This window comes from Roseiarcus fermentans, from assembly GCF_003315135.1.
In the GTDB taxonomy this organism is placed as follows: domain Bacteria; phylum Pseudomonadota; class Alphaproteobacteria; order Rhizobiales; family Beijerinckiaceae; genus Roseiarcus; species Roseiarcus fermentans.
Genome location: NZ_QNRK01000006.1, coordinates 1 through 115,343, shown reverse-complemented (window position 1 = coordinate 115,343; position 115,343 = coordinate 1). Strand labels below are relative to the sequence as shown.

Here is a 115,343-nt window from a genome sequence, read left to right as displayed (position 1 = left end):
CACGCCGACACCGCGATCCTATTCCAGCATTTCAAGGACGCGGAGAGCGAATGCCGGTCGCTGCTCGAGCGCGGCGCCGACGGCGACCGGCATCTCATGGCCCTGCCCGCCTACGACCAGTGCATCAAGGCGAGCCACGCCTTCAACCTGCTCGACGCGCGCGGGGTGATCTCGGTGACGGAGCGCCAGAGCTACATTCTGCGCGTGCGCGACCTCGCCAAGGCCTGCGGGGCGGCCTGGCTCAAGACGGCGGGAGGGGGGGCTTAGGAGATGGCGATGACCGACCAAGTCGAGACCGTAGCCGAGCTGAAGCGGATCATCGAGGACAGCCTCGGCGCGGAGCGAATCTCCAGTGTGCGCGTAACCCCTTATCTCGATCACGCCGATGAGCCGGCCTATTCGATCTCCGTGTCGATGACGTCGGAAAAGGATATTCCTGATGCTCGAAGACAGAGCCAGTTGACACGAAGACTTCGGGAGACTCTGACCGATCTCGGCAATCCGCGTTTCCCCTACCTCTATTTTGATGCGCTCGACATCGACAGGTCCTTTGATGACGAGGACGAATTCGAGCCTCTGCCGGAAGATTAGGAGCGATCCTGCGTGACAACATTGGCGGATAACATGCTGGCGACCGCCGACTTGCTCGCGAGTGTCGATTTTCCACGGGCGGGCGCGAACTTGAGACGTTCGGTCTCGACTTCATACTACGCATTGTTCGCACGACTTGCCGCTCTGTGCGCCGAGCGGATTGCGCGTTCTAAGCCGGCCTCGGACAGCTTCAGGTCCGTTTACCGCGCGATCGACCACGGGCACGCCCGCAATGCGTTGCTCGGGCACGTCGAGTTCGGTTCGCCGCTCGGCGACAACTTCAAACGCCTGCAAGAGGCGAGACACTGGGCCGACTACAGCATCGACCCGCACCCCGAGTTCGACAGAGGCGCCGCCGGCCGCTTCACCCGCGCTGAAGCCCAGCAGTTCGTGACGCTCGCACGAGAGACGATCGGCTTCGTCGACGCCCTAGCGCCGGATGCGAAACAAAGATTAGCCGTGCTGCTCGTCGCCCGATCGCGACGATGAGCGCTCAACAGGCCCGATCCCCATGCCCGACCTGCTTCTCGAACTGTTCTCCGAAGAAATCCCCGCCCGCATGCAGCGGCAGGCGGCCGACGACCTCAAGCGGCTGATCACCAACGCGCTCGTCGAGCGCAGCCTGACTTACGAGGGCGCGCAGGCGTTCGTGACGCCGCGGCGACTCGCGCTGCACGTGGTCGGGCTTCCCGGGGCCCAGCCCACCCTGCGCGAGGAGCGAAAAGGCCCGCGCGTCGGCGCGCCCGACGCGGCGATCCAGGGATTCCTGAAGAGCGCCGGCCTGTCCCGCATCGAGGACGCGACCATCGAGAACGACCCGAAGAAGGGCGCGTTTTACGTCGCCGTGATCGAGAAGCCGGGCCGCTCGACCGCCGAAGCGGTGGCCGAGATCGTGCCGGCCGTGGTGCGCGCCTTCCCGTGGCCGAAGTCGATGCGCTGGGGCAAGGCCTCGACGAGGCCCGACGCCCTGCGCTGGGTGCGCCCGCTGCGCGGCATTCTCTGCACCCTCGGCGCCCAGCATGACGCCGCCGAGGTCGTGCCGTTCGCCGTCGACGGGATCGAATCCGGAGAATTCACCTGGGGCCACCGCTTTATGGCGCCGGCGCCGATCGCAGTTCGTCGTTACGACGACTACGTCGATGCGCTCCAGAAGGGCAAGGTCGTGCTCGACGCCGACCGGCGCAAGGCGATCATCGCGGCGGACGCCCGGAACCTCGCTTTCGCCCAGGGGCTCGAGCTGATCGAGGACGAGGCCCTGCTCGAGGAAGTCGCGGGCCTGGTCGAATGGCCGGTCGTGCTCATGGGCCAGTTCGAGGAAGAGTTCCTCGACATTCCGCCCGAGGTCATCCGCGCGACCATCCGCGCCAACCAGAAGTGCTTCGTGCTGAAACGGGCGGACGGAACGCTCGCCAATCGGTTCCTCCTCGTCGCCAATCTGGTCGCCAGCGACGGCGGTGCGGCGATCGCCGCCGGCAACGCCCGCGTGGTGCGCGCCCGCCTGTCGGACGCCCGCCACTTCTGGCTGACCGACCTCCACGACCTGCCGGACTACAAGGACAAGGCCGAAAGGCCGCTCGACCAGCGCCTCGCCAAGCTCGAGGCGCTGGGAATCGTCTTCCACGAGAAGCTCGGAACCCAGGCCGAGCGTATCGAGCGCATCGAGGCGCTCGCCCGCGAGCTCGCCCCGAGGGTCGGCGCCGACATCGAACTCGCCGCGCGCGCCGCGCGCCTCGCCAAGGCCGATCTCGTCACCGAAATGGTCGGCGAGTTCCCCGAGCTGCAGGGTCTGATGGGCCGCTATTACGCCACCCGTCAGGGCGAGGAGGCGAGCGTCGCCGACGCGATCGAGGAGCATTACAAGCCGCAGGGCCCGGGCGACCGGTTTCCGACCTCTCCGGTGTCGATCGCCGTCGCGCTGGCCGACAAGCTCGATACGCTCGGCTCCTTTTGGGCCATCGACGAGAAGCCGACCGGCAGCAAGGACCCGTACGCGCTCAGGCGCGCCGCCCTCGGCGTCATCCGCATCGTGCTGGAAAACGGGCTGCGGCTGCCGCTCGCCGGCCCCCTGACCGCAGCCGTCTGGGGCGCGCTGCTCGACGTCGAGTTCGCGCGCGAGGACGAAGCCGGCGCCGTCGTCCAGTCGCTCGGCAAGCGCGGATTTCCGAAAGGGCCGGAGCTCGACGAGATCGTCGGCGCCGTTTCGCGCGCCGCGCGCCGCGCCGAACCGCCCAACGACGCCAAACTGGCCGCCGTCACCCGCAGCCTCGTCGACTTCTTCGCCGATCGGCTCAAAGTCTACCTGCGCGACAAGGGGGCGCGGCACGACCTGATCGACGCCGTCTACGCCCTTCCCGGCCAGGACGACCTCCTGATGGTCGTCTGGCGGGTCGAGGCGCTCGGCCGCCTGCTGGAAACCGAGGACGGCCAGAACCTGCTCGCCGGATACCGCCGCGCCGCCAACATCTTGCGCGCCGAGGAGAGACGTGACGGCGTCGGCGCCTTCGCGGGCCCGCACGACCCGGCCAAGCTCGTCCTGCCGGCCGAGCGGGACCTCGCCGACACCCTGGCCGCCGCCGGGGCCGCGGCGCGGGAGCGGGTCGGCCGCGAGGATTTCGAGGGCGCGATGCGGGCGCTGGCGAGCCTGCGCGCTCCCGTGGACGCCTTCTTCCTCGACGTGACGGTCAACGCCGAGGATTCCGGGCTCAGGCTCAACCGCCTGAGGCTGCTCGGCGAGCTGCGCGACGCGGTCCATGCGGTCGCGGATTTCTCCAGGGTGGCGGGGTAGCGCGTCGAGCCCCGCGGCGCTCGCGGCATTCGCCATGTTAGCGCCGCGATCTCGGGGTCTAAGGGCCGGGCTTCGCGCGCCCGGGCACGAGCGAAAACGACGACCCGTGCGCGCCGGGCTGGGGTTCTAGACGGTAAAGCGATGGCAGAACATCAGAACGCGCGCGGCTCGCGCAAGTCTTCAGCGGTTCGGCTGGCCATCGCGGCGTTCGCGACGGCGGCGGGGCTTCTCACTGCGACGACCGCCTATGCCGAGAGCACGGAATGCGCGCGCCTGAGGGCGGCGATTGCTTCGGCGCGCGGCGACGGTCAGGCCTCCGCCGCGGCGTCGCGCCAGCGGGCCGAACTCGCCCGCACCAACGCCTATGCCAACTCGATCGGCTGCAGCAACCAAAAATTCCTGTTCTTCGGCTCGGAGCCTCCGCCCCAGTGCGGCGAGATCAAGGGCCAGATCGCCCGCCTGCAGGCGAGCGTCTCCGATCTCGAGGGCCGCGCGGGCGGCGGCCGCGGGGCGCTCGTCGCGCGCTACAATTCCGAATGCGCGGACGCGCCCCAGCAGCCGCGCAACTTCTTCGAGGCGTTGTTCGGCGGCGGGGCCAAGCCTCAAGACCCTTATCAGCCCATCAATCCGGAAACCCTGTCGCCGGACCAGCAGCAACAAACGATCGAGAAGTCGATCGACAAGGAAAAGAAGACAGCCAACGTCTCGGCGGGTTCGTACGCCGTGTGCGTGCGCACCTGCGACGGCAGCTTCTTCCCGGTCTCCTACTCCGGCGCGGGCGGCCGTCTCGAGGACGTGTGCCGGTCGCTCTGCCCCAACGCCGACGTCCAGCTTTATTCCTTCCCGTTCGGCGGCACGATCGAGCAGGCCGTGTCGCTCGCCGGCCAGCGCTACGTCGACATGCCCAACGCGCTGAAGTTTCAGCAGACCTTCGATCCCACCTGCTCGTGCCGGCGCAAGGGGGAGAGCTGGGCGCAGGCGCTGGCCGCGGCCGAGGCGAAATACGGCCACGAGGCGAAGGACATCCTGGTGACCCCCGAGAAGTCGATCGAACTCTCCCGCCCGATCGTCTCGAAGGCCTCCGTCGACGCCAAGGCGAAGCTGAGCAAGGGCGGCAAGCCCGCGCCCGCAACGCTCGATGCGAATCCAGCCGTCGACTCCGGGGCGGCGGGCGCTCCGTCCGACAGTCAGAGCCTGACCGACGCCGGACAGCGCCTCAACGCCAACGGCGAGAATGCAGCCCTCAGCGCCGCGGCGGCGACGGTCAGCCGCGAGACCTCGGGCATTGCGGGCGGAACGGGGCGCTCCGGCGGCGCGTTCTACAGTGAGACGCAGGGCCAGACCGTGACCCAAACCGGCCCGGACGGCGTCAAGACGAAGGTGCGCGTAGTCGGGCCGTCGCTCTAGCCCGGCCGATCAGCGGAAGCAGCGCCGCCAGTTCCGGGCCCGATTCGCGCCCGGTCAGCGCCAGCCGCAGCGGATGATAGAGGTCCCGGCCCTTGCGCCCGGTCTCCGCCTTCAAGACGTTCGTCCATTCGGCCCAGGTCGTCCGGTCCCAGTCGCCGGCGGGCAGACGGTCGGCGGCGAGGGCGAGGAAGGCGGGGTCCTCGACGACCGGGGCCACGGCGCCCTCGACCACGCCGAGCCAGTCGGCCGCGTCGGCGAGCCGGGCGACGTTGCCGCGCACCGCCTGCCAGAAAGCCTCGGCGTTCGACCCCGCGACGCCGATGGCGGCGAGCCGGTCGGCGACCGCCGCGTAGGGCGCGGCATGCAGCGTCCGCGCCGAGAGCGCGTCGAGCTCGGCCTCGTCGAAGCGGGCGGCGCCGCGCGACAGATTGCCGAGATCGACGAGGCCGGCCAGTTCGTCGAGCGAGGCGACCGGCCGCACCGCTTCCGCCGAGCCGACCAGCACCGCCAGCGCCGCGACCGCGAGCGGCTCGACTCCCTTCTCGCGCAACGAGGCGATCGACAGGGCGCCGGTGCGTTTGGAGAGGCCCTCGCCGGCCGCGTCGGTCAGAAGGTTGTGATGGCCGAACTCGGGGGCCCTTCCGGCGAGCGCCTCGAACAACTGGATCTGCACGGCGGTGTTGGTGACGTGATCCTCGCCGCGAATCACGTGGGTGACGCCGAGTTCGATGTCGTCCACAACCGAGGGCAAAGTGTAGAGGTAGGCGCCGTTCTCGCGGCGCAGGACCGGGTCGGACAGCGAGCCGCAGTCGATGTGGCTCGGCCCGCGCACCAGATCGGTCCAGCGGACTGTTCCGGGATCGAGGCGAAAGCGCCAGTGAGGCTTCCGGCCTGCGGCCTCGAGCGCGGCGCGATCGTCGTCGGTCAGGCGAAGCGCGGCGCGGTCGTAGACCGGCGGGCGCCCGAGCGCCTGCTGGCGCTTTCGCCGACGGTCGAGTTCCTCCGGCGTCTCCCAGGCCGGATAGAGTCGCCCCAGAGCCTTGAGTTTTGCAGCCGCATCGTCGTAGAACGCCATCCGTTCGGACTGTCGCCGGACGAGATCGGGTTCGACGCCGAGCCAGGCGAGGTCCTGTTCGATCGAATCGGCGTATTCGGTCTTGGAGCGTTCGAAGTCGGTGTCGTCGAAGCGGAGCACGAAAACGCCGCCGTTGCGGCGGGCGAACAGCCAGTTCAGCAGGGCCGTGCGGGCGTTTCCGATGTGGATGCGCCCGGTGGGAGAAGGGGCGAAGCGGACGATCGGAGCCGGACTCATGAGCCTTCATAGAAGCGTCGTGGAGCGCGGGCAATACTGCTGGCGCGGATTCGCCAATTGAGTACAATGGCATAATGACGATCAGCGCACTTGCGGCCGGAATCTGCGTTTCGGCGGGCGTCGTTCACGGCGTGAGCGTGACTTTGGCGCTGCGTCGTTGCACGCGACGCGGCGCGCATCTGCCGCCGCCCGAAGTCGCGCCGCCGGTGTCCATCGTCCAGCCGCTGTGCGGAATGGAGACGTTCTCGCGCGAGACGCTGCGCTCGATTTTCGATCTCGACTACCCCAACTACGAAATCGTTTTCTGCCTCGCCAATGCCGACGACCCGATCGAGCCGCTCGTTCGCGGCGCGATCGCGGCGCGTCCCGACCGTCCGGCCCGACTCCTGATCGGCGACGACCGGGTCAGCGCCAACCCCAAGCTCAACAATGTGGTCAAGGGCTTCAAGGCGGCGCGCCACGAATGGCTCGTCATGGCCGACTCCAACGTCCTGATGCCGCGCGACTACATCCAGCGGCTTCTGGCGCGCTGGACCGCCGGAACCGGAATCGTCTGCGCCCCCCCGATCGGCTCGATGCCCGAGACGTTCGGCGCGGAGATCGAGTGCGCGTTCCTCAACACCTACGAGGCGCGCTGGCAATATGCGGCCGAGGCCGCCGGGTTCGGCTTCGCGCAGGGCAAGACGATGCTCTGGCGGCGCGACATTCTCGAAGCCGGCGGCGGCATCGAGGCGCTCGGCGCGGAAATCGCCGAGGACGCGGCCTCGACCAAACTGGTCCACAGGCAAGGCCTGAGCGCCCACCTCGTCAACGAACCGTTCCAGCAACCGCTCGGAGCCCGCAAGCTGAAAGACGTGTGGGGCCGTCAGTTGCGCTGGGCGCGGCTGCGGCGCGCGACGTTCCCGGCCCATTTCGCGCCAGAAATCCTCACCACCAGCCTGGTGTTGATCGTCGCGGCGGCTTTCGCGGCGCCGGAGTTCGGCTCGAGCCCCTGGGTGAGCGCGTTTCTCGCAGCCGTCTTCTGGTATGCGCTCGAAGCCCTGCTCGCCTTCGTCGCGGGCTGGCCGCTCGGCTGGCTGAGCCCGCCCGCCTGGATCGCACGCGATCTCCTTCTGCCGCTGCTGTGGGCCGAAGGTTGGCGCGGGGACAGTTTCGTCTGGCGCGGCAACGCCATGAGCGTCGACGAGCGGGCGCTCCGCGAGGCGCCGGAAGGCTCGCCGCCCCAGATGTGAACCGGCCCGCCCGAAGCGCCTGATTTCGTTTCCTCCCGGCCTCACTTCCGCTCAACTGGGCCGCTATCGCCTTGACTTCGTCGAGGCGATCGCCGCGCCGGAGGCTGGTGAGGCAAATCTCGGCGCGGAAGGTCCGGGAGGAGGAAGAACAAGATGGGTTCGTATCGCGAAGACGTCCGCACCCAGGTGTTGAATGCGCTGCATTGGGACGTCGCGGTGCCCCGTCACCGGGTCGCCGTCGAGGTCAAGGACGGCTGGGTTACGATGTCGGGTCAGGTCGACCTGCCCTATCAAAGGCAATGCGCCGAGTCGGACGTCCGCCACGTGCCGGGCGTCGTGGGCGTCATCAACCAGATCCGCCTCCCCGGCGAGACTGCTCAGGGCGCCTCGTCGGGGATCTGATCGGGTGGCCGTCGTCAGACGGTTCTCAGCCAGCCGCCATCGACAAAGTAGGTCGAGCCGACCGAATAGCTGGCGCGCTCCGAGCACAGGAAAACGAAGAAGTTCGCGAGTTCCGCCGGCGTGGCGAAGCGTTTGATCGGCGCGAACTCGCGCGCGACTCCGTCGAGATAACCTTGCCAGTCGCCGCCGGTGCCGGCGGTGAGTTGCTTTGCGGTCTTGATCCAGTCGGGCGTCAGGACGAGGCCGGGGTTGACGCAGTTGACGCGGATGTTGTCGCCGACGAGCTCGGCGGACAGGCACTTCGAAAACATCATCAGCGCCGCCTTGGTCGTGTTGTAGATCGGCTCGTACCACAGCGGCTGGACGGCGCAGATCGAGGCGTTGTGCAGAATGACGCCGCCGCCGCGCGCCTTCATCAGGGGCGCGAGGCCGCGCCCGAGCCGCACCGCCGCCATGACGTGGAGGTCCCAATAGGCCTGCCACTTGTCGTCGGGCGCCTCGGCCACCGTCTCGTTCGAGCCGGCGCCGGCGTTGTTGATCAGAATGTCGGGCCCGCCGTGCGACATTTTTACGGTCTCGATAAGGGTGTCTGTCCCCTCGCGTGTACTGACATCGCAGGCTACGGCGTCTGCGCGAACACGATAGGTCGCCGCAATGCGGGCCGCCTCGTCGCGAACGCGCTCGAAGTCGCGGGCGGCCAAGACAACGACAACGCCTTCGGCGGCGAGCCCTTCCGCGATCGCCAGGCCGATGCCGACGCTGCCGCCGGTCACGACCGCGACCTTGCCCTTCAATCCGAGGTCCATGAGTCCCTTCCCTCTACCAGCACGTGTAGCCGCCGTCCGCCACCACGATCGAACCGGTCATCAGGCTGGCCGCGTCGGAGGCCAGGAACAGAACCACCGCGGCGATCTCGTCCGGCTCGCCCACGCGCCCGATCGGCGTGTTCTCGATCCAGACGTCGTACATCGCCTTGTTCGCCTTCGCCAAGGCGGTGAGCGGCGTATTGACGTAGGTCGGCGCGACCGCGTTCACCCGCACGCCGCGCGCGCCCCATTCCGCGGCGAGCGACTTCGTCAGGTGGTGCACGGCGGCCTTGGAGGCGTTGTAGTTGGCCTGCGCCTGCGGCTTGTTGGCGATGATCCCGGACATCGAGCCGATGTTGACGATCGAGCCGCGCCCCGCCGCCAGCATGGGACGGCCGAAGGCCCGGCAGCACCAGAAGACGCCGTTGAGATTGACGTTGACGACATCGAGCCAGTCGCGGTCGCCGACGTCCTCGGAAGCGGTGTCCGGCCTGGCGACGCCGGCGTTGCAGACCAGCACGTCGATCCTGCCGAAGTCCGACAGGATTCCGGCGGCGGCCGCCTCGACCTGGCCCGGGTCGGTCACGTCCATTTCGACGACGTCGACCAAATAGCCCTTGACGGTCATCGCCGCGCGGGCGTCGTCCGCCGTCCGCCGGTTCCGGTCTGCGATGATGACGCGGGCCCCCGCCTCGCAGAGCGCCTCCACGCACGCGAGCCCGATTCCCTGGGCGCCGCCGGTGACGACGGCGACCCGCCCCTTGAGGTTGAAGCGATCGAGGTACATCTCGCCCTTTCCCGACACTCGGTCGGCTCGACCGGCATGAAACGACGCGAAGGCTCAAGCCCCGCGTTCGAGGTAACCCGCGAGGGTCGCGCGCACGCCATTCGCCCACAAGGCGCCGAGCGCGTCCGAGAACGCCGCGACGTAGACGGGATTGTCCGCCAGGTCGCCGAAGATATCGCCCATCGCGAGGAAGGCGCGGGGGTCGTCGCGGGCGGGTCTCGCCGCCGCCTGCAGGCGATCCCAGGCCGGATCGTTGGGCGGGATGACCTTGCCGCTCTCCGATTCGCCGTAAGCGTAGCGGCACCACAGCGCCGAGACGAGCGCCAGTCCCTCGACGCTGGCGCCGGCCGCGATGCGGTCGCGCGCCGTCGGCAGGATGAACTTCGGCTGCCGGTTCGATCCATCGAGGCAGAGGCGGCTGATGGTGTCGCCGATCTTGGGGTTGGCGAAGCGCTCGGCGACCTTCTGGCGATAGGCCTCGAGGTCGACTTGCGGCGGCGGCGGCACGACCGGGATGATCTCGCGCTTCGTCAGCGTCTCGAGGAAAGCCGCGATCTGCGCATCCTCCATCGCCTCGTGGACGAAGTGGATGTCGAGAAGGCCGGCCGGATAGGCGATCGCGGCATGGCCGCCGTTGAGGATGCGGATCTTCATCAATTCGTAGGGCGCGACGTCGCCGGTGAAGGTGACGCCGACCTTCTCCAGCGCCGGTCGGCCGGCGGGGAACTTGTCCTCGATCACCCATTGCCGGAACGTCTCGCAGAACACCGGCCAGGCGTCGTCGACGCCGTAGGAATCGCGCAGGATCGCGCGCTCGCGATCGGTCGTGGCCGGCGTGATGCGGTCGACCATGGAGTTGGGAAAGGCGACGTTCGCCCGGATCCAGCGCGCGAATTCCGGGTCGGAAAGCTCGGCCAGACCCGCGACCGCGCTTTCCGTCACATGCCCGTTGCCGGGGATGTTGTCGCAGGACATGACCGTGAAGGGCGCGAGGCCCGCGGCCCGCCGGCGCTTCAGGCCCGCCGCGATCAGCCCGAAGGCCGTCTTGGGCGTGTCGGGGTGGGCCGCGTCATAGACGATCTCCGGATGCGCCGGGTCGAAGCGCTGGGTCGCGGGCGAGATGTAGTAGCCGCCCTCCGTCACCGTCAGCGACACGATGCGGATCTCCGGCCGGGCCAGCGCGGCGAGGTTCGCCTCGACGTCGAACGGCGTCACGAAGTCGATCATCGCGCCGGTGACGCGCACCGTGGCGGCGTCCGCCTCCTGCTCGACCACGGTCGTCAGCCAGTCCTGCGCCTGAAGCTTCGCCCGCATGTCGACGTCGGGTTCGCGGACTCCCGCGCCGACGAGCGCCCAGTCGTGGTCGTGGCCGGCGTTGAACAGGTCGTCGAGATAGACCGCCTGATGGGCGCGGTGGAAGTTGCCCACGCCGATATGGAGGATGCCCGGCTTCAGATCCGCGCGACGGTATCTCGGCGCGGCGACGCCGGCCGGCAGGTTCGCCGAAGCGGCGAGGGTGAGTTTGACGCTCATGAGTTTTTGTCCACTGATTCTTGAAGCCCAGGGCCCGAGCCGGCGGCGGCGATCAGTCGATGCGCCGGCCGTTGGTGTCGAACTTGTGGATGTTGGCTTCGCGCGGCGTGACGAAAATCCTCTGGTCCGGCTTCAGCGGCGCTTCCCCTTCGAGCCTGAGCGTCAGCGGGCCGATGCCGTCGCCCTCGGCGTGAACGAAGGTGTCGGAGCCGAGGTGTTCGGCGAGCCGCACCGTCGCCGGCCACTCGCCCGCGGTGGTCGAGACGGCGACGTGCTCGGGGCGGATGCCGAGGATCGCCGCGCCGCGCCTTTCCGACGACGGCCCTTTGATGAAGTTCATCTTGGGCGAGCCGATGAAGCCCGCCACGAACAGGCCGTTCGGCCGGTTGTAGAGTTCGAGCGGCGTGCCGACCTGCGCCACCGATCCCTTGTCGAGCACCACGATCTTGTCGGCCATCGTCATCGCCTCGACCTGATCGTGGGTGACGTAGATCATGGTCGTCTTGAGGTCGTTGTGCAGCTCGCCGATCTCGACCCGCATCTGAACCCTGAGCGACGCGTCGAGGTTGGACAGCGGTTCGTCGAACAGGAACGCTTTCGGCTCGCGCACGATGGCGCGGCCGATCGCGACGCGCTGGCGTTGGCCGCCGGACAGCTGGCGCGGCTTGCGGTCGAGATAGTCGGTGAGGTTCAGCGTCGCCGCCGCCTTGGCCACCTTCCGCTCGATCACGTCGGTCTTCTCGCCCGCCATCTTAAGGGCGAAGGCGATGTTGTTGCGCACGCTCATGTGCGGATAGAGCGCGTAGGACTGGAACACCATCGCGAGGCCCCGCTGCGCGGGGCCGACGTCGGTGACGGCCTTCCCGTCGATCAGCACCTCGCCCGAGGTCACGTCCTCGAGCCCGGCGATGAGCCTGAGCAGCGTGGACTTGCCGCAGCCGGATGGGCCCACGAACACGGCGAACTCGCCGTTCTTGATATCGAGATCGACGCCGTTGATCACGCTGACGCCGCCGAAGGCCTTGCGAACCGACTTCAGTTGAATGCTGCCCATGGTCGCATGTCTCCCTGTTGCCGGCTTATTTGACCGCGCCGAAGGTCAGGCCGCGCACGAGCTGCTTCTGCGAGAACCAGCCGAGAACGAGAATCGGCGCGATGGCGAGGGTCGAAGCCGCCGACAGCTTCGCCCAGAAGAACCCTTCCGGCGCCGAATAAGAGGCGATGAAGGCGGTGAGGGGAGCGGCGTTGGAGGTCGCGAGGTTGAGCGTCCAGAACGCCTCGTTCCACGACAGGATGATCGCGAGCAGCATCGTCGAGGCGATGCCGGGTACGGCCATCGGCGTGAGCACGTAGAGGATTTCGTTGAGCAGCGACGCCCCGTCCATGCGCGCCGCCTCGAGGATGTCGACCGGGATCTCCTTGAAGTAGGTGTAGAGCATCCAGATGATGATCGGCAGGTTCAGGAGCATCAGGACGAAGCCGATGCCCCACAGGCTGTCGAGCAGCCCCAGGTCGCGGAACAGCAGGTAGATCGGAACGAGCACGCCGACCGCCGGCATCATCTTGGTCGACAGCATCCACATCAGGAGGTCCTTGGTGCGTTTGCCGGGCGCAAACGCCATCGCCCAGGCGGCGGGCACCGCGATGAGGAGCCCGACGAAGTTGGCGCCGACCGACAGCACGATCGAATTGAAGGCGTATTTCAGGTAGTTCGAGCGCTCCTGGACCTCGGCGTAGTTTTCCAGCGTCCAGTTGAAGAACAGGAACTTCGGCGGCATCGCGATGGCGTCGAGCTCGCTCTTGAAGCTGGTGAGGAAGGTCCACAGGATCGGGAAGAAGATCAGGAAGGCGACGAGCCATGCGGCGACGGTGACGCCGACCCGCTTGGCCGGGGATTGCTTCATGGCCATCTTGTCAGCCCTCCAGGTTCCGGCCGACGATCCGCATCAGGAAGATCGCGACGATGTTGGCGAGAATGACGGCGACGATACCGCCGGCGGACGCCGCGCCGACATCGAAGTTGAGCAGCGCCTCCTTGTAGACGAGGAAGGGGATGTTGGTGGTGGCTACGCCCGGCCCGCCCCCCGTCGTCACGTAGATTTCTGCGAACACGCTGAGCAGGAAGATCGTCTCGATCAGGATCACGACTGTGATGGCGCGGGCGATATGCGGCAACACGATATAGAAGAAGTACGGGAGGGCGCCGGCGCCGTCGAGTTGCGCCGCCTCCTTCTGCTCCTCGTCGAGCGACTGCAGCGCGGTGAGCAGGATCAGGCTCGCGAACGGCAGCCACTCCCACGAGACGACGATGACAACCGACATCATCGGATGGTTGGTGAACCAGACGACGGGCTCCATGCCGAGCGACCGGGCGATCCAGGCGAACAGCCCCGAGTCGGGGTTCATCAGCAGGTTCTTCCAGACGAGCGCGCTCACCGTCGGCATGACGAAGAAGGGCGCGATCACCATCAGGCGGAGCGCGTTCTGCCCGAACACCGGCTGGTCCATCAGCAGCGCGACGAGGATTCCGCCGCCGACGCTGATCACCAGCACGGAGCCCACGAGAACCAGCGTGTTCACCAGCGCGGAGAGAAAGTCCGGGTCGGAGAGAAAGGCGGCGTAGTTCTGAAAGCCGACGAAACCGATGTTCTCGGCGTCGAGCAGGCTGTAACGCAGGCTCGAGAAATAGAGCGTCATCGCCAGCGGCACGATCATCCACAGGAACAGCAGGATGACCGAGGGCGCCACGAGCACCCGGGCTGCGGCGGAAGTCTGTTGGGTCGCCATCCTTGAAAGGCCTCCCGCGGTTGGTGTCGGCGGCCGTTCCCGGGTTGGGATACGGTGTCAAAGGCTCGGAGAGCCCGTCTGCGAGGCGGACGATTCGTCGTCCCGGCGGATGTCGCGCCGGTCGAAAGGCCCTCCCCAATCGGGGAGGGAAGGGGAGGACGTCTCGAGGACGCCTCGCGGACAAACTGGCCGCGAGGCGGTCCGGATCGAGGCTACTTGATGTAGCCGGCCTTCTTCATCGTGGCGGTCGTGCTCGCCTGGGCCTTGGCGAGCGCGTCGTCGACGGTCATCGTGCCGGCGAGCGCGGCCGAGAAGTCCTGGCCGACGGTCTCGCCCATCCCCTGGAATTCGGGGATCGCGACGAACTGCACGCCCGTATAGGGAACCGGCTTCACGGTCGGGTGGAGCGGGTCGGCCGACTCGATCGATTCGATCGTCAAAGCCGCGAACGGCGCCGCCTTGTCGTAGTCGGCGTTCTTGTAGAGCGAGGTGCGGGTGCCCGGCGGGACGCGCGCCCAGCCGTCCTTCTCGGCCACGAGGTCGGTGTAGTGCTTGCTGGTCGCCCAGGCGATGAACTTCTCGGCCGCCTCGGTCTTGTGCGAGCCGGCCGGCACGGCCAGGGACCACGCCCAGAGCCAGTTGCCGCGCTTGCCGAGGCCGTTGTCGGGAGCGAGCGCGAAGCCGACCTTGTCGGCGACCGTCGACTGCTTGGGGTCGGTCACGAAGCCCGCGGCGACCGTCGCGTCGATCCACATGCCGCACTTGCCGGCGTTGAACAGCGCGAGGTTCTCGTTGAAGCCGTTCGACGAGGCGCCGGGGGGCCCGTCGGCCTTCATCAGCGGCACGTAATAGTCGAGCGTCGCCTTCCATTCCGGCGTGTTGAACTGCGGCTCCCACTTCTCGTCGAACCAGCGCGCGCCGAACGAATTGGCGGTCGCCGTGAGGAACGCCATGTTCTCGCCCCAGCCCGGCTTGCCGCGCAGGCAGATGCCGTAGACCCCTGCGGCCTTGTCGGTCATCTTGTCGGCGGCTTCCTTGATGAAGGTCCAGGTGGGCTTCTCCGGCATGGTGAGCCCGGCCTTCTCCATCAGATCCTTGCGATACATGACGAAAGAGCTCTCGCCGTAGAACGGCGCCGCGTAGAGCTTGCCGTCGAGCGAGAGCCCGGCGCGGATCGGCGGCAGCAGGTCGTCGACGTCGTAGTCGGCGCCGAGCTTGTCGAGCGGCACGAGCCAGCCCTTCTTCGCCCAGATCGGGGTCTCGTAGGTGCCGATGGTCAGGACGTCGAACTGGCCGCCCTTGGTGGCGATGTCGGTCGTCACCTTCTGGCGCAGCACGTTCTCCTCGAGCGTCACCCAGTTGAGCTTGATATCCGGATTGGCCTTGGTGAAATCGTCCGTCATCTTCTGCATGCGGATCATATCGCCGTTGTTGACGGTGGCGATGGTCAGCGTGGTCTCGGCATATGCGGGCAGCGCGAAGCTTGTAAGCGCGACGGCGCCCAGCAGGGCCTTCACGAGAACCTTCATGAACGTAATCCTCCAGTGAGCAACGCCACGTGTGGTGGGCAATTGCTTAGGTAGCGGGCGAATACTCACCATACAGACGCCGCCAAGTCAACGGGAAATCGTCGCTGCGCTGCACAACCGAAAGGCAGTTTCCGCCACCAACACGCCAGGCGAGTTATAACATATTGAAACGACGAGAGTTTGTCCTTTTGCGGGCGCCCAAGTCGCCGGCAGGCGCCTAGCGCTGCAGCAAGTGTTCCGCGGTGCTTTCATCCGTGACGAGCCCGGAAATCAATCCTCCCATGAGAGCCGCCCGCAGGGGCGCCCGCCGGGACGGGCCCATGGCGACGCCGATCACCAGGCGATTGCCGGCCTTGCGCAGCGGCGCGCCGGCGACGCGCAGGTTGAAGCCCTCGGTCAGGACCCGGCCCGCGCCGTCGAACGCCCAGCCGGTGATCTCGCCCACCGCGCCGGCGTTGCGCATCGCCTCGGCCTCCTGCCGGGTGATGATGCCGTCCTGCACGAGCGGGGCCGAATCGCTGATCGAGCCGACGCCGACGAAGATGACGTCGGTGCGCGCGACCATGTCGAACAGGCTCTTCACCGAGGCGAGGCTCGTGAGCAGTTCGCGCTCCTCGACCGATCGGGCGACCACCGGCAGCGGCATGGGATAGTGGGGCGCGCGCACCGTATCGGAAAGCCGGATGATCACGTCGAAGAACGACGAGGAGCCGTCGACCTTGGTGGTGCCGACGAGCGCGACCAGCCTGTGCTGCGGGCACTCCATCGCCGGCAACTGGTCCGCGACGGCGCGCATGGTGCGGCCGGTGCCGATGCCGATGATCGCGGGCTCCGTCCGCCGCAGCCAGCGCTCGAACTCGGTCGCCGCCGCCTGGGCGATGCCGAGCGTCGAGGAGGTCGAGTCCGGGTCGGTCGGAGCGATGTCGCAGTAGCGCAGGTCGTAGCGAAGCTTGAGCGCGGCGGCGAGCTCCATGCAGCGGGCGATCGGATGATCGAGGCGCACCTTGATCAGCCGCTCGCTGATGGCGAGCGACACGAGGCGCTGCGCGGCCTGGCGCGAGATGCCGAGCTTGCGGGCGATCTCGTCCTGAGTGTTGCCGGCGACGTAGTAGAGCCAGCCCGCACGCGCGGCCTCGTCGAGTCTCAGTCCGTCGTGATCGGTTTTTCGCGCCATTCGTGCTCCCGCGCCGCGCCGCGCGCGCGCCATTCCTCGACGAGCTGCGGCAGCCGCGCCATGTCGGCGAAGATGAGCGCCGCCCCTGCGGCCGTCAATTCCTCGGCCTGAGCCGGCTTGGAGAAGTGGCTCGCCCCGGCGAAGCCGAAGACGGTCATCCCTGCGGCGCGCGCCGCGGTCACGCCGGCGACGCTGTCCTCGATCACGAGGCAGTCATGTGGCGCGGCCCGCATGGCGCGCGCGGCGAACAGGAACAGGTCGGGCCAGGGCTTGCCGCGCTGAACTTCCGTGGAGGAAAAGATATTCGGCGCAAACAGCGATTCGTAGTCGGTCACGCGCAAGGCGAAGCGGAGGCGCAGCGGCGCGCTCGAGGAGGCGACGCAGACACGGGCGTCGAGCCCGCCGACCGCCTGACGCACGCCGTCGACGCCTTTCAGCTCGCGCTCGAAGGTCGCGAGAATCTCGCGCGCGAGCGCGGCGGAAAACCCCTTCGGCAACGGCACGCCGCGTTCGCCCTGGATTCGCTCGAGCGCGCCGTCCTGGCGCATGCCGAGAAAGCGTTCGCGCGTCTCCTCGTCGCTCAGACTGAGGCCGGCCTCGCCGAGCATGCGGCGGGTGACGCCGAGGGCGATGAGTTCGCTGTCGACGAGGACGCCGTCGCAATCGAAGATGACGACCTCCGGCCAGCGGGCTTCGCGCATGACCGCCCGCGCCGCGCGTTCCGCCCGCGTCAGTATGGCGAAGGCGCGGCGCTTGCGGGCGTGAAACGCGGCGATCGCGCCGCCCGCGGGCTCGACCCGCGCGCCGAGCGCCGACATCGACGCCATCGCCGAGGTCACGGTTTCGCGCCCCGAGGCCGCAGCGGCGATCATCGCCGAGCCGAGCAGCACGGGTTCGGGCGTCTCGGGCGAGGCGACCGTGATCCCGCAAGCGTCGGCGACGATCCGGCGCACGAGCGGGCTCGCCGCCGCGCCGCCGCTCGCCACGATCGCGTCGAAGACGAAACCGGCGCGCCCGAAGGCCGCGACGATATCGGCGACGCCGTAGGCGAGTCCGCAAACGCCGGCGACATAGAGCGCCTCGAGACTCGCCGCGTCCTCGCTCAGATCGAGCCCAACCACGCCGCCGCGCGCGGAAGAGTCGGCGACCGGCGCCCGCTCGCCGATGAACGAGGGCAGAACGTGGAGGTCGGCGGCGAGGAGGGCCGCCTGCGCGAGCCCGCCCGTCCGCTGGGCCAGCCGCCGCTCGAGCGCGGCGAGGCCGCCGGCCAGACCCTCATGGGACATCGGGTGCATGCGGACGATCCGGTCGATCGCCGCGCCGAAAGCCGACTGTCCGCCGTCGAGCAGCCACTGGCCCGGAGTCAGCGCGGACCAGTGCGGTCCCCACAGGGACTCGACGAAACGCGGCTCGTCCGACACCGCGAGGCAGCCGCACGACGTGCCGAGGATCAGGGCGAGCCGCCGGCGCGGATCGCCGGGCGCCCCGCCCTCGCGCGCCCCGAGCGAGGCGAGCGCGCCGGCATGGGCGTCAACGAGCCCCGCTCCGACCGGCGCGCCTTCCGCGAGCCCCATGGCGGCGGCGGCTTCGGCGGCGAGTCCGCGCCCGAGGGCCGTTCCGGGATCGACGATCTCGGCGCCGAGCCGGGCGAAGCCGTCGGCCGCGAGCGCGCCGAGGCCGACGCTGTCGAGGAACGCTTTCGGCCAGCGCCGTTCGTGCGCCAGATAGCCGAACTTGCAAGCGACCGAGCAGAGCGAGCGCGCGAGCGTCCCCGTCGCGCGGAAGGACAGATAGTCGGTGAGCGAAAGGAAGTGCGCCGCCCTGGCGAAGGTCTCCGGCTTCCTGCGATTGAGCCAGGCGAGCTTGGGGATCTGCATCTCGGGCGACAGCGCGCCGCCGACATAAGCCAGAACCTCGTGCCCGCCGGCGTTGATGCGCTCCGCGTCCTCGGCCGCGCGGTGGTCCATCCAGGCCATGACGTCGCGGCCGGGGGCGTCCGCCCGGTTGATCGACAGCGGCGCAAGCCGGGCGTCGAGCGCGACGAGCGAGCAGGTGGCGGCGAAGCCGACGCCGGCGAAGGCGTCGGGCGGAAGGCCGCTGGTCGCCACGGCCTCGCGCACCGCCTCGGTCGTGGCGCGCCAGATGTCGGCCGTGGACTGCTCGACGACGTCGCCGGGTTCGCGCCAGAGCGCGACCGGCCGCCTGGCGGTGGCCAACAACCGGCCGCCGGCGTCGAACGCGCCGGCGCGGGCGCTGCCCGTGCCGACGTCCACTCCGATATAGGCCGTGTTCATCGCGCCCGAGGCCGCCCTTTCCGCAGGGCGCCGAGAGTCGGACTTTTGCGCCGCCGTGGCAAGCGGCCGGGCCGGCGTTGCCGCGCCGCGGCGCGGAAACCGCCCTCGCCAGGCGGCGCGCCCCAGGCGGACAAGGCCGAAAACGGAATCGCGCGCCCCGTGACGCACGCCTGCGCGATCACGCTCTTGCGCGCTTGCTTGCGCGAGCCGCGCATCCGCCGGGCCTCAGCCCGGCCGGCGCCGTCGGCCATCCTTCGGCTGGTCCCCCTACCCTGCTCGGAGGCCATATCCGCCGGCGTCGAAAGCGGATCGGGGCCGCAGGCGCGGACGGCGCGCTTCGGAAGGCTGCCCGCAGCGCTCGGGAACGCGCGCGGCGCCGGCCTTCGAAACCGACGATCCCGGCGCCTTGGCGGGGTCGACATCATCCCTTGACCGCACCCGCGGTCAGGCCCGCCACGATATAGCGCTGCGCCACCAGGAACATCAGAATCGCCGGCAGAATCGTCAGGGTGATGAAGGCGAGCACGAGTTGCCACGAGGTCGAATACTGACCCTGATAGGCCATGAGGCCGAGCGTCCAAGGATAGCGGGATTCGCTGTTGAAGACGACGAGCGGCAGCAAATAGCCGTTCCAGCTGGCGACGAAGGAAATGACCGCGACCGTCGACAGGATCGGACCCGAGAGCGGCAAGGTGATGAAGAAGAAATAGCGGAAGTATCCACAGCCGTCCATCATCGCCGCGTCGAGAAGTTCCGCCGGCAACTGCCGGAAGGCATTGCGCAGCAGCAGCACGCCCATGGCGAGGGAGAAGGCGACCTGCGGCAGCACCACGCCGAGATAGGAGTCGAGCAGCCCGAGATCGCGGACCGTGATGAAGAGCGGCAAGATCGCGGTGGCGAGAGGAAACAGCAGCCCGAGCTGAAGATAGCTCAGGAGAAACCGGTCGCCGAAGAACTTGAGATGCGCGAAGGCGAAGGCGGCCATGGACGACAGCGCCAGCGTCAGCGCCACGGTCAGCAGCGCGATGAGCAGCGAGTTTCCGAGCACCTGCCAGTAGCGGACGCTGGCGAGGATGTCCCAGTAGTTCGCCCAGATCCAGGACTGCGGCAGGTTGAACGGATGGGTTTGCAGGTCGCCGAGCGCCTTGAATCCGTTGAGCGCGGTGGCTGCGATCGGCGCCAGCACCGCGCCGGCGATGACGATCAACGCCGCGAACAGGACGATCCCGGCGAGCGGGCGCCGGTCTCCGGCGGGCGTATCCAGGGTCGCGCCGAGCGGCGGGGCGATCGGGCTTGCTTCAGTCATCGCGCATGAAAATCCGTCGGTAGCCGAACGCGAAGGTGACGCAGATGATGAACAGGACCACGCCGACCGCCGAGCCGAAGCCGACGCGCATGCGGGTAATGCCGAAGTAGTAGAGGAAGGACACCATCGTGTTCGTCGTCTCGAACGGTCCGCCCCCGGTCAGCGGCACGATGACGTCGAAGAGTTGCAGCGCGCCGACGACCGAAAAGAAGATCGACAGCCGGATCATCGGTCCGAGCAGCGGCAGGGTGATGTGCCAGAAGCGCTGAAAGGCGCTCGCGCCATCCATCTCCGCCGCTTCGAGGAGCGACTTGTCGATGCTCTGGAGTCCGGCGACGTAGAGCATCATATGGAAGCCGAAGTACTTCCACAGGGTGACGATCAGCACCGCGCTGAACGCCCAGGTCTTGTCGGCGAGCAGGTAGTAGGGGGCGATCCCGAGCGCGCCGGTGACCAGGGACGGCAGCCCGAAGCCGCCGTCGAACATGAAGCGCCAGATCAGCCCGGCCGCCACGTCGGCAAGGATATAGGGCAGGAAGAAGATCATCCGGAACCAGGCGGCGCCGACGATGCGGCCCGCCACCATCATGGCGATCCCGAGCGCCAGCGGGAGCTGGACCAGAAGGGAGACCGCGATGATGAGTCCGTTGTTGACCAGAGACCGCAGGAAGGTCGCGTTGCCGAACAGCTGCTGATAGTTCTTGAGCCCGACGAACTTTTCCGGCCGGCCGTAGCCGTTCCAGTTGAAGAAGCCGTACCAGGCCGCTTCCGTCATCGGAAGGGCGACGAAGACGGTGAAGATCAGCAGCGCCGGCGGCAGGAAGACCACCAGCGTCGTCCAGCCGTTCGCCGACATGCGGCGGACGGGCTCGACATAGGCCGGATCAGCCGCCGACACGAACGACCCCGGATGGGAGGGAAAGACGGTCCCGCCGGCATGCGGCGGGGCCCGCGACTGCGCTTCGTCCGCGCACGACTATTGCTGGTCGGCCGCTTCCTGAATCGCGGCGGCTGCGGCTTCGGGCGTCATCTCGCCGGCCGCCACCGCCACCGACACGTCGTTGATCACGCGCCCGACCGAGGGGCCGAGGTCCTGGTCGAAAAAGTTCTGATGATAGGTCGTCGCCGCGAGGTCGCTTGCGAGGCGCTTGAACAGCGGATTGGTGAACGAGGCGTCGGCCCCCTTGACGACTGGAATGTAGGCGGCGCTCGCCGCGGCCTCCTTGGCGTATTTTTCCTGGCTGAAGAACTTCAGGAAATCGACGGCTTCCGGGGGCGCGGACTTGCTGACCAGCCAGCCGTTGATTCCGCCGAGCGTGTCGGTCGCCTTGCCTTTGCCGCCCGCAACGACGGGGAAGGACAAAATGCCGATGTCCTCTTCCGGCAGGCCCTTGCCGCTCGCCGAATTCGGCGCCTGCATGCCGAGCAGCCACTGGCCCATGAGGTCCATGGCCGCCTTGCCGTCGCCGAAGATCCCGGAGGACTGGGCGTGCGAGGTCTGGAGGTAGCCGGGCTGGAAGGGCTCGAGCGCGGCGAGTTCGCGCAGGCGCTTGCCGGCGTCGACGAAAGCCGGGCTCTTGAAACCGCCGTCCTTGCCCGCCTTCGCGTCGGTCAGCGCATGCTCGCCGCCGAGGCGCATCACGAGGTAGGAATAATAGAAGTGCATCGGCCACTTCTCGCCGGCCCCGACTGCGATCGGAGTGATCCCGGCGGCCTTGAGCTTCTTGACCGCAGCGAGAAAATCGTCCCAGCTCTTGATGTCTTCGGCCTTGACGCCGGCTTTTTCAAATAGCTTCTTGTTGTAGTAGAAGACGACCTCGCCCTGCTCGAACGGCACGCCGACGACCTTGCCGTCGACCTTGAAGGCGTCGACCGCGGTCGGCGACAGGGTCTGGTCGACCGTCGCGACGTCGGCGGTGATGTCCTTCAGGAAGCCGGCCTTGTCTTGCGCCTGCATGACGCCGCCGGCCCAGCTGTAGAACAGGTCCGGGCGCGAGTCGGACTGCAGCATCGTCGGCAGCTTGGCCTTGAAGGCCTCGTTCTCGAGGTACTTCATCTGCACGTTCACGCCCTTGTGGGACGCGTTGTAATCGGCCGCGATCTTTTCCCAGAGCCCTCTTTGCGCCGGGTTTTCGCTGACATGGAGGACGGTGACGTTGGTGTCGGCGAATGCGGGGGCGCTGAATGCGGCGATGCACGCGGCCACGAACAGGGACTTGCGCAAGGTCATAAGTTCCTCCCGAAAATTGTAAAACTCGGCTTCCAGCTTTTGTCCGAGATGCAAACTAAATCTGTCTCGTCTCCCTGCGCCTGTCAAGCGATCGGGCTCCGGATTTTCGCGGAACGGCCGGTTGCATCGCCGTCTCGCCGTGAAGTGAGCCGTTGACAGGGAAGGAGCCGAGGAATTAATTCCGGTTACCAAGTAATTCGAGGGAACGCCCGCTTCGCGATGAAGACCGCCGATCCTGAACTCATGCGCGCGATCAACCGCTTCCATGTGATGGACGCGATCCGCCGCTTCGGACCGGTGTCCCGGGTCGAAATCACCGAATTCACCGCCCTCAGCCCGACGACCGTCTCGGCGATCACGGCGGCGCTGCTCGACGACCGCCTGATCATTCCCGAGCATGTCGGCGCCGTGCGCGATCTGGGACGCGGCCGGCCGCGCGTCATGCTCAGGCTGAACCCGGAGGCGGCTCATGTCGTCGGGGTGAAGCTCGCTTCCGACCAGATCACGGTGGCGGTCGCCAACTTCTGCGGCGAGATTCTTCACTCGCTCGCCCTTCCGGTGCGCATCGACCGGCAGACGGCGACGGTCATCGCCGATCTGGTCGAGGACGGCGTCCGTCGATGCGTCAGCGACGCCGGTCTCGAACTCTCGGGCGTGTCGGGGATTTGCGTCGGCCTGCCCGGCGTCGTCGAGCGCGCCGCGGGGATCTGCCGGCAGAGCCCGGTCCTCCAGGAGCGCGACGTCCCCTTCGGCGCCGACCTCGCGGCGCGGCTCGGGACGCCGGCTTCGATCGACAGCGACGTCAATCTCGCGGCGCTCGCGGAACACTGGTTCGGCCAGGCGCGCGGCCTCAACGACTTCCTCGTGGTCAATGTCGAGCGGAGCCTCGGTCTCGGGATCCTGCACAACGGCGAACTCTTTCGCGGCGCGAACGGCCTCAGCCCCGACCTCGGCGACTTCATGCTGCGTGCGCCCGGCGAAGGCGGCGGCCGCCTCGCGGACGTGGCGTCCGAGACGGCGGTGCTCGCCGACGCCGAGCCCTTTCTCAAAGGGGTCGCCGGCGACGTTCCGGCGCGGCCCGACCGCGCCATGGCCGCGCTCATCCGGCGCGCCGAAGCCGGCGACGGGGATTGCGCGCGGGTGCTCGCCAGGGCCGGCGAATCGCTCGGCTTCGCCATCGCCAATCTCATCACGCTGTTCGCGCCCCCAAAGGTGATCGTGTCGGGGCGCGCGATGACGGCGAGCGACTGTTTCATCCATCCGCTCCGGGCGGCGGTCGCGGCCTCGCTGCCCGCGAGCCTGGCCGACGTCTCCGACATCGTGGTGCGCGAGTGGAGCGATCGGATCTGGGTTCAGGGCGCGGCGGCGATGACGCTACGCGACCTCTATGGCGCCCCGTGGGGGACGACGGGGCCCGCCCCGCCCGCCCGGGGGATCGGGGCAGCGCAGGCGGGAGGATCGGCATGACCAGAGTGAGCGTCGGCGTCATCGGCTGCGGCAACATCAGCGCCGCCTATCTCAAGGCGGCCAAGGCCTTTCCGATCCTCGACATCGCCGCCCTCGCCGACGCCGTTCCGGCGGCCGCGGAGGCGCGGTCGGCCGAGTTCGGCGTCCCGGCGCGGACGGTCGAGGACGTTCTGGCCGATCCGGCGATCGAGGTCATCCTCAATCTGACTGTGCCGAAGGCGCATGTGGAGGTCGGCCTCAGAGCGATCGCAGCGGGCAAGCACGTCCATTCGGAGAAGCCGCTCGGCGTGGCGCTCGACGAAGCCCGACGGCTGCTCGAAGCGGCCAGGACGAGCGGTCTGCGCCTCGGGTGCGCGCCGGACACGTTTCTCGGCGGCGCCCACCAGACCGCGCGCCAGTGCCTGGATGAAGGGCTCATCGGCCGGCCGGTCGGCGGGACGGCGTTCTTCATGTGCCCGGGCCACGAACGCTGGCATCCGAACCCCGGCTTCTACTATCTCGAGGGCGGCGGCCCGATGCTCGACATGGGCCCTTACTACGTCACCGATCTCGTCAACCTGCTCGGACCTGTGGCGAGCGTCGCCGGCGTCGCGACCCGCACGCGCGCCGAACGGGTCGTCTCGAGCGAGCCGCTCAAGGGCGCGCGCCTGCCGGTCGAGATTGCGACGCACGTGACCGGCGTGCTCACCTTCGCCAGCGGGGCGGCGGTCTCGATGACGATGAGCTTCGACGTCGCGCGCCACCGGCACGTTCCGATCGAGCTCTACGGGGAGGCCGGGACGCTGATCGTCCCCGACCCCAATTATTTCGGCGGGCGGGTCGAGTTCGCCAGCGCTTCGGAAGACTGGCGCGAGGTCCCGACCCGGCACGCCTATGCGGACGGCAACCACCGCATTCTGGGTCTCGCCGACATGGCGCAGGCGATCCGGACCGGCCGGCCGCACCGCGCGAGCGGCGACCTCGCGTTCCATGTTCTCGAAGTGATGCAGGCGTTCCAGACGTCGTCGGATACGGGCGCGTCGGTCCCGATCGCCTCGCGCCCGGAGCGGCCGGCGCCCATGCCTGCGTCGCTGACGACGGGCGAACTGGACTGAAGCGCGGCCGGACCGGCCGTCGAGGCCGGGCCTTGCGCGCGCCCAATCAAGGAAGGAAAGCCACATGCGGGAAGCGCTGATCGTCTGGGGCGGCTGGAGCGGACACGAGCCCGAGAAAGGCGCCGAGATCGTCGCCGGCATGCTGCAGGAGAGCGGGTTCAAGGTCTATGTCGAGAATACGACCGAGGCCTTCGCCGATCCGGGCATCGCCGAGATGAGCCTGATCGTGCCGATCGTCACGATGTCGAAGATCGAGAAGGAAGAGGTCGAGAACCTGACCGCGGCGGTGCGCGGCGGCGTCGGGCTCGCGGGATACCACGGCGGCATGGGCGACGCCTTCCGCGACAGCGTCGACTACCAGTTCATGTGCGGCGGCCAGTGGGTCGCCCATCCCGGCGGCGTCATCGACTATCGCGTCGACGTCACCCGGCCCGACGACCCCATCATGCAGGGGATCGCGAGCTTCCCCTATCGGTCCGAGCAATATTACATGCACGTCGATCCTTCGAACGAGGTGCTCGCCACCACGACGTTCTCGGGCGAGCACGCGCCCTGGATCAAGGGCGTCGTCATGCCGGTGGTGTGGAAGCGCAGGCATGGCGAGGGACGCGTCTTCTACAGCTCGCTCGGACATGTCGCGGCGGAATTCGAGACGCCCGAGATGCGCGAGATTTTCCGCCGCGGCATGATATGGGCCGCGCGGTGAGCGCGACGATCCGCAACCCGATCCTGCCTGGCTTCAACCCGGACCCGTCGATCTGCCGGGTCGGCGAGGACTACTACATCGCGACCTCCACTTTCGAGTGGTATCCGGGCGTGCAGATCCACCACTCGCGCGACCTCGTGACCTGGCGGCTGGTCGGGCGGCCGCTCGATCGCGCCTCGCTGCTCGATCTCCGGGGCGAGCCGGATTCCTGCGGCGTCTGGGCGCCTTGCCTCTCCCATGCGGACGGAAAGTTCTGGCTCGTCTACACCGACGTCAAACGGCTCGACGGCAATTTCAAGGACGCGCACAACTACATCGTCACCGCGCCCGCGATCGAAGGGCCCTGGTCGGAGCGCGCTTATGTCAATTCGAGCGGCTTCGACCCCTCGTTGTTTCACGACGACGACGGCCTCAAGTGGTTCGTCAACATGCTCTGGAACCATCGCGATCCGGCCGGCGCGCGTCTGCGGCATCCGGCCTTTTTCGGCATCGCGTTGCAGGAATGGGACGCGCAGGCCGGTCGGCTCATCGGCGAGGCCAAGACCATTTTCACCGGCAGCCCGCATGGTCTGGTCGAAGGTCCGCATCTCCACAAGCGCAAGGGCTGGTACTATCTGACGACCGCCGAAGGCGGGACCGGCTACGACCACGCGGTCACGATGGCGCGTTCGCGCCGCCTCGACGGTCCGTACGAACTCCACCCCAACGTCCATCTGATCACATCGAAGGACGCGCCCGCCGCGCCGCTTCAGCGCGCGGGGCACGGGCAGATCGTCGAGACGCCGGACGGGCAGGTCTATCACACCCACCTCTGCTCGCGGCCGCTTCCCGGCCAGAGTCGATCGCCGCTCGGGCGCGAGACGGCCATCCAGAAATGCGTGTGGGGCGATGACGACTGGCTTTATCTCGCCGACGGCGGCCAGGTTCCCTCCGTCGCCGTTCCGCCGCCGTTCGCGACGCCGGCGGCGCCGGCGCGGGCGCGGGAGCGGAGCGTGTTGTCTCCCGATCGTCTTCCCCCGGATTTCCAGTGGCTTCGAACGCCGCATCCCGAGCGGATTTTTTCGCTCGCGGCGCGACCCGGTTGGCTTCGCCTGATCGGCCGGGAATCGATCGGCTCCTGGTTCGAGCAGGCGCTGGTCGCCCGCCGCCAGGAGCACTTCGTCTATCGCGCCGAGGTCGAACTCGATTTCGAGCCGCGGACCTTTCAGCAGGCCGCCGGACTGACCGCCTACTACAACCGATACAAGTTTCATGCCCTCGCCGTCGGCTGGAGCGAGACAGCGGGCCGGTCGCTGACGATTCTGAGCTGCGCCGGCGACTATCCGGAGGGTCGCCTGACATTTCCATTGCCGGCTTCGGTCGCTGTCGGGGAAGGGCCGATCAGGCTCGCCGTCTCCGTCGATCACGCCCGGCTGCAATTCGCCTACGCGCTCTCCGATGGGGTCTGGCGCGATATCGGCCCGGCGCTCGACGCTTCTCTCCTCTCGGACGAGGCGGGCGGCGGAGAGCATCGCTCCTTCACCGGCGCCTTCGTCGGCATGTTCGCGTTCGACACGTCGGGCGGCGCCGCGCATGCCGACTTCAGGGACTTCGACTACGAAGGCGCCGACGACGACTGACGCGCCGGCCGTCCCAGCTGCTCGCTTCAGTCTGATCGGCGGCCCCGGCTTGCGCCGGGGCGGGACCGCCAGCGCGAACCAACAGTCCGCGCCGGCCTGTCCTCGTCTTACGCGGGCTCGACCGCTGCGGCGAACGTCGGGTAGTCGGTGTAACCGGCTTCGCCGCCGCCGTAGAAGGTGGCGCGGTCGAATGCGTTCAGCTCCGCGCCGCGGCGCAGGCGCTCGACGAGGTCCGGGTTCGAGATGAACCAGCGGCCGAAGGCGACGAGGTCGGCGCGGCCGTCGCGCACGGCTTCGATCGCGCTGTCGCGGTCGTAGCCGTTGTTGGCGATGTAGGCGCCCGAGAAGGCGCGCCGGAGCGCGGCGTAGTCGAACGACGCGTAGTCGCGCGGCCCCTGGATCTGGCCCTCGACGACGTGGATGTAGCCGATCTTCCGCTCGCTCAGTTTTTCCACGAGCGCGCCGAACAGCGCCTGCGGATTCGAATCCGCGATGTCGTTGGCCGGACTCACCGGCGCCATGCGGATGCCGATGCGCGACGACGGCCAGACCCGGGCGATCGCGTCGACGACTTCGAGGGCGAAGCGGATGCGGTTCTCGATGCTGCCGCCGTAGATGTCCTCGCGCTTGTTCGAGCCGTCGCGCAGGAACTGGTCGACCAGATAGCCGTTGGCGCCGTGAATCTCGACGCCGTCGAAGCCCGCGGCCTTGGCGTTGGCGGCGGCGCGGCCGAAATCGGCGACGACGCGCTTGACCTCCTCCGTCTCGAGCGCGCGAGGCATGGACGTCTCGGCGAAGCCGCCCTCGATGAAGGTCTTGGTCCGGGCGATGATCGCAGACGGCGCGACCGGCGCCTTGCCGCCCTCCTGCAGCGAGACGTGCGACACGCGGCCGACGTGCCAGAGCTGGATGAAGATGCGGCCGCCGGCCGCGTGAACGGCGCCGGTCACCTTGCGCCAGCCCTCGACCTGGGCCTCGGTATAGACGCCCGGCGTCCACAGGTACCCCTGCCCTTCGCGGCTGACCTGCGAGCCCTCGCTGACGAGGAGGCCGGCGCTGGCGCGCTGCACGTAGTAGCGGGCGTTGAGCTCGCGCGGCGCGTCCGTGCCGGGCGTAGCGCGGTTGCGGGTCAGCGGCGCCATGACGACGCGGTTCTTCAGCTCGAGATCGCCGAGACGGAACGGCGCGAGCAGCGGTGACGAATCGAGCGACATGAATAAATCCCCAGCTCTTCTTGAATGTGTCAGCCCGGAAGGTCCAGTAGACCAGCCTCGCCGGACTCGAGGCCGAACAACAGGCGCGCGCCGCGCGCGTCCCAGCACAGCGCGCCGACCGGACCTCCGCCCGGACGGCGCACCAGAATTTCCGCTGCGTCGGCGAGCCGGCAGAGCAGCACCATCCCGTCGGCGTAGCCGATGGCGAGCACCAGCGCTCTTGGGTGGAAAGCGACCCGGGTCACGCGCGCCTCGCGCACGCCGCATTCCCGCGGCGCCTTGCCCATCGGGCCGTCCTTGTCCTTGAACGGCCAGACCACCGACGCCTCCGCGCCCGAGGTGGCGAGCCAGTTTCCGTCGTGCGACCAGGCGAGCGAGCGCGTCTTGCCTGGATAGCCGGTCATCCGCATGTTGCGCGAATCGACGAGCCGCCAGCCGTGCAACGCGTTCTCCTGCATGGAGGTGACGAGGAACCGGCCGTCGGGCGAGAAGGTCGCGTCGAGATGCGCGCCCTTCCACTCGAGCGTCTGCGGCGCGCCCTCGACCTTGGGAAACCAGAGCGTCGCGCCGTTGTAATGGGTCGCGGCCAGACGGTAGCCCTTCGGCTGGAAGGCGAGGCCGCGCACGCTCGACGGCGCGGCCCACGTCCTCACCACGCCCGCTTCGTCCCGGGCCATGACGGCCTTGCCCGCGCTCCAGGCGACGCTCTCGCCGCGCAGCGCGAGCGCGTCGATCCAGCGGCCCTTTTCGTCGGCGATCTGCCGGGCGACGCCGTCGGCGCCGACCGCGACCACCCGCCCGTCGTCGCCGCCGGTGGCGAGCGTTGCTCCGTCGCACACCGTAACCAGAATGGCCGCCCCGGGATGGACGGCGATCCGCTTCGCATCATCCGGCTCGCCGAGGCGCACGACGCCGTCGGCGAGCGCGAGCGCCGGCTGGTCGCCGAGAAACGCCGCGGCGACGGCCTCGCCGCCCGCGTCGAAGGCGCGCACGTGCTGCGCGAGCGAGGTCGTGGCCTGGCCGTCGGTCATCGCGAACTCTCCGGCGGTCACGCCGCGCAGGCGAGGAAGCCGGCGCGAATGGCCTCCTCCTCGAGATTGCGGCCGATGAACACGACTTTGGACTCGCGCTTCTCGTCCGCCCGCCACGCCCGCTGCGAGTCGCCGTCGAGCATCATGTGCACGCCCTGGAAGACGAAGCGCTTGGGATCGTTCTTCATCGCCACGATGCCCTTGCAGCGCAGGATGTTCGGCCCCTGCTCCTGGGTGACGCGGTTGATCCAGGGCATGAACTTCGCCGGATCGACGTCGCCGTCGAGCCGGATCGACACCGACTGCATGTCCTCGTCGTGGTAGTGCTTCAGACCGTGATGCTCGTGCGCGTGGCCGTGATCATGGTCATGGTCATGGTCCTCGGCGACGAGGAAGTCCGGTTCGATGTCGAGGATGCGGTCGAGGTCGAAGGCGCGCCTCTCCAGCACGTCGGCGAGCGCGACATCGCAGTTCTGCGCGCGGTGCAGTGTGGCGTAGGGGTTGATCGCCCGGATGCGCGCCTCGACCTCGCGCAGTTCGGCGGGGCTGACGAGGTCGATCTTGTTGATGACGATGACGTCGGCGAAGGCGATCTGGTTCTTGGCCTCCGGCGCGTCGCGCAGCCGGTGGGCGAGCCACCTGGCGTCGGCGACGGTGACGACCGCGTCGAGCCGCGCGACCTTCTGCACGTCCTCGTCGACGAAAAACGTCTGCGCCACCGGCGCCGGGTCGGCGAGGCCGGTCGTCTCGACGATGATCGCGTCGAACTTGCCCTTGCGCCGCATCAGCCCCTCGATGATGCGGATCAGGTCGCCGCGCACGGTGCAGCAGATGCAGCCGTTGTTCATCTCGAACACTTCCTCGTCCGCGCCGACAACGAGTTCGTTGTCGATGCCGATCTCGCCGAACTCGTTGACCACCACGGCGTAGCGCTTGCCGTGCGGCTCGCTGAGGATGCGGTTGAGCAGCGTCGTCTTGCCGGCGCCGAGGTAGCCGGTGAGGACCGTGACCGGAATCTTGTCGCCTTCGCGGGCTTCGCTCACGCGTTCGTCTCCTCATGGAAATCGGGATCAGCCGTCATATAGGCAGGACGCCCGCGCAGCGGTAGAGGGGCCCTCACCAGCGGCTCCAGCCCCAGCCGACCCCGACGTACGGACCGCCCCAGCGCACGACCGGCGGGGGCGGCGCGACCACCACCGGCGCCGTGACGACGAACGATGACGGCGGGGGCGCAAAGCCGACCGTCGGCGGAAGCGCTCCCTGCGCCACGGCGAAGGCCGGGAAGAAACCATAGAGACCGCGCCAGGAGCCGTAGCACCAGGCGCCGCCGCAGCTCTGAATGTCGACCTCGGCGTTTACCGGAACGGTCTGGACGATCGGGGAATACGGGTTCGCCGCCCTGCGCATGACGGAGGGCGCGACAGTGAGCGCGGGATCGGCCAGGGACGGCGCGGCCACGACGGCGACCAGCCCGGCGGCGAGAAGAAGGGGGCGCATGATCTCTCACTCCTTCTGGTTCAGGGTTTTTCGCGGACTTGGGGCGGACGGCCGTCAATACCGGCTGGACAGAACTGCGTCCAGCCGTCGGCGCGGCGCCCTCCCGGCGCCCGAACGCCACGTCCCTTCGGGCCGCCGCTGGTTGCGCAGACAACGACGCAGGTCACGATTGTTTGTCGGCCGCGATCGCGGTAATCGATTGTTCGAGCAGGACCTCGTCGGGTCGGCGGCCATTGGGGAAGGAACGGCCGGACGCCGGGGACTGCGCCGACCGGGTGAAGCAGGACGGGCCATTGAACGCGCATCAGCCGACCGTTCTCATCGTCGAAGACGTCCCCGCGCTCGCAGCGAGCTACTCTGCGTTTCTGAGCCGCGAACCGGTTTTCGTCCACACTGTCAGCAACGGCGCGGAGGCGCTCGCCTATCTGGAACGGCGCCCGGTCGCCGTGGCGGTGCTCGACGTCCACCTCCCGGACATGAACGGCCTGGAAATCCTGCACCGTATCCGCGCGATGGGCGCGCCGGCGGACGTGATCGTGATCACCGCCGAGGGGTCGGTCAAGCTCGCCGTCGAGGCCATGCGCGAGGGCGCTTTCGACTTCATCGTCAAGCCGTTCTCGAAGGACCGGCTGGTCGTGACGGTGAGGAACGCGCTCGAGCACCGACGCCTGAGCGATCGTCTCGAGGAAGTCGTCGAACAGAGCGGCGAGGGTCCCCCGGGACGGCTGATCGGACAGTCGCTCGCGATGCAGGTCGTCTATCGCATCCTGCGGAGCGCCGCCCCGACCAACGCGACCGTGTTCATCACCGGCGAATCGGGCGTCGGCAAGGAATTGTGCGCCGAGGCCCTGCACAAGCTCAGCAAGCGGAAGGACGGACCGTTCGTCCCGGTCAATTGCGCCGCCATTCCCAAGGACCTGATGGAGAGCGAGATCTTCGGCCACGTCAAGGGCGCCTTCACGGGCGCCTCGAGCGACCGCAAGGGCGCTGCGCTTCTGGCGGACGGCGGCACCCTTTTCCTGGACGAAATCGGGGAAATGGATCTCGGCATGCAGACGAAGCTCCTGCGCTTCCTGCAGGAGAAGACCGTCCAGCGCGTGGGCGAGGACAACTTGCGGCGCGCCGACGTGCGGATCGTATGCGCGACCAACCGGGACCCGCAGGCGGAGGTCATGGCTGGCCGCTTCCGCGAGGACCTCTTCTATCGCCTGCATGTGGTCCCGCTCGAACTGCCGCCGCTTCGCGAGCGCGACGGCGACGTCCTGCTTCTCTCGCGGCACTTCCTCGAGCTCTTCGCCAAGGAAGACGGGAAGGCGCTGAGGGCGTTCTCGCCCGAGGCCGAAGCGGTCATGCTCGCCTACCCCTGGCCCGGCAATGTCCGGCAGCTCCAGAACGTGATCCGTTCGATGGTCGTGCTGAACGACGGCGACGTCGTGACCCTGGACATGCTGCCAAAGACGATGTGGAGCCGCCATGCGACCCCGCCTGCGCCGGCGCCGCAGGCGGTCCAGGCGCCTCCCCAGGCGCCGCCTCCGGCGACCCCGCTCGCGGCGGCTGAGATCCGACCGCTCGAGGACGTGATTCGCTGCGCGATCGAGGGCGCGATCGATGCTTGCGGAGGGTCGATTCCGCGCGCCGCCGCAGCCCTTCAGGTCAGCCCCTCGACCATCTACCGCCGGGTCGAAGGCTGGCGGACCGGCGAACTCCCGAAGTAGGGATCCGGGGCGGCGTCAGGGCGACGCCGGCTCGATCCTCGGCACGAACGCCAGCACCGGCAGTCCCGACGCCTCCTCGAAGTCCTTCACCCGGCGCAGCCGGGGATCGAGCACCTCGAAGACGGTCGCGAGCCCGGCGCCGAAGACGACGCCGCCGACGAGCCCGCCGATCACGAACAGGATCCCCGGCGGGGTGACGGGAGCGGTCGGGTCCGCCGGGGCGTCGATGATCTTGACCCATTCCTGCCCCTGGTCGCGGGAGAGCGAACCCGCGAGGCGCGCGATGTCGTAGCGCTTGGCGAGCATGTCGTGCTGTTCGCGGGCGGACGCCACGCCTCGCTCGAGCTCCTCCTGCTGCTGCTCGATCGGGCCGAATTCCGTGATGCTGCCGCGCAGCTGTTCGACCGACGCCTGGAGTTCCTCCACCTCCCTGCGCAGCGCGGCCCGCCTCGTGTCCGCCTCCTGGATCGCCTTCATCTGCTCCAACAGAAGCGGCGCGTTGACCCTGTCGCCCGTCGTCGCGACGCCAGCGGCGAGATTCCAGAGCTGCTGCATGTCGGCGCCCTTTTCCGGCCTCTGGATGGCGAGCAATGCGGCGCGTTCCTGCTGCAGGCGGGCGAGCTTGCGATCGGCGGCCTGCACCTCGGAATGCTCGTCGGTGTAACGGGCGCGCAGCGCCGCGAGTTCGCTCGATGTCTGCACGATCGCCTCTTCCAGACGGCCGACGACCGGATTGAGCGTCGCGACGCGCTTGCTCAGGTCTTCGAAGGCGGCGTCGGCGGTCGAGAGTTCGATCCGCTTTTGCTCGAGATTCTGCTGCATGCCGGCGAGCCGCTGGATGTTCGCCCCGTACAGGGCGGGCAATTTTTCCGCGTTCTGGCGCCTGAACTCGGAGACCTTATCCTCGGCGTTCCTCAGCTCTTCCGCACTCTGGTCGAGCTGCCTGCGGAGGAAGCTCTCGCTGCTGTCCACCGAGCCGCTGGCGGGCTGGACGACGCGCTCGATGAAGCGCTTGCCGACAGCCGCGAGCGTCTTGCCGAGCCCGTCCGGGTGCGGGCCGCGAACCTTCAGCTCGATCAGTTCGTTACCGATCAGGTTCGACGTCAGCGCCCTGCTCAGATTGCCGACCTGGACGTTCACCGTGTTCGCGTCGGCCGACGGCTTGATCTGGCCCATGTCCTTCAACACGTCGACCAGGACGAACCGGCTGGTCAGGAGCGCCTGAAGCGAAGGCATCCGGTCCTTGAGGTCCGCTCCGATGGCGATGTCCGTCATCAGCGGATTGAGCTTCGCCGGCTCCTGGACCAGGATCGTCATGCGCGATTCGTAGGACCTCGGCGCCACCACGGCGGCGACCGCGCCCAGAATGGGCATGACGACGATCGGGATGGCGATCAGATACCTGCGCCGCCAGGCGGCGCTGATCGCCATCGGGATGAGTTCGGAAAGCGTGCGGCTCATTGAGCGGCTCCCGCGGCGTTGTGGATCGCCCGCTCGACGGCCGGCGTGCGGGCCATGTCGGGGGCCGGGACGACGGCGGCGAGCCCCCCGAACGCGTCCGCGTCCGCGGCCGTCGGCGGCTGCCGCTTCTCCGGAAGTTTCCCGCCGTCCGCCTGCGCCGGGGCGTCCGGCGCGCCGCCGCTGAGTTCCCTCATCCGGCGCATGATGGCTTCCGGAGACACGGCCCTCGCGGGCGCGGCGACCGGCTGCTGCGCCTCGGCCGCCGGCGCCTGCGGCGGTCGATGCGACAGCGCCTGAAGGCGCGCGAGAATGTCCCGCGACCGGTCGTCCTGCAGGCTCCCCGCGGGGGCGCCGGGGTTGCCGGAAAGCTGGCGGAGACGCCTCATCACCTCTTCCGGCGGCAGGGCGTCCGACGCCGCGCCAGGTGAGGACGGGCCGTCGAGCCTGTGGGTGGCGGTCGGGTTCGATTGCATCGCGAGCATGGCGAGGTCGACCTGCACCGGCCGCGTGGTCGCGCCGGGGTCGGCGAAGGCCAGCGCGCGGGCCTTGGCCACCATCTCTCTCGTGTGTTCGTCCAGCGCCAGGGCCGGCGCGTCCGGGGCGGCGGCGGACGCGCGGCTGTCCGCAGCGGCGGAGAGGTCGGCCGCAGCGGTCCGGTCCGTCACGCAGCCGGCGAGGGCCTGACAGGCGGCGAGGCCGAGGACGATTCGCAAAACGCCATGGCCTGCAGTCCGCGAAGTTTGCAGGACCCGACGATGTATTCGCACCACGACAATTCTGACCGCGACCATCGCCGGCTCCGGAGGTTCCGGCGTATTTACTTCAAACGACGTGCCAGGGACATGATCGAATCGCGAATCGAGCCGGCGCGGGCGGCGCCGTCGCTCGACGCAGAGGCCCAGTCGACCGGCATGTCGCGCACGATCCCGGCCAGCAGCGCCTTCGCCTGCGGCTCCGGCCGGCCGGCGAGCCACTGCAGCCAGCGCTGGTCCACCAGCCCTTCGGCCATCTCGATCAGCGCGTCGTCGATGTCCTGGTTCAGCGCGCAAACCTCGGGCATCGGCGGGAAGACCTGCACGTCGCCCTCGCGACCATCGGTCGGGTCGTAAGGATCGGCTGTCGGCATCCGGGCGTGCCACTGGACATAGCGCGAGGCGCCGGTGCGCCAAAGCCAGACGCCGGCTGTGAAACGCGGCGCCCCGGTGTTGTACAGCCAGGCTTCGCGGCCGGAGGCCTCGAGCTGCGCGATGGTCCCGACGTCGATCCCGAAGCCCGGATTGACGATCGCGACATCGACGACGTCGAGATACTTCCGGTCGGCCGGGTTGTTGAACTGGCCGCCGAGCCGGACCTCCGGCGAGATCGCGTGAAGCCGGGCGGAGGTCGCAGCCGCCGCAACCGCGCCGCCGCCGAAATTGCTCGGCTCGTCGAAAAGTCCCCACACCGGCGCGGGCAGGCCCGCGGCCTTCAGCGCCGCCATCGCGGTCTTGAGATCTTCAGCGGCGGCGTCGCCGCCCTCGCCCCAGAGCATGCGCGTGAACGCCTGGTAGGCGAGCCACGGCGAGGCGACGCCAGCGGTGTCCGCGCGGCGCGTATCGTCGAGAAACGTCGCCAGACCTTCGCGATTGGGGGGCGCGAGGCCCGGCGCGTCGCCGAGGACGCCGAAACGGGCGAGCGTGGCGAGGTCGCAGCCGAGTTGCCGTCCTCGGTCGGCGCGGGTCGCCGCGAACCAGGTCAGGTGCGGCGCCTCCTCGAGATAGAACCCTGCCGGGCTCGCGGGTTCCGGAAGATCGACCGGCAGCACCTCGACCTCGATCGGCACGGCGACTGTCTTGCCGGCATCGAGCGTGATCGCGCCGCGGTAAAGGCCCGGCTTCGCGTCCTTCGGCGCGCTCGCCCAGGCCACGTAGCGTCGGGGTTCGGCGGCGGAAATGGCGAGGGAGCCGGGATCGCCGCGCAGCAGCCGGTCGGTCCGAACCAGAAGGTTCGAGTCGGCGCCGGTGCGGTCGAGCCGCCGCTGGGCGGCGTAGAGATCGAGGTTCAGCGTGTCTCCGCCGAGTTCCGGCGTTCGGATCGACACGGCCGGGCGGCCGTGGACGCCCGGCCCGCCGACCGCGAAGGCGACCCTCACGCCAGTCCCGGGCGCGACCGCCACCCGCAACGGCGCGCCGGAGCCCGCGCCGTCGAAGACCGGCGCGGGCTCGGCCGATCGCGTCGGCATGACCGGAAAGGTCTCGATCATCCATTGGCGGCGCGCGGCCTGAACCGCTTCGAGCGCGGACGTTCGTCCGGCGGGTTCGATGACGACCGCGGACAGGAACGTCGACGCCGCGCCGTCGCCGGCGAGTTCGATTTCGACGCCGTCGCTGCCGACGTCGACGTCGGTCGAGACGAGCCCGCCGCGGGCGCGCCCAAATGCCGTCCAGGCGTCGTCCCCGGCGTCGGCCTCGCGGTCCCGGCCGGCCAGATAGCGCCGGTCGATCCATTGCTGGGGAGTGAGTTGATCGTAGACCACGTCCTGGCCGTTCACGCGCACCCGGCGCTGAAGCGGGTGCGGCAGGGTCTCCCATTCGCCCGGGTCCTCGAGCCACAGCGAGACGCGGGCATGGCCCTGGGGCCAGGCGAGGCGAAGGCGCTCCACGTCGACGATCCCGTTGGCGATGACCGGATCGGGCGAGGGTCGTCGGACCGCGACCGGATGGCGGCCGGCGATGCGCGGGTCGTCCGGCGTCATCCGCACGAGCCCGCCGATCAGCGGCGCGTCGGCGGCGCCGAGGCTGTAGCCGACCGCCCCCTCCGGCAGTTTCGCAGCTGGCTCGACGGCGAACGTATCGATCTTGACGCGGCCGGTCCTGTTCGGCTCGAACAGCATGAGCCGGCGAATGTCGCGGGCGTCGAGGACACGGTATCCGTTGGACGTCTTCTGTCCGGACAGCGGGTAGCGCCAGGCGAACGGACCCGGCGGGAACAGCCGCTCCTCGTTGACGCGACTCGGGTAGCCGGTCGAATGCCCGTCCTCGACGCGAAGGACGAGGCCGGCGGGCGCTTCGCCGAGGACCTCGCCGCGGACGACGAGCGCTTCGCCGGGCTCCGCCACGATCGGCGCGGCGGGGCGGACGTCGATCGGCGGCTCGCCTCCGGCGGGCGCCCAGTTTTCCGCGCGGGCCGGCGCACAGGCGAGCGCGACCCAGACGCCGAGCGCCAACGCCGCTGTCACGGCTCTCACAGGGCCTCCATCAAGGCGCCGACCTCGCGGGCCCGCGCATCCCAGCCTTCGTCGGCCACCCGCGCCCGGCGGCGGACGGAGTCGCCCCTGTCGCCGGCGGCGAGGCGGATCGCGTCGCCAAAGCGCGCCGGATCGGCGGCGGAGCGAATGAAATTCGCGTAGGGAGCCAGCGACGGGTAATTGTAGTCGATGGCCGCAATCGGCGTCCCCGCGGCGAGATATTCGCGCAATTTCAGCGGATTGCCGGCGCGGATCATGGCCGAGTCGCGATACGGCAGCAGCGACACGTCCCAATGCTGGCTGTAGGACGGCAGCATGGAGTTCGGGCGCGACCCGAGCAGGCGAACGTTGGGCAGGGCCTCGAGCGCGGAGACGTCGACCTTGGCGTCTCCGATCAGGACGAACGTCCAGTCGGGCATGGCCGCGGCCGTGCGCGCGAGGCTCTCGACGTCGATCCACTCGGCGATCGAGCCGTAGTAGCCTGCGATCCGCCCCGAGCGGGGCAGGTCGGCGGCGCGCGGCGCGGGGGTGGAAAACCGATCGAGGTCGACGCCGTGCGGCAGGAACACGGTTCGATCCGCGGGGAATTTCGCAACGAGCGCTTCGCTCGCGGCGAGGACGAGGTCGGCGCGCGCCACAAGGTCGCGCTCCATGGCGCTGACCGGCTCGTGATCGACGCCGGGAAGGGCGGCGAAGTCGTCGCCCACATAATAGACGACAGGGCCTTCTCCGAGTGCGCCGAGCAGCGGAGCAGCGGTCGGCAGGGAGGTCCACAGGATCGGTCGCCTCAGGCCGCGCTCGGCCATTTTGCGTCGCACCTGGCCGCCGAGCGCGATGCGGTTGAAGCTCGCCGCGAGACGGCTGCCTGGCCATGACAGGGCGATCGGGCTGACGACCGTCAGCCTTTCCGGCCTGTCGACCGCGGGCTCGCCCCCGGGCTGGCGCGGCCCAACGAGGCCCCGGACCTTGGCTGCGGCGCGCGACAGGTCGCGGCGATCGAACCGCGGGCGGCGCATGCCGATCGAGTTGATCCACAGCACGTCCCGATCGCGCGCGAGGCGGCCGACGATGTGCTGCGTCGAGCTCGGCAGTCCGCCCCAGTCTTCGGCGAACGCGACGATGGCGCGCGACATTGCGAGCTACTCCTCGAGCTTGCGGATGACTTTGGCGGGAACGCCGGCGGCGAGGACGCCCGGCGGAAGGTCCTTGGTGACGACGCTGCCCGCGGCCACGATCGTTCCCTTGCCGATGGTCACGCCGGCCGAGACGGTGGCGCCGGTGCCGAGCCACACGTCGTCCTCGAGAACGATGTCGCCGATCTGGTCCTCGGTGTCGGGCAGCCCGGCCGCCCTGGCCTTCGCGTCGATCGGATGGCCGGGGTAGCCGGCGAGAAAGGCGCGTCCCGAGATGCGGACGTTGTCGCCGAGCCGGATCGTCCGGCCGACGGCGAGGGTCGTCTGCCATCCGATGCCGCAGTTCCTGCCCATGATGAATTCCGGCGGCTTCGGCCCGTTGGCGCGGCCGGTGATCGTGACCGCGCCCAGGATGTGGCAATGGTCGCCGATGGTGATCCGCACCGGGCCCAGAACCAGCGGGATGGCCTCGAGGTAGAGCCGCGTCGCGGGCTTCGTCAGCCGCGTCTGGAACAGCGGCGTCCACCAGAGGATGCGTTTCGCGCCGAGCCAGGCGGATCGCGTCGCCACCATGCCCGCGTAGAGCGCATGATGCAGACCCGGGATGACCGGCATGGAGAAGTCCCGGGTGGCGAGTACGGTCCGATAGATCATGTCGGACACGGGGTTGTTGCGCTGTTTGACCCAGCGCCGCAGGGCGAACGTCGTGCTCATTCCACAGTCACCGATTTTGCGAGGTTGCGGGGGCGGTCGATGTCGAGGCCGCGGGCGACTGCGACATAGTAGGCCAGGAACTGCAGGGGAACCGCGGCCACGATCGGCTGGATCAGCTCGTCGCAGCTCGGCAGCGTCAGCGAGGCGCTGGCGATGTCGGAGAGCGCCAGCAGCGCCTTGCGGTCGCCGAGGAGGATGATCCTGCCGTTGCGGGCCGCGATCTCGCGGAGGTTCGAGGCGAGCTTCGGAAAGAGATCGCCCGACGGCGCGAGCGCGACGATCGGCGTCTTGTCGTCGACGAGCGCGATCGGGCCGTGCTTCAGTTCGCCGGCGGCGAAACCCTCGGCATGGATGTAGGAGATCTCCTTGAGCTTCAGCGCGCCTTCCATCGCCAGCGGATAGAGCGCTCCGCGGCCGACGAACAGCGCGCTCTGCGCCTTGGCCAGCGACTCCGCGACCGCTACGATCGCCGACTCGTTGTGCAGCGCGGCTTCGATCGCCTTCGGCGCGGCGACCAGGGCGGTCCTCAGCCGCTTGGCCGCGGCGCGATGGCCGCGCTGGTCGGCGGCGTGAGCGACGAGCCGCGCCAGAACCAGGAGCTGGGCCAGGAAGGCCTTGGTAGAGGCCACCCCGATCTCCTTGCCGGCGAGCAGGGGCAGGAAGAAGTCGGCCTCGCGCGCCAGCGTCGAGCCCTGCTGGTTGACGATGCCGACCGTCGGAACCCGCAGCCCCTTGAGCTTGTCCAGCGACGCCAGGGTGTCGGCGGTCTCGCCGGACTGGGAGACCAGGATCGCCGCCTCTCTCAGTCCGTCGGCGACGACGGGCTCGTAGCGATGCTCCGAGGCCAACTCGACGTCGGCCGAGAGCCCGGCGACTTCCGCGAACCATCGCCTGGCGACCTGGCAGGCGTAGTAGGAGGTGCCGCAGGCGATCATGCGGATGCGGTCGATCCGGTTGAAGTCGAGCGTGACCTGTTCGGCGATGAAGTCGCCGGCGTCGTATCGACTCTCGATGGCGCGGGCGACCCCGGGCTGATCGTGGATTTCCTTCAGCATGTAATGCGGATAGCCGCCCTTGTCGAAGTCGTTCCCGACCGCCTCGACCGTCATGCGCGGACGGGTTACGGCGCGGCCGCTCTTGTCGAACACGGCGATGGCGTCGCGGCGCAGCTCGACCTGGTCGCCGTCGTCGAGCACGATCGCTTCGTCGGCGAAGCCGGCGAGCGCGGAAATGTCGGAGGAGAGATAGCCGCCCAGCGGCCCGAGCGCGGCGACCAGCGGGCTCCCGTGGCGCTTGGCGTGCAGCACGTCGCCGTCGGCCTCCGTCAGCACCGCGACCGCGTACGAACCCTCGAGATCGTCGCTGAGCGAACGGACCGCGTTCGCCGCGCCGGCGCCGCCGGCGACCGCCCGCGAGATCAGCCAGGGAATGACCTCGCTGTCGGTCTCGCTCAGGAAACTGCAACCCTGCCGCTTCAGCCGCCGGCGCAACTCGCCGTGGTTCTCGACGATCCCGTTATGGACGACGGCGACGCCGTCGGCCATGTGCGGATGCGAATTGGCTTCGCTCGGCGAGCCGTGCGTCGCCCAGCGCGTATGGGCGATGCCGATGCAGCCGGGGAACGCCTCGGAGTCCATCCGGCTCTCGAGCTCCGTGACCTTGCCGACGGCGCACACCCGCTTCAGCTTGTGATCGTCGAGCATCGCGATGCCCGCCGAGTCGTAGCCGCGATATTCCAGTCGCTTCAGCCCCTCGAGCAGGATGTGGGCGACAGGCTTGTCGCTAACCGCTGCAAATATCCCACACATCGTCTCGAGATCCCTGGTCATTCCGTTGGACTGGGTCCCGCAACCGCCGTGCCATGCGAAAGCGCCCGAAAATACCGCGAAGCCGGGCCAGTCGGGGCTGGCCTCGGTTCGAATTCGCGCGTTGCGATGCGCGGGCGTCGCGCCTTGCGAATTGGCGACGGCTGCTGTCATCGCCGGCGGGCGAGGAGGCTTCCCGAAACGCGAAGAGCCCGCGTCGCCCCGCGAGTCCTGTCCCTTCCGTTTCGCGCCGGAGCCAGCGCGCCCGTCATTCAAGATCGCGCCGAGACAGCGCCCGTCACGATGCGGCGCTACGTCCAACGGCTTTGGCCGCGGCGGCTTCCGACCGCGCCGGCGCCCTGCCCGGCGAGGCGTCCCAGAGCCAGCCGAGCCCGAACCGATCGAGTCCGGCCGCGAGCGCGAGCGCGCCCGCCGTCGAACCGGCCACAGCGACCGGCAGGCCGAGGGCCGGCGGCAGCAGCGCCGCCGCGACGCAGACCACCTTGATGAGGAACGGCGCGTGCAGGAGATAGATTTCCATCGTGCGCCGGCCGAGCCACTCCGGCGGCTGCGCGAGGCGCGCGGGCATGGCGACCGCAAGCGCCCAGAGGACGAGCACGGCGCTGGTCTGGAAGCCCATGGCCGCCGCGCGCCCCTCCGTCGCGACGCCGGCGGCGGCCAGCAGCACGGCAGGAACGATCGCGGCCGGCAGCGAGAAACGCGCCGGCGCCTCGGCGAGCGCCCAGCCGACCGCGGCGAAACAGAGCCCGGTCGCACCCGCCAGCAGCGGATCGACGCCGACCGCGGGAACCGGCAGACGCGGCTCGAGAAACACCCGCCAGCCGACCATGAGAAGGATCGCGAGGCCTGTCGCCCGGATCGGCGAGCCGGCCGCGAGGCGGTGGAGACGCGGCGTGACCAGCCGGACGATCATGAGCGCAGGAAGAAAGTAGAGCCCCTCGGCGGCGGCCCCATGCCAGATCGCCATAACCAGGGCGCCCGCGCTGTTGACCTGCACCGGCGCGCCCCCCGCGACGCCGAGCGCCTGCGTGACGAGGCGCAAGGCGAGATAAACAAGCGAGAACACGAGCCAGGGCGCGAGGAGCCTGCGCGCCGAGGCCGACAGGAACGCGATCTCGGCGGCCGAGGACATCGCCTGGCGACGCCGCTTTCCGTACAGCCAGCCGTCGGCGAGGAAGAACGCCGGAACCGCGGTCTGATGCACGACGAACCAGACCGCCGGCCAGGCGCCTCCGGTCGGGATTCTCAGATAGGAGAACGCATGGATGGCGACGACGAAGAGAATCGCCACGCCCCTGAGCCGGTCCGGTTCCGGAAACCTCACGTGCTTCACCCGCTTCACCTTGCAAGGCCATCGGCCATGGCGAGGGCGCCGCGGCCCGCGCCCATAGCCCGGGACGCGGGCACGGTCCCGCGCGCCGGACCCGGTAGGCAGACGGCGGGACCTCGCGAGGCCTCCACCTTCGCGCCTTGCGGCGAATCCGGCAGTCGCCTCGCGTACTCGGCGATCGCCGTCCCCAGCGCGACCAGAACGTAGATCGACCAGGTGAACCCCTGGGTGAGGAATGTCCCCGAGACGCAGAAGCCCGCGACGCCCGCGAGCACGGCGTGCCCCATGGCGCGCGCCGGCATCGGCGCTTTCACGCTCTCGAGCTTGCGCAGGGCGAGGAAAGACATCCGTATCACCGTGACCACCATGGCGACGAACGCGATGATCCCCGGAAAGCCGGTCGTGCCGAGCACATCGAACCAGGTCGAATGCACCGCGTGATTGTGGCCATCCCAATGCGGGCTGTAGAAGAAGTAGTTGATCACGAAATTGTTCAAGCCGACGCCGTTCAGCGGGCGCGCCAGCGCCATGTTCCAGGCCGCATGCCAAGCGTAGATCCGGCCCATCGAGGATTCGTCGATGCCGTTGTCCGTTTCTGCGGATCCTCCGGACTGGCGGCCCGAGATCCCGGCCGCCGCGAACAGCGCCATCGCCGCGACGACGGCGATCGTGATCAGCAGAGCCTTCGACTTGATCATCCGCGCGCCGTAGACGGCGAACACGGTCATCAGTCCGAGGAGCCCGCCGCGGCTTTGCGTGTCGATGATCGCAACGACGATCGCGACCGAGGCGGCCATGCCGAACAGCGCGCTCAGCCAGCTCGTCCGGCGCGCGAAGAGTGAGACGGCGAAGCTCAGCGGGAACAGGAGGACCAGCGACAGGTCATTCGGATCGCCGAGCAGGGACTGGATGTCGCGGCCGATGGTCACGCGCGTTCCCTCGACGAGGCCGATGCCATGCGTCCTGTTGTAGATGGCGACGCCGGCGATGAGCACGCCGGCGACAACGAAGGCGTGCGAGGCGATGGCGAAGTCGCGCGGGCGGCGTGTGAGCCAGGCGATCGCGAGCGTCATGATCGCGACCTTCCAGTAGTTCGCCGTATAAAAGCCGACTGCTTCCGGCCTGCTCACCGCAAACGGCAGACCCAACGTCACGAATACAAAGAATATCGCGAAAATGGTCAACAGTCGGCTCCAGTACAGCTCGATGCTGCGCTTCACCAACACATGCCAGCACAGGACCATCAGCGTCGGGATCGCGATCAGCTGCGGAATGTGAAGCGGGCCGAGCGCAGGGAAGGCTTCGTGAATCCGGAAGAAGGAGAAGATGACGAAGGCGAGGCAGAGCGCAAACGGATTGGAGAAGGCGATCAGGCCCGCGAACGGGAGAACCGCGATCGCGAGCGGGGCGAGCGGCCTGATCGCCGGCGGCAACGGCGCGAGCGTCGGCGCCATCGCGAGCGCCGCGAGAATGAGCGCGAGGACGACATGCCTGGCCGGCCGGACGAGCGGCGCGGTGGGCGAAAGGGTCGCCGCGGTCATGCCGGCTGGCTCCCGAACAGCGCGAGGGCGCCGCGTCCCGAGCGCCAGGCGATCACGGCGAAGGCCACCAGTCCGAGCGAGATCGTCGCGCACAGGATCAGGGCGTCGGGCGCCAGCTTCACGCCGGCGACGAGAAACACGACGAGGCCGGCGAGCGCGGCTGCGAGCCCAAGCGGATAGCGGATCGGCGCATCGCGGCGACCCGACGCCAGATAGAGTCCGAGGCGCGCGCTGTGGCCGGCGATGGTGGCTGCGATCGCGCCCCAGACCCCGAACGGCTGGATCAGCAGCGCATAGCCGGTGAGCGCGACCGCCGCGCCCGAGGCGTTGACCGCGAGCACGCGAAGCCCATGGTTGCCGGCGTAGGCGCCGACGTTGACGAGGCTACAGGATTCGTTGAGCACCGAGGCCAGGACGAGCCACGGCACGAAGGGCAGCGCCGCGCGATAGGCATGCGGCAGCATGCCATTGACCATGAGCGGCGCGACGACGCAGGAGCCGATCGCGCCGACGGCCAGCAGCGTCATCCCGATCGCCACGCCGCGCGCGCTCGCCTCGAGTCCGCCCGGTTGCCGCAGGATGGCGATCCGCCGCGCGTACCACCACAGCCCGAACGGTTGAATGGCCAGGGGCGTGATCAGCGACAGCTTGACCGCCAGGCCGTAAAAGCCGAGCGTGGCGGACGGAACCGCCCCGGCGAGGAACCACCGGTCGCAGGATCCCAGGGCGAACATCGACAGCGCCCCGCCGATCAGCGGCAGGCCGTAGCGCCCCGCCCGCTCGAAGGTCTCGCGGTCGAGCCGCACGCCGCATTCCCGAATCTGCAGCGTCAGCAGCGTCGCCGCGATCAGCGCGTCGATCGAGGCGTTTCCGGCCAGGAGGCCGACGACGCCGTAGCCGAGGTTCAGCGTGACCGCCATGGTCGCGACCTGAAGCAGGGTTCTGGCGACCGTGAAACCGAGGAAGGCGCCGGCGTGTCCGCGCAGGCGGAGCCACGCCAGCGGCAGTTCGATCAGCCCTGCGATCGTCGCCGCGGCCATGCCGATCGCCAGCGGCGTCTGGACGAAGCCCAGTCCGAGGCGCGGGGCGAGCGCCCACACGCCGAGCTGAAGCAGCGCGCCGACGACCGCCGCGAGCAGCAGCGCCATTCCCGTCAGCCCGGCCGCGATCTCGCGCCGGCGCTCGGCCGGCTCGGGCGCGGCGAACCGGAACAGGCTTTCGGCGAGCCCGAGCGTCATGACGATGGCGAAGGCCTCGACCACGCTCGTCACGAGCTCGAGGCGGCCGTAGTCCGACGGCGCGAGGCGGCCGGTGACGAGCGGAATCGTGACCAGGGCCATGCCCTTGGTCAGAAGGATGCTCGCGCCGAACAGCCAGAACGCGCGCAGCGCGGTGAGCATGCGCAACATCAGGCCGCCTCGAAGACTTGCGAGAGCGCACGAGAGGATGCGTCGAGCGAGAAGCGCTCGATCACCCGCTCGCGACCCCGTCGCCCCATGGCGGAGCGCTCGATGGGCGACAGACGCAGCAGCCGGCCGATCGCCTCGGCGAGCGACGACGGATCGGCCGGATCGGCGAAGAAGCCGGTCTCCGGCGAGATCATTTCCTTGATGCCCATCTGGCGGGTGGCCACGACCGGAAGCCCCATCGCCATCGCTTCCTTGATCACCAGCGGGCCGGTGTCCTTCGTTCCGTCCGGCCCCTGCTTGAAGGGCGCCACGAGCCCGAAATATCTCGGGCCGTTTTCGACCAGCCACTCGCGCGGGCGGGCGCCGAGAAAGTTGACGCGCTCCGCGACGCCGAGCGCCTGCGCGCGCTCCCGGAGCGCGTTCATGAGGGGACCGTCGCCGACGATGTCGACCGCGGCCGTACCCTGGATCGCCAGGGCGGACAGGAGGTCGTCGACGCCCTTGCACGGGATCAGCCGTCCGACGAAGAGCAGCCGCGGCAGCGGATCGACATCGTGAACCGGCCGGAAGACCTCCGGGTCCGTCCCACAATGGATCGTGGTGACCTTGGAGCTCGGCGCGAGCCGGCGCAAATCCGATTCCATGTCCTTGCAAACCGCGACGACCGCGTCCGCGGCCCCGAGCTTGATCGGCAGGTCCTCGGGCTCCGCATACACGTCGTGGCCATGGCAGACGAACGAGACGGAAATGCCGATCCAGCGCGCCGCGACGATCGCGTGGGCGGCGGCGCCCCCGGCGAAATGCGCATGCAGATGGTCGCATCCCGCCTCCCGCGCGATCGCGGCGATCTTCATTGCGTTCCAAAGCAGCGACTTGCGGGGCTGCCGCTTCTGGCTGAGGAGATACCCGAGCGCCGAGGCCGGATTTCTGCCCGGCCGGGCGAGGGCTCCGAGCGCCGCCCCGGCCGACACGGACGACAGCGTCCGGGCGTCGCGCGCCAGGATTCTGTCGGCGGTCTGAGCCGGCCCCTCGCGCAGCCGCATGACGATCGGAACGACTTCGTGGCCGCGCTTGGCCATGGCGCGGATCTCATTGCCGACAAAAGTCTCGGAGAGAACTGGAAAGTCTCCCAGCACGTAGCCAATCGTCTTCATGTCGATTTCTCTACCCTGCGCCTTTGGCAAGACTCATGCACTCGCCGTAACGACAGCAAGCGCGGCGCCAAGGAGCGAAGTCATGAACGCGGACCCGAGATGCTCGGTCATCATCCCGACCTACAACACCCTCGACCTGCTGCCGCATGCGGTCGCGAGCGTGCGCATGCAGGGTGTCGAGGACATCGAAATCCTGGTCATCGATGACGCCTCGACCGACGGGACGGCCGAATGGCTGGCGGCGGAAGCGTCGCGCGACCCGCGCGTCGTTCCGCTCCACAGCGAGCGAAGAGGTCCCAGCCACACGAGGAATCTCGCGATATTTCAAGCGCGTGCGCCGATCGTCGCGTTCCTCGACGCCGACGACGCCTGGTGGCCGATGAAGCTCGAGCGCGCGCTCGCGTTCCACGAGGGGCGCCCCGATGTCGCCTTCAGCTTCACCGATTATCTCCACGTCGGCCCTCACGGAGATGTGCGCCGGACGTGCTTCGACTACTGGCGACCGCCTTACGTCGACCGCGAGACGAGCGACTTCAAGGTCGTCACGGACGCGGAACTCGAGCTCCTCGCAGTCAACGTCGTCGGGACCTCGACCGTCGTCGCGTCGCGCCAGGCGTTGCAAAACGCGAACGGGTTCGCAGCCGCGTCGCGTTCTGCGGAGGATTGGGAGCTCTGGCTCCGTCTTGCGGCGCGGGGCCCGGTCGCCTGCTCTTCGGCGACGACGACTACCTACCTGATGCGGCCCACGAGCGTCACATCGAACAAGGACGCCCGGATCGCAGCCATGCGCGCCATCGTCGAGCCTTACAGCAACCGAACGGACAAGCGGGCGCGGCAGGCGCTGCGGCAGGCCACGGCGCGGATCGACACGGCGGAAGGCGAGCAGGCGCGCGCGCTCGGCGATTATTGGGGCGCGGCGCGCGCTCATCTTCGCTCGTTCATGAGGTGGCCGATGCCGCGCACCGCGCGCGCCGCAGCGTCCGACCTTCTGGCGGCGTGCACGAAGGCGGCCTGAGGAAGCCATGAACGTCTTCGAGACCGAACGGCCGGCGACCCTCGCGGATGGATCCTGGCTTCGCCGCGCCATGGCGCGGCGCCTTCAGGACCTGCGCCTTCCCGTGGAGATCGTCGACGATCTGCAACTCGTGGTGAGCGAGATCGTCGCCAACGCCGTGCTGCACGGAAGTCCGGCCCCGCGAACGCTGGGGGTCCGGGTCGACATCGAGGGCGTCGATCTGGTCGTAGCGATCACCGACGACGGCGGCCCGTTCTGCGAAAGCGAGCGGCGCATCGGATCCGAGCGCGCCTCCGATCCGCTCGCCGCGACCGGGCGCGGGCTCGCCTTGGCGCGCGCCGCGCTCGACCGCAACGCCTATCAGGGCGGCGTCCCCAATCGGTTCACGGGCTGGCGAAGCCTCCGCCGGCGTCGGGCGACGGCGCTGGTCGTCGAAGACACCCCGGCCCTGCTCGAGGCCTATACCGAGACCCTGCAGCGCGATTATCGCGTGATCGCAAGTTCCTCGATGGAAGAGGCCAAATCGGCGCTCCGGGAGCAGACCATCGACGTTGTGCTGGCCGACGTCCATCTCGGCGACGGCCTCGGCGTGGCGCTCCCGGACGAGATCGCCGCGCTCGACGGCGGCGCCCTTCCGGTGGTTCTGATCAGCTCCGACACCTCGACCGCCACGCGGGACTCGGCGCTGCGGCTCGGGGCGGAATTCTACCTTTCGAAACCGGTTCGTCCGCAGGCGCTGCGCGACGCCGTCGCGCTCGCGCTCTCGCGCGCCACGGTCAGGGACGCTCGCCTGGCGCGACGATTCGCTCGCCACGTGGACGGCTTCCTCACCGGCCGCCTGCCGGAGAGGATGAACGGATACCGGGCGGCGAGCGCGGGCGGAACCGCGGAAGCCGGCGGCGGCGACCTCGTCCTTCACCTGCCGATGGGCGACGGCGACCGGATCGTCCTCGTCGATGTGATGGGACACGGGGTCGCGGCCCGCGCGTGGGCTGTCGCCTACGCAGCGATCGTTCGGACGCTGCACCACTGCCTCGGCGCGATCGACGCCGGGGCGTTCCTGACCGAACTCGCGCGCGTCGCATGGACCGATCCGACGCTCGAACGGGCGCTCGCCACCGTCCTGGTCGTCGACCTGGACGCCCATGGCGCGCTGGTCGCGTCGGCCGGTCATCCGCCGCCGCTCGTCGTCGGCGCCGCGGTCCGCCGCACGACCGTCGTCAATGTGCTGCTCGGCGTCCTGCCGCCCGAACCGCACGAGGCGGAGCGCATCGACCTCGAGCCCGGCGATCGTCTTGCGCTGTTCACCGACGGGCTCGACCCGGCGGACGTGGCGGCGGGGGGCGATCCGCCGCCGTGGTTCATGTCGGCGCTTCTCGGAGGACGCGCCGATCCGCTCGCCCTTGTCGGCGAAACCCTTCGTCAGGCGACCGAGACGGCGCTCGGACCCCGGCCGGCAGACGACTGGACGTTCGTCATTGTCGAGAAGGGGGAGACGCCTTGAACCCGGCGGCGGCGTAGGCGTCGAGCGTGCGGTCGAGCCCCGTCTCGACTCCGAAACGGTCGTGCGCCACGCGCCAGGCCGAGAGCCGCCATGCCTCCGCGCGCGCGTCGCGTTCGCCCGCCCAGGCGCGAACGATCGTCCCGACGGCTTCGAGATCGCCGGCGTCGAACAGCCAGCCGTTCTCGCCGGGGCGGATCACGTCGGGCATCGCGCCGACCCGGGCCGATGCGACCGGAACGCCCGCAGCCAGCGCTTCCAGCGCCGCCATCGGCAGGCCCTCGGCGCGGGAGGGCATGAGCAGCAGACCGATCTCGGGCCAAGCCTCCGCGATGTTCGACACCATGCCGCGGAATTCGACCCGCGCCCCGTACTGGCGTTGAAGCTCGCCGCGCATCGGACCGTCCCCGAAGACCAGCCAGCGGACGTCCGGCGGAGAGGCGGACGCTGCGAGGCAAAAGAGGTCGGGACCCTTTTCGTGGCTCAGCCTGCCGACGAAACCGACCGCAGGCGGAAGCGGACCGGTCGGCGGGCGGTCGGACGTCGCGACGAAGTTGGCGATGAGCCGCGAGGAGAACGGCAGCCGCCCGGCGATCGCGGGGCTGACGCTGATGCGGGTCGCAAGGAGGCCGGTCCATTCGTCCAGCCGCTGATAGACGTTGACGGGAAACCGCCCTGTCTCTCCGGAGTGGAAGGTCGAGACGACCGGCACGCCGAGCAGGCGCGCGATCGGGCGGCCGAGAACGCCCGCCTTGTAACCATGGGTGTGGAGGAGTCCGGCCCGTTCCGCTCTCAGCCGCTGAAACAGGCCGTTCACACCTCCGCGGTTGACGTCGAAAGGGAGTCCCTCCGCTGCGAGCTGCTCGAGCCACGGGTGGTCGCCGTGGTCGTCGAGCAGGAGGATTCGGGCGTCGTAGCCGCGCCGCCGCAGCGCCGCAGTCAGCACCGCGATGTGGCGTTCGATGCCGCCGATGCCGCTGGAATCGACGAGCAGGCGGATCGCGCCGGCGGGAACGGCCATGGCCGTCGACCGCAGGTTCGGCGCCGTCGCGCTAGGCAGGGACATCGAGAACCTTCGATCGGCGGGCGCGATCGCCCAACCACCGCGACAATTTCGGGAAGAACCGCGCGCCGCGCCCGGCCTCGCGAGCGACCTCGGCCCCGACCGTCGGCTGATCGCGGCCATTGACCACCAAGCCGAGGATGTTGGCCGCGCCGAGCGCCGCTTTCGCGGCCTCGATCGACTCCCTGGTGGTCTTGCCGCCGAGGCAGACCAGGATCACCGCGTCGGCGCTGCGCGCCGTGAGTTTTCCGGGCGCGAGATAGTCGCGATCCTCGATCGCCGGCGCGCAATCGATGATCACGGTTTCCCAGTCCTTGTGGGCCTCGGCCCAGAGACGGCGCAGCACGTCGGGCGACCGCAGCCGGAACGTATCCGTCTCTCCGTCGGAAAGCTTGAACCAGCCGATGTTCTCCGGCTCCGGCTCCCACGTCGGCGGCGACGGGCTCGAGCCTTCGCTCGCGTCCACGAGCAGAGTGCGCGACGGCGCGAGAGCGCTCCGCTCCGCGAGCGCGCGGGCGCACGCCGAGGCGCCATCCCCGGCCTCGACTCCGATCACCGCAACCACGCGGGCGCCGGCCCCGATCGAGGCCTGATAGATCGCCTCGACGTATTTGGCGCTCGCCCGGAGCTGGATGTCGGGAAACGCGACGTCTTCGATCGCGGCCAACGCGCGCGGGCGGCGCCACGCGCGAAACGACGTTCCGGCCAGGGCCACGGCCCCGTAGGCCGAGCGCGCAGTCAGCCGCATCACGCGTCCTGCGCGGGCGGCTGCGCCCTGTGCCCGGGCGGCGGAGCGCGAGGGGTCGTCTCGCCTTTCCATGATCATATCCGCCTCAATGGCCGGAGGAGTGACTGAGGGAAGCCGCGATGCCGGCCAGCGACGCCGCCGAGACCATGTTCCCGATCGCCCCGGTAATCTGCTGCCATTCGTCCTGGCCGTGGTTGGGGATGTAGACGACGTCCCCCGCCCGGACGACGGGCACGCGGCGGATGTCGCCCGTCTTGGCGAAGGCGAGCAGGTCGAACACGTGCGCCTGCGACTGCGTGGAGGACAGGTTGACGACAATGATGCGATCCTGCAGCGCGTCCGCAGTCGGCCCGCCGGCTTCGGCAAGCAGGTCGAGGATCGACATTTCGTCGCTGTATGGATAGCGGCCGGGTTTGCCGACTGCGCCGAGCACGCGAACCACCTCCGACGGCGGCTCGTCGAGGTAGTTCTTGCTCTGGTCCGGAACGAAGATGACGTCGCCGGGCCGGACCTTGGGGAGCAGCTTCTCGTCGCCCGTGGCGAAATAGGCGCTGAGATTGACTCGGGAAACGCGCGAGCCTTTCTCCCCGCGATGAGCGACGCGGATGTTGCGAACGTCGGCGCCCGCGGTCGGCCCGTTGGCGGCGGTGAGGATATCGAGGAACCCGAGTCCCGTGTTGAAGGCGTAGCGTCCGGGAATGCCGACCTGGCCCATCACGTAGATCGACCGCTCCGGCCCCTGCCGCATCCACTGCGCCTTGTTGTCGGCAGTATCCTGTGGAAGTTCCGGAACCATGACGACGTAGCCCGCGTGAATCTTCGGCACGTTCTGCAGCGACCCCCCGCCCTTGAGGAACGTATCCAGGTCGAACAGGACCGGCGCGGCCTTGTCTCCGTCCTTGCGCAGGATCTGGATGTGGGAAATGTCGGCGTGCGCCGTCGGGCCGCCGGCGTTGGACAGCAGGTCGAACAGCGACATCTCGTCCGACCATTCGTAACGGCCGGGCTTGTAGAGCGCGCCGAGAACCTGCACCGCGCGGGTGGGGGCGATCTTGAGCCACGAAGGCTGATCGGCGCTCTCGTTCTTTTCAGGAACGAAGATGGCGTCGCCGGGCTTGACCGAGGGCAACTGTCCCCCCGAACCATCGGCGTATTTGACGAGGTCGACGTTGGTGATCTTTCCGTCCCCGTGGATGATGTGGATCTGCCGGGTGTCGGCGTAGCGCGTCGGGCCGCCGGCGTTGGCGAGGATGTCGATGAACGAAGCGCCGTCGCGAGTCTCGAACGCGCCGGGTTTGGCGACCTCGCCCATCACGTAGACCGTCAGTTTGCCGCTTCTGATCTCCTCGACCGACTTCGGCACGTAGATCGTCGCGCCGGGCTCCACGTCCGGCAGGAGCGCCGTGTCGCCGGTGTCGAGATAGGCCTGCAGGTTGAAGATGACCGGTTTGGTCTTGTTCAGGATCCGGATCTGCTCGGGCGCCGAGTACCGCGTCACGCCGCCCGCGCGCATGATCATGTCGATGACCGAAGCGCCCTTCCGGTAGGCGAAGGTTGCGGGCGTGTTCACTTCGCCGAAGATCCTGATGGCGGAGCGCTCCTCCCCGCCGTCCCCGGTGGCTGCGAGCGTTCGGCCGTCGAAGTCGATCTGCACGTTGCCGGTCAAGGGCGACGCCGGGACGAAAATGACGTCGAGCGGCGCGAGCCGCGGCAGCGCGTTCGCGTCGCCGGTATCGAGGTATTTCTTGTAGTCGAACTGCTCGCGCTTGCCGTCGGCGTGGGTGACCGTCATCCGGTCGAGCTGCGCCCCCTGGCTGACGCCGCCCGCCGCGACGAGCGCCGTCTGGACGTTGGCGTCGCCGGCGAGCACGACGTCGCCGGGATTCTTGACGTAGCCGAGCACGGTGAGCGGCAACCTCCGCTCCTTCAGCGTGACGGACAGTTTGTCGAGGTCGCGGTAGGCGTGCGCCAGCGCGTCGCGGATCATCACGGTCGCGGCGTCGAGCGAGTGACCCGCCACCCTGAGGGCGCCGGCTTCCGGCAGGGTGATGGCGCCTTTCCGATCCACCGGAAAGTCTTTGTTCAGGGCGGCCTCGCCGGGCAGGCCAATGGTCAGCACGTCGCCGATGCGCAGCGCCCCATCGCTCGGCTGAGCGCCGGCCCGGACCACGGCCAAGGCCAGGAACAAAGCGAGCGCGAGAAGGGTCGCGACAATCTTCATGACAGGGTCCGGTCCGTGTCCGGACGCTTGCGTCTCACCGCCGCCTCGAGCGCGTCGATCTGCCGCTCCAGACGGGCGATGTCCGCACTCGCGTCCGCAGTCAGTCCGGCCGCCATCTCGCGCCGGCAACGCGTCAGGAGCAGGCTCGCATCGGCATAGGCCGCCGCGTCGTATTTCGGCGCCCCCCGCTGGCGCAGCGCATCGAGACGGTCGCTGAGGTCTTGAAGCTGCTTGTCCTGAATGGGAAGGTATTCGGCGAAGCCGCCGGCGCCCTCCGAGGGCCAGGGCCCTTCACTGAAAAAGCATCCCGAGAGGCCGAGGCAAGACACGAAGATCACAACAAATTTGTGCATTGGGCCCGGCGGCGGCCTCCGTGTCCCTACAATGCGGCTTGGGGACTCGGCCCAACCATAAACTCGAGCTTCAACTGTCGCAACAGACGCGCCGGCTGCCCAGCCGCATTGACAAGAGAAACTTTGAGTGAGCGCTCGCGCAGCCGCTTGAAGACGAAGACGATCCCGCCGACGCCGGATGAGTCCAGGAAGTCGACGCCGCTCAGATCAAAGCAGACGTCGCTCCGACTGTCGGCCAGTTCTTCGAACAACGGCCTCATGGCGGTCATCGAAGCCGCGTCCATATCCTGGTCGATCTTTATCAGTCGCATGGTCATCCATCCCCTTGTGATCCGCTCCCGTCGGAGCAACGCTCATGCCATGCCGCCGTGAGCGTCGACCGGGCGGATTTCGGCGCGCCCGCCGGGCTCCTGCGCCGCCCATTGCAATACGCGAAGCGTTATGCGCGGCGGGAAGAATGTGGGCGCTCTACAGCATTCTCACTTTGCAATCGCGGTCCGGCGCCGGACTTCCTTCGCGTTCGTCGGCGCCCGCGGCCCTTGCCGTCAGGCGGTTCGGCACGCCGTCGGCGACCACGCGTCCGGCCGCCCTGAAACCTGCGCGAATCGAGGCGGAATTGCGGGTTGCGACGCGCCGGCGCGCGGTGCGGGACGGACGCCGGCGTTTTTTGGCGATGCGGTGGCACGGAGGTTGCCCCTTGGATCCACGCACGGGCCCGCCGATGACGGCCGGCCCCGGCAGCGGACGGAGACCATGGGACATCGCGTCGCGCATATCGTTCAGAGGATGGCCCCGGGCGGACTCGAGGTTCTCGTCCTCGAGCTTTCGCGTCAATTGCCCGGCGACCATCTCATCGTCAGCCTCGAGGGCGAGGCGGACGCGCTCGCCGCCGCCTGGCCTCGGCTCGGCGAAAGCGCCGCAGCTCTCGCCGCGATGGCGAAACGGCCGGGACTGGACGCCGGCCTCGTTCTCCGTCTCGCAGCGCTGTTACGCGAGCGCGGGATCGACACGGCGTTCACGCATCACGCCGGTCCGATGCTCTATGGCGGAGCGGCGGCGAGGCTCGCGGGCGTCCGCCGTCTGGTTCATGTCGAGCACGACGTCTGGCAGTTCGACGACCCGAGGCGCGTTCGTCTCATGCGGCGCGCCGCCGCGATTCTCCGCCCCCGTGTCGTCGGGGTGGCCGAGAGAATGCGGGAGCCGCTCAAGCGCGTCTATCCGGGCCGAACCGTCGAGATCATCGCCAACGGCGTCGCGCTCGACCGTTGCGACGTCGACCGCGCCGAGGCCAGGCGCCGTCTGGGTTTGAGCGAGAGCGCCTTCGTAGTCGGGGCGGTCGGACGGCTCGAGCAGGTCAAGGGCCACGACCTTCTGATCGAGGCCGCGGCGTCGGTGACGCCGGAGCCGGTCCTGTGCATTGTCGGCGACGGCTCGCGCCGCGCCGACCTCGAACAGCTCGCCCGGAGCCTCGGCGTCGCCGAGCGGGTCCGCTTCCTCGGCCACCGCGATGACGTCGCGCAGATCCTTCCGGCTTTCGACGTTCTCTGCCAGCCCTCGCGCGCCGAGGGCCTGCCGCTCGCCGTGCTCGAGGCTCAGGCCTGCGGCGTGCCGGTGGTCGCGACCGACGTCGGCGACCTCGCCTCGGCGGTCTGCCCGGCGACCGGCCGGCTCGCTCCGCCCGAGAACGCAGCGGCGCTGGCCGCCGCCCTGAGCGCGACGTTTCGCCAACCGTCGCCGGTCTCCCCTCGCGTCTTCATCGCCGCCCGCTTCGACTGGCGCAACACGCTCAACGCCTACTCCGACCTCCTGAAAGCCTGAACCATGATCGCGGAAGCCATCTGCCTTACGAGCTGCGGCCTCGTCGCCTACCATCACCTCGGCTACCCGCTGGCGCTCAAGGCGCTCGCGCGCCGCCAGCGCTCGCGCTGGGAGGCGGCCGGAGTGGGCTGGTCCAGACTCCCATCGATGACGATGATCGTCCCCGCGCACAATGAGGACCGCTTCATCGAGGCGAAGATCGCCAATTGCGCCGAATTCGACTACCCTGAGGACCGGCTTGGGATCGTCATCGTCTGCGACGGCTGCACGGACGCGACGGTCGGGCGCGCGCGGGACGCGATCGAGCGGCTCGGCGCGCGGGGCGCCCATTTCGGACTCGTCGTCCACGAGGCCAACCGCGGCAAGGTCGCGACGCTCAACGCTGCGATCGCCGCCTGCGACACGGACCTCGTCGCGCTGTCCGACGCCTCGGCGAAACTCTCGCAAGACGCGCTCGTCAGGTCGGCATGGCGGATCGCCGAAGACCGGGTCGGCTTCGTGACCGGCGCCTATTCCGTCCCGTACGGAACCCCCGCCCAAAAATTCTACTGGCGCTACCAGACCGCGGTTAAGCGGGACGAGGCGGCCCTCGATTCGCCGTTCGGGGCCCACGGCGCCTTCTATGTGTTCCCGCGCGCGCTCTGGACCCCGCTCGAGCCCGACACGATCAACGACGACGTCATCCTGCCGATGCGGATCGTGGCGCGGGGCTTCCGCGGCGTTTACGATCCGGCGATCGCGATCGTCGAATGCGAGCATGACCGGCCTGCCGAGGACCTGCGGCGGCGGCAGCGGCTCGGGGCGGGCGCGATGCAGCAGACCCTGCGGCTGGCCGGGCTGGCCGATCCGCGCCGTCCGGGCCTGGCGTTCGTCTTCCTGTCGGGAAAGGCGCTGCGGGCGGTGATGCCCTTCGTTCTCATCGCAGCGCTGGTTTCGAGCCTGGCGCTCGGCCGGTCCTCGCCGGCGTTCGCATGGCTGTTGGCCGCGCAGCTTGCGCTCTACGCGATCGGCCTCGCCGGCATGGCCGTCCCCTCGTTCGGCCGGCTGACTGCGGTCCGCGCGATCGCCTATCTGGTCAGCGGCTATGCGGCCGCCGGGTACGGCGCCGTCCGCTATCTTTTCGGCGGCTATCGCGCGCCCTGGACGCGGGTCGCGCCGCGGACTCCGGCGCTCGACGACGGCGAGCTTCTGACGGGAACCGCGGCGTTCGGCAAGCGCGCGCTCGACGTCGCGATCGCAGGCCTCGTCCTCGTCGTGTTCGCCGTGCTGTTCGTTCCGGTCGCCCTCGCGATCAAGCTCGAGAGCAAGGGGCCGGTATTCTACCGCCAGCTTCGGGTGGGGTTGCGGACGCCGACGCGGACGCGCCTGTTCTACATGACCAAGTTCCGCACGATGCGCACGGACGCCGAAACGAAGTCGGGCGCTGTATGGGCGACCGAGCGCGATCCGCGCATCACCCGCGTCGGCAATTTCCTGCGCAAGACCCGTCTCGACGAGCTTCCGCAATGCATCGACGTGCTGCGCGGCGACATGTCGGTCGTCGGGCCGCGACCGGAGCGTCCGCAATTCTTCTCGATGCTCGAGCGGGAGATCCCGTTCTACGCCGAGCGCACCTATGGCGTGAAGCCGGGCATCACCGGGCTCGCGCAAGTGTACTTGCCATACGACAGCTCGGTCGAGGATGTCCGGCTGAAGGTGCTTCACGACCACGCCTACGCCCTGCGCCTGATGGCGCCCGGCAAATGGCTTGCGACCGACCTCGGCATCATGCTGCGCACCTTCTCCGTGATGATCCTCGGCAAGGGCCGCTGAACCTTCCCATTCGAACATTCAGGAGCAAACCGTGACCCGCAAGCATTTTGGAACCGACGGCGTCCGCGGCCGCGCCAACGTTCTTCTCACGCCCGACCTCGCCATGCGGGTCGGCCAGGCGGCCGGCGTCCTGTTCCGCACCAACGCCGTCAACCGCCGCGTCGTAATCGGCAAAGACACGCGCATCTCGGGCTACATGATCGAGACCGCGCTGGTCGCCGGCTTCACTTCGATCGGGATGGACGTGCTGCAACTCGGCCCGATGCCCTCCCCCGCCGTCGCCATGATCACCCGCGCAATGCGCGCCGACCTCGGCGTGATGATCTCCGCGTCACACAATCCTTTCGCCGACAACGGGATCAAGTTCTTCGGCCCGGACGGTTACAAGCTGTCCGACGCCCAGGAGATGGAGATCGAGGCGGTGATGGATTCGTTCACTTCCGCGTCGCTGGCGGCCCCCGACGCCATCGGCCGGGCGAAGCGGATCGACAGCGTGCGGGCGCGCTACGTCGAATTCGTCAAGCGGACGATGCCGCGCGAAATGTCGCTCGAGGGCCTCAGGGTGGTGATCGACTGCGCCAACGGCGCCGGCTACAAGGTCGCGCCCGAGGCCCTTTGGGAGCTCGGCGCTGAAGTGATCGCCATCGGCGTCGAGCCGGACGGCTTCAACATCAATCGCGACGTGGGTTCGACGGCGCCCGAGGCGCTGCGGCGCAAGGTCCTGGAGCTGCGCGCCGACATCGGCATCGCGCTCGACGGCGACGCCGACCGCGTTCTTGTGGTCGATGAGAAGGGCCAGGTGATCGACGGCGACCAGATCCTGGCGCTGATCGCCGACCAGCTTCAGGAGGAAGGCCGCCTTTCGCAACCGGGGATCGTGGCGACGGTCATGTCGAACGGCGGACTCGAGACGCATCTGGCCGAGCGAAAGATGGCGCTCGTACGAACCGCGGTCGGCGACCGCTACGTGATCGAGCGCATGCGCGCCGACGGCTACAACCTCGGCGGAGAAGCGTCCGGCCACATCATCCTGTCGGACCACGTGACGACCGGCGACGGACTGGTGGCCGCGCTTCAGGTTCTGGCGGCCATCCGCCAGACCGACCGGCCGGCGAGCGAAGTCTGCCGCCGGTTCGAGCCCATGCCGCAGATCGTGGAGAACGTCCCGACGCTGCACCGGCCGAGCGCCGCCGCGCTGGCGGCGCTGACGCAGGCGCACGAGCGTCGGCTGGGCGCGAGAGGCCGCCTGCTCGTCCGACTGTCAGGCACGGAAAATTTTGTGCGGATCATGGCCGAGGGCGAGGACGCGGGCGTTGTGCGCAGCGTGGTCGACGAGGTGTGCGGCCTCGTTCGCGGCGACCTGAGCGAGCGCGACCGGGCGGCTTGACCGCTCCCGCATTTCGCCCAACCACACGCCGGGCTGCGGCGCGCCAGACTCCGGGGTGTGCGAGGCTCGGCCGGTCTCGGGTGGAAACCGAAATTGGCCGGAACGCAGCCGCGGTGAACGAGCCGGTGACGTCGCGCCTTTTCTGCTGGATCGGCGAGTGAACGTCGCTGGATGGCAGGCCCGACATCCGTCGGTCGCCCCACGGCAGAACCCGTGCGCCCAAGAGGGCGCGTTCAGTTGCGAAGGGCGCCGGACCTGCGACCATGAGATTGGCGGTTCGCCGCCGCCGTGGTGTCCGCGTCTCTCCTGGATCATAACCCCCGTCTGGACGTCGCGTTTCACTCGATCCGCTTTGCAAAACCGAAAGCGTTTTGCGAATCGCGCGGAGAGGGGCTTTGCGCTCGCTCTGATCGGCTTGCCCGACCGTATCGGACCCGGGCCCCAGTGACGCCGCCGGACCGTGAAGACCACCCCGCCGCGCGAGCGCGGAGAGAGCCGACGGCGTCGCGCCGAGCAGCCGAAAGCTCATGCTCGTCGCCCGAATTGCTGGCCGAGCGCCGGCTTCCGCGGCCGTCGCCCGACCGAGCGACGGTTGCGCCGGCGAAGAGCCCGGTCAAAGCCTGAGCAAGCGCAGGCTTCGATCGATTGGCGTACGAGCCCCGTGCCTACGTTCGTCAGCGCCGGTCGCGCGGCATGCCCGTTGCATCCTGTATCGCCATGAACACGACGCTCGCCTTCGACGGACGTTTCGCGTCGCTCCTCCTTGCGGGCGGCGCGCTGAACGGCTCCGTCTTCCGGGTGCTGGAAGCCGGCAAGGATTTGGGGTCGGACGCGCCGTTCGATTTTTACGGGATAAGTCCGTTCGAACTTCTCGTGGCGGGGGTCGCGGTCCGCCTGCTCTGGTCGCGCGAGCGCGTCTTCGTGGGCGCTTTCGCTCTCGGCGGCGTCGCACTCACCATGGCGGCCATGCTGTGGCCGAGCAGCCTCGTCGCCTGGCTTCTCACCACAGCGCTGGCGTGCCTTCTGGCGTTGGGCTCCCGCGGCGCGATGCGGTCCGGCGCGCTCCTGTTCGCGGCGCTCGGCGCCTGGGAGGCCTGGAGCGCCGTGCTCGAGCCGGTGGTGTCCGGAAGCCTGCTGGCGCTCGACGCCGGCGCCGTCGCTCGCTTCCTGTCAATCCTGCGCGACGACGTGGTCCGGATCGGCAATGTCGTGGGCGCGCCGGAGGGACACCGCATCGTCGTCCTCGTGGGTTGCTCGACCGCCCATTTTCTTCCGCTGCCGATGCTCGGCGCCGCGGCGCTGCTGCTCGTCCGCGGCGAACGGGTCGGTCTTCCCGCCGTTCTCGGTCTCGCGGCGCTCGCCATTGCGCTTGTCGCGATGAACGTGACCCGGCTCACCCTCATGGCCTGGTCGGCCGACCTCTATCACTTCGTGCACGGCGCCTCGGGCGCGACGATTTTCGACGCCCTCACGAGCCTGGCCATCCTGTCGGCGGCCCTCGCCCTGCCGACGGAACGAAGGCTCGAAGCGCGATGACCCGGCTGGCGCTCGTCCTCGTCCTCGTTCCCTGGCTCGCGCTTTCGGTGGGCGCGAAGATTTTGCGCTACGCGCCCGCGCGCGAGGCGTCCGCGCCGCGGGCGGAACGGCTGGTGAGGACCTTCCTCGAATCCGAGGGATGGGCGTTCGCCGGCAGGCGGCCGATAACCGGCGCGGGATTGTACGCGCTCCAGTCGTTCCGCAAACCCGGGTGCGCGCGCCCTCTCGACGTGGCGGTCCTCGGCCTTTCCAGCGAGTCCGCCGAGGTCGTGTTGGCGAACCTCGGGTCCGACGCGGCTTTCCTCAGCGACGGGCGCTTCTCCGCCCGGGCGTCCTCCGGGACCTTCGTGGAGAAGGCGGCGCTGGCGGGCCTGACCCTGAACTCGGACCGGATCCTGGCCCCTCTCGCCGTTTCCCCGGCGCCCCGGGCGGACGACCGCTCGCCCTGCGCCCCTCCGCCGCCGGCGGCGTGGGCCCGGATCGGCGACGAACCCGATGGAGGCTGACGTTTGCGATCCGGACCCCGCGCCCGGACTCGGGGCCGGAACGAGCCGTCATCCTGCGCCACGGGACGCCGAACGCAGCGCAGCCCGCTTTGTGGCGCAGCTGGTGAAGACGTGGAGGGAGACGCGATGGATCGCGGCGTTCGGGCTCGCGCTCGTCGTCGTGGTCTGGGTCGCCGTCGGGGTTTTGATCGTCAAGGCGCGATCGGACGCGATCTCGGACAATTTCAAAGAGGAGTACACCTCAGCCGCAGTGTTCGCCGAACAGGCGACGCGCACCATCCGGCTGCTCGATTCCGTCATGCAGCTCGTCGCCCACGAACTCGCCAAGTCGCCGACGCCCGGGCGGCTCAAGGAGCTCGTCGACGAGAAGGTCATCCCGCTCGACACGCTGGTGTTGTGGAGCTTCATCGGCGCCGACGGCCGCACGGTCGGATCGAGTCTCGGACCCGACCCGAAGCACACCGACCTTTCGGATCGCGAGCATATCCGGGTGCAACTCGACCGCAGGGTCGACGGCCTGTTCATCGGCAAGCCGGTTCTGGGGCGGGTCTCGGGAAAATGGTCGATTCAGCTCACGCGGCGGGTGGAGGACTCGTCAGCGGGCACGCTGGGCGTGCTCGTGGCCTCGATCGATCCCCACTATTTCGAGCGATTCTGGAACAAGGTCGGGGGATCGCGCCAGGACGTCGACGAATTGATCGGCCTCGACGGCGTCTTGCGGGCCCGGTCGGCGGACGTCGAAGCGGCGCTGACGAGCCACGAGCGCCGCGACGCCCTCGTCGAGGAAACGGAGGGCAAGCGGAGCGGATTCCTCGAAGTGAAGGACGGAGAGGGCCGGACTTGGCTCACTGCCTACGTCCGGCTGGAGGAATTGCCGCTCATCGTCACCGCAGGCGTGGCGGCCCGCACGGCGCTCGCCGAAGGCTGGCCAGCCGTCGTGGCCTACGCCAGCTTCGGAACGGCGATCACGCTGCTGATCGCGGGCTTCAGCGTCATGCTGGTCCGCCTCGCCGCGCGGCTCCGGGAACGCACGCGTCAGGCCCGACTGGCCGAGCGTCGGCTGAGCCTCGCCATCGAGACGATCCCGCAAGGCTTTGCGCTGTTCGACCCCGACGATCGTCTGATCGTGTTCAACCAGGCCTACCTGCAGATTTATGCGACGACCGCCGGCGTTATCCGTCCGGGCGTCAGCTTCGAACAGCTGTTGCGAGCCGGCCTCGAACGCGGGCAGTTCGTCGAGGCGCGCGGCAATGAGGAAGCGTGGCTCAGCGCCCGCATCGACGGACATCGCAACCCCGCCGCCGCCCTGGAGCAGTTGACCGATACCGGCCGATGGCTTCGGATCGAGGAGCGCAAGACCTCCGACGGGAGCGTGGTCGGTTTGCAGTCCGACATCACCGAGCTCAAGCGGCGCACGTTCGAGCTCAGTCGGCAGACTTCGCTGCTGCAGACGACCCTGCAGAACATGGGCGAAGGCGTCGCGGTCTACGACAGGGCGCGGATGCTGATCGCCTGGAACGGACTGTGCGCCGACCTGTTGCAGGCGCCGCCGGAGTTGTTCCAGGAGGGCGTCCCGTTCGAACGCGTCCTCCGGTTTCAGGCGGAACGCGGAGATTTCGGCGCCGTCGACATCGATGCCGATCTGGCCAGAAGAGTCGAGGCGTTCCATTCCGAGAAGCCCTGGACTGCCGAGCGACGCCGCAAGGACGGCCGTGCGATCGAAATCCGCCACTACCCGATGCCGGACGGCGGCGCAGTGTTTCTCTATCGGGACATCACCGAACGCAGCGACACAGAGGCGCGCCTGAACGTCGCCCTGCGGAAGGCGGAAGAGGCGAGCAAGGCCAAGTCCGAGTTCCTTGCTATGATCAGTCACGAGATCCGCACGCCGATGAACGCGATCATCGGCATGTCGGCCCTGTTGACCGAACGCGATCTCGGCCCGACCGAAATGCGGTTCGCCGAGACCATAGCCGAGGCGGGAGAAAAACTTCTCGTCATCATCGACGACCTCCTGGACTTTTCGCGGCTCGAGGCGGGAAAGCTCAGTGTCGAGGCGCGCCCGTTCGATATTCGTCGAGTCGTGGCGAGCGCGATCGAAATCCTACGGGGGCAACCGAACGCCGGCGCCCTATCGCTGACCGCCTGCATCGACGACTCCGTTCCGGCCGTCCTGGTCGGGGATGGAGGACGAATAAGCCAGATTCTCCTCAATCTGCTGGGAAACGCGGTGAAGTATACCGGGCATGGCGGAGCAACGGTTCGCGTCCAGTGCAGGAACGAACCTGGCGCCGAGGCTACCACCTTGCGTTGCGAAATCGAGGACACCGGCCCCGGAATAGCGCCGGCGTTGCAGGAGCGCCTGTTCCTGCCGTTCGAACGCGGGCCTACGGTCGACGGGAAAGCGATCTCCGGCGCGGGTCTGGGCCTGGCCATCTGCCGCCAGTTGGTCGACCTGATGGAGGGACGGATGGGACTCGTCAGCACGCCGGGAAAGGGCAGCACGTTCTGGTTCGAGATCTCCCTCCATGCGCCCCAGGAAGAGCAGCCGAGGCGAGAGGCCCCGTCGACGCGCGCCCCGAAGAAGCGCCGGCTGCACGTTCTCGTCGCGGAAGACATCGAGGCGAACCGCACCGTGATCGGCGCGATGTTGCAGACTCTCGGGCATGCGGCGCATATGGTCGAGGATGGAGAGCAAGCGATCGCGGCCGCCCTGGCCGGGGATTACGACGTGATCTTGATGGACATCCAGATGCCGCGGGTGAACGGTCTGGCAGCCATTCGCGCGATCCGCGGTCACGACGGCCGCGCTCGGCGCGTTCCGATCGTGGCCGTCACGGCGTTCGCCCAGCAGAGCGACAGGAAGGAAGCCATGAACGCGGGAGCCGACGATTACCTGACGAAGCCGGTCCGCAAGACCGAGCTTCAGGCGGCGCTGGAAGCGGTCACGGGGACGATCGCGCCGACCGACGGGGCGCGGGCGCCCGCGGTCGACGAGTCGGTCCTCGCCGAACTCCGCGAGGACCTCGGGGACGACAGTTTCGCAAGACTGCTCGGGCGATGCGTCGAAGACATTCAGGAGCGCCTCGGCAAGCTCGAAGCGGCCGCCGCCGCCAACGATGGAAAGCAGATTCGGGCGCTCGCGCACCAGCTCAAAGGCCTCCTCGCGCAGTTCGGCGCTGCGGAGGCGGCCGCCGCGGCCTCGACCGCCGAAACCGGCGACGACGGCGCGATGGCGCAGAACCTGGCGACCCTGCGCGCAGCCGCCGAGGCTGCGCTGGCGCGCTTCCAGGAGCTACGCGGCGCGGCCTCCGGCTGACGGGAAGCCCGACGGGTCCGCGGGAGGCTCCGGGGCAGCCTTGGCGAGCGCGTCGAGCAGCTTCTTCCGGTTGAACGGTTTCGAGACGAAGTCGTCCATGCCGGCGTCGCGGCAGGCCTGCTCCTCGAACGTCATCGCCCCCGCCGTCATGGCGACGATGCGAACCTGCGCCTTGGCCGCCGGCATCGCCCGGATCCGGCGCGTCGCCTCGAGACCGTCCATTCCGGGCATGCGGACATCCATGAAGACGAGGTCGAAATCGTCGGATTCGACCTTCTCGACCGCCTCGAAGCCGTTGCCGGCGATGTCGACGGCGTGTCCCAGGCGCTGCAGCAGGCCGGCCAGAACTTCCTGATTCGTCAGAGTGTCCTCCACGACCAGGATGCGCAGCGTCGGGTGCGCCGCCGCCCTGTCGGCGCTGGTCTGCACAGGCGACGCCCGGTCGCGTCCACAATCCTCCAGCGCGCGGCGGATGCGGGTCGGGGTCAGAACGCCGCCGAGCGCGACCGTTCCGGGCGGGTCGGCCTCTCTCCGCCCGGCGCCAAAGAGGAGCTTCATCTTCGTTGCGCCGCGGCCCGCCGCGGTCGAGACGTCCGCCGCGTCGATGAACACGACGTCGGCGGTCTCGGGATCGGCGATCTCGAACCCGCAATAGGCCAGGACGCCGAGCGCCGCGTCGCGCCCGCGCTCCAGGCGGCACGCCAGCGCAGCCCTGAGCCAGGGCGACGGATCGGGTCGCGGATCGCCGTCGTCGCAGCGCCCGACGGGCGTTTCGAACCAAAACGTGCTGCCCAAGGCTTCGCGGCTGTCGAAGCCGATTTCGCCGCCCATCGCCGCGACGAGGCGCTTGCTGATCGCCAGCCCGAGGCCGGCGCCGCCGTACTTGCGGGTGATCGAAGGATCGCCCTGGCTGAACTCCTTGAACAGGCGCTCGCGCCTTTCGGCCGGGACGCCGATCCCGGTGTCCTCGACCTCGAAGCGCAGGCGTTCGCGGCTCATGCCGATCAGCCGGATCGTCACCCGGCCATTCGCGGTGAACTTCACCGCGTTTCCGGCAAGGTTGAACAGGATCTGACGTAGCCGGCCGGGATCGCCCAGCGCCCGACCCACCCGCTCGCCGGCGATGTCCATTTCGATCCTGAGACCTTTTCGCGCAGCCACCGGCTCCAGGAGTTCGAGCGCGTTCTCGACGACGGTCACGGGATCGAATTCCCGCCGCTCGATGTCGAGGCGGCCCGCCTCGAGGCGGGTGAAGTCGAGGATGTCGCCGATCAGCTCGATCAGCGCTTCGCCCGACTGCCGGATGGTCAGGACGTAGCGCCTCTGTTCGGGCGTAAGGCTCGTCTCCTCGAGCAACGCGCTCATGCCGATGACGCCATTCATCGGCGTCCGGATCTCGTGACTCATCGCGGCGAGGAAGTCGGACTTCGCCTGGTTGGCGTGATCCGCCGCATCCCGCGCCGCGGCGAGGTCAACCCGGGCCCGACGCGCCGACGTCACGTCGCGGTGGACGCCGATGATGCGTGTGGGCGAGCTGTCCGGACCCCGTTCCACCACCTTGCCGACGGTCTTGATCCAGCTCCAGCCCCCGTCCTTCCGCCGGAGACGGATCTCGGCCTCGATCAGGCTGCTCGTCCCCGATACGTGGGCCTCGAGCGCATTCTGGTATTCGGCGAGATCGTCGGGATGGAGGATCGAAAGAAATGCCGCGCCGGTCGCCGGCAGTTCGCCGGGATGATAACCGAGCATCGTGTACCAAGTATCGGAATAGACCGCCTTGTCGGAGACCGGATCGTAGTCCCAGAGCCCGGTCGACGCGGCGCGGAGCGCGATCGCCAGACGCTCCTCGCTTCCGCGCAGATCGTGCTCGAGCTTCTTGGAGCCGGTGATGTCGGTGGCGATGTTGATGAAGCGCGAGATTCGGCCATCGCGATCGCGCAACGGCACGATCGACGACTGAAGCCAGTACGTTTCGCCCGAGGCGCTGCGATTGCAGATTTCCCCGCTCCAGACCTTGCCCGACAGGATGGTCCGCCACAGATCCCGGTAGAAGGCGGAGTCGTGCCGGTGCGAACTCACAAGGCTGTGGGGCCTGCCGAGCAATCTCTCGCGCGGATATCCGGACATCCGGCAGAAACGGTCGTTGGCGTAGACGATCCTGCCCTTGGCGTCAGTGACGCTGACGATGGCGTGCTGGTCGAGCGCGAACTTCTGGTCACGAAGCTCCTTCTCGCGATCGGCCACCAGCTCTCGCTGAAGATCTGTCTCGATCAGCGCCACGCCGCAGGCGACGGCGGTCAAGAGCAGACCTCCGAACAGAATCAGGAACAGGCCTGCGCCAACGTGACCGGCGAGATAGGCCTCGGTCGGCGCCACCCAGACGACCCACTCGCGGCCGGCGAAGTCGATCGCGGCCTGGCCGGCCAACTCCGGCTCGCCGAAACCGAAGGTCCGCGAGACCAGGTCGCTCCGGCGAAAATGTTCGGGCCGTCCAGCGGCGTTGCCGTGAAGAATCACGGTCTTGCCGGGGTCGGTCTTGTCGAGGACCCAGTAGTTCACCAGGCTCTGGTCCAAACCCTTGAGGGCGATATCGAGAACGATCGGCACGTCGAACACGCCGACCGCAAAGCCCTTCAAACTCGCCGCCTCCGGGCCCTGCCGCGGGTCGAAAACCGGCGAGACCAGCAGAATGCCCATCGCCTCGTTCTGGACGAGCCGGACCGGGGCGGTGGCGGCGGGCCGACCCGAGCTCTCGGCCGCGAGCAGCGCCGCCCGCCGCACCGCGTCGGAGGCCACGTCGAAGCCGAGCGCCCCCTCGTTGCTCCGCAATGGATAAGCATATCCGACAGGAAAATAAACGCCGCGCCCGGTTGCCGGCGCCAATTTGCCGTTCGCGCGCTCGACGATCGAAAACGGCCGCCCCCACTGCGCGCCCATCGCCGCTTCGTAGGCGTCCCGGTCGGCAGACGCGACGCGTGGGATCCACTCGATTGCGTGAATTCCGAGGCCGAACGCGAAAACCCGTTTGGCGACGGCGTCGAACTCCGCAAGAGTCCGTTCCGCGGGCGTTTCGAACAGGCCCGCGACGCCGCCGACGGCGTTCGCTCCCAGCTGGAGCGTATTGTCGATCCGCCTTGCGAGATCTCCGGTCTGCCTGTCGATCTCGGCCGACCGGGCCCGATGCTCGGCGCGGACATCGATGGCGAGGATGGCGGTCGCGGCCGTCAGCGCGAGCAGGGCGGCGAAGGCGACAGGCGCGATTCTGCGCAGGCGTTCCCCTTCCGGCGCCCTCACCCCGATCACAACCATGGGCGCTACCGCGATAATCCCGAGCGCTTCCTGGCAGGCCCGAAGGGCCAGGGCGAACGGCAGCTCCCCGAGCGCAAGCCGCCCGAGCGCCAGGAACGAGGCGGTGACGAACAAGGCGCCCAAGGCGCCTGCGGCCGTGCCGAGCGCCAGAAACAAGCCGACAGACCGGGCGTCGACGCGATCGAATGGGAAGGCGTGGGCTCGCCGGAACAGCCAGGCGCCGCAAAGGGCCTGGACGGCGGCCGCGAGCGCTACAGATGAGGACGCCATCTGGGCGTGCAGGAGGTCGCTCGGATCGGAAAGGATGACCGCGCCGCCGGCGCGCAGCAGGAAGGCGCCTGCGGCCACGCCTAAGGCGGCCGAAGGGCCGACGAGCGCGACCGCCGCGACGGCGAGACCCGCCGGCGGCCACACGATCAGCGTTCCGCCGAGCGCCCGGGACAGGGCGAGGCTCGCCGCCCCCACGACGATATACGCCAACGCCGTCAGAACAGCCGAATGTCGTTGGTGGCCGGTCGTCCGTTTGCTCCTTTCGTGGCGGCCGACCGCGTCGCGGCCGACGATCCTCCCCTTATTCGAAAATCTAAAGGGAGGATAACGGCGCCAGCTCAATGCGGCGCCTCGTCGCGGATGCGACGGCGCTGGCTCGCCCTGACCGCTCTCACCCCGCGGCGTATGAGCCGAATTCGACATCGGCGAGAACGCCGAGCCGCTGCGGCGTCCAGCCGAGGTGCTCCCGGGTTCGCTCCGCCGAGAGACGCTTGTTGAGACTCAGACGCACGCCGCGCACGCCGCCGAGCGCGGCCATCTCGTCCAGCGAAACGCTCTCCCCCCGCCCGCCGAAGCCGAGCATACGGCTGATCGCGAGCCCGAGTTCCTTCTGACCCGCCTCCTCCGAGACCGCGTGATAGATCCCGCCGGAGGCGCCGCGCGCGAGCGCGAGCCGGTAGAGATCGACAAGGTCGTCGAGGTGAACATAGCCTTGCGTCGCCCCGCCGGAACCCCAATAGGGCGCGGCCCCGCGGGCGCGCGTGAAATCGATGAATTTCGGAATGTCGACGCTGCCGCCCATACCCCATACGTTGCCGGGGCGGATCACGATCCCGCGCACGCCCGGCGCAGTCAGCGCGGCGCGCTCGGCCTCGACGCGCGCCGCGATCGCGACCAGGTGCTCGTGAACGAACCGCTCCGCCGCGCCCGACGAGGGCGGCGCGAAGGCCGCGCGCGACAGCGGGAGCGTGGCCGTCTCGGGGAAGACGGGCTCCGCCCGTTCGCCGCGCGCGAACACGCCGAACACGGCCGAGCCGCTGGTGAAGATCAGGGTCTTGCGACGGCCCTCGATCGCTCCCGCGATCGCCTGCACGGCGTCGCGGTCGGCGGTGAATGCGTCGGCGTCGCCGAGACCGCCGCCGGCGCTGGCGCTCGTCAGCACGACGTCGGGATCGAGCCCCGCCACGACGGCTGCGAGGCTCTCCGGATCGCGAAGGTCGCCGCGCTCAGCCGCGAACCCAGCGGCGCCGAGCCGTTCGGCCGCCTCGAGCGACCGCGCCAGCCCGGTCACGGCGTGGCCGTCCTCGCGCAACGCTCGCGCGGTCGCAGAGCCGATGTAGCCGGTGGCGCCGACGACAAGGATCCTCACGCGCCGTCAAGCCGGACCGCGCGCCAGGTCGGCCCGCCGGGACCGAACGCAGGCTCGATGCGGAACTGGTCGGCGGAAGTCATCTTGCCGATCGCAATCGCCTCGTCCGGCATGACGAGCGTCGCCTCGTCGCCGACAAACATGATGACGTGCCGTCGCTCGGCGAGCAGCGTCCGGGCCAGACCTCTCAGCCCCCCGTAGTAAGGCTCCTTGCGCCACGCGGCCGGCGCGCCGGGGTCGACCTGGCCGTAGACGAAGCCGTTCGCCGGGAAGATCGACAGCACGAATTTCGCGCGGTCAGGGCGCCAGGCCTCGGGCAGCGTGCCGTCGGTCATCCAAAAGCAGAAGAACTGCCGACACGCGACCGGCGGGCGTTCGTGGATCTTGCAGCCCTTCCCCGGAGCGCATTCCCGGCACCAGACGCCTGGCGGCTTTTCGAACTCCGGCAGCGCATAGACCTTGCAGCAGAGCGTGCAGGACCCGCATGCGCGCCCCGGCGCGGGCCCGAAGGGTGTGACAACCACCGTCGACGTCATGGTTTCTCCCCATCGGACGCGAGCCGCGACCGCTATCGCGCGCGGATGGCCATGGCAAGGCGCCGCTGTGCGCGCTGCGTCACGAAACCGCCCATCCCGCCGCGTCGGACGCGATCTCGGCGGCCTCCGCCTCCGGCAAATCCGCGCGCCAGCGGGACGCGACGAGGCGCCGGCCCGTCACCCCGTCGGAGCGCTCGGAGGCGAGCCACAGGAGCGGCGGACCCATGATCGCGGGATCGAGGAATTGCGCCCTGATCTCCTGCGCGACGCCATCCGGAATCATGCCGGTCAGGGTCGCCCCGCCCGGCAGCAGGGCGTTGACCGTCACGCCCGTCCCGTCGAGGTCCTGCGCCCAGATAGCGGTCTCGGATTCGAGCGCCGCCTTCGACGGTCCATAGGGCGAGAAGCCGCGCCGCCGCATCGTGTCGCGGTTCATCGAGACATTGACGATCCGGCCCCATCCGGCCGCGATCATGGCGGGCGCCGCGGCGCGCGCCATGAGAAACGGCCCGACGACATTGGTGTCGATCACCATGCGCCACACTTCCGGCGCGACGTCCCAGAACCGAGTCGGCTCGGTAAGAAAGGTCTCGCTCACGTGTCGCATGCCGCGGCCGGCGTTGTTGACGAGCACGTCGAGCCGACCGAATCGATCGATCGCCGCCGCCACGAGCCGGACGCAGTCGTCCTCGCGCGTCACGTCCGCCGCAACCGCCTCGACTCGCCGCTCTCCGAAGCGGCGCTGGGCTTCGTCCGCGACCGCCTCGATCTCGATCGGCTCCCGCGCGGCCGAGACGATCACCCTCGAACCCGTTGCGGCGAGCGCCAGCGCCATCGCACGGCCGATTCCGCGCCCGCCGCCCGTTACGACCGCGACGCGAGAAGGCATGGACATGAATCGCTCCCATTCGCCGAACCGGAATATACAGAGGAGCGATTTCCCCGGGAACCCGGCGCGGCGACTGGCGAATCGTCGCACGGACGTCGCGTCCGGCTTTGGCGATTTCGCGCCCGACTTCCCGATGCTAAACAAAAAAACAGAGACGATTCCGGGGATAGGGGCGGGTGGCGAGGCGATGCTGACAGGCAAGAAGGGGCTCGTCGTCGGCGTGGCCAACGACCGCAGCATCGGCTACGGCTGCGCGCGGCATTTCCGCGCCGCGGGCGCCGAACTCGCGATGACCTATCTGAACTCGCGAACCGGGAAATTCGTCCTGCCGCTCGCGTCCGCGCTCGAGTGCCAGATCGCCCGCTCCTGCGACGTTGCGGTTCCCGGGCAGCTCGAGAGCGTGTTCGAGGAGATCGCGCGGAAGTGGGGCCGCCTCGATTTCGCGCTCCATTCGATCGGCTACGCCCGCGCCGACGACCTGCACGGCCGAGTCATCGACTGCTCGGCGGAAGGCTTCGCCCATGCGATGCTGGTCTCGGTGCATTCGTTCCTCCGCCTGGCGAAGCTCGCCGAGCCGCTGATGACGTCGGGCGGCTGCCTGCTGGCGCTTACCTATTACGGCGGGCAGAAGGCGGTGCAGCAATACGGGGTGATGGGCCCGGTCAAGGGCGCCCTGGAAACCGCGGTCGCCTATATGGCGCTGGAACTCGGCGGCAAGGGAATCCGGGTCAACGCCATCTCGCCGGGGCCGGTTGCGACGCGTTCGGCCTCGGGGATCAGTCATTTCGACCAGTTGCTGGACCACTCCGCCAAACGCGCGCCCGAGCACCGCCAAATCTCCCTCGACGATGTCGGCGCGCTGGCCGCGTTTCTGGTCAGCGACGCGGCGAGCGCGATGACGGGCAACATTTCCTACGTCGACGGCGGCTATCACGTGATGGGATGACGCGCTCGTTCGCGGGCGTCAGACGGATGGGTCGGCGGAGAACAGGTATTCCACGGAATCGAACGAATCGACTGGAAACCCGTAGAAGAACCGCAGGCGTTCCGTACCGGTCTGCCGGATTCCGTGCTCGACCATGGCAGGAATGAACACCGCACAGCCCGCCTTGACCGGCTTCTCGACGCCGTCCAACGTCACGACCCCCGTTCCGGCGACGACATAGTAGATTTCCGGGGGGCTGTGTCGGTGCAAGCCGAGCCAGCCGCCCGCACCGAGATCGGCGACGCCGCAGGTGATCCCGTCGGTAGGGGTGCCGCCCTTCGAGAACAGCGTCCGCCAGTTGATCCGTCCCCTGACCGAATCGTCCCAGCCGTCGAGCGGGAGTTCGGCCTCGTCGAGGACGAGGGGACCGATGAGGCGCACGTCTTTGCTCATGATTCCTCCGGTTTCGTCATGTCGCGCACTCCGCCGCACCGGGTCGCGCGTCGGCTCTTCTCGCCTGACCCCGCCAGGATGACGAGGGGGACCCGTCTCGACCACGAAAAAGCTCGAGGTCACGCGACTGCCGGCCTAATCGTTGCGTGCGCTCTCCCGCTGCGCGCTCCCCTCGCAAATAGCCCTCGCGTGTCCGCTGTCGCCGGTCTTCCATCGATCGCCTTGCGCCTGGCTCGCAAACCTACGCCACGCCAACGGTCAGCGCCAGCCGTCGGCAGAGACCCGGCCCTACTCCGCCCCGCGCGCCAGCTTCACCACGTCCGCCGACTCGCCGGCTTGCGAGAAATCCATCTGTTCGATCCGCTCGCCGCGCCGGGCGATGCGGGCGCTCGCGGCGTCGATTCCCGAAAGGTCCTCCTGAGCCTGGCGGAAATGCGCGTCGAGTTTTGCGGCCCGCTCGGTCAGGAGCCGGACATCGCCGACGAGCCTGCCGACCTCGGCCTGGATTCGTTGCGACTCGTCGCGCATGCGCGCGTCACGCAGGATCGCCTGCGCGACGCTGATCGCCATCATCAACAGCGTCGGCGAGACGATCAGCACCCGCGACCGGTGCGCCTTCTGCACCACGTCGTCGAACCATTCGACGAGATCGGAGTAGATCGCCTCCGACGGCACGAACATCAGCGCCACGTCCTGCGTCTCGCCGGGTAGAAGATAGCGCTCGGCGATGTCCTTGACGTGTTTCATCACGTCGGCGCGCACCCGCGCCTGCCCGCCCTTGCGCCCCTCGTCATCGCGCGCGGCGCGCAGCGCGGAAAAGCCCTCGAGCGGAAATTTCGCGTCGACCGCGAGCAGGCGGCTGTCTCCGGGCAGCCGAATCACGCAATCGGGGCGCGCGCGGTTGGACAGCGTGAATTGGAAGTCGTAGGCGCCCGCCGGCAGGCCGTCGCGCACGATCGCCTCCATCCGTCCCTGACCGAAGGCGCCGCGCGCCTGCTTGTTGGCGAGAATGTCCTTCAGCGACACGACCTCGCGCGTCATTTCGGTCAGTCTCGCCTGCGCCGCGTCGATCACCGCGAGCCGCTCGTTCAGCTTGCCGAGGTTTTCGCCAGTGCGCCGGGTCTGATTCTCGATTCCGGCGCCGAGCCAATCGGCCACGCCGCCCAGACGACCGGAAAGCTCGGCATTGGCGTTGGCGAGCGTTGCAAAGCGCACCTCGATCGCCTCCTGCCGCTCGTCCGCAATCTCCCGCTCCCGCCGGCGCGCGGCCGAAGCGCGCCCGAGCGCGATCAGGGTCATGAGCAACATGAGGCCGAGCGCGACGAGCGCCGCCGAGAGCGCCTCGGACAGGTAGACGGGCATGCCGTCGATGACGGCGAGGGGGACGTTGGCGTTGATCACGTTCGAATCGGGAGCGTCGCTTCGAACAAAACTAGAACATAGTTGACTGCGCCCGTCCAGCCCGCCCAGCTACGCAAAACAGGCAACCCTCCAAAATTACACTATTTTTTTGATCTTTGCGCTCTCGCTGTTGTGTTCGAGCAAAATTTGAGTCTAAGCCTCCGTCTTATTGCCCAACCGAGTCTCGCATGTCGCTTCGCCACATCATCACCCTGCCCGATCCAAAGCTCCGCCTCGTCAGCAAGCCGCTCGAACGGGTCGACGATGCGCTCATCCGCCTCATCGACGATATGATCGAGACGATGCACGCGGCGCCCGGAATCGGGCTGGCCGGGATCCAGGTCGCCGAACCGATCCGGCTGCTGGTCGTCGACGTCGCCCAGAAGCAGGAGTCTCCCGCGCCGCAGGTGTTCGTCAACCCCGAGATCCTTTGGCGATCGGACGACCGCAACACTTACGAGGAAGGCTGCCTGTCGATCCCCGAATATTACGCCGACGTCGAGCGCCCGGCCTCGGTTCGTGTCCGCGCGCTCGACCGCGACGGCAAAGAGCGCGAGGTGCTGGCCGAGGGGCTGCTCGCGACGGTGCTCCAGCACGAGATCGACCACCTCGACGGCGTGCTGTTCATCGACCACATCTCCAAGCTCAAGCGCGACCGGGTGATCAAGAAGTTTCAGAAGGCCGCCAAGCGCTCGGCGGAAGGGGCGCACGTGCTGTGACGCGCCGCGGGGATCCGAGGGGGTGACGCCTTCTCCGGCTTTGCCGGCGTCGAGCCGGCCGTCCGAGGGTCGAGGTCGCGCAAAGGACATTCAGGATCCGCCGTCCGGCAGCGGCGCGTTCGCGGTCGCCCCTGGCGCGGCCCCGAGGGCGCGCCTCGCAGTGCGCTCGCGCCTCATCGATGGGCGGCGACGGGCGCCGGCGTCGTCTTCCGGCGCGGAAAAGACTTTGCAAGACGCAACCGCTGTTCGCGCCTTGCAAAAGTTTGCTGGCGACAACGCGCCGTTCACAGCCGTTTCCTCGCCTCACGGCATGGCGCCCGACTTGCTGCCCTCCCTCGCCAACAGCGCATTCGGCGCGGGCGATTCGGCAGAGGCTTTCTCGTGTTCCGCCACAAACTGGTTTTCAGCGTCGTCGCGACGGCGGCGCTTCTCGCGCCGCTGACCAACGCTCCGGAGCCGGCGACCTGGATTGCGTCCCTCATCCTGCTGATCGCAATGGGCACGGCGGTCGCGCGTCCGACGCGAAGGAAGCGGTTGCCGCCGGGCATTTCGGAATAAGGGTCGCGCCCGAGGCGGGAGGGGTCCGTCTCTGGTCGGCCCCTTTTCTTTGCAAGCCGATGTCCTACGGCGGAATGCCGCCGAGGGACTCACAATAGGAACGCCAGCGCCTCCTCGCAGGGCGCCTCGACCTTGAGGGAGGCCAGGGCGTCGGCGCGAGTGCGGCCGAGGTTGACGACGGCGATGGGCTTTCCGCTGGCCGCGGCGCGTTCCACGAAGCGATAGCCCGAGTAGACCATCAGCGACGACCCGACCACGAGCATGGCGTCTGCCGCCGCGAGATGGGCGTACGCCCGCTCGACCCGATCCCGCGGCACGCTCTCGCCGAAGAACACGACATCGGGCTTCAGCACGCCCCCGCACGCCGAGCAGGCCGGCGTGACGAAGTTGGAAAAGTCCACCCCGTCGAGTTCGGCGTCGCCGTCGGGCGCTTCAGCCGCCTCGAGCGCCGGCCATTCGGGATTGCGACGCGCGAGCGCCTCCTGGAACGCCGAGCGGGCGGTGCGCGCGCCGCAACCCATGCAGCGCACCCGGTCGAGCCGGCCGTGCAGATCGATCACGCCCTCGCTGCCGGCGGTCTGATGCAGCCCGTCCACGTTCTGAGTGAGGAGAACCTCGCTCCCGCCGAGACGCTCGAGGCGCGCGAGGGCGCGATGGGCCAGGTTGGGCGCCGCGGCATGAAATTTCCGCCAGCCGACGAGGCTTCGTCCCCAGTAGCGCCGCCGGGTCGCCTCGCTCGCCATGAAGGCCTGATACGTGACCGGGGGGACGCGCTTCCATCGGCCCTCAGCGTCGCGATAGTCGGGGATGCCGGACGGAGCGCTGCACCCGGCCCCGGTCAGCACGAACAGCCGCCGGCGCCGGGCGATGAAGGACTCAAGGTCGCCGTATTTCATCATGCCCCAAGGTAGGAGCGCGAACGCCTCTGCGCCAGTCCGCGCCGCCCCCGCCGCCGTGGCGCCCTTCCGGAGGGGCGGCCGCCGCCCTTCGGGCAGGCGCGGAAACCAATTCCACGGGGGTGTTTGAACGACGGCGGGAGGGCTTGAAAAGCCCTGCCGCCTTTCAAGTTGGGCCCGCCCCCGGGGCCGGCTGTTTCTGCGCCTTCTTCACCGCCTCGAAGTCGACCTTCGCGACCTCGATCACCGCTTGGGTGCGCGACACCACCCCGAGCTTGCGCAACACCTCCGAGACGTGGGCCTTGACCGTCGTCTCGGCGAGTTTCAGCGCGTGCGCGATCGCCTTGTTCTGCCGGCCCTCCCGAACCAGTTCGAGCACGGCGAGCTGCTGCGGGGTCAGGTCGCGGAGCCGCTGCAGGATGCGGCTCTCCTCCGACGGGCGCGTCTCGACGGCGGCGGCGTGCGACAGCTCCGGCTCGTAGACGTCGCCCGCCAGCGCCTTGGCGATGGCCTCGGCGAGCCGCTTCTTCGACGTCGATTTCGGCACATAGCCGGCAATGCCGAGCGACAGCGCCTCGCGCACGACCGCAGGCTCCTCGTGCCCGGAGACGACGAGGATCGGCAGCTTGGGGCGCGACGTGCGCAGCCGGATCAGGCCGGAAAAGCCGGTCGTGCCCGGGAGCGACAGGTCGAGGAGAGCGAGCTCGAAGTCGTCGTGCGCGTCGAGAACGTCGAGAGCGCCCTCGATCGATGTGGCCTCGTAGATGTCGGCCTCGGCCTCGACGAGGCGCAACGCGCTCGAAAGCGCTTCGCGAAACAGCGGATGATCGTCGACGATGAGAAAGCGCGCCATGGGGCCACATTTCTCCAGCCGGAGCGACGATGCAAGGGCGCCGCGCACGGACGCAAGCGACGCCGCCCGGAGTTTTGTCCACGCGCCGCTTGCGTCCGCGCGCGGCGAGGTGGTATGCGCGTCGCTCGCGCCGGCCTCATCCGTCCGCGCGTCCGGAGGGGTGGCCGAGCGGTTGAAGGCGCACGCCTGGAAAGTGTGTATGCGGGAAACCGTATCGCGGGTTCGAATCCCGCCCCCTCCGCCACTTCAGAACAGAACTGCGAACGCCGGGCGTAGCCGGCCTTACGCCGGCCGCAGCGGTCAGCGTTTGGAGCAGATTGCTTTTCGAGCCGATGATGCGGACCTCGCGGTCGGCGACCTCGACACGCTGGGCGAGCGCGCGGAGATGGTCCCGGCGATAGCCGCCGCCGTCGATCCTGATCCGCTCGCGTGCCGTCCTGGCGAACCTCTGTACCATCTGCGGCGTGATCGCCTGCTGGCCCGACGTCTCCAGCATCGCGGCGGCACGCGCGGCGTCGGCTTGCGCCTGGTCGCGGATCGCCTTCAGGCTCGTAACGCGCTCCTTCAGCGCCGGGTCGTCCAGATCGGCGACGCCGGCCTCGATGGCGTCATAGAGCCGCTTGAGCCGCAGGCCAGTTTCGGCAGCACGCTTGTTCAGCTCGTTGATGTGCTCGCGGCGGCGCCCGGCGCGTTCCTGCCGGCGGTCGAGGACGGACGCCAGAATCTCCTCGAGCCGCTCCGGTTGGAGCAAACGGTCGGCGATGTGCTCGACCACGAGGCTGTCCAGCTTCTCCATAGGGATCGACCGGCCATTGCAGCCGGTCTCGCCTTCCCGCGCCTTGATCGAGCAAGTGTAGTAGCGATATCGCCCTCCCTTCCCGGTCCTGAGCGTCATGGCCCCGCCGCAGTCGGCGCAGAAGCAGATGCCGGTAAGGAGGGTGGGACCGCTGACAACGCGCGCCGGCGTGACCTTCGGATTGCGCGCGCGCAGATGCACCTGCACGGCATCGAACGTCGCTTGATCGATCAGCTGGGGCACCTCGACGGTAACGATCTCGCTGATAGGTTTCAGGGCCTTGTTCTTGGCGCGTTTGTTGAACTCGTGACGGCCGACATAGGTCAGCCGCGTCAGGATGCGGTGAACCTGGCCGATGCCCCAGCGCCCGCCGTCGCGGGTGAAGATGCGATGCTGGTTGAGATAGACGGCAATGTTCTTGACACCCATCGGGCCGTTCGTGCCGTCGCCCTCCAAGGCGAGCCGATAGGTAAGCCGAATCGTGTCCGCGTGCAGCGGGTCGATTTCCAGCTTCTTCTTGACCTTGGCGCCGCGCTGCTCGGCCGCTACCACGCGGTAGCCGATCGGCGGCAGCGAGCCGTTCCAGAAGCCCTGCCGGGCATTTTCCTTCAGGGCGCGGAGGACGTGCTTGGCGTTCTCCTTCGACTGATACTCATCGAACAGCGCCATGATCTGCCGCATCATGACGTGCATGGGATCGTCGCCCATCTCCTGCGTGATGGAGACGAGCCGGACGCAGTTCTTGGCGAGCCTGCGGACGTAGAACTCAAGCTCGAAGTGGTCGCGGAAGAAGCGCGAGAAGCTGTGGACGATGACGATATCGAACGGCGCGGGCTTGGTGGTGCCCGCTTCGATCATGCGCTGGAACTCGGGGCGGCGGTCGTTCGTGGCTGATGCGCCGGGTTCGACATACGTCTCGACAAGCTGGTAGCCGCGCGTGGCGCAATAGGCTTCGCCTTGCCGCTTCTGATCGGGAATCGAGACATCGTGCTCGGCCTGCCGCGCCGTCGAGACGCGCAGATACAAGGCGGCGCGCAACGGCACGGTCATGGCGATTGTCCCCTCAGATCATTGGCACGGCCCGAACAGTTCATCGAAAAGATCGCCGAACCACGCCTCGAACACGTCGAGCTCGGCGTCGGTGATCGGCACAGAGTCGGGCCAGACGTCCGTGACGGTCCACGCCGACAGGTCGTGCTTCACCGGCCGACCGATCCGAGGCCAAGGCTCGATCGGAATGTAAAGGTCATCGGGCAAGATGCCCAGGCTGGCGCGCGGTCGAGACATCCCGACAGGATCGCCCAATGCGTCTCCGGGATGAACGGCCGATCTTTATCCCGCAGCATCCCTCCTCTTCCCGGCCGTCTCGCAGCGTACGTGGATGGCGGTTTCTACGTTGATATGATTGACGTTTTGATCAAAACGTATGGCACGGGCCTTCCGGCGGATGGCCAAATAGCTCAATCATTCCAATCCGCTGCGAGCGCCGGATGACCTCGCTTTTCCCTTGCCGTCCAAAATCACGGCTCGCTTTTCGCCGCGCTAACCAACTTCGGCGCCCAGGTTGCAGCGAAGCCGAGTTCACTGATGGCGGAATCTCGGGCACGACGGCATAGTCGTTGCCGCCTATCAATCGAGGTTCGAGTTGACCGACGATACGGAAACTGACGCTGGGGCTGGCGCGCCGAAGAGGTTCGACGTCGAGCTATTCATCGTCCATCCGACCTATGACCCGGCAGAGATTAGCGCCGCCCTTGGGTTGGATGCGAAATTCTCGCACCGCGTCGGAGAGCAAAGGAAGACGCCAAAAGGCACGCCCCTGGAGGGCACATATCGGGACACGCGATGGAGACATAGCCGGCGCCATGAAACTCGGGACCAATGGTTTGGCGATAAGATAGCGGAGTTGCTCGACCGCATTGAGCCACACAGAGGATTTCTCAAAAAACTGAGAGATACCGGCGGAAGGGCCTGTGTGATCGTGCAGTTCCTCGGGGACGGATATTTCGGGGATGAAATTCTACAGGACACTCTAACAAAACTGGCTGACCTGGAACTTGACCTTGGCATCGAATGCTTCACGGTTCCGCAACAGGGGGGCGGAATGAAGAACATTCAGGTCGTCGATAGTGCGCTGAATTGTACTTTCAGCGTCTTCCAGGCGACAGATGAGGAGTTCGCGCTCCTGTTTCCTGAACCTCAACAGGATATACAATACGCCGAGGACTTAGCCAGTTTGCCGCGACAGGAAGAGGTTGAGGCCGCTCTTCGCCGAATATGGGAGCGGCCCATCCGGAAGCAGGATGCGCAAGGCATTCACGGGACGCTGTTCTACGAATTGGAACGGTACAAAACCTATTATCGGGCGAAACGAGAGGATGCCGTTGAGCCTTCTGCAGTAAATCAGGCACAGCGCCGCCTGTTCGGGGTCGCTGGGCCCGATCGCGAAGATTTAGGGGGATGACGCGGTGACAGATCCCACCGCCAAGTTCGGCACGCCGGACCTAAAACTTGAAGGGCTGCAAATCTGGGTCCATGGAAGGCAGTTCCCGGATGCAGCTGACTATTGGGACGGTAATTGGCTACGGGTGACGGCGCACTGCGGCCGAAGTGGCGCGAGTATCTTTGCGACCGGTTCAATTATTCATCTTTCAGAGCTCGATCGATGGCGGGTCGAGTCGGAAGAGCTTCTGAAGAAGCTGAGTGGCGAAGCAAAGCTCGCGTGTATCGAACCGGCCCTCTCGGTCACTCTCAAGGCTGGATCGCTCGGCCATATAACGATGGAAGTGTCGATCACGCCCGACCATTTGAGCCAGCGGCATTGGTTTCAGTTTGGGATAGACCAGAGCTACCTGCCGCCCCTCGTGAGGCAATGCCAATCGATCTTGGAGGTTTATCCGATCAAGGGCAGCCGCGATGGGTGATGCTGCATTCCGATGGCGAGGCGTCATAGGGCTATAGCGTAAACATAGTGCTCATCATCGTCGGTCGTGGCCCGCCAAGCCAACCGTTTCAGACTGATTGTGAACGATCGCCAATGTCGGCGAACCGCGTCCTGTCGGAGACTTCTTGTCGCAGACATGGTTGGGACCGGTTCTGATCAATCCGTCCCGCTGCCTGCCCGGCGCTTCACCGGCTTCCATTTTGTTCGCCGACAAGCGATCCAGAGGGCGTGCGAGATAGCCGGATTACATATAGTTAAGACGTAAGAACTGAAGTAACGGGCGTTCAACCATCTAAGCCAAGAGATCATTCATCCTGACAGCCAGGTCTAATAACATTCTTGATTCGTGTAAATTTAAATCGAGGCCTGTGATCTTCTCGATCTTCTCCAGACGATAGGCGATGGTTTTCTGATGCAGTCGTAACCGCTTAGCCGTTGCGCTCTGAGAGCAATTCGAGGCGAAATAGATCCGAAGCGTATCCAGAAGCGCTTCCCGTTGCCGAGCGCTTTCGTTGAAGAGACCGCGCATCTTCTCGATCGCAAATTGTCGCAAGTCGGCGCCATCCCGCATGCTGAGCAGTAGCCCCGCGACGCCAATGTCCTCGATCGCCAGCACGCGATTCTGATTGGCCTGACGGGTCACGGTCAGCGCCGCCTGAGCGTCCTTGCAAGCGGACGGTATCAAGTCGGGCGACTTGAGGCTGCGGCTGACCCCGACGCACGTGATCACCCCGGGCATCGCCCGGTCCAGATCCTTGCAGATCGCCTCGGCGAGTTCCCGCGGTTGCGCCCCGCCCCTCATCGCCGCGACGAGGATCAACTCGTCGCCGCGCAGCGTGCTGAGCTTGACGTCCCTGTTCGACGATGGGAGTCGCATGGCGAACTCGCCAACCATCTGCCTCCAACTTGCGGGGACGCCGCGGTCCGGCGGGCGAGCGCCGTTCCGGCGCGGGCTCTCCTGAAAGGAGCAGACCATGACGCAGATGTCGCCGCTCAGATCGACGCCGCAATCGCGCGCCCGCTGAAGCGCGGCGCGGCGCAAGTCCTCCGGCGCCTCGACCATATCCCACAAGAGGGAGCTCAATCTGTCCGAAAGGGCGCGTGCGGCCGCTCGCTCTTTCATTCGGTGAAGCGCAACCGTCACACAGATTTCGCCGAGCGCCAGTTGCACCGAGCCGCCCGGATCCTCGCCGCCGAACACCACCGCCCAGCCGAGAAATTCAGCGCCGGCGACGATGCGCTGACAATAAAACCGTAGCGCCGCCGCGCCGCACAGGATGGCTCGGGCCTCGGCGCCGGCTTTCGAAATCTCCGTCCGTGTGTCGCGCAGAAGGGGCTCGAATTCGAAGTCCCGCGGGCCACAGGCCTCGACGTCGAGCCTACGGTCCAGAAGCAGGACCGGACGCGAGAGATGGAGAGAGGCCCTCTCGGCGATTTCTGGCGCCGAGGCGCCGGCCAACAACAGGCTGGTCAATCCTTCCTGCAGATCCGCAGACATCCGGATGACGTCGTAACGCGCCTGAAGCTCCTTGTGAGCGAGTTCCAGGCGGCGGGCTGCGGATTCCCGAGCCTGAGCGAGCCGAACGTTCTCGATCGCGAGCGAGGCGAGATTCGCCAGCGTCGCGAGCTCGGCGGTGTGCTGCGGAGTAAACCGCGAAGGCCGCCGGCGCCAGACCTCCAGAGCGCCGATGACCTCGTTTTGCGACAGCAACGGCACCGCGAGCGCGGATTTGACGCGTTCGGCCCGGGCGAGGCTGAAAAAATCCCGACTGATGATCTCGCTGTGAATATAATCCTCAATTGCGCACGGCTTTCCGGTTTCGAGCACCCTTCCGGCTACGCCCTGCCCGGAGCGCATGCGCAGCGACGCGGTCGCCGAGGCGAGATTCCCGACACATCGCTGCATGACGAGCCAGTCGTCTTCCTTGAGCATGACGCCACAAATGTCCGCGGAGAGACGAACCTTGGCTTCGTGCGTGATCTGAGTGAACACGTCATTGAGATCGCCGCTCTTCAGGATCTGGTTGGCGACTCGCTGAAAGACCCTGATCGCCTCGAGCTTGTCCGGATTCCCCTGCCCGCTCTCGCAAGATCCCAACGCGAGGTAGAGCACGTGACAGAGGCATTGCAGATCGCTAGCGGGAGCTTCCGCGGCCTCGCCGATTTCGATGACGACGGCGACGCTCGATCCGCGGACCGGGGCGACCAGGAAACGTCCGGATCGAACGGGCGCGTCGCGGGGCTGGAGTCTGTCGACAAGGACGGCGACGTTCTCATCCAAACCGTCTTCGGCTTCGATCCTGTTCCATTCGCGCCACATTCCCGCCGAGCGGGTCAGAATCCTCGTGTCGGCGGCGCCGAGGGCAGTGCGAAAAAGAATGCGCGCCTCGGAAAAGAGCGCGTCCTGACCCTGATCCGCGGCGCGCGCCAGGGAGGCAATCACATCCTGCAAGGTGTGCCCGATGTTCGCCGGCGAACTTTCGAACGCCGACCGAAAAGGCGCGGAGGCCGGTGCGGCCATCGCGTTTCCTCCCTGGGCGATGATCGCGCCCTGAACCTCACCCGGACGACTCTCGCCTGCATCGTTCTGCACGCGACGACGGCGAGCGGCCGTCAAGCTTTGCATCTCTCCGCTGCGCGCGCAACCTCGCCTCTCGGTCGCGTCACGGCGCCGGCGCGACTTGCGCTCCTGCGGAATGGGACTCTCGCCCCCTCTGCCGCGCTTCTTGCGAAAAGCCGCCGTCCCCCGTCATCGCGGCCGTCCTAGCGTCTGGGGTCGATGACCGCCTTCAGGATCTGTCGTTCGCTCAATTTTCGATACCCGACCAGAACTTGATCCATGGTCAAACGCTCCTGCACCACGACCGTCGGATCGAGAACGCCCGACCGGATGAGCGCAAACAGCCGCGGCCGCAGGCGAATCGAATCTCCGATCGCGAAGGTCAGAGTGATTTCGTTTGCAAAGCAGCGAGCAAGCGGGAGCGGCCACTCTTCGGCCGCATGAGCGCCGACCGATACGACTCGACCGCGCTTCCTGACCAGATCGAACGCACTGGAAAGTGTCGCGGAAGCGCCGACCGCTTCCACCACGACATCGGCGCCCTCACCGTCGGTCAGTTTCCCGAGAAGGTCGCGAGCGCCCATGGGATCGGCAGCCAGCGCCCCATTGGCGCGTGCAAAGTCTCGTCGCAACTCGCTCGGCTCGACCACCACCACCGCGGCGGCGCCCGCGGCCTGCGCTGCGAGGCTCGTCAGCTGGCCGACCGCGCCCCCGCCGATGATGGCGACGGTCTCGCCCGCTTCGAGGCGCCCCCGCTCGATGGCGGCCCAACCGGTGGCGAGGTTGTCGCTCACGAGAATCGCCGCTTCGTCGCTGACGCCCGCGGGCACCTTTGAAAGCGTCGTATCGGCGAAAGGCGCCCGAACCAGCTCAGCCTGGGCGCCCGAGAGCGGCGGCCCGAACGAGGCGCCGGCGCCGAAGAACGCCCGCTCCGGGCACTCCCAATGGTCGCCCCTGTCGCACGACCGGCAGCGGCCGCATGCCGAGAAGTCGGAGGCGACGACATGATCGCCAACCTTGATGTTGCGGACTCCCGCGCCGACGGCCACGACATCCCCGACGAACTCGTGTCCGACCACCGCCCCGGGCTCGACGCCGTGAAAATGGCCCGCCACGACATGGAGGTCGGTTCCGCAGATCCCCGCCAGGGTCACCCGCACGAGGGCGTCCGTGGCGTCCACGAGCGTCGGCTCCGGCGAGTCGCGCAGCGCAATCCGCCCGGGACCATCGAAGACGATCGCTTTCATGGCCTCACCCCATTTCGCGCACACGCGCTGCGATGCTCGAGGCCGCCTTGGCCAACGCCGTCCTTTCGCTCGCCGTCAGGGCGAGGGCGACGATCTCCCGGACGCCGCGACGGCCGAGTCGAACCGGAAGCCCAACCCGCGTGTCCTCGAGCCCGTAAGCGCCGCTGGACTGGACGCACGCGGCCTGCACGCGGCTGGATTCGCGCACCATGTCGATCACCATTGCGGCGGCGGATTCGGCGGGAGCGAAGTAGGCGCTGCCCTTTTGAAGCAGCTTGACGACTTCCGCGCCCGAATCGCGGGCGCGCTCGACGATGGCGTCGATCTGGTCGGCTGGGAGGGCCTCTTCCAACGGCCTGCCGTTGACGGTCGCCTGGCTCATGGGAATGACCATCTCGGGGCCATGGCTGCCGAGCGCAATCGCCGACACGTCCTGGGGACGCGCGACCCCCGTCAGGGCGACGAGCGAGCAAAAGCGGGCGCTGTCGAGAACCCCGGCCATGCCAATCACCCGCTGCGGCGGAAAGCCGGTGGTCCTCGCCGTCAGATGGGTCATTTCCTCGAGCGGATTGGTCACCACAACCACGACTGAGTCTGGCGCGTAGAGCCGGATTCCTTGCGCGACGGCCGTGACGATCGAGCCGTTCACCCCGGTCAGATCCGTCCGGCTCATCCCCGGCTGTCTCGGCCGCCCGGCCGTGACGACGATGTAGTCCGCGCCCGCAAGCGCAGACAGCTCGGCGCTTCCCTCGATTCGAGTCGTAAAGCCGCGCAGCGAGGCGGAGTGCCCCATATCCAGCGCAAGGCCCGCGGCGAGGCCGGGCACGATATCAACAAGCGTGACGCGCGAGAACAACGACGTTTCAGCGAGCCGAAGCGCGGTCATGGCTCCGACATGACCGGCCCCGATGACCCCGGCCGCTGGCCGGGGATCGGCGGGCGCCGCCGCGTCGAGGTTGTCGACCTGAAGCGCCGGGGGCACGCCCGCGCCGCGTCGATACAGAGCGCCGGACAGGGTGGACGTCGGGGCATTCAAGACGACCGGCGCGGCGCCACGACGCGGCGGTTTCGACGAAAGGTCGACTGGCGGAGGCTTCGCCGGCGAGGGTTGCGAACTTCGCTCGATCTTGATTCCGAGCTCTTTGGCGCGATCGGCGGCGAGCGGGGTGATCACATCCCTCTGTCCAACGGTCAGAACGCCGCTGGCTTTTTCGACGTCGGCGGCAGTGACAACGCTCATTCGCGCCCCCCGTACTCCTCGAGCGAGGCGATGGCCGCCTTGGCGGCGGCCTGGACCTCGCTCTCCGTTCCAGAGATGAACAGGCGACCAAACCGCCCGACCGCTCTCACTTCGATAAGGCTGATGTTGGCGGCCTTTTCGGCTTCGTTTCCGGCCAGCGTCACGTAGGCTGCGGGCGTCGCCTCCAACACGAACAGGCTCGATCGCGGCAAAAGCAGATTGCCTTTGCGCCATTTGTTGATGAGCTGCGCCTGGTACGGATTGACGTTGGTCACGAACTGCGACGAAGCGATCTTCGGTCGGAGACGGTCCTCTTCCTTGAGGCCGAGATAGTCCAGCACCGCTTCGCCGGCGGCCCGCACCTCGGACTGCGTTCGCGAGTGGATCTCCAGCAGGCCAAATTCGCGCTCGACGATTTGGAGCGCCGGCCGCACGTCGGCAGCCTTCAGCGCGACATCCGCGCAGCGAAAGATCTCGTTGCCGGGCGCCACCTCGATGAACAATTCAGCCATTCCCGCGATGGGAACGTCGCCCTGACACGTCGAGGCGACGTGTGCGGCGGCCTGAGGCTGCATGCTGTCGATGAACGCGTAGGTTCGAAGCTGAAAATCCATGATCTAGCTCACAGCGATGCCAAAAGGGGTGACGAGTTCCGAATGCGGATAGCCAAAGGCGGAGACGCCCAGGTAGTGGCTGATGACTTGCGCCGCGTTCGGAACGCGCACTGCGCCGCCGACCAGATGCACGGCTCTGACCGTTCTCGCCCCGATCTGCCTTCCGATCGAATTCGCGATTCGCTCGAAGCCGGGCTTGAGGATGGCAGAAACCGCAGCGCCGTCCTCCCGCTTGCGCCGCTCCGCCTCTTCGATCGATAGACCGAGCGCGCCTGCGAGGATCAGGTCGAGGTGATGCCCCCCGCCGGGCGCATCGCTGAGAGAGACCAATTCGCCGTGCTCCACGACGCCGACGCCGGTCGACCCTCCGCCCACATCGACGACGGCTCCGTCGCTGATCCGCAAGAGCGCCTGAGCGGCCGAGACCTCGTCGACGAGTCGTCGACACGTGACGCCGGCGTTCTCGAGCACGTAGCGGCACGCCCTGGCCTCGGCTTCAGGAACGCCCGGCGGATAGGCGGTCGCGGCTTCGGCGATTTCGAGATCGAGCGCGTCAGCCGCGGCGCGCGCAAGCGCCCTCACGGCGGCGGCGGCTTCGGCGAACTTGACCACCACGCCGTCGCGCACGGCTTCGCAGGGAAGAAAATTCCAATAGACCGGGCGGCGGGCGGCGTCGACCGCGGTGATGACGATCGTCGCCGTCCCAAGATCCACCCCGAACGACAGCGGCGACAGCCAGCCCGCCGCCGGCGATCGGAGCCGCGCCGATGCATCGGCCAGGAACGCGCAGGCCTCCGGCTGGCTCATCGGCCTCGTCTCCCGTCCGACGCCAGGCGCACGGTCACAGTCCCATGTTTGGAGCATAGATCGAGCGCCAGGATCTCGCTTCGTGGGCGATCCGTTTGATGTTGATCAGGTGGAGAGGCGTCACGTTGTCCGACACGATCGAGCCGCTCCATGTGCCGGTGCCCAACATGAAAGAGGGATCGGTCGCGCAACTGAATCCCATTCCCCCGAAGAGCGTCGGGGTGTTGATGACGATGCGGCCAGCCGGCAACGCGGAAAAGGCGCTGATGACGTCGTCGGACTCGCAGTGAAGCCCGAGCGTATGGCCTTCCCCGCCGAATTCGAGAATGTCCCGGCACTTGCGAAGGCCCGCGTCCTGGTCCGGGGTCCGATAGAACGATAGGACAGGGCCGAGAATCTCTCGCGACAGCGGATGCGTCGGCCCCACCTCGGCGAGTTGCGCGCCCAAGACTTTGCAGTCCATGGGCGCGACGATCCCCACTCGCCGCGCGAGCTCTTTCGCCGAAAGCCCGACGGCCTCGGCGCGAAGCTCGCCGCGCTCGGAGAAAAGGATCGCAGCGAGCCGCTCTTGCTCCGGCGGCGCAAGAAAGAGCACGCCCTGCGTCCCGAACGCGGCGAGCGCCGCGTCCGCAATCGGTTCGTCGAGAACGATGGATTGCTCGGCGACGCAGGCCGTTCCATTGTCGAAGGCCTTGGACGTGATCGCCATGAGCGCGGCTTCACGCACGTCCCTGACGGATCGGTGGATGTAGACCGGTACGTTGCCGGCGCCGACCGCCAGGGTCGGCTTGCCGCTCGAATACGCAGCCCGGACCATTCCCGGACCACCGGTCGCCATCACCAGCGCGACGTCCGGATGCCGCATCAATTCCGCCGTCGCCTGTAAGGTGACGTTCGATAGACAGGACACGAGGCCCCGTGGGGCGCCGGCGCGCTCGGCCGCGACCGCCATCACCTCCGCCGCCCGGGAACAGCAGCGCGCCGCCCTCGGATGCGGCGCGCAAACGATCGCGTTTCCGGCCTTGACCGCCGCCATGCATTTGAAGAGCACGGTGGAGGTTGGATTCGTCACCGGAATGACCCCGGCGATCACGCCCATCGGCGAGCCGATGGCGGTCATGCGATTGCGTTCGTCCACCCAGAGCACGCCGATCGTGCGCATCGGCAGCATCGAGGCGGCGACGAAGATCGTGTTGAATTTGTTCTTGAGGATCTTGTCCTCGTAAACTCCGTAGCCGGTCTCGTCGACGGCCAGGCGCGCCAGTTCTTCGGCCGCCGCCGTTCCCGCGGCGGCCATGGCGCGCACGATCGCGTCGACGTCCTGCTGCGTCGCTCCGCGGAAGGCCTCGAAGGCGCGGCGAGCCTCGCGCGCTTTCGCGCGGGACTCGGCCAGCGCGGCCAGATCGGAATCGACGTCCACCAATACGCTCATGCCGGAACACCTCGAGCCAACGGACGGGAGGAACGCGCGACGGGAGCGCTAGAGCTTTCCGAGGATGCCTTCGACGTCCTCGTGCGGGCGGGGAATAACGTGGACGGAGACGACCTCGCCGACCTTGCCCGCTGCCGCGGCGCCGGCGTCAGTGGCGGCCTTGACCGCTCCGACGTCGCCGCGAACCATGACGGTGACGAGGCCGCCGCCGACCTGTTCCCGGCCGATGAGCCGCACATTTGCGGCCTTGACCATAGCGTCGGCGGCCTCGATGGCGCCGACGAGTCCCTTCGTTTCGATCAGCCCCAAAGCGCCCCTCGGGGCGCCGGCGGGGAGAGAATTGTCAGCCATATCCGTCTCCTTTTGATGGATCTTTGCTGGCGTCCGCGGACCCAGCGTCCGGTTCGCCTTCCGCTCGGCGCAGGTCAACCTTTGGCGAAGAGGGTGCGGTCTCCAAGGCGAACGGTATCGACGACGGCGACGATCGCAGCGTCGGTGGGCGAGTGTTCGCTGCCGGGCGTCGCCCGAGCGGCGCTGCCTGTGGTCACGAGAACGATCTCGCCTTCTCCGGCGCCGGCGAGATCGATCGCGACGTAAGGAAACCGGGACGGGTTGGGCTCCTGCGGCTCGCTGAAGGGCGCGACGAGGAGCAGCTTGAAGCTGTTGAGGCCGGCGGTCTTGATGGTCGATACGACCGTGCCAACCACCCTGCCTAACTCCATGACGCTTCGCTCCCGGTTCGCTACGCCTCGCGCTCGGCGAGCTTGAATTGGCGCAATCATAAGGGGGGCGTCGAGGGCGGGTCATTCGCCGCCGAGGATAAAATATCCGTGTCCGATTTATCCGACGCAGCTATAGCGGGCGCGGAGCCGCCGTTCGATCATTGCGCATTCCCGACGACGTCAGGGCGGCGCACAAGGAACGCTCGCGGGGAAACGGGGAAACAGGGAGAGAGTCCATGATTCGGGATGAGGACGTGCATTTCCACGCCGCCGATCTTGGCGAGCCCACGTGGGCGGAAACGAATTTCTTCGGGTTTTATAACGCAGACACCAGATTGAACGTCGGCGTCTACGCTCTGTTCCGGACCAATCTCGGCATCGTCAGTTCGACCGTCTGCATGAACTCCGGCTTCGCCCGCGCCCCGTGGGAGGCCGACTTCTGCGACCTGCGGGCGTCTCTGCCAATCCCCGAGCCACGCGATCTCAGCCATTTCAAGCTCGACAACTCCCTGTCCATCCGCTGCCTGAAGCCCAACATGGACTGGCAGATCAACTATGACGACGGCGCCGGAACCACGATCGACGTTCTGTACCGGTCGATCATGCCGCCCTTCGACATTCACGATCCCGACATGGACCCGATGAAGTCCAAGGCGCTCAGGGTGGCCGCGGAGGCCGGAGGACAATTCGCCTGGGGAACGGCTTACAACGGCCATTTCGACCAGACCGGCGAATTCACGGGGTCGGTCAGCGTACGCGGCAAGCGACACCCGATCCACTGCATCTCCACGATGGACCACAGCTGGGGGCCGCGACCGGAGCGCGGCGCGCCGAACATGAGTTGGCTGCACGCGCATTTCTCGCCGGATCTCGCGATGCACGCCATTTTCAGCTTCGACCCGAACACGAACGGGCGCTCGCTCAGTCTCGCGCACGGATATGTCGTGGAGCGCGGGAAAGTGTTCGGCTTAAGGGACGCGCACGGGGAAACGAAACGCAGGGAGCGATACGCGCAATCGGTCGACCTCGTTCTCGTCGACAGCGCCGACCGCGAGTGGAGGCTCAGCGCCGAGGGCCTCACCACCTTTCCCTGGCAGTGCTGGCCGAACATGGTGTCGTTCAACGTCTTGGGACGCTGGCGCTGCGGAGACCTCGTCGGTTACGGCGAGATTCAGGACTTCTTCGAGATGCCGCAGCTCACTGCGCTCAACGCCAACCCGGCGACGCGCGCCCCTGTTGCTGGGTGACTCAAAATGCCGCCGCTCGCCGTATTGTTCGACCTCGACGGTACGTTGGTTCAGACCCGGGAAGCCTCCTGGAAGATTTTTGCGCGAACCAACGCAGCCTTCAAGCTGGGGATCGACTCCCAGCAGGACTTCTTCCGTCTCCTCGAGGACAACCTGTTTTCCGGCCTGCGGCGGCGTTGCCGTGACGACGAGCACGCTCGGCAAGTCGCGCAGCACTTTTTCGCCCAACTCGACGCCGACTACGCGCCGGACCTCGTGCCCGGCATGGTGGATGTCATTCATGCGCTTGCCGGAGCGTGTTCGCTGGCGGTCGTGTCGTCGAACTCGACATCGACGATTCGACGCTTATTGACGCGCGCGAAGATCGCTCACTGCTTCTCCCATGTCTTCGGCGGGGACGTCGAACCGGACAAGCGCGCGGTCGTCCGGCGATTTCTTGCCGATCAGTCGTATCTGGTGAGCCGTGATTGCTCGCCGGCCTATCGCGAAGGGCATAGCCCGGCTGTCGCATCGGCGAGCGACCTCGTGTTGATCACCGACACGACCGGGGACGTCAAACACGCAGTGGAGTGCGGCGTTCGCGCGGTGGGCGTCTCCTGGGGGATGCACCCGGAAGCCGAGCTGCTGGCGGCAGGGGCGGAGTTCGTCGCCGTCTGGCCGCAGGAGCTCATCGCTTATTTAACCCCGGGCGGGAACGGTCGGTCCTGTGGCGTTCCGGCTCGGTCGAATTGCGGCTGCCGGGCCGAGCCCCCTCAGAGTTGTTCTTGTGAAGCGGCGCTGATGACCGAGGCGGGCGCTCTGCGCCGCCAAAGGACCCGCAGCCGCGCCGAGGGTCTCGCCGCTACGCTGAGCGAAGCGCCTCCGCCCGCCCCGACGCCCGCCACGCCGAGAGCGCGGCAAGCGATCGACGCCCAACTCTCGAGGGCGCTTGCGCGGTTGCGCGCGACCCGCCGCCCGCCTCGTAGGCGCCAGACTTAACCTGGGAAACGAAAACAAGGAGGAAACCTCAATGAGCTACGTTGCTGAAGGCTACAACAGCTTCGAGACCAAGAAGACGCCGTCGGGTGTGGTCAAGTTCCTGCCTGATCCAAAATCTGTTCTGAGTCTGATTCAGAGCGGGAAACTCAAGGAGCACATTCTTCTGGTTCAGGGCGGCACGACCACCTTTCTCGCGCCGGCGCTGAGCATGGGTGCGATCGGCATCATCACGATGTCAGGGGTGCCGGAGTCGCATCTCGGCATCCTGTCCCGCGAATTTCAGATGCCCTGCGTCATGACGGCTTATCTCGTCGGTTCGGACTCGCGATACGTGACCGGCGGCAACAACGACGCCCACTTCGAGGCGATAATCAAGGCGTTGGACGGCAAGAAAGTGCGGCTGCACTGCGAAGACCGCGAGACCGGCCGCGTGGCGCTCATCAGCTGACGCCGCCTCCGCCTTTCCTCATCCATCTCGAAGGGAACGTATCATGTCGACGTACAAGCAACGCTATGAGGCCGGCGACAACGGACTGCGCTTCCAGGACCTCGTCTATCAAGGCAACTTCAAGGGAATGGATCCGGTCCCGGATGGAATCCTCGGCGACAAGATCATGCGGAGCCGAGCCAAGAGCAAGGTTCTCGAGAAGGTCAGCCGGGAGGATGTTCTGCGCGACCAATTCACGGTCGACGAACTGAACGATCTCAACAACTACCTGGCCTGGAACATCTGGGACGTCCTGGTGATGCGGGCGACCGAAGGCGTCTCGGGCATGATTCCTCGGCAGGAATACGAAATTCTCGCCTTCATGCAGGAATTCTACCGTTGGCCGGAAATCCTGCAGATGACGACCGACGAGATCGGCGCGAAGGGCGTCATGGACATCGGCGCCAGCGCCCGACGTGAAATCGGAACGAAGGTCAATTGCGTGCACGACTGGTGCATCGGCGCGGTCGGCTTCGGCATGGGACGGTGCGGACTCCTTGCTCTCGAGGCGATCCAGCCCCAGGATTTCGTCCGCGAGAGCAACACGATTCTGAAGTTCATGCAGCGGGTTCTTTGGGGCAAACGGCAGGACGGCTACATTCTGAACTCGCAGGACCGCTATCGCTGCCAGATCCACGACCAGGACGTGATCGAGAAGCTGTCGGGCGAACTCGAATATTTCGAGTACGGCAGCGAAAAGCACGACGCGTTCGTCCGTTTCAACGCCTCCGCCGAGCTGCTGTCGTTCCTCGACCACTACGATTGCCGTCTGGGGCTCGGCGACACCGGGCCGTATCCTCTTGGCGAGGGCAGGATCATGATCATACGTGATCTCTTCACCAACGAGGATGTGTACGACTGGAGCGACGTCTGCGATCACGAAAAAGTGCCGCACTGCTACTCATTGTGCCTTGTCATCGACGTCGAAAAGATGGGCCTCGACGAGATTCGGGTGAACGACATCTCCACGACCTTCACTCGGCCGAAAAACTACATCGAATACATCGTTGGCGGCGCGGTGTTCGTTCGCGAAAAGTGGGACACGCCGATGGGCGAAGTCTACCCGGTTAAGGTCGCTGACCTCGACAAGCGCCTGGAAGGTATCCAGCAGGCGACATTGAAGCTATACTCGAAGTTCTCGAAAATGCCGCGCCGCACGCTGATCACGAACGGTATGTATGTATACTACATAGATATGATTCTTCCCCACCTCAGGCTGGCGGGAACGTACGAGAAGGCGTGCAAGGACTACGAGTTCTGGGAAGTCGATCAGCGCGTCGCGAACTATTATTATGACATCGTCAAGCGCGGTTTCGCCCAGGCGACCGTGCCCCAGAAGATCTTTTCAGGCGAGGGCTACCTTCCCTTCCCGGACAATGTGAGCCTAAATCGCTCCAAGTACTTCTGGAAGTAAGCCTCGTCGGCGCGCCTCCTGCGAGGCGCGCCGACGCCGCTGCAACACCCCTCACGCAACGAAACCGGATTTGCACGTCCATGGCGCGGGAAGACGCAACGTTTCTCGTTCTCAACGGGTCGCACCTGAAGAAGATGGCCACCGCGGAGGAAATTGCCGCGGCGGTCGGAGTCGCGTCCGACGTCGCGGCTGAATGTCTGGCGGCGGCGGTCGAGCGGGGCTGGGCGATGAATCTCGAGGGGAAGTACTTGGTCGTGCCGGACGGCACAGCACAAGTGCACAGATCCTACGCGGAACTTTACGAGCCGCTGCGGCGCGAGGGCGCCCTCCCCGCGTGGTACGCGCGCTTCGAGGCGCTGAACGACCAGTTCATCAAAGCCGTGAGCGACTGGCAGAAAAGCGATGGCGACGCGAAGGCGGAAGCCAAGATCCTGAAGATCGCTGAACGCCTGATCAAGGCCATCCGCGACATCGTGCCGACAATCCCGCGTTACGAGAACTATGTCCGTCGATTCGCCTCTGGCGTCGCCCGTGTCGATCGAGGCGAACGCGACTACGTCTGCGGCCCCACCATCGATTCCGTTCACACCGTTTGGTTCGAGTTCCATGAAGACATCCTTTCTGTCCTCGGCCGTCCTCGAGACGTGTGAGCCGGCTCAGATGGCGCAGCGGGCCCAAGGGCCGTCCTTCGTTCGCGACGTGGCCGATCCCGAGGTCGCCGATGCGCAGCGCTATGGCGGCAAGGCGAGCGGACTGAGCCGCATGATGTCCGCCGGCGTTCCGGCGCCCCCCGCATTCGTGATCGGCGCCGACGGCTTCCGTCATTTCCGATCGAACGGCGGCAGCCTCGGCCAGGACATGATGACCGAGGTCGCCAATGGGCTGCGTCGGTTGGAAGCGGCGACGGGACGCACGTTTGGAGGCGTCGACCGGCCGCTGCTTGTGTCCGTGCGCTCCGGCGCCGCAGTCAGCATGCCCGGCATGATGGACACCATCCTTAATCTCGGCCTGACCGCGCGCTCGGCGTTGGCCGTCGCTGAAGCGAGCGGCGGCGCTCGTTTCGCTCTCGACACCTGGCTGCGCTTCTGGCGGATGTTCCACGACACGGTTCTGAACCTGGATCCGACCGAGCTTGTCGAAGCCGTGCGGGAAGCCGTGCGGGATGCGCTTGCAGCCCCGTCGCTGCAGACCTTCGAAGCGCTCGAGCGCGCCATTCTCGCCCACGCCGAACAGCAGGGGGAGACTGTCTCAGCCGATCCGATGGGGCAACTCGAGTTGGCGATCGCGGCTGTGTTCCGGTCCTGGGACAGTCCGCGGGCAAAGGCCTATCGCGCGCATCACGGGATTTCGGATGATCTCGGGACGGCGGTAACCATCCAGGCGATGGTGTTCGGAAACGCCGATGAAGAGTCCGGGTCGGGCGTCGCCTTCACCCGCAATCCGAATGACGGCGCCAGGACGCTGTACGGCGAGTACCTCGTTGGTCGACAGGGGGAGGACCTCGTCGCCGGCACGCATAGCCCGATCGATCTTTCCGACCCCGACGGCATGAATTCGACCCTGCGCACCGGCCTCATCGAGATCGGCGCCAGCCTCGAGACGCTCTATCGCGATGCGGTCGATATCGAGTTCACCGTCGAGTCCGGGCGGCTGTACATGCTCCAGGTGCGGCCCGCGAAACGCACCGCGGCGGCGGCGGTTCGTATCGCCGCGGAGTTGGCGGCGGAAGGTGTGATCGATGCTCGAGAGGCCCTGAACCGGATCACCGTCGAGCAGATCCGCAAGCTATCCCGACCCTCGTTTGAGGAAGCGGATCTGGTTGCCGCGAAGCTGCTCGCTCAGGGCCTCGGCTCCTCGCCCGGGCACGCGCACGGCGCAGCGATTCTCGATTCCGATCGCGCGGCCGAGGCGGCGGCGAAGGGTGAGGACGTCATTCTTGTTCGTCCGACCACGAGCCCGAAGGACATTCGCGGGATGTTGAGCGCCCATGGCGTCGTCACGGCGACGGGCGGCGCGCTTAGCCATGCGGCCGTCGTGTCGCGCGCGCTCGACAAGCCCTGCATCGTCGGATGCGAGGCGATCGGCATCGATCTCTCAGGTCGAACCTTCACGATTTCCGGCGAGACGTTTCGCGAGGGCGACGAGATTTCCATCGACGGCGGCTCCGGCAAGATCTACGCGGGCGCCCTCAGGCTGCGCGCCGGCGGCGCCAGCCGCGCCGCGCTCGAGCGCCTGCTGGGTCTCGCCGATGCGGAATCCGGCAGCTCCGTCTGGATCGCCCCGCGCGGCGCCGCGGAGGCGATCGATTCGGCGGCCCAGGCCGCCCCCGGTCTCGCCGTCGTCAGGCTCACCGACCTCATCACGTCCCACGGCGCCATCGACGCCTACGCCGGCCTCATTTCGCGGTTGGGCGACCAGCCCGGCGTCCCCGGACTCGAGAACGATATCGCGGCCATCGTCCGCGAATCGAGCGCGGCGCTGTTCGAGGCCGCACGGGGCCTGCCCGTTCACGTCCGGCTGTCGCGCATCAGTTCCGACCGGGCCCGACGGCTGATCGAAAACTGGACCGAGATCCCGGCGAACCTCTTCATGCCGCTCGGATCGAAGGCTTTTTTCCGGGCGTTGCTCAGGGGACTGTCCGACGCGGCGCGCTCCGCTGCTCACGGCGATGTCAGGGCGCTGATCGGCAACATCGTCGACGCCCGGGAAGCGGAGAGCTTCCGCTCGCTCACCGCGGACGTCGGTCTCGGGGCGGGAGCGATCATTCAGAACGCGATCGGCCTCAAGCAGGCCGGCGAGATCGCTCGTCACTGCGACACCGTCTGGGTCGACGTCTCCGAAACGATCCGCACCGCCTACGGCTTTCCGACCGAAGTCGTCCACGCCGACGGAACCATCGATCGTTACGCGGCGGACGGCTTTCTTGGCGACAACCCGTTCGAGCAGCCGGCCCCGTTTCTCACCGAATGGCTCCAGTCTGTCGCCACGCTTCCCCAGAGCAGCCGCAAGACCACCGTCGGCGTCGACTTTACCAGCGGATTCTCGCCGATCCTCGCGACAAGGCTTCATCACATGGGTTTCCGGCGTTTCGCGGTCTCGCCGGCCCATCGGGACGAAATGCGTTTGATCTTGGCTCAACGGTCGGGGGAGTGATGTCATGGCTGTCGAGGGTCAGGCCCTGGGCTTTGTTGAGACCGTAGGACTGGTCGCCGCCACCGAGGCCGCCGACGCCATGGTCAAGGCCGCCAACGTGGAGATCGTCACGCGCCAGCAGCCGGGCGGAGGCTACACCGCCATCATCGTCCGGGGCGACGTCGGCGCGGTGAAGGCAGCGGTGGAAGCGGGAGCCGCCGCCGCCAGGGCGGTCGGGAAAGTGGCCTCGGTTCATGTTATTCCCCGGCCGCACGAAGACATCGCAGGGATCCTGAGAAGACCGCCTGTTCGATAGAAGAGTAGGGCGGATCTGCGCGAGCGGCGACAGCCTCGCCCGCTATGGGCGTGGGATTGTCATACGCGGAGGGCGCCAGCCCCTGCTTGGCGCGCTCAGAGAAATCCCGCGACACGTGGCGCGCGCCTTCGACGGCCGGACCGCGCTTATCGGGGAAAGGCGATCCTTCACCTTCCGGCAAGATCATGCCGCAGGAGCTCAGAGCGCTGCATGGCTATAGGCATCGAACCGGCGAGCGCAGGTCGGGCATCCGTCGCCGGCCGGCTTGAAACGCAACTCCAAGTCGCCAAAGCGGTCATGCAGAAATCCGCCGTCGACCCCTCGATCGGGAGATTTCGCGCGAAAGCGGCGCAGGAGCAGCGCGAGTTCGGGCAGAGGACCTGAACCGTCGTTCTCCAAATATGAAGCGGACACGGCTGTGGCGGCGACGCATTCGCACGCATCGCCTCAATGGATCGCGTCAGCGCTGCTTGTCGAACCGATCGCGCAAATCCCGGCGCAGAACCTTTCCGTAGGCGTTCTTCGGAAGTTCGGCGACAAACTCTATTCGCTTCGGCTTCTTGAAGCTCGCAAGATGATCCCGGCAGAACGCGATCAGCGTCTCGGCGTCGAGTCCGGCGTAGTCTTCGCGCAAGACAATCGCGGACGCCACGCTCTCCCCCCATTCCGGATCCGGGACTCCAAAGACGATCGCCTCCTTGACCGCCGGGTGGCGGGTGAGCACCTCCTCGACCTCGCGCGGATAGATGTTCGTGCCGCCGCTGATGATGGTGTCGTGGCGACGATCGAGGATGTGGAGGCGGCCCCCGTCATCGAAGCGGCCGATATCCCCGGTCAAAAGCCACCCGTTGCGCAGCGAAGCGGCGTTGGCCGCGTCATTGCGCCAGTACCCGCGCATCACCACGTCTCCGCGCACGGCGATCTCTCCGATGGCCCCGCGAGGCGCCGCGTCGCCAACGCTGTCCAGAATGCGGACCTCGACGCCGGAGCGAACGAAGCCTGCGGATTGCAACGCTTCGTCGCCGGCGGTTTCGTGCGCCCAGGCCGGCAGGACGGAGATGGTCATCGGCGCTTCGCCCTGACCATAGAGCTGGGTCAGCACCGGTCCGAAACGCCGCAACGCCCTGCGAAGATGCTCGATATGCATCGGCGCGCCGCCGTAGACCATCGCGCGCAACGTCGGCAGGCGAATGTCCGAATCGGCCTCGAGCAGCCGCACGATCATGGTGGGCGCGAGGAAGGGCAGGACCGTCACGCGCTCGTCCGCGATGAAACGCAGGATGCGATCGGGGTCGAAGCCGCCGCCCGCGTCGATGATGTTCTCAGCGCCGCGGGACAGCGCCGGAAGCAGATACATACCACTTCCGTGCGACAGCGGCGCCGCGTGCAAGAGCCGGTCGTCGAGTCGAAACGCGCAGATGTCGGCGAGGCAATTCACGGCCATGGCGATCAGATTGCGATGACTGAGCACCGCGCCCTTCGGACGACCCGTCGTGCCCGACGTGTAGAAAAGCCAGACCGGGTCGTCGGGCGCGCAATCCGCCGGCGGGGACCCGTCGGACCGCCGGGCAAGCGCCGACTCCAGCGCGTTGTCCGCCGAAGGATCGCCGGCGACGATCATCGCCACGCCGGGTCGCGTCGCGGCGGCGGCGAATTGCGCCGCCATATCCGCATCGATGACGACGGCTTTGGCTTCGGCGTCTTCGACGATGTAAGCGGCTTCGCGGGGATGGAGCTTGGCGTTGATGGGGACCGCGACAAATCCGCCCCGGAACGCGCCGAGCAACGCCGCCGGGTACGGGAAGCCGTTTCTCATGAAGAGCGCCACCCGGTCGCCCCGCTCGAGGCCGAGCGACGCGAGTCGAGCGGCGAAGGCGGACGCGGCGGACGCGAGTTCGTCATAGCTCTGGCGGCGGTCGCCGTAACGGACGGCTGGCCTGTCCTTCCAGGCCGTCGCCGCGTGCTCAAAGAGCGAGAAAACGTTCATACTTCCCTCGCCGTTCCGTTCGGTGTCGTCGAATCGAGCGCGGCCGCTCAGGCCCCGACGACGCGATTGCGCAAGACGCCGATGCGTTCGACCTCGAGCTCGATCACGTCGCCAGGCTTGATGAAGCGCATATGCTCGAGCCCGCAGCCGTTGCCGACCGTGCCCGAGCCGAGGAACTCGCCGGGGTGGAGGGTCTCCGAGCGCGAGATGTAGGAAATCAGATCCTCGAATTTCCAGTACATCGAGCCCGAGTTTCCGCGACCCCATTCCTCGCCGTTCACCCGCGCGATCATGGTGAGGTTGTAGGGATCGGGAATCTCGTCCGCCGTCACGAGGCAGGGCCCCATCGGGTTGCCGGTGTCGAAGTCCTTGCCCTTCGCCGGGCCGAGCCGACCTTCCATTTCGGCGGCCTGCGCGTCGCGGGCCGAGACATCGTTGAAGATGGTGTAACCGAAGACGTGCTTCAGGGCGCCCGCCTTGGGCGCGTCCTTGACCGTGCCCTTGATGTAGACGCCGAACTCGAGTTCGAAATCGAGGAACTTGGAATAGGGCGGCCAGACCACGTCCTCGTCCGTCCCGATCACCGCGAAACGATTGGCCTTGTAGTAGATCGGCTGCTTGTAAAACGTCGGCGGCGCGTCGGGCAGGCCGCGTCGCTCAATCTCGGCGAGCGCCTTGTCCGGATCGGGTCCCTGTTTTGCTGCCATCTTCTGCAGGGCTGCCGTCGCCTGCTTGAGGTGCAGCTCGAAGCACAAGCAGTCCCGCATCTGCGGCGGCGGCTGAATAGGAGCGCGAAGGCGCACGTCAGCGCGCGCGACAGTCGCGCTGGCCGGCGCCTTCTTCACCGCCTCGTTGGCTTGATCGAGCGCCGCATCGCCGCCTTCGACGATCGCCAGCACGCTTGCGAGACCGTCGCTTCCGAACGCGGCGGCATGGGCCTCGGCAAGGTCGACGATGCGGGCGTCCCCGTCAACGAGCGCGCCGGCCCTCGGTCTGCCGTCGCCCTTTTGAAACGTCACCAGTCGCATCGGTTTCTCCTCCCTTGGGTTTGTTTGATTTGAGCGGTCTTCTTGATTTCGTCGCGGGCGGCGGCGCGCCGTGACGCACGCCTGCGGTCAGGAACGCGACCATGTGCCGGACCGCGCCCTCCTCGTCGTCGGGCCGACAGAGGCCGCCGCTCAGGCGCTCGATGCGGCCGGCGTCGCCCATCACGTAGACCATCGCGCCCAACATGAACTCGTAGGCCCACCAGATGTCTTCCTCCGTCCGCCCCGGAAGGGCCGAGGCGAGCGCTTCGACGACAGCGCGCGCAACGGGATCGAACATGTCGCGGATAAACCCCCGCTGCTCCGAACTCGGATCCATCGTCTCGTGCGCAAGCACTCGGCCAAAGCTCGGATCGCGATCGTGCGCCCGCAAGTGCAGCATCGGGAACACCAGCGCCTTGACGACCAGCTCGAGGCGCCGGTCGAGATCGGCTTCGCTCATCGCAATCGCCAGCCCCGCCAAGCGCTGCTCGACGACGGTCGGCACGCGCCGCTCGAACACCGCGCGATACAGCCCTTCCTTCGACCCGAAGTGATAGCTGACCAAGGCTACCGGGACGCCAGCGGCCTCGGCGACTTGGCGCATGGCGGCGCCGTCGAAACCGTTGGCGCCGAACACGCGCTCCGCCTCCTGCAAGATGCGCTCGCGCGACGATGCGCCCGCCGTTCCGGTCTCCACGGCGGCGCGCGCGCTTTTCGCGGCCTTCATCGTCGATCGAAACTCCTTGTCGCCAAGCCGCCATCCTAATCTTGATTGAACGAACGATCAAGATACTTGTCATTCGGATCAAGTTCGCCTAAAGTCGGAACCGCAGGGGCGGGCCAACGCGCTCCTCGCGCCAGCCGGAGGGAACACCCATGTCGAAGTGGAGTTATACAAAAGGGCTCAAGGACATCGGCAACGGCGTCTGGGCCTATCTCCTGCCGGACGGGTCCTGGGGCTGGAGCAATGCGGGGCTGATCGTCGACGGAGACCAGACGCTGCTCGTCGACACGCTGTTCGATCTGAAGCTCACCGCTGAGATGCTGGCCGACATGCGCCGCTCCGTGCCGGCCTCAGAGCACATCAACACGCTCTTCAACACGCACCATAACGGCGATCATACGTTCGGCAATCAGCTGGTGGACGGAGCGGAGATCGTCGCTACCCAGGCGACCTTCGACGAAATGGATCCCACGCATCCCGCGCTCTACCACTCGATGATGGTGAACGCGAAGCAGCTCGGACGCGGCGCCGAATTCCTCGCCGAACTCTTCAAGCCTTTCGATTTCACCGGCGTCGAGCTTCGCAAGCCGGATCGCACCTTCAGCGGGGAACTCGAGCTCAAGGTCGGCGGCAAAACCGTGCGTCTGATCGAGCTTGGGCCTGCGCACACCCGCGGCGACACCGTGGCGCTCGTTCCCGAGGACCGGGTCGTCTTTACCGGCGACCTTCTCTTCAACCAGGGCACGCCGATCGCCTGGGCCGGCCCGGTGTCCAACTGGGTCCGCGCCTGCGATCGCATTCTGGCGATGGACGTCGACGTGGTCGTTCCTGGACACGGGCCGATCTGCGACAAGGGGCCCGTGCGCGAAATGAAGGGCTACCTGGAGTTCGTTCAGGACGAGGCGCGCAAGCGCTTTGACAAGGGCATGACCGCGCGCGACGCGGCCTTCGACATGCAGCTCGGTCGCTACGCGGATTGGGGCGACGCGGAGCGCGTCGTTGTCACCGTCAGAAACCTTTTCGAAGAGTTCAGCGGCGAGCACGCCGAACCGGATGTTCTGTCGCTGTTCGAACAGATGGCCGACTTCCGCGACAAGCTTCGGGCCGAAGGCCACGGCCATCATGGCCATGCCCACGGTCACGCCCACGGCCGCTAGCCCAAGAACACGAAGTCCGCTTCCGCGGCGCAATCGATAGGGAGGACGTCATGAGACAGAAGGTAAGCGTGTTGCGCCGGCTCGGCGGCTGCGCCATCGCGGTCTTGGCGGGGGCGCTGGCGGCTACGTCGGCCCTTGCGGCCGATCCGATCAAGATCGGTTTCAGCATGGCCCAGTCGGGCCCGCTCGCGGGGAGCGGCAAGTCAGCGCTGCTCGCCATGAAAATCTGGGCGGAGGACCAGAACGCCAAGGGCGGCCTGCTCGGCCGGCCGGTCGAACTCGTCTACTACGACGACCAGAGCAATCCTGCCAACGTGCCGCCGATCTACACCAAGCTGCTCGATGTCGATAAGGTGGATCTCATCAACAGCGGTTATGCGACGCCGATCATCGCCGCCGCGCTGCCGATCGCCATGCAGCACGACATGGTGCTGATGGGTCTTTTCGGCCTCGCGAACAACGCCAAGCTCAACTACGACAAATACTTCAGCATGGCGCCGACTGGCGAGGATCCGGCGAAGGTCGCGACCAAGCCGTTCTTCGACGTGGCGGACCAGCTCGTTCCCAAGCCGTCGACGATCGCCGTCATCACGCCGGACATTCAGTTCGGCCACTCCGTACTTGAAGGGACGCGCGCCGCCGCAGAGGCCCGCGGCATGAAGATCGTCTACGACCGCACCTTTCCGCCGAGCATGACCGACTTTTCGACCCTGGTCCGCGAGGTGCAGGCGACCAACCCGGACCTCGTCGTGGTCGGCACCCAGCCGGGACAATCGATCAATGTCGCCCGCGCCATCGCCGAGGTCGGGCTGAACGCCCGGATGATCGGCGGCTCGATGACCGGCCTGCAGACGACGGACGCCGAGACGATTCTCGGCCCGCAGATCAACGGGCTCGTCAATTTCGCCTACTGGCTGCCCGCGCCGAAGCTCCAGTTCCCGGGATCGATGGACTTTCTCGCGAAATATCAGGCGAAGGCGAAAGCGGCGGGTGTCGATCCGATCGGCTACTACGTCGCGCCCTGGGCCTACGCCGACCTGCAGATTCTCGCTGCCGCCGTCGAGGGAACGAAGTCTCTCGAGGGCGACAAGCTCGGCGCCTTCATCCACGCCAACACGTTCAAGACCATCATCGGCGATGTCCAGTTCGGACCGGGCGGGGAGTGGGCCAAGCCACGCACGTTCCTGATCCAGTTCCAGAACGTCAAGAGCAAGGATGCAAACGAGTTCACCGGCACGGACCATTTGGTCCTCGTCGGGCCGCCCGACATGAAGACCGGCGATCTCATTACGCCGTTCGACAAGGCGCGCCAGTGACGCGGTCGCCGCGGTCGCCGATGTCGGCGCCGCCGCGGCGATTGCAACTGGACCGATAGCCCATGGTCTCCTTCGATCTCCTCGCAAACGCCGTCGTGTCCGGGGTTCTCCTCGGCGGATTTTACGCCGGCGTCGCCGCCGGCGCGACCATCTCGTTCGGCTTGCTCGACATCGCCAACATCGCACATCCGGCGTTTGTCGTGTTCGGCGCCTATGGCGCCTTCGTCCTCGGCCAGCGGTTCGGACTCGATCCGCTTGTCGCAGCGCTGTTCGTCGTCCCGGTCTTCTATCTGGCCGGCCTCGCAGTCCATCAGGTCTACCATCGGGCGTTCGAGCGGCGCGGAGACGATTCGATGCGCGGGCTCGCCTTCTTCTTCGGCCTGATGTTCGTGGGCGAAGTCGTCCTCATCCTGTTGTTCGGCGTCGACTACCGCTACACGTCCGCAGCCTATGCCTCGACCTCGATCAAGATCGGGCCCGTCGCATTGCCGCTCCGGCAACTGATTCCTTTCCTGGGGGCGTTGGTGATTCTCGCCGCGGCGCAACTCTTTCTCAGTCGCACGTTTATCGGGCGCGCGATTTTGGGCGTGGCGCAAGACGCGACCGCGATACGCCTCATGGGCGCCGACCCGGTTCGCCTGAAACGCATCGCCTTCGCCATCTCGATTGCGCTTGCAGGCGCGGCGGGCGCGTTGCTGCTCGTGCTCGAGCCGGTCGAACCGGCGATCGGGCGCGAGTTCATCGGGCGGGTGTTTGCGATCGCCGTGCTCGGCGGCATGGGCAGCCTGCCCGGAACCTGGATCGCTGCGGTGATGCTCGGCGTGATCGAAAACCTGACCTCGATCTTCGCTGGCGCATCCTGGGCGCCGGCTGTCTCCTTCGGCTTCTTGCTGTTGACGCTGGCCGTCCGTCCCTCCGGACTGTTTGGTCGCTAGATGAGCGCTTTTTTCCGCTTCCTGGGGCTGGCGATCATCGCCGCCTGTGCGCTCTTCGCGGCGATGCGGGCCGTGGGGAACGATTATGTTTTCTACGCCGGCTACACGGTCCTCGAATATGTCGTGCTGGCGTGCGCCTGGAACATTCTTGGCGGCTACGTCGGCTACGTCAACTTCGGGGTCGCGGCCTTCCTGGCGCTCGGCGCCTACACGGGCGTGGCGCTCGGCAGAATCGCGCCGGTTCCTCTTCCCGTCATGATGCTCGCAGGCGGCGTCGTCGCGGGTCTGGTCGGCCTTGGGACAGGGTATTTAACGCTGCGTCTGCGCGGGATCTTCTTTGCGATCGCCACCCTCGCCCTTGCGGTCGTGCTGCAGACGCTGATCACCAACTGGGATTTCGTGGGCGGGTCCGCCGGGGTCTACGCCATCCGGCCAAAGCACGTTCCGATCTTCGGCAGCTACATCCAGTACATGGTCTTCCTCATGCTGACGCTGGCCGTCGTCGTGGTGGCGGTCAGCCGCGCGATCGAAACCTCGGGTCTCGGGCTCGGCTTTGTCGCAATCCGCGACGACGAGGTCGCAGCGGAGGCGACGGGCGTTCCGACGCTTCGACTGAAGTTGATCGCAACCGCCTTGAGCGGTGCGTTCATGGGCATGGCCGGGGCCCCTCTTCCCTATTATTTGACCTTTCTCGAACCGTCGTCTGCGTTCAATCTTACCTATGCCGTGAATTCCATCGCCATGCCGCTCATCGGCGGCACGACGATGTGGTTCGGGCCGGTGCTCGGGGCGCTCCTCCTGGGGACAGCCCAACAGGTCATCACGGTGACGATCTCGTCGGAAGTCAATCTGCTCATCGTCGGCCTGCTCCTGATCGGATTCGTCGTGCTCGCCCCGCAGGGGCTGATTGGCCTCCTGGGCCTGACGGGCAAGCGGAGGTCGGCGTGAGCGAGCTTCCTCTATTTCACGCGCAGGGCCTCACCAAACGGTTCGGCGGATTCGTCGCGCTCGACAGCGTCGACTTCGAGGTGGGCGCGGGCGAGCGCGTCGGCCTCATTGGCCCCAACGGCTCCGGGAAAAGCACGCTGGTGGGGTGCGCCAGCGGCTCGCTTCGCAATGACGGCGGAGCTGTCTGGTTCAAGGACAGACGCATCGATCGGCTCTTGCCGCACCAGCGCGTCCGGGCGGGGCTCGTGCGCAGCTTTCAGTTGCCGCGACCGTTCCGCGGATTAACGGTGGCCGAAAACCTCCGCGTGCCGCTCGTCTTCGCGGGAAGGCAAGGGCGCGCCCAAGACGCGATCGACGATGCGCTCGAATTCGTCGGCCTCGCCGCGCGCCGCGAGGCGATGCCTCAGGATCTGACCCAGGTCGACTTGCGGAAACTGGATCTCGCGCGCGCGACGGTCGCTAAGCCGCAGCTCCTGTTCGTGGACGAGGCGATGGCGGGCCTCTCCCATTCCGAGGTCGACGAGATCATCGCCCTGATGATGCGGATGAACGAGCGCGGCGTCGCGATCGTCATGATCGAGCACATCATGCGGGCGGTCACCGCCTTCTCGCAGAGGCTCGTGGTCCTGGTCGCGGGGCGCAAGATCGCCGACGGCGACCCGGAACAAGTCTTGGCCAACGTCGAGGTTCAGAGAGCCTACCTTGGAGAATAGCCTCGCCATCTCCGGCCTGTCGGCCAGCTACGGGCACGTGCTCGCCCTGCAGGACGTCTCCCTCACCGTGGAACCCGGCGAGACCGTCGCCCTGCTCGGCACGAACGGCAACGGCAAGAGTTCGCTCATGAAATGCGTGATGGGGCTGCTGCGTCCCTCCGCAGGGTCGATCGTCGCGAGGATCGACGGCGAATCCATCGACCTCGTCGGACTCGCCACCGAGGAGATCGTTGGACGCGGCGTGATCCTCGTTCCCGAGGGGCGTCATCTCCTGCCCAAGCTCAGCGTCGAGGAGAACCTCTACCTCGGCGCACTGCGCCGCCAGGCGCGGCCTCACATCCGCCGTAACCTCGAGGCGAGTTACGATCTCTTTCCGCGTCTCGCCGAACGCCGACGCCAGGCTGCCGGCAGCATGAGCGGCGGCGAACAGCAAATGGTGGCGCTCGCCCGCGCGCTGATGGCGGAGCCGAAGATTCTTTTGATCGACGAACCTTCCGTTGGCCTCGCGCCGATCGTGGTCAAGCTGGTGATCGACGCCATTGCCGAACTCAAGGCTCGGCTCGGCCTGACCGTGCTGATGGCCGAGCAGAATTTTCATCAAGCGATCCGCGTGGCCGACCGAGGCTATGTCATCGTGCACGGGTCGATCGAATTCGAAGGCCGCTCGACAGCCGAGCTTCGTGAGAATGAGCTGGTGCGAAAGTTGTACCTCGGCGGGTAGTCGGCCAGCCTCCCATCGAGCGGCGTCGGAGGACGTCTTCGTCACCTAGGGCAGTTCCCTCCTGCGCCAGACATCGAACCGCATCGACACCGGGCATCGCAAGATCGAGGGCCGCCGGAAAGCGACGTCGCCGGAATCGCTCGTTAACCCTTTTGGCGCCATGCTCGCCGCATGACGTCGCTTCAAAAATCACTTCCGCTTCGTGAACTCCTGAGGGATCCCCGGCTCGCGCTGATGCTCGCGCTGGGCTTCTCGTCGGGCCTGCCGTTCCTCCTGATCTTCTCGACCCAGTCGGCGTGGCTGCGCGAAGCCGGGGTGAGCCGATCGGCGATCGGGCTCATGAGTTATGCGGCGCTCGCCTTCACCTTCAAGTTCGCCTGGGCGCCGTTCATCGACGAATACGACCCGCCGTTCCTCGCCGCCCGGCTCGGGCGCAGGCGCGGCTGGATGTTGCTCGCCCAGCTCATGGTGGCGGCGAGTCTCGCCGGCCTCGCCTTCGGCGCGCCGGCGCAATCCCTGGGCTGGAATGTGCTGTTCGCCTTCCTGACCGCCTTCGCCGCCGCGAGCCAGGACGTGACCATCGACGGCTGGCGCATCGACGCAGCGCCGATCGAACGCCAGGGCATGATGTCGGCGGTCTATCAGCTCGGCTATCGCCTGGCGATGCTGTGCGCCGGCGCCGGCGCGCTCTACATCGCCGATTTCGCGAGTTGGCGCGCGGCCTATCTCGCCATGGCGGGGCTGACGCTGGTCGGGATCGGCGGCTGCCTGCTGTCGCCCCGGCTCGACAAGCCGCGGATATCGGGGGGACGCCCGTCCTTCGCTGTCTCGTTCGTCGAGCCGCTGCGGGACCTCGCGACCCGCTATGGCGCGACGCTGATCGCCATCCTCGCGCTGGTGGCGATCTACCGGCTGCCCGACTTCGTGTCCGGCGTGATGGCCAATCCGCTCTACATCGACCTCGGCTTCACCAAATCCGACATCGCCACCGTGTCGAAGCTCTATGGCGTCTGGATCGGGATCGCGGGCGCGTTCGGCGGCGGCCTGGCGGTGGCGCGGCTGGGGCTGATGCCCACCCTCATCCTCGGAGGCGTCGCCGCCTCGTCCTCCCACCTGTCGCTGGCTCTGCTCGCGTCGAAGGGCGCGAGCCTGCCGCTGCTGACGCTCGCCGTCAGCGTCGAGAGCTTCGCCGGCGGCTTCGCCGGCGCGGCGCTGATCGCCTACATGTCGTCGCTCGTTTCTCCGGGTTTCGCGGCGAGCCAGTACGCGCTTCTGTCTTCGCTCTATGCGCTGCCCGGCAAGCTCGTCGGGGGCCTCTCGGGGGTGATGGTCGACGAATTCGGCTACGTCCGGTTCTTCCTCGCCACCGCCGCGATCGGCGTTCCGGTGGCGGCGTTGAGCATCCTGGTGTGGCGTGTGCACGCGCGGCCGGTCGAGGCGCCCGCGCCTGGCCAGTAGAGCGGACCGAGGCCATCTTCCGTCGGCGCAGCCATTCGGAAGCAGCATGTGTAATAATAAGAGTCTCGTATCGACGCTGTAACCGAGGCAATGCCATGCCGACGATCGATTACGCGCTTCGCCAGTTCGCGATCAAGGAGGTCGATCTCCAGAGCATCGCGCAGCACATGTATCCGCTCATGCTGCGCAACATTTCAGGAGCCGGGTTCGTGTTCGTCGATCCCGGCGACCCGAGCCGGTTCTCGGCGCCGGGCTGCGTGCTGGCGTCCCCCTCGTATCCGGCCAACCAGGCCTATATCACGCAGAATTACGTGTACAACTGGGTTCGCGACGCGGCGATCGCGGCGATCGAGGTCGCGGCGGCCAATCCGCCGTCCCGGCCCGGCGGCGGCGCGCAGACGCTGATCGACTACGTGACCTTCGCGCGCCTGTGCCAGTCGAACGCCATCCAGGCGGGCAAACCGACCCACGCCTGCTTCACCATCGAAGGCGACTTGCGCGACTGGACGGATCAGAGCGACGGGCCGGCGCTGCAGACCCTGGCGATCCTCAGCCTCTACGGCCAGCTCGATCCGGCGAGTCAGGCCGTCGCGCTGGCGGTGGCGAACGCCAATGTCGGGTTCGTGCTCGACGTCTATCAGCAGCCGACCGTCAACCTGTGGGAGGAGGTGACGGGCTATTCGTTCTTCGCCAGGGCGGTGCAACTGCGTTGCCTAGAGGCGGTGCAGGCCAACACGATCGGCCTCGACATTCCTTCGAACCTCGGCGCCGCGATCACATGGCTGACGTCGGCGCTCGAGGGCCACTGGAACGGGAGCTGCTACGTCTCCATTCTCCAGCCGCAGAACCCCAGGCCGGGCTACGACTCCAACATCGACATCGTCTGCGCGAGCGTCTACGGCGCGATCCCGTTCACCGACACGAAGCTTCTGGCGACAGCGGCTCAGGTTCGCAGCGAATTCGCCGACGCCGGCGGTCCGAACGCCTATCCGATCAACGCCGCTGACGCGGCTCAGGGGTTCGGACCGCTGATGGGGCGCTATCCAGGCGACACCTACGACGGCGACAGCCTGAACGCCGGCGCGGACCATCCGTGGGCGCTCTGCACCGCGAATTTTTCGGAACTCTACTACGGGCTGGCCCACGCCATCCTCTCGGGCGCGGCTGTCCCCTACGACAGCCTGTCGGCAAAATTCTTCGAGCAGGTCGGCGTGCAGTCGACGACAACCGCCGCCGATGCGATCGCCGCGCTCCGGACCGCCGGCGATGCGATGCTGCAGGCGGTCGTCTATCACAGCGACAACCTCCTCCTGAGCGAGCAGTTCGACGCCTGGACTGGCTATGAAAAGAGCGTCCGGAACCTGACCTGGAGCTACGCGGCGTTTCTTTCGGCCGTCAGGCGACGCAACGGGACGGGCGTCAGCGGCTAACTCGGGTTCGGGAAAGCCTCGTCGATGGCGCGCCGGAGCGCTCGGGCGAGGTCTTCCCGGGTGTAGGGCTTGGTGATCAGCCTCACGTCCGGGTCGAGGCGCCCGTCGTGGACGATGGCGTTGCGGGTGTAGCCCGTGGTGAACAGCGTCGGCAGGTTCGGGCGGAGCCTGCCGGCCTCGTCGGCCAGTCCCCGACCATTGAGGCCGCCGGGAAGCACGACGTCGGTGAAGAGGGCGTCGATGCGGTCGGGCCCGGTCAGCAGGGCGAGCCCCTCCCCGCCGTCGCGAGCGGCCAGAACGCGGTAGCCCAGCTCTTCGAGCGCGCCGCGCGCGAAGTCGCTTACGGCGGCGTCGTCCTCGACCAGCAGCACGACCTCGCCGGCTTTCGCGGGCGGCGCGCCCCCGGCCGGCGGGGCGTCGCTCGCCGGGGTCGTCGCAAGCGGGGCGGCGGCAGTCATGCGCGGAAGATAGATTTTCACCGCGGTGCCCTGCCCCGGCTCGCTGTAGATGCGGATGTGTCCTTTCGACTGCTTGACGAAGCCGTGAATCATGGCGAGCCCCAGCCCGGTCCCCTTGCCGACTTCCTTGGTGGTGAAGAACGGTTCGAAAATTCGGGGAAGCACGTCCTTCGCGATGCCGACCCCGGTGTCGCTCACCGACAGCATCACGTACTGGCCGGGAGCGACGTCGCCGAACTGTGCGACGTAATGTTCGTCGAGCGACGAGTTCGCGGTCTCGATTGTGATGTGGCCGCCGGCAGGCATCGCGTCGCGCGCGTTGACGACGAGGTTGACGATCGCGTTGTCGACCTGGCTCGGATCGGCGAAGGCCGGCCAAAGGCCGGCGCCGAGGACGGTTTCGATCTTGACCGCCTCGCCGACCGTGCGCACAAGGACGTCGGACATGGCGGCGACCGCCCGGTTGAGGTCCAGCTGTCGGGGCGCAAGGGGCTGCCTACGGGCGAACGCAAGCAGCTTCTGCGTCAAGGCGGCCGCCCGCCTCGCGCCTTCCAACGCCGTCTCCGCCGGTCGCGCGAGGCGGCCGGGCTCCGCCTGACCCGCCTCGACCCGTCGTCGGATCGTGTCGAGGTTGCCGATTACGATCGTCAGGAGATTGTTGAAGTCGTGAGCGATTCCGGCGGTGAGTTGGCCAACGAGTTCGAGCTTCTGCGTCTGAAGCAGGAGGCTCTCGGCCCTGAGGCGGCTTTCCGTCTCCGCAATCAGCGCCGCGGATTGCGCCTGGACCTGCCGGACGAATGACCGGCTGGTCGTCACGACCGCGATGGTCGCAATGGTTGCGCTGACGAGGCTCAGCAGCAAAAGCCCGTACAGGATCGCCTGCAGCCGACCCGCCGTCTGCTGGCGCGCGGCGAGAAGGTCGACTTCGGCGGCGTCGAACGCCGCGAGCAGATCGCGCAGCCGGCTCGCCGGGCCCTCTGCGTCGCCCCTAGCGAGCAAATCGTTGAAAGCGGCCGGGTCCGACATCCCCTCGGTCGCGGCGCGGTCCAGGACGCTGAGATAAGCGCCGGTCAGTTGGACGATCTCGTCCAGCCGGCGAATCTGGTCGGGGTTGTCGGAAACCAGTTGCCGCAGCTTCGACAGATTGTCGTTCACCGTCGAGCGCGCGCCCGCAGCGCCACTCGCGCCATGGCCCTCGAGGAGGCCGTCGCGGACGGAGATCTCGGCGTTCTGGAGGGCGATGACCGCTTGCCCGACCAGTCCGCGCACCTGGTAGGTGTGCTCGATCCAGGAAGTCGCGCTGTCGACCCGGACGGCCATAGCCGTTCCCAAAGCGGCGGCGGCGACGAGCAGAACGATGCTGCTCGTCATGAGAATCCATCCGCTCCGGCGACCGCGGTCGGACTTCAAGTCGTCGACCGCCGCCGAAAGGCGCGCAAGAAGCCGGGTTGTCATGATAAACAGTATGGAGCGCCTTGCCGGCGCCGGTCGAGGTCAATCTCGGAAGAAAGGATCATGGCGCGCATTCTAATAGTCGATGACGAGCCGTTGATTGCGATGTTGGCGGAGGATTGGCTCAACGAACTGGGACATGAGACCGTCGGTCCCGCGCTCACGCTCGAGGATGCGGTTCGTCTGCTCGACGAGGCGTTCGACGCCGCCATCCTCGACGTGAGCCTCGGGGCCGGAACAAGCTACCCGCTGGCTGAGCGTCTCCGGGAGCGCGGCGTGCCGTTCGCCTTCGCCACCGGGCACGTCGCGGCGGATCCCGGCTGCGGCGCCGTCGTCCAGCTCGCGAAACCGTTCGATTTCCACCTCTTTCGCGAGGTTGTCGGCGTCCTGCTCGGCGCGCCCATGTCCAGGACCGGGGCTTCGCGCTGACGGTTCGCAACCTCGAAACGCGCCACTCTCCCAGGGCGGCGGCCTCATAAGGCCGGCATTTTCGACGCAATTCGGCGGATGAAGCGGGCGCAGACGTCGGGCTGCGTGACGGGCAGCATGTGGCCGCCGTCGACGAGCTCCAAATCGAGCGACGGGAGTTCGCGGGTCATCGCCTCGCCCTGCGACCGCCAGTCGAGAATGCGATCGTCTCGGCCGTACAGGATTCCGACCGGGATCGTCAGCGAACCGTAGCGGCCGGGCATAGTCTCGACAGCCTCGTCGGAAAGACCTGCCGTCAGTTCGGTCGAGGTGACGTACAGGTTGCCGGGCCGCAACGCGAGGAGTCCGCCGCCGGCCGTGCCGAAGTCGGCCGGCGCCGGCTCCGGCGCGAAGGCGGCCCTGAAGAACGTCGGGCGCGCGATCAGCGCCGCCGGCCCCGCCGCCGTCCAGGCGTAGAGACCGCGCAACAGCCGCGAGTGGATGACGAGCGACCGGAACAGCGCCGGCGCTTCGGCCAGCGGATGGGTCGCAGGCGCGATCAGCGCAAGGCCGCCCACGCAATCCGGGTGGTCGAGCGCCAGCGCAAGCGCCACCGCGCCGCCGAGAGAATGGCCGACGACGAGCGGCTGACCGAGCTTCAGCGCACGGATCGCGCGAGCCAGAATCGCGGCCTGCTCCCGGATCCCGCCGGGCGACGGGGCGGAATAACCGGAGCCCGGCCGGTCGAACGCGACGACGCGGAACCCGTCTGTGAGGCGGCGAATGAGCGAGTGAGCGAAATGGCCGATCTGGCCGGCGAGGCCATGGATCAGGACGACCGGCGGCCCGCGCCCCTGGTCGACGAGGTGCAATTTCACGCCGCCGACGACGAGATAGCGGCCTTGTGGCGGCGCAGCTCGCTCGATCCCCCACGCGGCCAGGACGGCGAGCGCAGCCAGCGCGACTTCGAGCGCAACCAGCGCCGCAGCCGCCTCGAGAATCCACTTCACGTCCGCGTCCATCCTTTCGCGGCCATCGTCCGCCGCGTGCGCCGATTCCCATCGCCACAATACGGGCGGGCGGGCGCCGCGGATAGACCCGCGGCCACCGGCTCGCGTCGTGACCCGCACACCGAAGGGCGCGCGTCGTTCGGCCGCCTCTCGATTCGTTGATCCCTCCCCCCGCCTCCGCTAGAGTCGAACCAAAGCTGGGAAGGAAGCGAAATGAGTCTTGGCAATATCCTCGTTCACGTCGATTCGAAGCCGCGGACGGCGGTCAGGCTCGCGCTCGCGCTCACGATCGCCCAGCGCACCGGAGCGCGGCTGACGGGTCTGTTCGCCGAAAAGGCCGAGGCTCAGTTCGTAGGGTCCGTCCCGAGCTGGCCGAGCCCGCACTACGCCGCTGCGCTGGAGGAGGCGCGCTCGGCGTTCGAAGTCGCGACGCCTACACTGGGCGACCGCGCGGCCTTTCTCGACGTCAATCGCGGCAGCGATCACGAAATCGGCCGCCGGTTCGTCGAGATCGCCCGGACCTTCGATCTCGTCGTCCTCGGCCAGACCCATGACGCCGAACCGGTCCCGGCAAGACTGCCGGAGCAGGCGATCTACGAAAGCGGCCGGCCGGTACTCGTCGTCCCGTTCGTCGGAAACTATCCGGACGTCGGCCAGCGGCCGCTGTTCGCCTGGCGCACGTCGCGGGGCGCGGCGCGCGCGGCCTTCGACGTCCTGCCGTTGATCGGCAAGGACGCCGACGCGCTCGTTGTCGAGGTCGCGCGCAAGAGCGACCAGCGCGACGAATTCGCCGATCTGCTCGTCGCGAATCTGGCCGCGCGCGGGGTAAGGGCGCGCTACCAGCACTTCGTCGTCGACGAGGTCGCGGTGATGGACACGCTCCTCAGCGCGGTCTCCGACCATGCGGCCGACATTCTGGCGATCGGCGCTTTTGATCACGGCACGCAGTCGCTGCTCGGACACGGCGCCGGCACGCGCCACATCCTGGCCCACATGACCGCTCCGGTTCTGTTCTCGCACTGACCGTTTGCGAGGACGGCCCGGCGGCGTCGGCGCTTACTGAGCCCGCAGAGCAGCCAGCACGCCGGGAAGCGCCTCGGGCAGATCCTCGGAGACGAGCCCGGGCCCGAAGACGCGCGCTGCGGCCCCGTGCAGCCAGACCGCGGTCGCCGCCGCCTCGAAGGCAGGGACGCCCTGCGCCGCGAGGCCGGTGACGAAACCCGTCAGCACGTCGCCGGAGCCGGCGGTCGCGAGCGTCGGCGGCAAGTCCCACCCGATGGCCGCCCGTCCGTCCGGCGCGGCGACGACCGTATCCGAGCCTTTCAGCACGACGACGGCGCCGGTCAGCTGCGCCGCCGCACGGGCGCGGGCGAGTTTGTCGCCGCCTGCGTCGATCCCGTCGGCGCCGGCGAACAGCCGGGCGAACTCGCCTTCATGCGGGGTCATGACGGCGGAATGCCCGCCGCGCCCGATCAGCGCCGCGAGCTCGACAGCCTCGCCGGCAAAGCTCGTGAGGGCGTCCGCGTCCATAACGACCGTCCGCCCTTGAGCGGGCCTCGTCAGCGCCGCCGCGACGAGATCTCGCAACTCCGGCCCGGCGCCCGCGCCAGGACCGAGCGCCACGGCGCGGCGGCGGACGTCGGCGAGCAGCGCGTCGAAGCCGCCGGCGCCGGAGAACGGCGCGACCATCACGGCGGTCAGATGCGCCGCGTTGACGGCGACGGCGTCCAGAGGGCTCGCGAGCGTCACGATCCCCGCGCCGGCCCGGAGCGCCGCGCGGGCCGCGAGCCGCGCCGCGCCCGTTTGATGCGCCGGACCAGAGAGAACGAGCGCCGCGCCGCGCGCGTACTTGTGCGAGCGGCTGTCGAGGCGCGGCAGCGCGTCGCTCCACAGGCATGGGCTGTTGACGAACGCGCTCGGCGCGATGCGCGGCAGCACGCTCGCCGGAATGCCGATGTCGATGAGCCGGATCGCGCCGCAGAGCGACCGACCGGGCTCGAGCAGATGTCCAGGCTTCAACCGGAAGAAGGTGACGCTGGCCGTCGCCTCGACCGCGACGCCCCGGACGCTTCCGGTCGCCCCGTCGACCCCGGAGGGCGTGTCCACCGCGAGGACGCGGCCGCCGGAGCGCGCATGGCGGTTGATTCGCTCGACGACCGCCCGCGCCTCGCCATCGATGTCCCGCGCGAGCCCCGCGCCGAACAGCGCGTCGATGACGCAGGCCGCGCCGCCGAGATCGACCGCGACGGCCGGGAGAATAGCGCCCGCGAACCGCGCCGCCGCAACAGCAGCGTCGCCCGTCAGCGCCTCCCGGCTGCCGAGGAGGCCGAGCGTGACGGGAAATCCGCGTTCGCCGAGGCGGCGGGCGGCGACGAAGCCGTCGCCGCCGTTGGCGCCGGGGCCGCAGAGCACGACGATCTTCCCGCGCGTGCGGGCGAGCCGGGCAGCTTCATCCGCCACTGCGAGCCCCGCCGCTTCCATGAGGAGCGAACCGGGCGTCCCGGCGGCGATCGTCATCCGGTCGGCCTCGCCCATCTCGGCCGGGGTCAGGAGTTCCAGACAGATCAATGGATCGAGCATGCGGCCAAGGTGGCCCCGCAGCCCGCCTGGAAGCAAGTGCGAAAACGGCCCATCAAGGCGGCTAGACCGCCGGATGCTCCCACATCACCAAAGTTGCGGCCTCTACGCCCGGCATGCCGATCAGCGATCCCTTCACCGGCGGCCGCGCGCGCGTCCGCGATCCATGGACCACATCCCGTGGGATAGGCGGCCGATGGGCCGTCTTGTCGACGCCTTCTTCGCATTCGCTCGGCGCCAAGGGACGAAAGGGCTGACCTTTGTCCTGCAATCCTTCGGGAGGAACCGACACCGGCGCGACATTTCCTTGCAGAGCCGGAAGCGGTTCGTCGGATGAATCAAGTGCGAAAAACGGCTTGGCGCGGCGAGAAAATCTGCTATACGGGCAACCCTGCTGATCCCCGATAGCTCAGCTGGTAGAGCATTCGACTGTTAATCGAATGGTCGCAGGTTCGAGTCCTGCTCGGGGAGCCAGACTCTCAGCGTCATGGCTTGAGACCAGCGTGTCGACGAGACCATTTCTGCGGTATGGCACGGAGAGGATCGTCGGAAGGCGCGACCGCAACGCGCGCCGCACCTCGAAGTTGGATGCCCCGATCACGCTTGGGGCGATCGGCATTTCACTTGCCCGACATCGCCGACCCTGGGCCGGTCCGTGGGCAAACCCTACAGCGTCGGGCATCGATTCTGCGAATACGCCGATACCGGTCCGCGCAAGTCGCCGATCTGGTTCGCCCTCGCCGTGGAGCAGCCGCTGTTCGCCCTCGCGGCCTCCAGAGCCTGCGGTTCCAGATGCGCGCCCGCCGACGGCGAGCGCCAGGCGTTCAGCCTTCCTGACCACGACGACCGGCGCACTCTTCGCTCCGATCCGCCCGAAGACCATGTTTCCACGACGCGGAGGGAGGCCGATACCCCGGCTTCAGGCGGAAACGGCCGACCCTCGCGTTGCTGCGCCTTCGAACGCCGGAGAACAATGGCTGAAGGATCGCCTATCGAAATGCCGGACCTGGATCACGGCCTTCGCCGCGAGTGGCCTCCGATTCGGAGCGACGCCAACGCCGCCGGACAGCGGGCGCGCAAGAGAGCCGCAAAGGAAGCCGCGGGAGCGTCGGCGTCCCTTGAAGGCTTCCTGCACCCGTGACAATTTGCCGCTCCGGGAAGGCGTAAAAAACCCATGGATCAGGCGACGGAACGACCTCAGGCCGGCCACAACCGGGCCCGCAATCCCGGCGTTCGGCTCGATCCGTCGTGGTTCGAGAGCGTTGGGGTGAATACGAGCGCGGTCGAGCGGCGCGCTGCGACGCTGACGACGCGGC

98 protein-coding genes, 2 tRNA genes and 1 pseudogene (1 of these 101 running past the window's edge) are annotated in these 115,343 nt (G+C 67.8%); 45 read left to right on the top strand and 56 right to left on the bottom strand.

The features are described 5' to 3' along the window. The 5 genes from DFR50_RS06905 to DFR50_RS06885 all read left to right on the top strand — a co-directional run. On the top strand, window positions 1–267 hold the 3' end of the coding sequence (locus DFR50_RS06905) for a glycine--tRNA ligase subunit alpha (protein ID WP_113888466.1). It extends 654 nt beyond the left edge of the window; the window shows 267 of its 921 coding nt (coding positions 655–921); its start codon lies beyond the left edge, outside the window; its stop codon occupies window positions 265–267. 9 nt (window positions 268–276) lie between these two features. Further along, window positions 277–591 (top strand): hypothetical protein, encoded by a 315-nt coding sequence (locus tag DFR50_RS06900; protein WP_147262672.1) that lies wholly within the window; start codon window positions 277–279, stop codon window positions 589–591. A gap of 33 nt (window positions 592–624) precedes the next feature. Further along, window positions 625–1,080 (top strand): hypothetical protein, encoded by a 456-nt coding sequence (locus tag DFR50_RS06895; protein ID WP_147262671.1) that lies wholly within the window; start codon window positions 625–627, stop codon window positions 1,078–1,080. Between the two features lie 22 nt (window positions 1,081–1,102). After that, on the top strand, window positions 1,103–3,376 hold the full coding sequence (gene glyS / locus DFR50_RS06890; RefSeq protein WP_113888463.1) for a glycine--tRNA ligase subunit beta: 2,274 nt from the start codon (window positions 1,103–1,105) through the stop codon (window positions 3,374–3,376). Between the two features lie 141 nt (window positions 3,377–3,517). Beyond that, window positions 3,518–4,783 carry a DUF2865 domain-containing protein gene (locus DFR50_RS06885; RefSeq protein WP_113888462.1) on the top strand — a complete coding sequence of 422 codons (1,266 nt, stop codon included), beginning with the start codon at window positions 3,518–3,520 and terminating at the stop codon, window positions 4,781–4,783. On the opposite strand, the gene DFR50_RS06880 is transcribed toward DFR50_RS06885, so the two are convergent. Then, window positions 4,746–6,095 (bottom strand): glutamate--tRNA ligase, encoded by a 1,350-nt coding sequence (locus tag DFR50_RS06880; RefSeq protein ID WP_113888461.1) that lies wholly within the window; start codon window positions 6,093–6,095, stop codon window positions 4,746–4,748. The two genes, DFR50_RS06885 and DFR50_RS06880, sit on opposite strands and share 38 nt — an antisense overlap. Window positions 6,096–6,169: 74 nt before the next feature. Between DFR50_RS06880 and DFR50_RS06875 the strand changes: the two genes are divergently transcribed. Both DFR50_RS06875 and DFR50_RS06870 read left to right on the top strand, forming a co-directional pair. Beyond that, complete coding sequence (locus tag DFR50_RS06875) at window positions 6,170–7,327, top strand: ceramide glucosyltransferase (protein ID WP_113888460.1); 1,158 nt, start codon at window positions 6,170–6,172, stop codon at window positions 7,325–7,327. A 153-nt stretch (window positions 7,328–7,480) separates the two neighbouring features. Beyond that, window positions 7,481–7,729, top strand: a complete 249-nt coding sequence (locus DFR50_RS06870; RefSeq protein WP_113888459.1) for a BON domain-containing protein — start codon at window positions 7,481–7,483, stop codon at window positions 7,727–7,729. A gap of 14 nt (window positions 7,730–7,743) precedes the next feature. Here DFR50_RS06870 and DFR50_RS06865 read toward each other — a convergent pair whose 3' ends face one another. The 12 genes from DFR50_RS06865 to DFR50_RS06805 form a co-directional block, all read right to left on the bottom strand. Next, on the bottom strand, window positions 7,744–8,535 hold the full coding sequence (locus DFR50_RS06865) for an SDR family NAD(P)-dependent oxidoreductase (protein ID WP_113888458.1): 792 nt from the start codon (window positions 8,533–8,535) through the stop codon (window positions 7,744–7,746). A gap of 13 nt (window positions 8,536–8,548) precedes the next feature. After that, window positions 8,549–9,322 (bottom strand): SDR family NAD(P)-dependent oxidoreductase, encoded by a 774-nt coding sequence (locus tag DFR50_RS06860; RefSeq protein WP_113888457.1) that lies wholly within the window; start codon window positions 9,320–9,322, stop codon window positions 8,549–8,551. A gap of 54 nt (window positions 9,323–9,376) precedes the next feature. After that, on the bottom strand, window positions 9,377–10,855 hold the full coding sequence (locus DFR50_RS06855; protein WP_113888456.1) for a mannitol dehydrogenase family protein: 1,479 nt from the start codon (window positions 10,853–10,855) through the stop codon (window positions 9,377–9,379). 52 nt (window positions 10,856–10,907) lie between these two features. Then, window positions 10,908–11,909, bottom strand: a complete 1,002-nt coding sequence (locus DFR50_RS06850) for an ABC transporter ATP-binding protein (protein WP_113888455.1) — start codon at window positions 11,907–11,909, stop codon at window positions 10,908–10,910. A gap of 25 nt (window positions 11,910–11,934) precedes the next feature. Beyond that, window positions 11,935–12,765, bottom strand: coding sequence for a carbohydrate ABC transporter permease (locus tag DFR50_RS06845; RefSeq protein ID WP_113888454.1), 831 nt, complete (start codon window positions 12,763–12,765; stop codon window positions 11,935–11,937). A gap of 4 nt (window positions 12,766–12,769) precedes the next feature. Beyond that, a complete protein-coding gene (locus DFR50_RS06840; protein WP_113888453.1) occupies window positions 12,770–13,642 on the bottom strand; it encodes a carbohydrate ABC transporter permease in 873 nt (290 codons plus the stop codon). 212 nt (window positions 13,643–13,854) lie between these two features. Then, window positions 13,855–15,171, bottom strand: coding sequence for an ABC transporter substrate-binding protein (locus DFR50_RS06835; protein WP_113888452.1), 1,317 nt, complete (start codon window positions 15,169–15,171; stop codon window positions 13,855–13,857). A 217-nt stretch (window positions 15,172–15,388) separates the two neighbouring features. After that, window positions 15,389–16,345 carry a sugar-binding transcriptional regulator gene (locus DFR50_RS06830; protein ID WP_113888451.1) on the bottom strand — a complete coding sequence of 319 codons (957 nt, stop codon included), beginning with the start codon at window positions 16,343–16,345 and terminating at the stop codon, window positions 15,389–15,391. Continuing rightward, a complete protein-coding gene (locus tag DFR50_RS06825; protein ID WP_113888450.1) occupies window positions 16,315–18,639 on the bottom strand; it encodes an FGGY family pentulose kinase in 2,325 nt (774 codons plus the stop codon). The genes DFR50_RS06830 and DFR50_RS06825 overlap by 31 nt, the downstream gene beginning before the upstream one ends. Before the next feature lie 421 nt (window positions 18,640–19,060). Further along, complete coding sequence (locus DFR50_RS06815; protein ID WP_113888448.1) at window positions 19,061–19,945, bottom strand: carbohydrate ABC transporter permease; 885 nt, start codon at window positions 19,943–19,945, stop codon at window positions 19,061–19,063. Beyond that, window positions 19,938–20,801: a carbohydrate ABC transporter permease gene (locus DFR50_RS06810; RefSeq protein ID WP_113888447.1), complete on the bottom strand. Its 864-nt coding sequence runs from the start codon at window positions 20,799–20,801 to the stop codon at window positions 19,938–19,940. The genes DFR50_RS06815 and DFR50_RS06810 overlap by 8 nt, the downstream gene beginning before the upstream one ends. A 120-nt stretch (window positions 20,802–20,921) precedes the next feature. After that, entirely contained in the window at window positions 20,922–22,175 is a 1,254-nt protein-coding gene (locus DFR50_RS06805) for an extracellular solute-binding protein (protein WP_113888562.1), read from the bottom strand. A gap of 219 nt (window positions 22,176–22,394) precedes the next feature. On the opposite strand from DFR50_RS06805, the gene DFR50_RS06800 reads away from it, so the two are divergent. The 4 genes from DFR50_RS06800 (at window position 22,395) to DFR50_RS06785 (ending at window position 27,061) form a co-directional block, all read left to right on the top strand. Then, the gene (locus DFR50_RS06800; protein WP_113888446.1) at window positions 22,395–23,642 is read left to right on the top strand and encodes an ROK family transcriptional regulator; all 1,248 of its coding nucleotides are present in this window, start codon (window positions 22,395–22,397) and stop codon (window positions 23,640–23,642) included. After that, window positions 23,639–24,736, top strand: coding sequence for a Gfo/Idh/MocA family protein (locus DFR50_RS06795; RefSeq protein WP_113888445.1), 1,098 nt, complete (start codon window positions 23,639–23,641; stop codon window positions 24,734–24,736). Before DFR50_RS06800 ends, DFR50_RS06795 begins: the two co-directional genes overlap by 4 nt. Window positions 24,737–24,800: 64 nt before the next feature. Further along, window positions 24,801–25,442, top strand: a complete 642-nt coding sequence (locus DFR50_RS06790) for a ThuA domain-containing protein (RefSeq protein ID WP_113888444.1) — start codon at window positions 24,801–24,803, stop codon at window positions 25,440–25,442. Next, window positions 25,439–27,061: a glycoside hydrolase family 43 protein gene (locus DFR50_RS06785; RefSeq protein ID WP_113888561.1), complete on the top strand. Its 1,623-nt coding sequence runs from the start codon at window positions 25,439–25,441 to the stop codon at window positions 27,059–27,061. Before DFR50_RS06790 ends, DFR50_RS06785 begins: the two co-directional genes overlap by 4 nt. Before the next feature lie 107 nt (window positions 27,062–27,168). Here DFR50_RS06785 and DFR50_RS06780 read toward each other — a convergent pair whose 3' ends face one another. The 4 genes from DFR50_RS06780 to DFR50_RS06765 form a co-directional block, all read right to left on the bottom strand. Further along, a complete protein-coding gene (locus DFR50_RS06780; protein WP_113888443.1) occupies window positions 27,169–28,275 on the bottom strand; it encodes an alkene reductase in 1,107 nt (368 codons plus the stop codon). Window positions 28,276–28,304: 29 nt separating this feature from the next. After that, window positions 28,305–29,306, bottom strand: coding sequence for a WD40 repeat domain-containing protein (locus tag DFR50_RS06775; RefSeq protein ID WP_113888560.1), 1,002 nt, complete (start codon window positions 29,304–29,306; stop codon window positions 28,305–28,307). A gap of 17 nt (window positions 29,307–29,323) precedes the next feature. Beyond that, window positions 29,324–30,349 (bottom strand): CobW family GTP-binding protein, encoded by a 1,026-nt coding sequence (locus DFR50_RS06770; RefSeq protein ID WP_113888442.1) that lies wholly within the window; start codon window positions 30,347–30,349, stop codon window positions 29,324–29,326. 73 nt (window positions 30,350–30,422) lie between these two features. Further along, window positions 30,423–30,803: a hypothetical protein gene (locus tag DFR50_RS06765; RefSeq protein WP_113888441.1), complete on the bottom strand. Its 381-nt coding sequence runs from the start codon at window positions 30,801–30,803 to the stop codon at window positions 30,423–30,425. Between the two features lie 293 nt (window positions 30,804–31,096). On the opposite strand from DFR50_RS06765, the gene DFR50_RS06760 reads away from it, so the two are divergent. After that, window positions 31,097–32,518: a sigma-54-dependent transcriptional regulator gene (locus DFR50_RS06760; protein ID WP_113888559.1), complete on the top strand. Its 1,422-nt coding sequence runs from the start codon at window positions 31,097–31,099 to the stop codon at window positions 32,516–32,518. Between the two features lie 15 nt (window positions 32,519–32,533). Here DFR50_RS06760 and DFR50_RS06755 read toward each other — a convergent pair whose 3' ends face one another. From DFR50_RS06755 to DFR50_RS06710, 10 genes are all read right to left on the bottom strand, one after another. After that, the gene (locus tag DFR50_RS06755; protein ID WP_113888440.1) at window positions 32,534–33,979 is read right to left on the bottom strand and encodes a GumC family protein; all 1,446 of its coding nucleotides are present in this window, start codon (window positions 33,977–33,979) and stop codon (window positions 32,534–32,536) included. Beyond that, window positions 33,976–34,692 (bottom strand): hypothetical protein, encoded by a 717-nt coding sequence (locus DFR50_RS06750; RefSeq protein ID WP_113888439.1) that lies wholly within the window; start codon window positions 34,690–34,692, stop codon window positions 33,976–33,978. Before DFR50_RS06750 ends, DFR50_RS06755 begins: the two co-directional genes overlap by 4 nt. A 104-nt stretch (window positions 34,693–34,796) precedes the next feature. After that, window positions 34,797–37,205: a hypothetical protein gene (locus DFR50_RS06745; protein ID WP_147262670.1), complete on the bottom strand. Its 2,409-nt coding sequence runs from the start codon at window positions 37,203–37,205 to the stop codon at window positions 34,797–34,799. Beyond that, window positions 37,202–38,338: a glycosyltransferase gene (locus DFR50_RS06740; RefSeq protein ID WP_113888437.1), complete on the bottom strand. Its 1,137-nt coding sequence runs from the start codon at window positions 38,336–38,338 to the stop codon at window positions 37,202–37,204. The genes DFR50_RS06745 and DFR50_RS06740 overlap by 4 nt, the downstream gene beginning before the upstream one ends. Before the next feature lie 6 nt (window positions 38,339–38,344). Further along, the gene (locus DFR50_RS06735) at window positions 38,345–39,052 is read right to left on the bottom strand and encodes an acyltransferase (RefSeq protein ID WP_113888436.1); all 708 of its coding nucleotides are present in this window, start codon (window positions 39,050–39,052) and stop codon (window positions 38,345–38,347) included. Further along, the gene (gene glmS, locus DFR50_RS06730; protein ID WP_245427398.1) at window positions 39,049–40,881 is read right to left on the bottom strand and encodes a glutamine--fructose-6-phosphate transaminase (isomerizing); all 1,833 of its coding nucleotides are present in this window, start codon (window positions 40,879–40,881) and stop codon (window positions 39,049–39,051) included. The genes DFR50_RS06735 and glmS overlap by 4 nt, the downstream gene beginning before the upstream one ends. 274 nt (window positions 40,882–41,155) lie before the next feature. After that, the gene (locus DFR50_RS06725) at window positions 41,156–42,211 is read right to left on the bottom strand and encodes an acyltransferase family protein (RefSeq protein WP_170153087.1); all 1,056 of its coding nucleotides are present in this window, start codon (window positions 42,209–42,211) and stop codon (window positions 41,156–41,158) included. A 5-nt stretch (window positions 42,212–42,216) separates the two neighbouring features. Then, on the bottom strand, window positions 42,217–43,749 hold the full coding sequence (locus DFR50_RS06720; protein ID WP_113888434.1) for an O-antigen ligase family protein: 1,533 nt from the start codon (window positions 43,747–43,749) through the stop codon (window positions 42,217–42,219). Continuing rightward, window positions 43,746–45,158 carry a lipopolysaccharide biosynthesis protein gene (locus DFR50_RS06715; protein WP_113888433.1) on the bottom strand — a complete coding sequence of 471 codons (1,413 nt, stop codon included), beginning with the start codon at window positions 45,156–45,158 and terminating at the stop codon, window positions 43,746–43,748. The genes DFR50_RS06720 and DFR50_RS06715 overlap by 4 nt, the downstream gene beginning before the upstream one ends. Further along, window positions 45,158–46,312, bottom strand: coding sequence for a glycosyltransferase family 4 protein (locus DFR50_RS06710; RefSeq protein WP_113888432.1), 1,155 nt, complete (start codon window positions 46,310–46,312; stop codon window positions 45,158–45,160). The genes DFR50_RS06715 and DFR50_RS06710 overlap by 1 nt, the downstream gene beginning before the upstream one ends. A gap of 82 nt (window positions 46,313–46,394) precedes the next feature. Between DFR50_RS06710 and DFR50_RS06705 the strand changes: the two genes are divergently transcribed. Further along, window positions 46,395–47,327 (top strand): glycosyltransferase family 2 protein, encoded by a 933-nt coding sequence (locus DFR50_RS06705; RefSeq protein ID WP_170153086.1) that lies wholly within the window; start codon window positions 46,395–46,397, stop codon window positions 47,325–47,327. A gap of 7 nt (window positions 47,328–47,334) precedes the next feature. Further along, window positions 47,335–48,831: a SpoIIE family protein phosphatase gene (locus DFR50_RS06700; protein WP_113888430.1), complete on the top strand. Its 1,497-nt coding sequence runs from the start codon at window positions 47,335–47,337 to the stop codon at window positions 48,829–48,831. Here DFR50_RS06700 and DFR50_RS06695 read toward each other — a convergent pair. From DFR50_RS06695 to DFR50_RS06680, 5 genes are all read right to left on the bottom strand, one after another. Continuing rightward, window positions 48,803–49,894: a glycosyltransferase family 4 protein gene (locus DFR50_RS06695; protein WP_170153085.1), complete on the bottom strand. Its 1,092-nt coding sequence runs from the start codon at window positions 49,892–49,894 to the stop codon at window positions 48,803–48,805. The two genes, DFR50_RS06700 and DFR50_RS06695, sit on opposite strands and share 29 nt — an antisense overlap. Continuing rightward, window positions 49,881–50,639 (bottom strand): P-loop NTPase family protein, encoded by a 759-nt coding sequence (locus DFR50_RS31945; RefSeq protein WP_170153084.1) that lies wholly within the window; start codon window positions 50,637–50,639, stop codon window positions 49,881–49,883. Before DFR50_RS31945 ends, DFR50_RS06695 begins: the two co-directional genes overlap by 14 nt. 85 nt (window positions 50,640–50,724) lie before the next feature. After that, a complete protein-coding gene (locus tag DFR50_RS06690) occupies window positions 50,725–52,860 on the bottom strand; it encodes an SLBB domain-containing protein (protein WP_113888428.1) in 2,136 nt (711 codons plus the stop codon). After that, window positions 52,857–53,213 (bottom strand): hypothetical protein, encoded by a 357-nt coding sequence (locus DFR50_RS06685; RefSeq protein WP_113888427.1) that lies wholly within the window; start codon window positions 53,211–53,213, stop codon window positions 52,857–52,859. Before DFR50_RS06685 ends, DFR50_RS06690 begins: the two co-directional genes overlap by 4 nt. Window positions 53,214–53,239: 26 nt before the next feature. Continuing rightward, entirely contained in the window at window positions 53,240–53,530 is a 291-nt protein-coding gene (locus tag DFR50_RS06680) for an STAS domain-containing protein (RefSeq protein WP_113888426.1), read from the bottom strand. Window positions 53,531–53,966: 436 nt separating this feature from the next. Here DFR50_RS06680 and DFR50_RS06675 point away from each other — a divergent pair, with 436 nt between their 5' ends. The 6 genes from DFR50_RS06675 (at window position 53,967) to DFR50_RS06650 (ending at window position 63,591) form a co-directional block, all read left to right on the top strand. Then, window positions 53,967–55,031 carry a glycosyltransferase gene (locus DFR50_RS06675; protein WP_170153083.1) on the top strand — a complete coding sequence of 355 codons (1,065 nt, stop codon included), beginning with the start codon at window positions 53,967–53,969 and terminating at the stop codon, window positions 55,029–55,031. Between the two features lie 3 nt (window positions 55,032–55,034). Further along, on the top strand, window positions 55,035–56,843 hold the full coding sequence (locus tag DFR50_RS06670) for a sugar transferase (protein WP_113888424.1): 1,809 nt from the start codon (window positions 55,035–55,037) through the stop codon (window positions 56,841–56,843). A 31-nt stretch (window positions 56,844–56,874) separates the two neighbouring features. Then, on the top strand, window positions 56,875–58,230 hold the full coding sequence (gene glmM, locus DFR50_RS06665) for a phosphoglucosamine mutase (RefSeq protein WP_113888423.1): 1,356 nt from the start codon (window positions 56,875–56,877) through the stop codon (window positions 58,228–58,230). Between the two features lie 717 nt (window positions 58,231–58,947). Then, on the top strand, window positions 58,948–59,766 hold the full coding sequence (locus DFR50_RS06660) for a hypothetical protein (protein WP_113888422.1): 819 nt from the start codon (window positions 58,948–58,950) through the stop codon (window positions 59,764–59,766). Further along, window positions 59,763–60,272 (top strand): hypothetical protein, encoded by a 510-nt coding sequence (locus DFR50_RS06655; RefSeq protein ID WP_113888421.1) that lies wholly within the window; start codon window positions 59,763–59,765, stop codon window positions 60,270–60,272. Before DFR50_RS06660 ends, DFR50_RS06655 begins: the two co-directional genes overlap by 4 nt. A gap of 103 nt (window positions 60,273–60,375) precedes the next feature. Then, window positions 60,376–63,591 carry a PAS-domain containing protein gene (locus DFR50_RS06650; RefSeq protein ID WP_170153082.1) on the top strand — a complete coding sequence of 1,072 codons (3,216 nt, stop codon included), beginning with the start codon at window positions 60,376–60,378 and terminating at the stop codon, window positions 63,589–63,591. On the opposite strand, the gene DFR50_RS06645 is transcribed toward DFR50_RS06650, so the two are convergent. The 4 genes from DFR50_RS06645 to DFR50_RS06630 all read right to left on the bottom strand — a co-directional run bounded on the left by DFR50_RS06645 (window position 63,568) and on the right by DFR50_RS06630 (window position 69,970). Further along, window positions 63,568–67,380 (bottom strand): PAS domain-containing protein, encoded by a 3,813-nt coding sequence (locus tag DFR50_RS06645; protein ID WP_170153081.1) that lies wholly within the window; start codon window positions 67,378–67,380, stop codon window positions 63,568–63,570. The two genes, DFR50_RS06650 and DFR50_RS06645, sit on opposite strands and share 24 nt — an antisense overlap. Window positions 67,381–67,561: 181 nt before the next feature. Next, complete coding sequence (locus DFR50_RS06640; protein WP_113888418.1) at window positions 67,562–68,539, bottom strand: NAD-dependent epimerase/dehydratase family protein; 978 nt, start codon at window positions 68,537–68,539, stop codon at window positions 67,562–67,564. Further along, window positions 68,536–69,075 carry a hypothetical protein gene (locus tag DFR50_RS06635; RefSeq protein WP_113888417.1) on the bottom strand — a complete coding sequence of 180 codons (540 nt, stop codon included), beginning with the start codon at window positions 69,073–69,075 and terminating at the stop codon, window positions 68,536–68,538. Before DFR50_RS06635 ends, DFR50_RS06640 begins: the two co-directional genes overlap by 4 nt. 79 nt (window positions 69,076–69,154) lie before the next feature. Beyond that, window positions 69,155–69,970, bottom strand: coding sequence for an SDR family NAD(P)-dependent oxidoreductase (locus DFR50_RS06630; RefSeq protein ID WP_113888416.1), 816 nt, complete (start codon window positions 69,968–69,970; stop codon window positions 69,155–69,157). 181 nt (window positions 69,971–70,151) lie between these two features. Between DFR50_RS06630 and fabI the strand changes: the two genes are divergently transcribed. Next, window positions 70,152–70,910 carry an enoyl-ACP reductase FabI gene (gene fabI, locus DFR50_RS06625; protein ID WP_113888557.1) on the top strand — a complete coding sequence of 253 codons (759 nt, stop codon included), beginning with the start codon at window positions 70,152–70,154 and terminating at the stop codon, window positions 70,908–70,910. A gap of 18 nt (window positions 70,911–70,928) precedes the next feature. Here the strand turns inward: fabI and DFR50_RS06620 are convergent, their stop codons facing one another. Continuing rightward, a complete protein-coding gene (locus tag DFR50_RS06620) occupies window positions 70,929–71,342 on the bottom strand; it encodes a cupin domain-containing protein (RefSeq protein ID WP_113888415.1) in 414 nt (137 codons plus the stop codon). 288 nt (window positions 71,343–71,630) lie between these two features. Next, window positions 71,631–72,743 (bottom strand): DNA recombination protein RmuC, encoded by a 1,113-nt coding sequence (locus DFR50_RS06615; RefSeq protein ID WP_245427394.1) that lies wholly within the window; start codon window positions 72,741–72,743, stop codon window positions 71,631–71,633. 188 nt (window positions 72,744–72,931) lie between these two features. Here DFR50_RS06615 and def point away from each other — a divergent pair, with 188 nt between their 5' ends. Both def and DFR50_RS31940 read left to right on the top strand, forming a co-directional pair. Beyond that, complete coding sequence (def, locus tag DFR50_RS06610; protein WP_113888414.1) at window positions 72,932–73,462, top strand: peptide deformylase; 531 nt, start codon at window positions 72,932–72,934, stop codon at window positions 73,460–73,462. A gap of 381 nt (window positions 73,463–73,843) precedes the next feature. Beyond that, window positions 73,844–74,020: a hypothetical protein gene (locus tag DFR50_RS31940; protein ID WP_170153080.1), complete on the top strand. Its 177-nt coding sequence runs from the start codon at window positions 73,844–73,846 to the stop codon at window positions 74,018–74,020. Between the two features lie 89 nt (window positions 74,021–74,109). Here the strand turns inward: DFR50_RS31940 and DFR50_RS06605 are convergent, their stop codons facing one another. Together DFR50_RS06605 and DFR50_RS06600 are read right to left on the bottom strand one after the other, a co-directional pair. Further along, window positions 74,110–74,916, bottom strand: coding sequence for an NAD-dependent protein deacetylase (locus DFR50_RS06605; protein ID WP_425376068.1), 807 nt, complete (start codon window positions 74,914–74,916; stop codon window positions 74,110–74,112). Window positions 74,917–75,082: 166 nt separating this feature from the next. Beyond that, on the bottom strand, window positions 75,083–75,769 hold the full coding sequence (locus DFR50_RS06600) for a response regulator transcription factor (RefSeq protein WP_113888412.1): 687 nt from the start codon (window positions 75,767–75,769) through the stop codon (window positions 75,083–75,085). Window positions 75,770–75,923: 154 nt separating this feature from the next. Here DFR50_RS06600 and DFR50_RS06595 point away from each other — a divergent pair. Next, a tRNA-Ser gene (locus DFR50_RS06595) sits at window positions 75,924–76,013 on the top strand. A gap of 576 nt (window positions 76,014–76,589) precedes the next feature. Here the strand turns inward: DFR50_RS06595 and DFR50_RS33540 are convergent. Continuing rightward, window positions 76,590–77,615, bottom strand: a pseudogene (locus DFR50_RS33540) (recombinase family protein); the annotation flags it as partial. An 18-nt stretch (window positions 77,616–77,633) separates the two neighbouring features. After that, entirely contained in the window at window positions 77,634–77,870 is a 237-nt protein-coding gene (locus DFR50_RS06580; protein WP_113888411.1) for a hypothetical protein, read from the bottom strand. Window positions 77,871–78,210: 340 nt separating this feature from the next. Here DFR50_RS06580 and DFR50_RS06575 point away from each other — a divergent pair, with 340 nt between their 5' ends. Both DFR50_RS06575 and DFR50_RS06570 read left to right on the top strand, forming a co-directional pair. After that, window positions 78,211–79,029 (top strand): DUF4279 domain-containing protein, encoded by an 819-nt coding sequence (locus DFR50_RS06575; protein ID WP_113888410.1) that lies wholly within the window; start codon window positions 78,211–78,213, stop codon window positions 79,027–79,029. A 4-nt stretch (window positions 79,030–79,033) separates the two neighbouring features. Next, window positions 79,034–79,489, top strand: a complete 456-nt coding sequence (locus tag DFR50_RS06570) for a WapI family immunity protein (RefSeq protein ID WP_113888409.1) — start codon at window positions 79,034–79,036, stop codon at window positions 79,487–79,489. Window positions 79,490–79,801: 312 nt separating this feature from the next. On the opposite strand, the gene DFR50_RS06565 is transcribed toward DFR50_RS06570, so the two are convergent. The 8 genes from DFR50_RS06565 to DFR50_RS06530 form a co-directional block, all read right to left on the bottom strand. Then, a complete protein-coding gene (locus DFR50_RS06565; protein WP_210208826.1) occupies window positions 79,802–82,126 on the bottom strand; it encodes a helix-turn-helix domain-containing protein in 2,325 nt (774 codons plus the stop codon). Window positions 82,127–82,272: 146 nt separating this feature from the next. Continuing rightward, the gene (locus DFR50_RS06560) at window positions 82,273–83,316 is read right to left on the bottom strand and encodes an alcohol dehydrogenase catalytic domain-containing protein (RefSeq protein WP_113888407.1); all 1,044 of its coding nucleotides are present in this window, start codon (window positions 83,314–83,316) and stop codon (window positions 82,273–82,275) included. Between the two features lie 4 nt (window positions 83,317–83,320). Then, on the bottom strand, window positions 83,321–84,556 hold the full coding sequence (locus DFR50_RS06555; RefSeq protein WP_113888406.1) for a malate dehydrogenase: 1,236 nt from the start codon (window positions 84,554–84,556) through the stop codon (window positions 83,321–83,323). Further along, window positions 84,553–85,047: a BMC domain-containing protein gene (locus DFR50_RS06550; RefSeq protein WP_210208825.1), complete on the bottom strand. Its 495-nt coding sequence runs from the start codon at window positions 85,045–85,047 to the stop codon at window positions 84,553–84,555. The genes DFR50_RS06555 and DFR50_RS06550 overlap by 4 nt, the downstream gene beginning before the upstream one ends. Window positions 85,048–85,173: 126 nt before the next feature. Beyond that, window positions 85,174–85,977, bottom strand: a complete 804-nt coding sequence (gene eutJ / locus DFR50_RS06545; RefSeq protein WP_113888404.1) for an ethanolamine utilization protein EutJ — start codon at window positions 85,975–85,977, stop codon at window positions 85,174–85,176. A 34-nt stretch (window positions 85,978–86,011) separates the two neighbouring features. Beyond that, window positions 86,012–87,409 (bottom strand): aldehyde dehydrogenase family protein, encoded by a 1,398-nt coding sequence (locus tag DFR50_RS06540; RefSeq protein WP_113888403.1) that lies wholly within the window; start codon window positions 87,407–87,409, stop codon window positions 86,012–86,014. Window positions 87,410–87,457: 48 nt separating this feature from the next. Next, window positions 87,458–87,760, bottom strand: coding sequence for a BMC domain-containing protein (locus tag DFR50_RS06535; protein ID WP_113888402.1), 303 nt, complete (start codon window positions 87,758–87,760; stop codon window positions 87,458–87,460). A gap of 74 nt (window positions 87,761–87,834) precedes the next feature. Beyond that, a complete protein-coding gene (locus DFR50_RS06530) occupies window positions 87,835–88,131 on the bottom strand; it encodes a EutN/CcmL family microcompartment protein (RefSeq protein ID WP_113888401.1) in 297 nt (98 codons plus the stop codon). A 236-nt stretch (window positions 88,132–88,367) separates the two neighbouring features. Between DFR50_RS06530 and DFR50_RS06525 the strand changes: the two genes are divergently transcribed. The 7 genes from DFR50_RS06525 (at window position 88,368) to DFR50_RS06495 (ending at window position 95,705) form a co-directional block, all read left to right on the top strand. Next, window positions 88,368–89,378: a DUF7064 domain-containing protein gene (locus DFR50_RS06525; protein WP_113888400.1), complete on the top strand. Its 1,011-nt coding sequence runs from the start codon at window positions 88,368–88,370 to the stop codon at window positions 89,376–89,378. Between the two features lie 6 nt (window positions 89,379–89,384). Then, entirely contained in the window at window positions 89,385–90,356 is a 972-nt protein-coding gene (locus DFR50_RS06520; protein WP_113888399.1) for an HAD family hydrolase, read from the top strand. A gap of 31 nt (window positions 90,357–90,387) precedes the next feature. Next, window positions 90,388–90,804, top strand: a complete 417-nt coding sequence (locus DFR50_RS06515; RefSeq protein WP_113888398.1) for a PEP-utilizing enzyme — start codon at window positions 90,388–90,390, stop codon at window positions 90,802–90,804. Between the two features lie 43 nt (window positions 90,805–90,847). Continuing rightward, on the top strand, window positions 90,848–92,257 hold the full coding sequence (locus DFR50_RS06510) for a hypothetical protein (RefSeq protein ID WP_113888397.1): 1,410 nt from the start codon (window positions 90,848–90,850) through the stop codon (window positions 92,255–92,257). Window positions 92,258–92,337: 80 nt separating this feature from the next. Then, window positions 92,338–92,907: a hypothetical protein gene (locus DFR50_RS06505; RefSeq protein ID WP_113888396.1), complete on the top strand. Its 570-nt coding sequence runs from the start codon at window positions 92,338–92,340 to the stop codon at window positions 92,905–92,907. A gap of 10 nt (window positions 92,908–92,917) precedes the next feature. Beyond that, the gene (locus DFR50_RS06500; protein WP_170153078.1) at window positions 92,918–95,410 is read left to right on the top strand and encodes a pyruvate, phosphate dikinase; all 2,493 of its coding nucleotides are present in this window, start codon (window positions 92,918–92,920) and stop codon (window positions 95,408–95,410) included. Between the two features lie 4 nt (window positions 95,411–95,414). Beyond that, on the top strand, window positions 95,415–95,705 hold the full coding sequence (locus DFR50_RS06495; protein ID WP_113888394.1) for a BMC domain-containing protein: 291 nt from the start codon (window positions 95,415–95,417) through the stop codon (window positions 95,703–95,705). 460 nt (window positions 95,706–96,165) lie between these two features. On the opposite strand, the gene DFR50_RS06490 is transcribed toward DFR50_RS06495, so the two are convergent. From DFR50_RS06490 to DFR50_RS06480, 3 genes are read right to left on the bottom strand one after another with little or no spacing between them, the layout of a single operon-like run. After that, the gene (locus DFR50_RS06490) at window positions 96,166–97,692 is read right to left on the bottom strand and encodes an AMP-binding protein (protein ID WP_113888393.1); all 1,527 of its coding nucleotides are present in this window, start codon (window positions 97,690–97,692) and stop codon (window positions 96,166–96,168) included. Window positions 97,693–97,739: 47 nt separating this feature from the next. Beyond that, window positions 97,740–98,720, bottom strand: a complete 981-nt coding sequence (locus tag DFR50_RS06485) for a fumarylacetoacetate hydrolase family protein (RefSeq protein ID WP_113888392.1) — start codon at window positions 98,718–98,720, stop codon at window positions 97,740–97,742. Next, window positions 98,662–99,447, bottom strand: coding sequence for a TetR/AcrR family transcriptional regulator (locus tag DFR50_RS06480; protein ID WP_113888555.1), 786 nt, complete (start codon window positions 99,445–99,447; stop codon window positions 98,662–98,664). Before DFR50_RS06480 ends, DFR50_RS06485 begins: the two co-directional genes overlap by 59 nt. 149 nt (window positions 99,448–99,596) lie before the next feature. On the opposite strand from DFR50_RS06480, the gene DFR50_RS06475 reads away from it, so the two are divergent. From DFR50_RS06475 to DFR50_RS06440, 8 genes are all read left to right on the top strand, one after another. Further along, complete coding sequence (locus DFR50_RS06475) at window positions 99,597–100,601, top strand: MBL fold metallo-hydrolase (protein ID WP_113888391.1); 1,005 nt, start codon at window positions 99,597–99,599, stop codon at window positions 100,599–100,601. A 50-nt stretch (window positions 100,602–100,651) separates the two neighbouring features. Next, complete coding sequence (locus DFR50_RS06470) at window positions 100,652–101,917, top strand: amino acid ABC transporter substrate-binding protein (protein WP_113888390.1); 1,266 nt, start codon at window positions 100,652–100,654, stop codon at window positions 101,915–101,917. Window positions 101,918–101,979: 62 nt separating this feature from the next. After that, complete coding sequence (locus DFR50_RS06465; RefSeq protein ID WP_113888389.1) at window positions 101,980–102,852, top strand: branched-chain amino acid ABC transporter permease; 873 nt, start codon at window positions 101,980–101,982, stop codon at window positions 102,850–102,852. After that, complete coding sequence (locus DFR50_RS06460) at window positions 102,853–103,800, top strand: branched-chain amino acid ABC transporter permease (protein WP_113888388.1); 948 nt, start codon at window positions 102,853–102,855, stop codon at window positions 103,798–103,800. Next, on the top strand, window positions 103,797–104,513 hold the full coding sequence (locus DFR50_RS06455; protein WP_113888387.1) for an ABC transporter ATP-binding protein: 717 nt from the start codon (window positions 103,797–103,799) through the stop codon (window positions 104,511–104,513). The genes DFR50_RS06460 and DFR50_RS06455 overlap by 4 nt, the downstream gene beginning before the upstream one ends. Beyond that, complete coding sequence (locus DFR50_RS06450; RefSeq protein WP_113888386.1) at window positions 104,503–105,234, top strand: ABC transporter ATP-binding protein; 732 nt, start codon at window positions 104,503–104,505, stop codon at window positions 105,232–105,234. Before DFR50_RS06455 ends, DFR50_RS06450 begins: the two co-directional genes overlap by 11 nt. Window positions 105,235–105,405: 171 nt before the next feature. After that, complete coding sequence (locus DFR50_RS06445) at window positions 105,406–106,692, top strand: AmpG family muropeptide MFS transporter (protein WP_245427389.1); 1,287 nt, start codon at window positions 105,406–105,408, stop codon at window positions 106,690–106,692. Between the two features lie 95 nt (window positions 106,693–106,787). Further along, window positions 106,788–108,122, top strand: coding sequence for a glycoside hydrolase family 15 protein (locus DFR50_RS06440; RefSeq protein WP_113888384.1), 1,335 nt, complete (start codon window positions 106,788–106,790; stop codon window positions 108,120–108,122). Here DFR50_RS06440 and DFR50_RS06435 read toward each other — a convergent pair. Beyond that, the gene (locus tag DFR50_RS06435) at window positions 108,119–109,951 is read right to left on the bottom strand and encodes an ATP-binding protein (RefSeq protein ID WP_170153077.1); all 1,833 of its coding nucleotides are present in this window, start codon (window positions 109,949–109,951) and stop codon (window positions 108,119–108,121) included. The two genes, DFR50_RS06440 and DFR50_RS06435, sit on opposite strands and share 4 nt — an antisense overlap. A gap of 144 nt (window positions 109,952–110,095) precedes the next feature. On the opposite strand from DFR50_RS06435, the gene DFR50_RS31935 reads away from it, so the two are divergent. Then, window positions 110,096–110,461, top strand: a complete 366-nt coding sequence (locus DFR50_RS31935) for a response regulator (RefSeq protein ID WP_170153076.1) — start codon at window positions 110,096–110,098, stop codon at window positions 110,459–110,461. Window positions 110,462–110,505: 44 nt separating this feature from the next. On the opposite strand, the gene DFR50_RS06425 is transcribed toward DFR50_RS31935, so the two are convergent. Next, on the bottom strand, window positions 110,506–111,450 hold the full coding sequence (locus DFR50_RS06425; RefSeq protein WP_210208824.1) for an alpha/beta fold hydrolase: 945 nt from the start codon (window positions 111,448–111,450) through the stop codon (window positions 110,506–110,508). Window positions 111,451–111,663: 213 nt separating this feature from the next. Between DFR50_RS06425 and DFR50_RS06420 the strand changes: the two genes are divergently transcribed. Continuing rightward, the gene (locus tag DFR50_RS06420) at window positions 111,664–112,473 is read left to right on the top strand and encodes a universal stress protein (RefSeq protein ID WP_113888381.1); all 810 of its coding nucleotides are present in this window, start codon (window positions 111,664–111,666) and stop codon (window positions 112,471–112,473) included. A 33-nt stretch (window positions 112,474–112,506) separates the two neighbouring features. Here DFR50_RS06420 and DFR50_RS06415 read toward each other — a convergent pair whose 3' ends face one another. Beyond that, window positions 112,507–114,030, bottom strand: coding sequence for an NAD(P)H-hydrate dehydratase (locus DFR50_RS06415; protein WP_210208823.1), 1,524 nt, complete (start codon window positions 114,028–114,030; stop codon window positions 112,507–112,509). Between the two features lie 395 nt (window positions 114,031–114,425). On the opposite strand from DFR50_RS06415, the gene DFR50_RS06410 reads away from it, so the two are divergent. Together DFR50_RS06410 and DFR50_RS32465 are read left to right on the top strand one after the other, a co-directional pair. Continuing rightward, a tRNA-Asn gene (locus DFR50_RS06410) sits at window positions 114,426–114,501 on the top strand. 181 nt (window positions 114,502–114,682) lie between these two features. Further along, window positions 114,683–115,168, top strand: coding sequence for a hypothetical protein (locus DFR50_RS32465; RefSeq protein WP_210208822.1), 486 nt, complete (start codon window positions 114,683–114,685; stop codon window positions 115,166–115,168). Window positions 115,169–115,343: the final 175 nt, after the last annotated feature.

Coding starts and splice junctions, on each gene's coding strand:
- DFR50_RS06840 (WP_113888453.1), bottom strand. CDS start 13,642: ATGGCGACCCAACAGACTTCCGCCGCAGCCCGGGTGCTCGTGGCGCCC.
- DFR50_RS06655 (WP_113888421.1), top strand. CDS start 59,763: ATGACCCGGCTGGCGCTCGTCCTCGTCCTCGTTCCCTGGCTCGCGCTT.
- fabI (WP_113888557.1), top strand. CDS start 70,152: ATGCTGACAGGCAAGAAGGGGCTCGTCGTCGGCGTGGCCAACGACCGC.
- DFR50_RS06470 (WP_113888390.1), top strand. CDS start 100,652: ATGAGACAGAAGGTAAGCGTGTTGCGCCGGCTCGGCGGCTGCGCCATC.
- DFR50_RS06435 (WP_170153077.1), bottom strand. CDS start 109,951: ATGACGAGCAGCATCGTTCTGCTCGTCGCCGCCGCCGCTTTGGGAACG.
- DFR50_RS06520 (WP_113888399.1), top strand. CDS start 89,385: ATGCCGCCGCTCGCCGTATTGTTCGACCTCGACGGTACGTTGGTTCAG.
- DFR50_RS06420 (WP_113888381.1), top strand. CDS start 111,664: ATGAGTCTTGGCAATATCCTCGTTCACGTCGATTCGAAGCCGCGGACG.
- DFR50_RS06490 (WP_113888393.1), bottom strand. CDS start 97,692: ATGAACGTTTTCTCGCTCTTTGAGCACGCGGCGACGGCCTGGAAGGAC.
- DFR50_RS06815 (WP_113888448.1), bottom strand. CDS start 19,945: ATGACTGAAGCAAGCCCGATCGCCCCGCCGCTCGGCGCGACCCTGGAT.
- glyS (WP_113888463.1), top strand. CDS start 1,103: ATGCCCGACCTGCTTCTCGAACTGTTCTCCGAAGAAATCCCCGCCCGC.
- DFR50_RS06740 (WP_113888437.1), bottom strand. CDS start 38,338: ATGTCGCGCGCCATCGTCGCGTTCGCCGAAGACTGGGGCGGACTGCCG.
- DFR50_RS06510 (WP_113888397.1), top strand. CDS start 90,848: ATGTCGACGTACAAGCAACGCTATGAGGCCGGCGACAACGGACTGCGC.
- DFR50_RS06695 (WP_170153085.1), bottom strand. CDS start 49,894: ATGTCCCTGCCTAGCGCGACGGCGCCGAACCTGCGGTCGACGGCCATG.
- DFR50_RS06900 (WP_147262672.1), top strand. CDS start 277: ATGACCGACCAAGTCGAGACCGTAGCCGAGCTGAAGCGGATCATCGAG.
- DFR50_RS06895 (WP_147262671.1), top strand. CDS start 625: ATGCTGGCGACCGCCGACTTGCTCGCGAGTGTCGATTTTCCACGGGCG.
- DFR50_RS06475 (WP_113888391.1), top strand. CDS start 99,597: ATGTCGAAGTGGAGTTATACAAAAGGGCTCAAGGACATCGGCAACGGC.
- DFR50_RS06685 (WP_113888427.1), bottom strand. CDS start 53,213: ATGCACAAATTTGTTGTGATCTTCGTGTCTTGCCTCGGCCTCTCGGGA.
- DFR50_RS06465 (WP_113888389.1), top strand. CDS start 101,980: ATGGTCTCCTTCGATCTCCTCGCAAACGCCGTCGTGTCCGGGGTTCTC.
- DFR50_RS06715 (WP_113888433.1), bottom strand. CDS start 45,158: ATGTTGCGCATGCTCACCGCGCTGCGCGCGTTCTGGCTGTTCGGCGCG.
- DFR50_RS06440 (WP_113888384.1), top strand. CDS start 106,788: ATGCCGACGATCGATTACGCGCTTCGCCAGTTCGCGATCAAGGAGGTC.
- DFR50_RS06535 (WP_113888402.1), bottom strand. CDS start 87,760: ATGGCTGACAATTCTCTCCCCGCCGGCGCCCCGAGGGGCGCTTTGGGG.
- DFR50_RS06480 (WP_113888555.1), bottom strand. CDS start 99,447: ATGAAGGCCGCGAAAAGCGCGCGCGCCGCCGTGGAGACCGGAACGGCG.
- DFR50_RS06505 (WP_113888396.1), top strand. CDS start 92,338: ATGGCGCGGGAAGACGCAACGTTTCTCGTTCTCAACGGGTCGCACCTG.
- DFR50_RS06800 (WP_113888446.1), top strand. CDS start 22,395: ATGAAGACCGCCGATCCTGAACTCATGCGCGCGATCAACCGCTTCCAT.
- DFR50_RS06885 (WP_113888462.1), top strand. CDS start 3,518: ATGGCAGAACATCAGAACGCGCGCGGCTCGCGCAAGTCTTCAGCGGTT.
- DFR50_RS06495 (WP_113888394.1), top strand. CDS start 95,415: ATGGCTGTCGAGGGTCAGGCCCTGGGCTTTGTTGAGACCGTAGGACTG.
- DFR50_RS06620 (WP_113888415.1), bottom strand. CDS start 71,342: ATGAGCAAAGACGTGCGCCTCATCGGTCCCCTCGTCCTCGACGAGGCC.
- DFR50_RS06415 (WP_210208823.1), bottom strand. CDS start 114,030: ATGCTCGATCCATTGATCTGTCTGGAACTCCTGACCCCGGCCGAGATG.
- DFR50_RS06810 (WP_113888447.1), bottom strand. CDS start 20,801: ATGTCGGCGAACGGCTGGACGACGCTGGTGGTCTTCCTGCCGCCGGCG.
- DFR50_RS06670 (WP_113888424.1), top strand. CDS start 55,035: ATGATCGCGGAAGCCATCTGCCTTACGAGCTGCGGCCTCGTCGCCTAC.
- DFR50_RS06835 (WP_113888452.1), bottom strand. CDS start 15,171: ATGAAGGTTCTCGTGAAGGCCCTGCTGGGCGCCGTCGCGCTTACAAGC.
- DFR50_RS06870 (WP_113888459.1), top strand. CDS start 7,481: ATGGGTTCGTATCGCGAAGACGTCCGCACCCAGGTGTTGAATGCGCTG.
- DFR50_RS06795 (WP_113888445.1), top strand. CDS start 23,639: ATGACCAGAGTGAGCGTCGGCGTCATCGGCTGCGGCAACATCAGCGCC.
- DFR50_RS06485 (WP_113888392.1), bottom strand. CDS start 98,720: ATGCGACTGGTGACGTTTCAAAAGGGCGACGGCAGACCGAGGGCCGGC.
- DFR50_RS06635 (WP_113888417.1), bottom strand. CDS start 69,075: ATGACGTCGACGGTGGTTGTCACACCCTTCGGGCCCGCGCCGGGGCGC.
- DFR50_RS06630 (WP_113888416.1), bottom strand. CDS start 69,970: ATGTCCATGCCTTCTCGCGTCGCGGTCGTAACGGGCGGCGGGCGCGGA.
- DFR50_RS06530 (WP_113888401.1), bottom strand. CDS start 88,131: ATGGAGTTAGGCAGGGTGGTTGGCACGGTCGTATCGACCATCAAGACC.
- DFR50_RS06525 (WP_113888400.1), top strand. CDS start 88,368: ATGATTCGGGATGAGGACGTGCATTTCCACGCCGCCGATCTTGGCGAG.
- DFR50_RS06705 (WP_170153086.1), top strand. CDS start 46,395: ATGAACGCGGACCCGAGATGCTCGGTCATCATCCCGACCTACAACACC.
- DFR50_RS06735 (WP_113888436.1), bottom strand. CDS start 39,052: ATGAGCACGACGTTCGCCCTGCGGCGCTGGGTCAAACAGCGCAACAAC.
- glmS (WP_245427398.1), bottom strand. CDS start 40,881: ATGACCAGGGATCTCGAGACGATGTGTGGGATATTTGCAGCGGTTAGC.
- DFR50_RS06515 (WP_113888398.1), top strand. CDS start 90,388: ATGAGCTACGTTGCTGAAGGCTACAACAGCTTCGAGACCAAGAAGACG.
- DFR50_RS06875 (WP_113888460.1), top strand. CDS start 6,170: ATGACGATCAGCGCACTTGCGGCCGGAATCTGCGTTTCGGCGGGCGTC.
- DFR50_RS06830 (WP_113888451.1), bottom strand. CDS start 16,345: ATGGCGCGAAAAACCGATCACGACGGACTGAGACTCGACGAGGCCGCG.
- DFR50_RS06805 (WP_113888562.1), bottom strand. CDS start 22,175: ATGACCTTGCGCAAGTCCCTGTTCGTGGCCGCGTGCATCGCCGCATTC.
- DFR50_RS06710 (WP_113888432.1), bottom strand. CDS start 46,312: ATGAAGACGATTGGCTACGTGCTGGGAGACTTTCCAGTTCTCTCCGAG.
- DFR50_RS06780 (WP_113888443.1), bottom strand. CDS start 28,275: ATGTCGCTCGATTCGTCACCGCTGCTCGCGCCGTTCCGTCTCGGCGAT.
- DFR50_RS06500 (WP_170153078.1), top strand. CDS start 92,918: ATGGCGCAGCGGGCCCAAGGGCCGTCCTTCGTTCGCGACGTGGCCGAT.
- DFR50_RS06880 (WP_113888461.1), bottom strand. CDS start 6,095: ATGAGTCCGGCTCCGATCGTCCGCTTCGCCCCTTCTCCCACCGGGCGC.
- DFR50_RS06855 (WP_113888456.1), bottom strand. CDS start 10,855: ATGAGCGTCAAACTCACCCTCGCCGCTTCGGCGAACCTGCCGGCCGGC.
- DFR50_RS06720 (WP_113888434.1), bottom strand. CDS start 43,749: ATGACCGCGGCGACCCTTTCGCCCACCGCGCCGCTCGTCCGGCCGGCC.
- DFR50_RS06660 (WP_113888422.1), top strand. CDS start 58,948: ATGAACACGACGCTCGCCTTCGACGGACGTTTCGCGTCGCTCCTCCTT.
- DFR50_RS06850 (WP_113888455.1), bottom strand. CDS start 11,909: ATGGGCAGCATTCAACTGAAGTCGGTTCGCAAGGCCTTCGGCGGCGTC.
- DFR50_RS06755 (WP_113888440.1), bottom strand. CDS start 33,979: ATGAGCCGCACGCTTTCCGAACTCATCCCGATGGCGATCAGCGCCGCC.
- DFR50_RS06560 (WP_113888407.1), bottom strand. CDS start 83,316: ATGAAAGCGATCGTCTTCGATGGTCCCGGGCGGATTGCGCTGCGCGAC.
- DFR50_RS06845 (WP_113888454.1), bottom strand. CDS start 12,765: ATGGCCATGAAGCAATCCCCGGCCAAGCGGGTCGGCGTCACCGTCGCC.
- DFR50_RS06680 (WP_113888426.1), bottom strand. CDS start 53,530: ATGACCATGCGACTGATAAAGATCGACCAGGATATGGACGCGGCTTCG.
- DFR50_RS06790 (WP_113888444.1), top strand. CDS start 24,801: ATGCGGGAAGCGCTGATCGTCTGGGGCGGCTGGAGCGGACACGAGCCC.
- DFR50_RS06860 (WP_113888457.1), bottom strand. CDS start 9,322: ATGTACCTCGATCGCTTCAACCTCAAGGGGCGGGTCGCCGTCGTCACC.
- DFR50_RS06540 (WP_113888403.1), bottom strand. CDS start 87,409: ATGAGCGTATTGGTGGACGTCGATTCCGATCTGGCCGCGCTGGCCGAG.
- DFR50_RS06605 (WP_425376068.1), bottom strand. CDS start 74,916: ATGAAATACGGCGACCTTGAGTCCTTCATCGCCCGGCGCCGGCGGCTG.
- DFR50_RS06775 (WP_113888560.1), bottom strand. CDS start 29,306: ATGACCGACGGCCAGGCCACGACCTCGCTCGCGCAGCACGTGCGCGCC.
- eutJ (WP_113888404.1), bottom strand. CDS start 85,977: ATGAGCCAGCCGGAGGCCTGCGCGTTCCTGGCCGATGCATCGGCGCGG.
- DFR50_RS06690 (WP_113888428.1), bottom strand. CDS start 52,860: ATGAAGATTGTCGCGACCCTTCTCGCGCTCGCTTTGTTCCTGGCCTTG.
- DFR50_RS06825 (WP_113888450.1), bottom strand. CDS start 18,639: ATGAACACGGCCTATATCGGAGTGGACGTCGGCACGGGCAGCGCCCGC.
- DFR50_RS06865 (WP_113888458.1), bottom strand. CDS start 8,535: ATGGACCTCGGATTGAAGGGCAAGGTCGCGGTCGTGACCGGCGGCAGC.
- def (WP_113888414.1), top strand. CDS start 72,932: ATGTCGCTTCGCCACATCATCACCCTGCCCGATCCAAAGCTCCGCCTC.
- DFR50_RS06555 (WP_113888406.1), bottom strand. CDS start 84,556: ATGAGCGTTGTCACTGCCGCCGACGTCGAAAAAGCCAGCGGCGTTCTG.
- DFR50_RS06765 (WP_113888441.1), bottom strand. CDS start 30,803: ATGCGCCCCCTTCTTCTCGCCGCCGGGCTGGTCGCCGTCGTGGCCGCG.
- DFR50_RS31935 (WP_170153076.1), top strand. CDS start 110,096: ATGGCGCGCATTCTAATAGTCGATGACGAGCCGTTGATTGCGATGTTG.
- DFR50_RS06445 (WP_245427389.1), top strand. CDS start 105,406: ATGACGTCGCTTCAAAAATCACTTCCGCTTCGTGAACTCCTGAGGGAT.
- DFR50_RS06675 (WP_170153083.1), top strand. CDS start 53,967: ATGGGACATCGCGTCGCGCATATCGTTCAGAGGATGGCCCCGGGCGGA.
- DFR50_RS06700 (WP_113888430.1), top strand. CDS start 47,335: ATGAACGTCTTCGAGACCGAACGGCCGGCGACCCTCGCGGATGGATCC.
- DFR50_RS06460 (WP_113888388.1), top strand. CDS start 102,853: ATGAGCGCTTTTTTCCGCTTCCTGGGGCTGGCGATCATCGCCGCCTGT.
- DFR50_RS31945 (WP_170153084.1), bottom strand. CDS start 50,639: ATGCGGCTGACTGCGCGCTCGGCCTACGGGGCCGTGGCCCTGGCCGGA.
- DFR50_RS06600 (WP_113888412.1), bottom strand. CDS start 75,769: ATGGCGCGCTTTCTCATCGTCGACGATCATCCGCTGTTTCGCGAAGCG.